General features: G+C 52.7%; 106 protein-coding genes, 2 tRNA genes, 4 other RNA genes and 1 riboswitch (1 of these 113 only partly in view). Of the genes, 80 read left to right on the top strand and 32 right to left on the bottom strand.

What is annotated here, in order from left to right:
- Positions 1–52 precede the first annotated feature (52 nt).
- The 16 genes from ybgC to pnuC all read left to right on the top strand — a co-directional run bounded on the left by ybgC (position 53) and on the right by pnuC (position 9791).
- Positions 53–457, top strand: a complete 405-nt coding sequence (ybgC, locus tag ABRZ28_RS00805; protein WP_319603731.1) for a tol-pal system-associated acyl-CoA thioesterase — start codon at positions 53–55, stop codon at positions 455–457.
- Positions 454–1140 (top strand): Tol-Pal system protein TolQ, encoded by a 687-nt coding sequence (gene tolQ / locus ABRZ28_RS00800; RefSeq protein WP_319603732.1) that lies wholly within the window; start codon positions 454–456, stop codon positions 1138–1140. Before ybgC ends, tolQ begins: the two co-directional genes overlap by 4 nt.
- Positions 1141–1152: 12 nt before the next feature.
- On the top strand, positions 1153–1578 hold the full coding sequence (tolR, locus tag ABRZ28_RS00795; RefSeq protein ID WP_319603733.1) for a colicin uptake protein TolR: 426 nt from the start codon (positions 1153–1155) through the stop codon (positions 1576–1578).
- Positions 1579–1634: 56 nt separating this feature from the next.
- Complete coding sequence (tolA, locus tag ABRZ28_RS00790; RefSeq protein WP_330519274.1) at positions 1635–2831, top strand: cell envelope integrity protein TolA; 1197 nt, start codon at positions 1635–1637, stop codon at positions 2829–2831.
- Positions 2832–2969: 138 nt separating this feature from the next.
- Positions 2970–4265, top strand: coding sequence for a Tol-Pal system beta propeller repeat protein TolB (gene tolB / locus ABRZ28_RS00785; RefSeq protein ID WP_319603735.1), 1296 nt, complete (start codon positions 2970–2972; stop codon positions 4263–4265).
- Between the two features lie 41 nt (positions 4266–4306).
- Positions 4307–4819: a peptidoglycan-associated lipoprotein Pal gene (gene pal / locus ABRZ28_RS00780; protein WP_319603736.1), complete on the top strand. Its 513-nt coding sequence runs from the start codon at positions 4307–4309 to the stop codon at positions 4817–4819.
- Between the two features lie 9 nt (positions 4820–4828).
- Positions 4829–5593, top strand: coding sequence for a cell division protein CpoB (cpoB, locus tag ABRZ28_RS00775; protein WP_319603737.1), 765 nt, complete (start codon positions 4829–4831; stop codon positions 5591–5593).
- Between the two features lie 175 nt (positions 5594–5768).
- A tRNA-Lys gene (locus tag ABRZ28_RS00770) sits at positions 5769–5844 on the top strand.
- A gap of 15 nt (positions 5845–5859) precedes the next feature.
- Positions 5860–5989: non-coding RNA, RtT sRNA (locus ABRZ28_RS00765), on the top strand.
- A gap of 33 nt (positions 5990–6022) precedes the next feature.
- Positions 6023–6098: transfer RNA gene (locus ABRZ28_RS00760), tRNA-Lys, on the top strand.
- Between the two features lie 45 nt (positions 6099–6143).
- Positions 6144–6271: non-coding RNA, RtT sRNA (locus ABRZ28_RS00755), on the top strand.
- Positions 6272–6316: 45 nt separating this feature from the next.
- A non-coding RNA gene (locus tag ABRZ28_RS00750) (RtT sRNA) lies at positions 6317–6444 on the top strand.
- Positions 6445–6489: 45 nt separating this feature from the next.
- Positions 6490–6617, top strand: a non-coding RNA gene (locus ABRZ28_RS00745) — RtT sRNA.
- 254 nt (positions 6618–6871) lie between these two features.
- Positions 6872–7588: a DUF554 domain-containing protein gene (locus ABRZ28_RS00740; RefSeq protein ID WP_319603738.1), complete on the top strand. Its 717-nt coding sequence runs from the start codon at positions 6872–6874 to the stop codon at positions 7586–7588.
- Between the two features lie 289 nt (positions 7589–7877).
- Positions 7878–8939, top strand: coding sequence for a quinolinate synthase NadA (gene nadA, locus ABRZ28_RS00735; protein WP_330519273.1), 1062 nt, complete (start codon positions 7878–7880; stop codon positions 8937–8939).
- Positions 8940–9065: 126 nt separating this feature from the next.
- Entirely contained in the window at positions 9066–9791 is a 726-nt protein-coding gene (gene pnuC / locus ABRZ28_RS00730; protein ID WP_330519272.1) for a nicotinamide riboside transporter PnuC, read from the top strand.
- 54 nt (positions 9792–9845) lie between these two features.
- On the opposite strand, the gene zitB is transcribed toward pnuC, so the two are convergent.
- On the bottom strand, positions 9846–10766 hold the full coding sequence (gene zitB / locus ABRZ28_RS00725) for a CDF family zinc transporter ZitB (protein ID WP_330519271.1): 921 nt from the start codon (positions 10764–10766) through the stop codon (positions 9846–9848).
- Positions 10767–11113: 347 nt separating this feature from the next.
- Here zitB and aroG point away from each other — a divergent pair, with 347 nt between their 5' ends.
- Positions 11114–12169 carry a 3-deoxy-7-phosphoheptulonate synthase AroG gene (gene aroG / locus ABRZ28_RS00720; RefSeq protein ID WP_330519270.1) on the top strand — a complete coding sequence of 352 codons (1056 nt, stop codon included), beginning with the start codon at positions 11114–11116 and terminating at the stop codon, positions 12167–12169.
- 64 nt (positions 12170–12233) lie between these two features.
- On the opposite strand, the gene gpmA is transcribed toward aroG, so the two are convergent.
- From gpmA to modE, 11 genes are all read right to left on the bottom strand, one after another.
- Positions 12234–12986 (bottom strand): 2,3-diphosphoglycerate-dependent phosphoglycerate mutase, encoded by a 753-nt coding sequence (gene gpmA, locus ABRZ28_RS00715; RefSeq protein ID WP_319603743.1) that lies wholly within the window; start codon positions 12984–12986, stop codon positions 12234–12236.
- A gap of 136 nt (positions 12987–13122) precedes the next feature.
- Complete coding sequence (locus ABRZ28_RS00710; RefSeq protein ID WP_330519269.1) at positions 13123–16260, bottom strand: efflux RND transporter permease subunit; 3138 nt, start codon at positions 16258–16260, stop codon at positions 13123–13125.
- Positions 16257–17747 carry an efflux RND transporter periplasmic adaptor subunit gene (locus ABRZ28_RS00705; RefSeq protein WP_319603745.1) on the bottom strand — a complete coding sequence of 497 codons (1491 nt, stop codon included), beginning with the start codon at positions 17745–17747 and terminating at the stop codon, positions 16257–16259. The genes ABRZ28_RS00710 and ABRZ28_RS00705 overlap by 4 nt, the downstream gene beginning before the upstream one ends.
- Positions 17744–19000, bottom strand: a complete 1257-nt coding sequence (locus ABRZ28_RS00700; RefSeq protein ID WP_319603746.1) for a TolC family protein — start codon at positions 18998–19000, stop codon at positions 17744–17746. Before ABRZ28_RS00700 ends, ABRZ28_RS00705 begins: the two co-directional genes overlap by 4 nt.
- A 13-nt stretch (positions 19001–19013) precedes the next feature.
- A complete protein-coding gene (locus tag ABRZ28_RS00695; RefSeq protein ID WP_330519268.1) occupies positions 19014–19358 on the bottom strand; it encodes a copper-binding protein in 345 nt (114 codons plus the stop codon).
- A 74-nt stretch (positions 19359–19432) separates the two neighbouring features.
- Positions 19433–19873, bottom strand: a complete 441-nt coding sequence (locus ABRZ28_RS00690) for a hypothetical protein (RefSeq protein ID WP_330519267.1) — start codon at positions 19871–19873, stop codon at positions 19433–19435.
- A 292-nt stretch (positions 19874–20165) separates the two neighbouring features.
- Entirely contained in the window at positions 20166–20432 is a 267-nt protein-coding gene (locus ABRZ28_RS00685; RefSeq protein ID WP_330519266.1) for a hypothetical protein, read from the bottom strand.
- 241 nt (positions 20433–20673) lie between these two features.
- Positions 20674–21720: a galactose-1-epimerase gene (gene galM, locus ABRZ28_RS00680; protein WP_330519265.1), complete on the bottom strand. Its 1047-nt coding sequence runs from the start codon at positions 21718–21720 to the stop codon at positions 20674–20676.
- 23 nt (positions 21721–21743) lie between these two features.
- Positions 21744–22760: a UDP-glucose 4-epimerase GalE gene (gene galE, locus ABRZ28_RS00675; protein WP_330519264.1), complete on the bottom strand. Its 1017-nt coding sequence runs from the start codon at positions 22758–22760 to the stop codon at positions 21744–21746.
- A gap of 318 nt (positions 22761–23078) precedes the next feature.
- Positions 23079–24563 (bottom strand): molybdate ABC transporter ATP-binding protein ModF, encoded by a 1485-nt coding sequence (gene modF, locus ABRZ28_RS00670; RefSeq protein WP_330519263.1) that lies wholly within the window; start codon positions 24561–24563, stop codon positions 23079–23081.
- A gap of 62 nt (positions 24564–24625) precedes the next feature.
- A complete protein-coding gene (gene modE, locus ABRZ28_RS00665) occupies positions 24626–25411 on the bottom strand; it encodes a molybdenum-dependent transcriptional regulator (protein WP_330519262.1) in 786 nt (261 codons plus the stop codon).
- Positions 25412–25626: 215 nt separating this feature from the next.
- On the opposite strand from modE, the gene ABRZ28_RS00660 reads away from it, so the two are divergent.
- From ABRZ28_RS00660 to modC, 4 genes are all read left to right on the top strand, one after another.
- Complete coding sequence (locus ABRZ28_RS00660; RefSeq protein WP_319603754.1) at positions 25627–25776, top strand: AcrZ family multidrug efflux pump-associated protein; 150 nt, start codon at positions 25627–25629, stop codon at positions 25774–25776.
- A gap of 253 nt (positions 25777–26029) precedes the next feature.
- Positions 26030–26803, top strand: coding sequence for a molybdate ABC transporter substrate-binding protein (modA, locus tag ABRZ28_RS00655; RefSeq protein ID WP_330519261.1), 774 nt, complete (start codon positions 26030–26032; stop codon positions 26801–26803).
- Between the two features lie 52 nt (positions 26804–26855).
- Positions 26856–27542: a molybdate ABC transporter permease subunit gene (modB, locus tag ABRZ28_RS00650; RefSeq protein WP_319603756.1), complete on the top strand. Its 687-nt coding sequence runs from the start codon at positions 26856–26858 to the stop codon at positions 27540–27542.
- Entirely contained in the window at positions 27542–28600 is a 1059-nt protein-coding gene (modC, locus tag ABRZ28_RS00645) for a molybdenum ABC transporter ATP-binding protein ModC (RefSeq protein WP_330519260.1), read from the top strand. Before modB ends, modC begins: the two co-directional genes overlap by 1 nt.
- A 6-nt stretch (positions 28601–28606) precedes the next feature.
- Here the strand turns inward: modC and ABRZ28_RS00640 are convergent, their stop codons facing one another.
- A complete protein-coding gene (locus ABRZ28_RS00640; RefSeq protein WP_330519259.1) occupies positions 28607–29428 on the bottom strand; it encodes a pyridoxal phosphatase in 822 nt (273 codons plus the stop codon).
- Between the two features lie 149 nt (positions 29429–29577).
- Between ABRZ28_RS00640 and pgl the strand changes: the two genes are divergently transcribed.
- On the top strand, positions 29578–30576 hold the full coding sequence (pgl, locus tag ABRZ28_RS00635; RefSeq protein WP_330519258.1) for a 6-phosphogluconolactonase: 999 nt from the start codon (positions 29578–29580) through the stop codon (positions 30574–30576).
- Positions 30577–30850: 274 nt separating this feature from the next.
- Here the strand turns inward: pgl and ABRZ28_RS00630 are convergent, their stop codons facing one another.
- From ABRZ28_RS00630 to metG, 6 genes are all read right to left on the bottom strand, one after another.
- Complete coding sequence (locus ABRZ28_RS00630) at positions 30851–32101, bottom strand: LVIVD repeat-containing protein (RefSeq protein WP_330519257.1); 1251 nt, start codon at positions 32099–32101, stop codon at positions 30851–30853.
- Positions 32102–32113: 12 nt separating this feature from the next.
- Positions 32114–33190: a sugar ABC transporter substrate-binding protein gene (locus tag ABRZ28_RS00625; RefSeq protein WP_319603761.1), complete on the bottom strand. Its 1077-nt coding sequence runs from the start codon at positions 33188–33190 to the stop codon at positions 32114–32116.
- A gap of 340 nt (positions 33191–33530) precedes the next feature.
- A complete protein-coding gene (gene fdnI / locus ABRZ28_RS00620) occupies positions 33531–34166 on the bottom strand; it encodes a formate dehydrogenase-N subunit gamma (protein WP_319603762.1) in 636 nt (211 codons plus the stop codon).
- Complete coding sequence (fdxH, locus tag ABRZ28_RS00615; RefSeq protein WP_319603763.1) at positions 34159–35052, bottom strand: formate dehydrogenase subunit beta; 894 nt, start codon at positions 35050–35052, stop codon at positions 34159–34161. The genes fdnI and fdxH overlap by 8 nt, the downstream gene beginning before the upstream one ends.
- Before the next feature lie 12 nt (positions 35053–35064).
- Positions 35065–38112, bottom strand: a complete 3048-nt coding sequence (gene fdnG / locus ABRZ28_RS00610) for a formate dehydrogenase-N subunit alpha (RefSeq protein ID WP_330519256.1) — start codon at positions 38110–38112, stop codon at positions 35065–35067.
- Between the two features lie 520 nt (positions 38113–38632).
- Positions 38633–40660, bottom strand: a complete 2028-nt coding sequence (metG, locus tag ABRZ28_RS00605) for a methionine--tRNA ligase (RefSeq protein ID WP_330519255.1) — start codon at positions 40658–40660, stop codon at positions 38633–38635.
- A 228-nt stretch (positions 40661–40888) separates the two neighbouring features.
- On the opposite strand from metG, the gene apbC reads away from it, so the two are divergent.
- From apbC to asmA, 4 genes are all read left to right on the top strand, one after another.
- Positions 40889–41998 (top strand): iron-sulfur cluster carrier protein ApbC, encoded by a 1110-nt coding sequence (gene apbC, locus ABRZ28_RS00600; protein ID WP_319603766.1) that lies wholly within the window; start codon positions 40889–40891, stop codon positions 41996–41998.
- A gap of 557 nt (positions 41999–42555) precedes the next feature.
- Positions 42556–43197: a uridine kinase gene (udk, locus tag ABRZ28_RS00595; RefSeq protein WP_319603768.1), complete on the top strand. Its 642-nt coding sequence runs from the start codon at positions 42556–42558 to the stop codon at positions 43195–43197.
- 45 nt (positions 43198–43242) lie between these two features.
- A complete protein-coding gene (gene dcd, locus ABRZ28_RS00590) occupies positions 43243–43824 on the top strand; it encodes a dCTP deaminase (RefSeq protein WP_048635598.1) in 582 nt (193 codons plus the stop codon).
- A gap of 44 nt (positions 43825–43868) precedes the next feature.
- Positions 43869–45695: an outer membrane assembly protein AsmA gene (asmA, locus tag ABRZ28_RS00585; RefSeq protein ID WP_330519254.1), complete on the top strand. Its 1827-nt coding sequence runs from the start codon at positions 43869–43871 to the stop codon at positions 45693–45695.
- 394 nt (positions 45696–46089) lie between these two features.
- On the opposite strand, the gene ABRZ28_RS00580 is transcribed toward asmA, so the two are convergent.
- From ABRZ28_RS00580 to ABRZ28_RS00570, 3 genes are all read right to left on the bottom strand, one after another.
- Complete coding sequence (locus ABRZ28_RS00580) at positions 46090–47676, bottom strand: TerC family protein (protein WP_330519253.1); 1587 nt, start codon at positions 47674–47676, stop codon at positions 46090–46092.
- Positions 47677–48011: 335 nt separating this feature from the next.
- Complete coding sequence (locus ABRZ28_RS00575) at positions 48012–48296, bottom strand: type II toxin-antitoxin system RelE/ParE family toxin (protein WP_330519252.1); 285 nt, start codon at positions 48294–48296, stop codon at positions 48012–48014.
- Entirely contained in the window at positions 48293–48580 is a 288-nt protein-coding gene (locus ABRZ28_RS00570; protein ID WP_319603772.1) for an antitoxin of toxin-antitoxin stability system, read from the bottom strand. Before ABRZ28_RS00570 ends, ABRZ28_RS00575 begins: the two co-directional genes overlap by 4 nt.
- A 710-nt stretch (positions 48581–49290) precedes the next feature.
- Between ABRZ28_RS00570 and wecA the strand changes: the two genes are divergently transcribed.
- The 19 genes from wecA (at position 49291) to ABRZ28_RS00475 (ending at position 70296) form a co-directional block, all read left to right on the top strand.
- Positions 49291–50373 carry a UDP-N-acetylglucosamine--undecaprenyl-phosphate N-acetylglucosaminephosphotransferase gene (gene wecA / locus ABRZ28_RS00565; protein ID WP_319603773.1) on the top strand — a complete coding sequence of 361 codons (1083 nt, stop codon included), beginning with the start codon at positions 49291–49293 and terminating at the stop codon, positions 50371–50373.
- Positions 50374–50497: 124 nt separating this feature from the next.
- A complete protein-coding gene (locus ABRZ28_RS00560; RefSeq protein ID WP_330519251.1) occupies positions 50498–51634 on the top strand; it encodes a polysaccharide export protein in 1137 nt (378 codons plus the stop codon).
- Positions 51635–51642: 8 nt separating this feature from the next.
- Entirely contained in the window at positions 51643–52077 is a 435-nt protein-coding gene (locus ABRZ28_RS00555) for an arsenate reductase/protein-tyrosine-phosphatase family protein (protein WP_330519250.1), read from the top strand.
- A gap of 16 nt (positions 52078–52093) precedes the next feature.
- Positions 52094–54262: a tyrosine-protein kinase Wzc gene (wzc, locus tag ABRZ28_RS00550; RefSeq protein WP_330519249.1), complete on the top strand. Its 2169-nt coding sequence runs from the start codon at positions 52094–52096 to the stop codon at positions 54260–54262.
- A gap of 430 nt (positions 54263–54692) precedes the next feature.
- The gene (locus tag ABRZ28_RS00545; RefSeq protein WP_330519248.1) at positions 54693–55604 is read left to right on the top strand and encodes a glycosyltransferase family 2 protein; all 912 of its coding nucleotides are present in this window, start codon (positions 54693–54695) and stop codon (positions 55602–55604) included.
- A gap of 16 nt (positions 55605–55620) precedes the next feature.
- The gene (wcaJ, locus tag ABRZ28_RS00540) at positions 55621–57030 is read left to right on the top strand and encodes an undecaprenyl-phosphate glucose phosphotransferase (protein ID WP_330519247.1); all 1410 of its coding nucleotides are present in this window, start codon (positions 55621–55623) and stop codon (positions 57028–57030) included.
- Positions 57031–57057: 27 nt separating this feature from the next.
- Positions 57058–58122, top strand: a complete 1065-nt coding sequence (rfbB, locus tag ABRZ28_RS00535) for a dTDP-glucose 4,6-dehydratase (protein ID WP_330519246.1) — start codon at positions 57058–57060, stop codon at positions 58120–58122.
- 19 nt (positions 58123–58141) lie between these two features.
- A complete protein-coding gene (rfbA, locus tag ABRZ28_RS00530; protein ID WP_330519245.1) occupies positions 58142–59011 on the top strand; it encodes a glucose-1-phosphate thymidylyltransferase RfbA in 870 nt (289 codons plus the stop codon).
- Position 59012: 1 nt separating this feature from the next.
- A complete protein-coding gene (gene rfbC, locus ABRZ28_RS00525) occupies positions 59013–59549 on the top strand; it encodes a dTDP-4-dehydrorhamnose 3,5-epimerase (protein ID WP_330519244.1) in 537 nt (178 codons plus the stop codon).
- A complete protein-coding gene (gene rfbD, locus ABRZ28_RS00520; protein ID WP_330519243.1) occupies positions 59546–60394 on the top strand; it encodes a dTDP-4-dehydrorhamnose reductase in 849 nt (282 codons plus the stop codon). The genes rfbC and rfbD overlap by 4 nt, the downstream gene beginning before the upstream one ends.
- A gap of 23 nt (positions 60395–60417) precedes the next feature.
- The gene (locus tag ABRZ28_RS00515) at positions 60418–61380 is read left to right on the top strand and encodes a glycosyltransferase family 2 protein (RefSeq protein WP_330519242.1); all 963 of its coding nucleotides are present in this window, start codon (positions 60418–60420) and stop codon (positions 61378–61380) included.
- Between the two features lie 68 nt (positions 61381–61448).
- Positions 61449–62225 carry a glycosyltransferase family 2 protein gene (locus ABRZ28_RS00510; RefSeq protein ID WP_330519241.1) on the top strand — a complete coding sequence of 259 codons (777 nt, stop codon included), beginning with the start codon at positions 61449–61451 and terminating at the stop codon, positions 62223–62225.
- A gap of 31 nt (positions 62226–62256) precedes the next feature.
- A complete protein-coding gene (locus tag ABRZ28_RS00505) occupies positions 62257–63168 on the top strand; it encodes a glycosyltransferase family 2 protein (RefSeq protein ID WP_330519240.1) in 912 nt (303 codons plus the stop codon).
- A gap of 235 nt (positions 63169–63403) precedes the next feature.
- Positions 63404–64663, top strand: coding sequence for an O-antigen ligase family protein (locus tag ABRZ28_RS00500; RefSeq protein ID WP_330519239.1), 1260 nt, complete (start codon positions 63404–63406; stop codon positions 64661–64663).
- A gap of 169 nt (positions 64664–64832) precedes the next feature.
- Positions 64833–65663, top strand: a complete 831-nt coding sequence (locus ABRZ28_RS00495) for a glycosyltransferase family A protein (protein WP_330519238.1) — start codon at positions 64833–64835, stop codon at positions 65661–65663.
- Between the two features lie 87 nt (positions 65664–65750).
- A complete protein-coding gene (locus ABRZ28_RS00490; protein WP_330519237.1) occupies positions 65751–67175 on the top strand; it encodes an MOP flippase family protein in 1425 nt (474 codons plus the stop codon).
- 145 nt (positions 67176–67320) lie between these two features.
- Complete coding sequence (locus tag ABRZ28_RS00485) at positions 67321–68487, top strand: nucleotide sugar dehydrogenase (RefSeq protein WP_330519236.1); 1167 nt, start codon at positions 67321–67323, stop codon at positions 68485–68487.
- Positions 68488–68655: 168 nt separating this feature from the next.
- Entirely contained in the window at positions 68656–69216 is a 561-nt protein-coding gene (locus tag ABRZ28_RS00480; protein ID WP_330519235.1) for a DedA family protein, read from the top strand.
- 177 nt (positions 69217–69393) lie between these two features.
- The gene (locus ABRZ28_RS00475; protein WP_330519234.1) at positions 69394–70296 is read left to right on the top strand and encodes a sugar phosphate nucleotidyltransferase; all 903 of its coding nucleotides are present in this window, start codon (positions 69394–69396) and stop codon (positions 70294–70296) included.
- A 180-nt stretch (positions 70297–70476) separates the two neighbouring features.
- On the opposite strand, the gene ABRZ28_RS00470 is transcribed toward ABRZ28_RS00475, so the two are convergent.
- Complete coding sequence (locus ABRZ28_RS00470) at positions 70477–71091, bottom strand: plasmid pRiA4b ORF-3 family protein (protein WP_330519233.1); 615 nt, start codon at positions 71089–71091, stop codon at positions 70477–70479.
- A gap of 268 nt (positions 71092–71359) precedes the next feature.
- Between ABRZ28_RS00470 and gnd the strand changes: the two genes are divergently transcribed.
- From gnd to ABRZ28_RS00430, 8 genes are all read left to right on the top strand, one after another.
- Positions 71360–72766, top strand: a complete 1407-nt coding sequence (gnd, locus tag ABRZ28_RS00465) for an NADP-dependent phosphogluconate dehydrogenase (protein ID WP_319603793.1) — start codon at positions 71360–71362, stop codon at positions 72764–72766.
- Positions 72767–73275: 509 nt separating this feature from the next.
- Complete coding sequence (locus ABRZ28_RS00460) at positions 73276–73530, top strand: hypothetical protein (RefSeq protein WP_330519232.1); 255 nt, start codon at positions 73276–73278, stop codon at positions 73528–73530.
- A gap of 113 nt (positions 73531–73643) precedes the next feature.
- Positions 73644–74303, top strand: coding sequence for a YjbF family lipoprotein (locus ABRZ28_RS00455; protein ID WP_330519231.1), 660 nt, complete (start codon positions 73644–73646; stop codon positions 74301–74303).
- Positions 74304–74312: 9 nt separating this feature from the next.
- Positions 74313–75092, top strand: a complete 780-nt coding sequence (locus ABRZ28_RS00450; RefSeq protein ID WP_319603796.1) for a capsule biosynthesis GfcC family protein — start codon at positions 74313–74315, stop codon at positions 75090–75092.
- Positions 75092–77221: a YjbH domain-containing protein gene (locus ABRZ28_RS00445; protein ID WP_330519230.1), complete on the top strand. Its 2130-nt coding sequence runs from the start codon at positions 75092–75094 to the stop codon at positions 77219–77221. The genes ABRZ28_RS00450 and ABRZ28_RS00445 overlap by 1 nt, the downstream gene beginning before the upstream one ends.
- 613 nt (positions 77222–77834) lie before the next feature.
- A complete protein-coding gene (locus tag ABRZ28_RS00440; protein WP_330519229.1) occupies positions 77835–79244 on the top strand; it encodes a glycoside hydrolase family 1 protein in 1410 nt (469 codons plus the stop codon).
- Between the two features lie 235 nt (positions 79245–79479).
- A complete protein-coding gene (locus tag ABRZ28_RS00435) occupies positions 79480–79653 on the top strand; it encodes a hypothetical protein (protein WP_319603799.1) in 174 nt (57 codons plus the stop codon).
- Positions 79654–79859: 206 nt separating this feature from the next.
- Positions 79860–80309: a hypothetical protein gene (locus tag ABRZ28_RS00430; protein WP_330519228.1), complete on the top strand. Its 450-nt coding sequence runs from the start codon at positions 79860–79862 to the stop codon at positions 80307–80309.
- A gap of 157 nt (positions 80310–80466) precedes the next feature.
- Here the strand turns inward: ABRZ28_RS00430 and ABRZ28_RS00425 are convergent, their stop codons facing one another.
- The 3 genes from ABRZ28_RS00425 to ABRZ28_RS00415 form a co-directional block, all read right to left on the bottom strand.
- Positions 80467–81327, bottom strand: a complete 861-nt coding sequence (locus ABRZ28_RS00425) for a GHMP family kinase ATP-binding protein (protein WP_330519227.1) — start codon at positions 81325–81327, stop codon at positions 80467–80469.
- Positions 81320–82393 (bottom strand): threonine-phosphate decarboxylase CobD, encoded by a 1074-nt coding sequence (gene cobD, locus ABRZ28_RS00420; RefSeq protein ID WP_330519226.1) that lies wholly within the window; start codon positions 82391–82393, stop codon positions 81320–81322. The genes ABRZ28_RS00425 and cobD overlap by 8 nt, the downstream gene beginning before the upstream one ends.
- Positions 82394–82489: 96 nt before the next feature.
- Positions 82490–83548 (bottom strand): NAD(P)-dependent alcohol dehydrogenase, encoded by a 1059-nt coding sequence (locus ABRZ28_RS00415; RefSeq protein ID WP_319603803.1) that lies wholly within the window; start codon positions 83546–83548, stop codon positions 82490–82492.
- A gap of 545 nt (positions 83549–84093) precedes the next feature.
- Positions 84094–84282: riboswitch (cobalamin riboswitch) on the top strand.
- A 109-nt stretch (positions 84283–84391) separates the two neighbouring features.
- On the opposite strand from ABRZ28_RS00415, the gene ABRZ28_RS00410 reads away from it, so the two are divergent.
- The 27 genes from ABRZ28_RS00410 to ABRZ28_RS00280 all read left to right on the top strand — a co-directional run bounded on the left by ABRZ28_RS00410 (position 84392) and on the right by ABRZ28_RS00280 (position 108835).
- On the top strand, positions 84392–85804 hold the full coding sequence (locus ABRZ28_RS00410) for a cobyrinic acid a,c-diamide synthase CobB (RefSeq protein ID WP_330519225.1): 1413 nt from the start codon (positions 84392–84394) through the stop codon (positions 85802–85804).
- Positions 85801–86766: an adenosylcobinamide-phosphate synthase CbiB gene (gene cbiB, locus ABRZ28_RS00405; protein WP_330519224.1), complete on the top strand. Its 966-nt coding sequence runs from the start codon at positions 85801–85803 to the stop codon at positions 86764–86766. Before ABRZ28_RS00410 ends, cbiB begins: the two co-directional genes overlap by 4 nt.
- 11 nt (positions 86767–86777) lie before the next feature.
- Complete coding sequence (locus tag ABRZ28_RS00400) at positions 86778–87422, top strand: cobalt-precorrin-8 methylmutase (protein WP_330519223.1); 645 nt, start codon at positions 86778–86780, stop codon at positions 87420–87422.
- A 23-nt stretch (positions 87423–87445) separates the two neighbouring features.
- Positions 87446–88570 (top strand): cobalt-precorrin-5B (C(1))-methyltransferase CbiD, encoded by a 1125-nt coding sequence (gene cbiD / locus ABRZ28_RS00395; protein WP_330519434.1) that lies wholly within the window; start codon positions 87446–87448, stop codon positions 88568–88570.
- Entirely contained in the window at positions 88567–89166 is a 600-nt protein-coding gene (locus ABRZ28_RS00390; protein WP_330519222.1) for a cobalt-precorrin-7 (C(5))-methyltransferase, read from the top strand. The genes cbiD and ABRZ28_RS00390 overlap by 4 nt, the downstream gene beginning before the upstream one ends.
- Positions 89159–89728 (top strand): decarboxylating cobalt-precorrin-6B (C(15))-methyltransferase, encoded by a 570-nt coding sequence (locus ABRZ28_RS00385; protein ID WP_330519220.1) that lies wholly within the window; start codon positions 89159–89161, stop codon positions 89726–89728. Before ABRZ28_RS00390 ends, ABRZ28_RS00385 begins: the two co-directional genes overlap by 8 nt.
- The gene (locus ABRZ28_RS00380) at positions 89721–90530 is read left to right on the top strand and encodes a cobalt-precorrin-4 methyltransferase (protein ID WP_319603809.1); all 810 of its coding nucleotides are present in this window, start codon (positions 89721–89723) and stop codon (positions 90528–90530) included. The genes ABRZ28_RS00385 and ABRZ28_RS00380 overlap by 8 nt, the downstream gene beginning before the upstream one ends.
- Positions 90511–91581 (top strand): cobalt-precorrin 5A hydrolase, encoded by a 1071-nt coding sequence (cbiG, locus tag ABRZ28_RS00375; RefSeq protein ID WP_330519219.1) that lies wholly within the window; start codon positions 90511–90513, stop codon positions 91579–91581. The genes ABRZ28_RS00380 and cbiG overlap by 20 nt, the downstream gene beginning before the upstream one ends.
- Complete coding sequence (locus ABRZ28_RS00370; RefSeq protein ID WP_319603811.1) at positions 91581–92306, top strand: precorrin-3B C(17)-methyltransferase; 726 nt, start codon at positions 91581–91583, stop codon at positions 92304–92306. The genes cbiG and ABRZ28_RS00370 overlap by 1 nt, the downstream gene beginning before the upstream one ends.
- Complete coding sequence (locus ABRZ28_RS00365; RefSeq protein ID WP_330519218.1) at positions 92303–93100, top strand: cobalt-precorrin-6A reductase; 798 nt, start codon at positions 92303–92305, stop codon at positions 93098–93100. The genes ABRZ28_RS00370 and ABRZ28_RS00365 overlap by 4 nt, the downstream gene beginning before the upstream one ends.
- The gene (cbiK, locus tag ABRZ28_RS00360; protein WP_330519217.1) at positions 93101–93895 is read left to right on the top strand and encodes a sirohydrochlorin cobaltochelatase; all 795 of its coding nucleotides are present in this window, start codon (positions 93101–93103) and stop codon (positions 93893–93895) included.
- Positions 93895–94605: a cobalt-factor II C(20)-methyltransferase gene (locus tag ABRZ28_RS00355; RefSeq protein ID WP_330519215.1), complete on the top strand. Its 711-nt coding sequence runs from the start codon at positions 93895–93897 to the stop codon at positions 94603–94605. Before cbiK ends, ABRZ28_RS00355 begins: the two co-directional genes overlap by 1 nt.
- Positions 94606–94989: 384 nt before the next feature.
- Positions 94990–95721 carry a cobalt ECF transporter S component CbiM gene (cbiM, locus tag ABRZ28_RS00350; protein WP_319603815.1) on the top strand — a complete coding sequence of 244 codons (732 nt, stop codon included), beginning with the start codon at positions 94990–94992 and terminating at the stop codon, positions 95719–95721.
- A 1-nt stretch (position 95722) separates the two neighbouring features.
- Positions 95723–96004, top strand: a complete 282-nt coding sequence (locus tag ABRZ28_RS00345; RefSeq protein WP_319603816.1) for an energy-coupling factor ABC transporter substrate-binding protein — start codon at positions 95723–95725, stop codon at positions 96002–96004.
- Positions 95991–96668 (top strand): energy-coupling factor ABC transporter transmembrane protein, encoded by a 678-nt coding sequence (locus tag ABRZ28_RS00340; RefSeq protein ID WP_319603817.1) that lies wholly within the window; start codon positions 95991–95993, stop codon positions 96666–96668. Before ABRZ28_RS00345 ends, ABRZ28_RS00340 begins: the two co-directional genes overlap by 14 nt.
- 13 nt (positions 96669–96681) lie before the next feature.
- Positions 96682–97497, top strand: coding sequence for an ATP-binding cassette domain-containing protein (locus ABRZ28_RS00335; protein ID WP_319603818.1), 816 nt, complete (start codon positions 96682–96684; stop codon positions 97495–97497).
- Positions 97494–99020, top strand: a complete 1527-nt coding sequence (locus tag ABRZ28_RS00330; RefSeq protein ID WP_319603819.1) for a cobyric acid synthase — start codon at positions 97494–97496, stop codon at positions 99018–99020. The genes ABRZ28_RS00335 and ABRZ28_RS00330 overlap by 4 nt, the downstream gene beginning before the upstream one ends.
- A 325-nt stretch (positions 99021–99345) precedes the next feature.
- A complete protein-coding gene (cobU, locus tag ABRZ28_RS00325) occupies positions 99346–99891 on the top strand; it encodes a bifunctional adenosylcobinamide kinase/adenosylcobinamide-phosphate guanylyltransferase (RefSeq protein ID WP_330519214.1) in 546 nt (181 codons plus the stop codon).
- Positions 99888–100634: an adenosylcobinamide-GDP ribazoletransferase gene (gene cobS, locus ABRZ28_RS00320; protein WP_319603821.1), complete on the top strand. Its 747-nt coding sequence runs from the start codon at positions 99888–99890 to the stop codon at positions 100632–100634. The genes cobU and cobS overlap by 4 nt, the downstream gene beginning before the upstream one ends.
- 20 nt (positions 100635–100654) lie before the next feature.
- Positions 100655–101260: an adenosylcobalamin/alpha-ribazole phosphatase gene (locus ABRZ28_RS00315; protein ID WP_319603822.1), complete on the top strand. Its 606-nt coding sequence runs from the start codon at positions 100655–100657 to the stop codon at positions 101258–101260.
- An 18-nt stretch (positions 101261–101278) separates the two neighbouring features.
- The gene (gene cobT, locus ABRZ28_RS00310) at positions 101279–102343 is read left to right on the top strand and encodes a nicotinate-nucleotide--dimethylbenzimidazole phosphoribosyltransferase (RefSeq protein WP_330519213.1); all 1065 of its coding nucleotides are present in this window, start codon (positions 101279–101281) and stop codon (positions 102341–102343) included.
- Between the two features lie 488 nt (positions 102344–102831).
- Positions 102832–103698, top strand: a complete 867-nt coding sequence (locus tag ABRZ28_RS00305; protein ID WP_319603824.1) for a MurR/RpiR family transcriptional regulator — start codon at positions 102832–102834, stop codon at positions 103696–103698.
- Positions 103699–103788: 90 nt separating this feature from the next.
- Positions 103789–104919, top strand: a complete 1131-nt coding sequence (locus tag ABRZ28_RS00300; RefSeq protein ID WP_319603825.1) for an ABC transporter substrate-binding protein — start codon at positions 103789–103791, stop codon at positions 104917–104919.
- Positions 104919–106034: an ABC transporter ATP-binding protein gene (locus tag ABRZ28_RS00295; protein ID WP_330519212.1), complete on the top strand. Its 1116-nt coding sequence runs from the start codon at positions 104919–104921 to the stop codon at positions 106032–106034. Before ABRZ28_RS00300 ends, ABRZ28_RS00295 begins: the two co-directional genes overlap by 1 nt.
- Positions 106031–106882, top strand: a complete 852-nt coding sequence (locus ABRZ28_RS00290) for an ABC transporter permease (protein WP_330519211.1) — start codon at positions 106031–106033, stop codon at positions 106880–106882. The genes ABRZ28_RS00295 and ABRZ28_RS00290 overlap by 4 nt, the downstream gene beginning before the upstream one ends.
- Positions 106879–107658, top strand: a complete 780-nt coding sequence (locus tag ABRZ28_RS00285) for an ABC transporter permease (RefSeq protein ID WP_330519210.1) — start codon at positions 106879–106881, stop codon at positions 107656–107658. Before ABRZ28_RS00290 ends, ABRZ28_RS00285 begins: the two co-directional genes overlap by 4 nt.
- 34 nt (positions 107659–107692) lie before the next feature.
- Complete coding sequence (locus tag ABRZ28_RS00280; protein WP_330519209.1) at positions 107693–108835, top strand: M24 family metallopeptidase; 1143 nt, start codon at positions 107693–107695, stop codon at positions 108833–108835.
- A 92-nt stretch (positions 108836–108927) separates the two neighbouring features.
- On the opposite strand, the gene ABRZ28_RS00275 is transcribed toward ABRZ28_RS00280, so the two are convergent.
- From ABRZ28_RS00275 to ABRZ28_RS00250, 6 genes are all read right to left on the bottom strand, one after another.
- Positions 108928–109443 carry a rhodanese family protein gene (locus ABRZ28_RS00275; protein ID WP_319603830.1) on the bottom strand — a complete coding sequence of 172 codons (516 nt, stop codon included), beginning with the start codon at positions 109441–109443 and terminating at the stop codon, positions 108928–108930.
- A gap of 15 nt (positions 109444–109458) precedes the next feature.
- Positions 109459–109950 carry a FidL-like protein gene (locus ABRZ28_RS00270; protein ID WP_330519208.1) on the bottom strand — a complete coding sequence of 164 codons (492 nt, stop codon included), beginning with the start codon at positions 109948–109950 and terminating at the stop codon, positions 109459–109461.
- Between the two features lie 2 nt (positions 109951–109952).
- Positions 109953–110747, bottom strand: a complete 795-nt coding sequence (locus tag ABRZ28_RS00265; RefSeq protein WP_330519207.1) for a winged helix-turn-helix domain-containing protein — start codon at positions 110745–110747, stop codon at positions 109953–109955.
- Positions 110748–110879: 132 nt separating this feature from the next.
- The gene (locus ABRZ28_RS00260) at positions 110880–111920 is read right to left on the bottom strand and encodes an AI-2E family transporter (RefSeq protein ID WP_330519206.1); all 1041 of its coding nucleotides are present in this window, start codon (positions 111918–111920) and stop codon (positions 110880–110882) included.
- Positions 111907–115044: an efflux RND transporter permease subunit gene (locus ABRZ28_RS00255; RefSeq protein ID WP_330519205.1), complete on the bottom strand. Its 3138-nt coding sequence runs from the start codon at positions 115042–115044 to the stop codon at positions 111907–111909. The genes ABRZ28_RS00260 and ABRZ28_RS00255 overlap by 14 nt, the downstream gene beginning before the upstream one ends.
- A gap of 10 nt (positions 115045–115054) precedes the next feature.
- Positions 115055–115343 carry the 3' end of an efflux RND transporter periplasmic adaptor subunit gene (locus tag ABRZ28_RS00250; RefSeq protein ID WP_330519204.1) on the bottom strand. The gene runs 824 nt beyond the window's last position, so the window shows 289 of its 1113 coding nt (coding positions 825–1113); its start codon lies beyond the right edge, outside the window; its stop codon occupies positions 115055–115057.

The following is a 115343-nucleotide window of genomic DNA, read 5'->3' as shown; positions in this document are numbered from 1 at the left end:
CTCATTTCTCTTGCGTATAGTAGCGATGTTTAGGGCATTGCCGGGATGTAGAGTGAGTAATAAGGTGTTTTGCTGGCCAGTTCGGGTTTACTTTGAAGACACTGATGCGGGTGGTGTCGTCTATCATGCACGCTATGTCGCCTTTTATGAAAGGGCGAGGACGGAGATGTTGCGTGAGCGCGATTTTCATCAGCAAGCCTTAATGAGCGAGCATATCGCATTTGCCGTTCGCCGAATGACGGTGGAGTATTTTGCTCCGGCGCGTCTTGACGATTTGCTGGAGGTGCAAAGCGAAATCGTTTCGATACGTGGCGCTTCCCTTACTTTCTTACAGCGCATTCTTAATTCAGATGGCAAACTACTGAGTCAGGCTGACGTTTTGATCGCATGTATCGATCCACATCAAATGAAGCCCATCGCGCTTCCTAAGTCTATTGTCGCGGAGTTTAAGCAGTGACTGACATGAACATTCTTGATTTGTTCCTGAAGGCAAGTCTTCTGGTCAAACTAATCATGCTGATTTTAATCTGTTTTTCCATCGCCTCCTGGGCGATTATCATCCAGCGAACCCGGATCCTGAATGCCGCGACGCGGGATGCCGATGCCTTTGAAGATAAATTCTGGTCTGGTATCGAACTGTCGCGTTTGTATCAGGAGAGTCAGACCCGTCGCGATACGCTGACGGGTACAGAACAAATCTTCTATTCCGGGTTCAAAGAATTTGCACGTTTGCATCGCGCCAACAGCCATGCGCCTGAAGCAGTGGTGGAAGGCGCGTCGCGGGCGATGCGCATTTCCATGAACCGCGAACTGGAAACGCTGGAAACGCATATCCCGTTTCTGGGTACCGTAGGCTCCATCAGCCCGTACATCGGCCTGTTCGGGACCGTCTGGGGGATTATGCACGCGTTCATCGCCTTGGGCGCGGTGAAACAGGCGACGTTGCAAATGGTTGCGCCCGGTATTGCGGAAGCGTTGATTGCCACGGCTATCGGTCTGTTTGCGGCTATCCCCGCCGTTATGGCGTATAACCGGCTTAATCAGCGGGTGAACAAACTGGAACAGAACTACGACAACTTTATGGAAGAGTTCCTTGCCATTCTGCATCGCCAGGCGTTCGCAAGCGATAGCAGCAAATAATCAGGGGGGATCATGGCTCGACTACGCAGAGGTCGTCGTGAACTGAAATCCGAGATCAACATTGTCCCGCTGCTGGATGTGCTGTTGGTGCTGCTGCTGATCTTCATGGCAACCGCGCCGATTATTACGCAGAGCGTTGAAGTTGATCTGCCGGAGGCGACGGATTCGAAAACGGTTTCCAGTAATGATAATCCGCCGGTGATCGTGGAAGTGTCAGGCGTCGGGCAATACAGCCTGGTGATTGAACAAAAGCGGATGGAGCAACTGCCGGCGGAACAGATTGTTGCTGAAGCTCGGGCGCGATTGACTGAAAATCCTAAGGCGGTATTTTTGATTGGCGGTGCGAAAGATGTTCCTTATGATGAAATTATCAAGGCACTGAACCTGTTGCATCAGGCCGGGGTTAAATCCGTTGGGCTGATGACGCAGCCGATCTGACTCAGCGCGATGATCGTCGGGCATATTTCTGGCAATACTGTTTTTGGGAATCGATTGTGCTAAAGGCAACCGAACAAAACGACAAGCTGAAACGCGCCGTTATTATTTCGGCTGGTCTGCATGTCATACTGATTGCTTTGCTGATCTGGAGTTCGTTGACGCAAACGATGGATGCCAGCGGAGGCGGCGGGGGCGGCTCATCCATTGACGCCGTCATGGTCGACCCGAGCGCCGTTGTCGAGCAATACAACCGTCAGCAACAGCAGCAAAGCGACGCTCAGCGCGCCGAACAGTTGCGCAAGAAACAGGCCGAGCAGCAGGCCGAAGAGCTACAGCAGAAGCAGGCGGCGGAGCAACAGCGGCTGAAAGAGCTGGAAAAAGAGCGTTTGCAGGCACAGGAAGAGGCCAAACAGCAGGCGCTGGCGCAGGAACAGCAGCGCAAGCAGGCTGAAGAGGCGGCGCAACAGGCTAAAGAGCAGCAGAAACAGGCTGAAGAGCAGCAGAAACAGGCTGAAGCGGCGGCGGCTAAGGCGAAGGCCGAGGCGGAACAGCAGGCGAAAGCCGCCGCCGATGCGAAGAAACAGGCTGAAGAAGAAATTCAACGACAAGCGGCTGCGGCTGCGGCGGCGAAGAAAAAGGCGGAAGAAGAGGCCAAAGCCGCCGCAGAAGAAGCCGCAAAGCGGAAAGCGCAAGAGGCGGCTAAAGCGGAAGCGGCAAAAGCCGCAGAGTTAGCGAAACAAAAAGCGGCCGCGGCGGCAGAGGCGGCTAAGCAAAAGGCGGCGGCTGAGGCGGCGAAGAAAGCCGAGGCGGCGGCCGCGGCTAAAAAAGCGGCGGACGATAAAAAACGCGCCGCCGCGGAAGCCGCCAAACAGGAAAGCGCCGTTGATGATTTGCTGGGCGGACTGGCGTCATCGAAGAATGCGCCCAGGTCAGGCGGCGGCGCGCCGGCGGGGACCGGAAATAACAAACGCAGCGGCGCGTCCGGCGCGGCGCTGGACAGTTATGGCAGTCAGGTTAGAACGGCTATCCAAAGCAAGTTTTATGACTGGCAGCTCTACAAAGGGCGAACCTGCACATTGCGCATCAAACTTGCGCCGGATGGTTTGTTGATCGATGTGAATGCCGAAGGCGGCGATCCCGCCCTGTGTCAGGCGGCGATTGCCGCCGCAAAGCAGGCGAGAATTCCTAAACCGCCAAGTGCAGATGTTTATGAGGCTTTCAAGAATGCGCCAATAGACTTTAAACCGCAGTAACCAGGCTGTTTACCGATATGGGTTTAAGATTATTACTATGGTAAACAAACCAGGTTATGGTGTTTTGTTGACATTGGTTTGTTTTTGTTAAAATTCTGCTGTTTATCGTAGACATAGCGTCTGGATAAGGGAGATTAAATGAAGCAGGTATTTAAAGTTGCATTAAGTCTGTTAATGCTGTGGGCCGTGGCGCTGCATGCGGAAGTGCGCATCGAGATCACCCAGGGGGTAGACTCTGCGCGTCCCATCGGCGTCGTTCCTTTTAAATGGGCGGGACCCGGCTCGGCGCCTGAAGATATCGGCGGCATTGTCGGCGCCGACTTACGCAACAGCGGTAAATTCAATCCCATCGATGCCGCCCGTATGCCTCAGCAGCCCGCCACCGCGTCCGAAGTGACGCCGGCCGCCTGGACCGCGCTGGGTATCGATGCGGTTGTTGTCGGTCAGGTGCAGCCCAGCGCCGACGGCAGCTACGTTATCTCTTACCAGTTGGTTGATACTTCCGGCAATCCGGGCAGCGTATTAGCGCAGAACCAGTTCAAAGTCACTAAACAGTGGTTGCGTTATGCGGCGCATACCGCCAGCGATGAAGTTTTTGAAAAACTGAGCGGCATCAAGGGCGCGTTCCGCACGCGTATCGCCTATGTGGTGCAAACCAATGGCGGCCAGTTCCCTTATGAGCTGCGCGTTGCGGATTATGACGGCTACAATCAGTTCGTCGTTCATCGTTCTCCTCAGCCGCTGATGTCGCCGGCCTGGTCGCCGGACGGCAGCAAACTGGCCTATGTGACGTTCGAAAGCGGTCGTTCCGCTCTGGTAGTGCAAACGCTGGCGAACGGCGCTATCCGCCAGATCGCCTCTTTCCCTCGGCATAACGGCGCGCCGGCATTCTCGCCCGACGGCAGCAAGCTGGCCTTCGCCTTGTCCAAGAGCGGCAGTTTGAATCTGTATGTGATGAATCTGGGGTCCGGTCAAATCAGCCAGGTAACGGACGGACGCAGCAACAACACGGAACCCAGCTGGTTCCCGGATAGCCAGACTCTGGCCTATACTTCGGATCAGGCTGGACGTCCTCAGGTTTACAAAACGAATGTGAACGGCGGCGCGCCTCAACGACTGACTTGGGACGGAGCCCAAAATCAGGACTCTGAAGTGAGCGCCGACGGTAAATTTCTGGTAATGGTGACTTCCAATAGCGGAGTTCAGCATATTGCCAAACAGGATCTGGTAACGGGCGCCGTGCAGCAAGTATTAACGGACACGTTCCTGGACGAAACGCCAAGTATCGCACCTAATGGCACCATGGTTATCTATAGCTCTAAGCAAGGGCTGGGTTCCGTGTTACAGATAGTTTCGACTGATGGGCGTTTCAAAGCGCGTCTTCCGGCCACTGATGGACAGGTTAAATTTCCTGCCTGGTCGCCGTATCTATAAGTGCAGATATGTACAATAAACTATTTTAAGGACACAAAGAGATGCAATTCAATAAAGTGCTGAAAGGCCTGATGTTGGCTCTGCCGGTACTGGCAGTTGCCGCATGTAGCTCTAACAAGAATGCGGGCAGCGACCAATCTTCCATCGGCGCCGCCGACGGCAGCGGCAGCGGTTTTGAAAATGGCGGCGCCTCTTCTGAGCAGGCACGTCTGCAAATGCAGGAATTACAGCGTAACAATATCGTTTACTTCGATCTGGATAAGTACGATATTCGCTCTGATTTCGCTCAAATGCTGGACGCGCATGCTGCATTCCTGCGCGGCAACCCGTCTTACAAAGTGACCATCGAAGGTCATGCGGATGAACGCGGTACGCCGGAATACAACATTGCTCTGGGTGAACGTCGTGCTAATGCGGTACAAATGTACTTGCAGGGCAAGGGCGTTTCTTCCGATCAAATCTCTATCGTATCTTACGGTAAAGAAAAACCAGCCGTTCTGGGTCATGACGAAGCGGCATATGCCAAAAACCGTCGTGCCGTTCTGGTCTACTAAGAGAATCGCATGAGCAGTAACTTCAGACATCGTTTATTCGGTCTGTCGTTACTGGTTGGCGTAGCGGCTCCCTGGGCCGCTACTGCCCTGGCAGCGCCAATCAGTAATGTCGGCTCGGGCTCGGTAGAAGATCGAGTCACTCAATTGGAGCGTATTTCTAACGCTCACAGTCAGGTTTTAACCCAACTTCAGCAACAACTCTCCGATACGCAGCGTGATATTGATAATTTGCGCGGGCAGATTCAGGAAAGCCAGTATCAGTTGAATCAGGTTGTTGAACGACAAAAGCAGATCTATCAGCAAATTGACGGATTAAGTTCTTCCTCCGCATCCGCACCCGCCGCGGCCCAAACGCCGGATGCGTCTGGCGCGGATAACAGCGCCGCGCCGGCCGCCTCTGGTGATGCGAATAGCGATTACAATGAAGCTGTTGCCCTGGTACTGGAGAAAAAACAGTACGATCAGGCTATCAACGCATTTCAGGCTTTCGTTAAGAAATACCCGGATTCAACTTATCAACCCAATGCCAATTACTGGCTTGGACAGTTGAATTACAACAAGGGGAAGAAAGACGATGCCGCTTACTACTTTGCCAATGTAGTAAAAAACTACCCTAAATCCCCTAAAAGCGCCGAAGCTTTGCTGAAGGTCGGGGTGATCATGCAGGAAAAAGGTCAGGCGGATAAAGCCAAGGCCGTTTACCAGCAGGTCGTAAAAATGTATCCCAATACGGAAAGCGCCAAGCAGGCGCAAAAACGCCTCTCTGCATCCTGATCCTTTTTCTTCAGGTACAAAAGTTGCTCTTTATGGGCAATTTTTGTGCCTGAACGTCTGAAGAATAAGCAGTTGGACCTTTTTTATGGAAAATAGGTTGCGCTGAAAATTTAAATTAGTAATATATGCCGCCGTTGCCAAGGCAAGAACGAAACGCTAAAGCAGCATGAAATTTGGGTCGTTAGCTCAGTTGGTAGAGCAGTTGACTTTTAATCAATTGGTCGCAGGTTCGAATCCTGCACGACCCACCAATTTCAAATTAAGAGAGTGGTTTAGAATCGTGAAGGATGAGAACCGTAAGGTTCGACAAAATCGATATCGTCGATTTTGAACAACGCATCAAGCGTTGGCCCGAAGGGCGAGGCCATAGGCCGAGTTATCCTGCACGACCTACCAATTTCAAAATCAGTTCTAGTCGTACCGCATTGCGGGTCGTTAGCTCAGTTGGTAGAGCAGTTGACTTTTAATCAATTGGTCGCAGGTTCGAATCCTGCACGACCCACCATTATCCGCATATTCCCTTTTCTGAAGTAACTTCTCTAAAATCATTATGTAGCACGCGTCGTGCGGGTGAGAAGCTGCGTTCAGGTTCGAGCCGAGCGAAGCGAGACAGCAACGCGTTAGCGTTGACCCCGAAGGGGCGAGGCCGCAGGCCGAGTCATCCTGCACGACCCACCATTATCCGCATATTCCCTTTTCTGAAGTAACTTCTCTAAAATCATCATGTAGCACATGTCGTGCGGGTGAGAAGCTGCGTTCAGGTTCGAGCCGAGCGAAGCGAGACAGCAACGCGTCAGCGTTGACCCCGAAGGGGCGAGGCCGCAGGCCGAGTCATCCTGCACGACCCACCATTATCCGTATATTCCCTTTTCTGAAGTAACTTCTCTAAAATCATCATGTAGCACGCGTCGTGCGGGTGAGAAGCTGCGTTCAGGTTCGAGCCGAGCGAAGCGAGACAGCAACGCGTCAGCGTTGACCCCGAAGGGGCGAGGCCGCAGGCCGAGTCATCCTGCACGACCCACCATTATCCGCATATTCCCTTCTCTGAAATACATTCTTCCCAAATCGCCATGTAGCACGCGTCGTGCGAGCGGATCTCAGGATGAGACGAATCGCCAGAGACCCTACACGATCATCGCGCCCATTGATGCTATTTTCCCGTTACCAGATGGTTTGCGGTATATTACTTTTCTTTGGGCGTTCGCGATGGTCTGTCGCGCCTCTGCGTGTTGATGGATTATCTATATCGTGTATGCGTAGCAGAGGTTAGGGAATTTTATGATCGGTCCTTTGATTAATGGCGCCGCCATCGTTATCGGCGGCGGGCTTGGCATTGCGCTTCGGCGCTTTATCCCCCAGCGGTTGCAGGATGGTTTGCCCCCGGCATTCGCGATGGTGTCGATAGCGATGGGGATAACGCTGGTGATTAAAGTTCAGCAACTGCCGGCGGTAGCATTGGCGATCATTATCGGCGTCGCGGTCGGTGAGTTATGTCGTATGGAATCCGGCGTTCAATATGCCGGCATGATGATTCAACGGGCGCTCAGCCGTATCCTGCCGACACCTGAGCATCGCTTGCCGCAGGATGTCTACACGCAGAATTTTACCGCGCTGATTGTGCTGTTTTGCGCCAGCGGAACCGGGGTCGTCGGGTCATTGACCGAAGGGATGAGCGGCGACTACCAATTACTGATCATCAAGTCCGCTCTGGATATTTTTACCGCCTTGATTTTTTCTATCTCGCTTGGCTTTGCGGTGATGTCGATCGCCATTCCCCAGCTTATTATCCAGTCGCTGCTGTTTTATTCCGCCAAGTTGATAATGCCGTTTATGACGGTGGTCACGTCAGGCGACTTCTCTGCCTGCGGTGGTTTGATTATGATTGCCGTCGGATTGCGGATTGCACAAATTAAATTATTCGCGGTGGTGAACTTCCTGCCCGCGCTGTTTTTTATCATTCCTATCTCATTGTATTGGCATCGATTTTTTGGTTGACTCCGCCTCTGCGCCTGAGCCTCCGGATGCGTCGTGGCTCAGGTCTATCTTCGGATGCGCTTACGTTTTTGGCTGCTCAATCCCACCCTGGTTTTCATCGTCGATGAGCAGTGAACGTTTTTTTAATCTTCTTGTTTTAAGTTGATTAAACAAAATACTGAATTTTGCTAAAAATAGCGCGACTTCATGCTTTTTTTTCGCTATTTTGTTTAGGATAAAAAACAATACAACCTGAATCGTGCGGCTTCCGCTGTTTCAGATCTCTGAGTTGTCATCATGGACACCCATAATGAGCATCCTTTTTGATAGCAATGAAACCATTTATCCTTTCCCGGCCAAGCCAAAGCCCTTATCGGCAGAAGCCAGGCAGCACTACCGCAGCAGGATAAAGTCTCTATTACGGCAGAGAAATGCTGTGATGGTCGCGCATTACTACACCGACCCGGAAATTCAATCCCTGGCGGAGGAAACGGGCGGTTGTGTCGCCGATTCTCTGGAAATGGCCCGGTTCGGCAGTACGCACCCAGCCTCAACGCTGTTAGTCGCCGGCGTTCGTTTTATGGGGGAAACGGCAAAGATCCTGAATCCGGAAAAAACCGTGCTGATGCCAACGCTTGAGGCGGAGTGTTCGCTCGACCTTGGTTGCCCGGTCGATGCGTTTAGCCGCTTCTGCGACGCTCATCCCGATCGCGTGGTGGTGGTGTATGCCAATACTTCGGCGGCGGTAAAAGCGCGCGCCGATTGGGTGGTCACGTCCAGTATCGCCGTTGAGTTGATTGAACATCTCGATAGTCTGGGTAAAAAGATTATCTGGGCGCCCGATCGTCATCTGGGTAGCTATGTGCAAAAGCAGACCGGCGCCGACGTGCTGTGTTGGCAGGGGGCTTGCATCGTGCATGATGAGTTTAAAACTCAGGCTTTGAAGCGCATGAAAGCGCTGTATCCTGATGCGGCCGTGCTGGTTCATCCGGAATCTCCGCAGAGCGTGGTTGATATGGCCGACGCCGTGGGTTCCACCAGCCAACTGATTCAGGCTGCCAGCACTTTGCCGCAGCGCGAGATGATTGTGGCGACCGATCGCGGCATTTTCTACAAGATGCAGCAGGCGTGTCCCGGTAAAACCTTGCTGGAAGCGCCGACCGCCGGCGAAGGGGCGACCTGCCGCAGTTGCGCGCACTGCCCGTGGATGGCGATGAATGGCCTGGAAGCCATCGCCAACGGGCTGGAGCGGCATGGCGACGCGCATGAAATTCACGTGGACGCTGCATTGCGCGAGAGCGCATTGATTCCGTTGAACCGCATGCTGGATTTTGCCGCTACACTGAAATTACAGGTGCGCGGCAATGCCTGATAGCTCAATATTCCCATTTGGTGATACCCAACAGGTTTCAGTTAACCGGAAGCCAATACGCCGGTAATCAGAAGATGAAGGGGATGGCCATGGATTTGCGCATAATGATTAAGACAGGATAATGAGATGGATTTTTTCAGTACCGGTAATATTTTAGTTCATATCCCTTTAGGGGCGGGCGGCTACGATCTGTCCTGGATAGAAGCGATTGGCACGCTATTCGGGTTGCTTTGTATTTGGTTGGCGAGTCTGGAAAAAACCATTAACTATTTGTTTGGTTTGATCAATGTCACGCTGTTTGCCGTGATCTTTTTCCAGATTCAACTCTATGCCAGTCTGCTGCTGCAAATTTTCTTTTTTGCCGCCAATATTTACGGTTGGTATGCCTGGACGCGCAAAACAGCGTCGCAGGAGGCGGAACTTAAAATCCGCTGGCTGTCGTTATCCAAATTGATCGCCTGGTCCGTGGTATGCGTCGTCACCATCGGCCTGATGACCCTGTATATCGACGCCGTTTTTGCCGCGCTGACGCGTATTGCGGTGTCGGGCATGCAAAGCCTGGGGCTAGACGTACAAATGCCGGAGCTACAGCCGGACGCATTCCCCTTCTGGGATTCCACCATGATGGTGCTGTCGATTGTCGCTATGATCCTGATGACGCGCAAGTACGTTGAAAACTGGCTGTTGTGGGTGGTCATTGATGTTATCAGCGTGGTGATTTTCGCTTATCAAGGGGTCTACGCGATGGCGGTGGAATACGCGATATTGACGCTTATCGCACTCAACGGTTCCTGGCTATGGATTAAAAGCGCGCAGGAAAACCGCGCCAAACCGCTATCTGCCGAAGCGTAATACGCAGAAAGGTCAGGCTCCCGCTCGGGAGCCTGTTTTCGTTTTGCATTTACATTAGTGGCGATGGTGGTGATGACCATCGATATGATTGAGGTCGCAGTGGTCATCGTCACAGTGCTGGTATTCCATCTGAATCGTAGCGTGATCGATTTGGTAATGTTGCAACAAATAATCCTGAATGCGCTTTAATAACGCATCATGATCATAAGGCGGAATGACCTGAGCATGCAGCGTCATAAACGGTTTTTCGCCGACCTGCCACAAATGGACATGATGGATGTTTCTGACCTCCGGTATATTGAGGGTCAGGTCTTTCTTCAGAACATCAATGCTGATCTGGCCTGGTGTGCCTTCCAGCAGCTCATGAATACTCTCTTTCATCAACGCCCAGGCGCTGCGTAACACCAGACAAGAGACCAGGATGGAGAGGATGGGGTCGATCGGCGTCCAGTTGGTAAACTGGATAATCAAGGCGGCGAAAATCGCGCCTACCGAACCCAGCAAGTCGCCCAGAACGTGCAGCGCCGCCGCCCGGACATTAATATTTTTCTCTTCGCCGCCGTGATGCAGCAGCCAGAACGCCGCAATGTTCGCCGCCAAGCCTGCAATGGCGATAATCAGCATGGGCAGACTTGCCACCGGTTGCGGTTGATAAAAGCGCTGGATGGCTTCCCAGAAGATGAAAGCGGTAATCACGGCCAATGTCAGCGCATTAACGAATGCGGCGAGGGTGGTCAGACGCAGGTAGCCAAAGGTATGACGGGCGTTAGGTTTACGTTGCGCAAACCGGACGGCTAATAAAGCCATCAACAGGGCCGCGGCGTCGGTCAACATGTGGCCGGCATCGGCCAGCAGCGCCAGCGAGCCGGAATACAATCCGCCAATCACCTCGGCCACCATGAAGGTCGCGGTAACGATAAATGCCGCTAAAAGCCGTTTACCGTTACCCGATTCTGAGGGGTGGGAATGAGCCATGATCTATCCTGAGTTGGGTATAAGCCGATTAATTTCTTACTACTGTAGTCGACAGTAAAAAACTTTTCTGCTGATTTTCAATATGGTGCGCACGGAAGGCAGATGTTTGCGGCGCATAACCGATACTGGCCTTTTCCCGCATGGTTAAAACGCGGCTTATTTGCCTCGAAAAGCATTTGATCGGCTAAACGCGGTCAATTTCAGCGCCATTAAGTCGTTTTCTTGGCATATAATAGTCAGCCTGCAACATGAGCAGCTTCATTTCTCAATCTATCAGCTATCTTGCACGTCAGGTGGCGCGCGTTGGATGTGGGTTAAAATACCGTTCTGGAATCGATGGAATTATTATGAATTACCAAAATGATGATTTAAGAATTAAAGACATTAAGGAACTTTTACCGCCTATCGCCCTGTTGGAAAAATTTCCGGCCACTGAGCGCGCCGCGGAAACCGTCTCATTCACGCGTACCGCCATTCATAAGATTCTTAATCATAACGATGACCGTCTGCTGGTGATCATCGGCCCTTGCTCTATTCACGATCCTGAAGCGGCCAGAGAATATGCGGGTCGCCTGCTTAAATTACGTCAGGAACTGAAAGACGATCTGGAAGTGGTGATGCGGGTTTATTTTGAAAAACCGCGCACGACGGTGGGGTGGAAAGGTTTGATTAACGATCCCCATCTGGACCATAGCTATCAGATCAACGACGGACTGCGTATTGCGCGCCGCCTGTTGCTGGATATCAATCATACCGGCTTGCCCACCGCGGGCGAGTTTCTGGATATGATCACGCCGCAGTATCTGGCTGATTTGATGAGCTGGGGGGCGATCGGCGCCCGGACGACGGAGTCTCAGGTACACCGTGAACTGGCTTCCGGTCTGTCTTGTCCGGTTGGCTTTAAGAATGGTACCGACGGCACCATTAAGGTCGCCATCGACGCGATTAATGCCGCCAGCGCGCCGCATTGCTTCCTGTCCGTCACCAAGTGGGGCCACTCCGCTATCGTGAATACCAGCGGCAACAACGACTGCCACATTATTCTGCGCGGCGGCAAGGCGCCGAACTACAGCGCGGAAGATGTTAAAGCGGTCAAGGCGGGTCTGGAGAAAGCCGGACTGTCGCCGCAGGTGATGATTGACTTCAGCCATGCGAACAGCTGCAAACAATTCAAAAAGCAGATGGAAGTGTGTGAAGACGTTAGCCGTCAGATTGCGCAGGGCGAAAAAGCGATTATCGGCGTGATGGTCGAAAGCGCGCTGGTGGAAGGTAACCAGGATCTGGAGAGCGGCGAACCCTTGGTATATGGCAAGAGCGTGACGGATGCCTGCATCGGTTGGGAAGATACGCAAGCGCTGTTGCGTCAGTTGGCGTCGGCGGTACGCGAACGCCGCAGTAAATAACTGCTGAACGGCGCGTAATAAAAAACCCGGCGCGATGGCCGGGTTTTTTGCTGGTTAAGCCTAATTACTTGGCTTTACCCTGATTCGCTACCGCCGCGGCTTTTGCTGCGATTTCATCAGCATTGCCCAGATAGTAGTGTTTGATCGGTTTGAAGTTTTCATCAAACTCATAAACCAACGGCACGCCGGTTGGGATATTCAGTTCAAGAATTTCGTCTTCGCCCATGTTGTCCAGGTATTTGACCAGAGCACGCAGTGAGTTGCCGTGAGCGGCGATAATAACGCGCTCGCCGCTTTTAATGCGCGGCAGAATGGTTTCATTCCAGTAAGGAACCACACGTTCGATGGTCAGAGCCAGGCTTTCAGTCAGCGGAAGTTCTTTGTCGCTCAGAGAAGCGTAGCGCGGATCGTGCCCAGGGAAACGTTCGTCATCGCGGGTCAGTTCCGGCGGGGTAACGGCAAAGCCGCGGCGCCACTGTTTAACTTGCTCGTCGCCGTATTTCTCAGCGGTTTCCGCTTTATTCAAACCTTGCAGCGCGCCGTAATGACGTTCGTTCAGTTTCCAGCATTTTTCTACTGGCAGCCAGGCTTGATCCAGCTCGTCCAGTATATTCCACAGCGTATGAATAGCACGTTTCAGCACGGAAGTGTAAGCGAAGTCAAAGGAAAAACCTTCATCTTTAAGTAACTTACCTGCGGCTTTTGCTTCTGAACGACCTTTGTCGGACAGATCAACATCGTACCAGCCTGTGAAGCGGTTTTCGTTGTTCCACTGGCTTTCACCGTGTCTTACCAGTACCAGCTTAGTTACAGCCATAGCTAAACTCCTTCATATCCTAAGATTTCTGTGATAACTCGCTCCATTATAGGGGCGGAGGGCGGTTATCGGCAATCGATAGTCGACGGTCAACGCCATTTATCAGCGTGATGTTTGTTCAAAATCACGCTCAGCTTTATCGTTTCAGCCGATTCGAATCATTCTTGTGCAATAGCAGATAAACCGCCGGGATCACCAGCATGGAAAGCAGCGGCGCGCTGACCATGCCGCCAATCATCGGCGCGGCGATGCGTTGCATAATCTCAGAACCGCTGCCGCCGCCCCACATGATCGGCAATAAACCGGCCATGATCGTCGCAACGGTCATCATCTTCGGCCGTACGCGCAGTACCGCGCCTTCATGAATGGCGGCCATTAGCTGCTGTCGCGAGAGCGGCTGCCCATCCACGCGGTGTTTTTCCACCGCGTGATTGAGATAGAGCAACATGATGACGCCGAATTCGGCTGAAACGCCGGCCAGTGCGATGAACCCTACCGCGCCGGCGACGGAGAGATTATAGCCCAGAATATAGAGCAACCAGACTCCGCCGATCAACGCAAAGGGCAGGGTCGCCATAATCAGCAACGCGTCTCTGATGCGGTTAAACGTGACATACAGCAGCACGAAAATAATCAGCAGCGTGAAGGGAACGACGATTTTCATTTTCTCCGTCGCCCGCTCCAGGTACTCAAATTGTCCCGACCAACTGAGAGAGATGCCTTCCGGCAGCGTGACCTGACTGGCAACGGCCTGCTGCATGTCCTGCACGGCGGATTTCAAATCCCGTCCGCGCAGATCGACATAAATCCAGTCGGATAAGCGTCCGTTTTCGCTTTTCAGCATCGGCGGGCCTTCGCTGACGCTGATATCGGCTAATTCGGCCAGCGTAACGCGCGCGCCGCTCTCCGTCACCACCGGCAAATCCCGCAGTTTATCCAGCGAATCGCGCAACTCGCGCGGATAACGGATATTGATGGGGTAGCGCTGGCGGCCTTCAATGGTTTCGCCGATATTTTGTCCGCCGATCAACGTCGATACCAGCGACTGTAACTCATCCACCGACACGCCGTAGCGCGCAGCCCGCAGGCGATTGATATCGATATCGATATAGCGGCCGCCGGCCAGACGTTCGGCCAGCGCGGAGGTGACGCCCGGCACGTTCTTCACTACCTGCTCGATTTGCGCGGCAATGCGCTCGATATCCTGCAAATTATTACCGTTCACCTTGATGCCCACCGGGCTTTTGATGCCGGTGGCCAGCATATCCAGACGGTTACGGATCGGCGGCACCCACACGTTGGCGATACCGGGTAAGTTGACGGTGGCGTCCAGTTCGGCAATCAGCTTATCCATGGTCATTCCCGTCCGCCATTGATCGCGCGGTTTTAGTCGGATGGTGCTTTCCAGCATGGTTAACGGCGCGGGATCGGTCGCGGTTTCCGCTCTGCCGGCTTTACCAAAAACCGACTCGACTTCGGGAACGGTTTTGATCAGCCGGTCCGTTTGTTGCAACAGCCGCGCCGCTTCCCGCGCAGAGATGCCGGGCAGCGTCGACGGCATATAGAGCAGATCGCCTTCGTCCAGCGGCGGCATGAATTCACTACCGAGGCGGCTAAGCGGAAACAGCGTGAGCAGCAACAGGCCGCCGGCGACCAGCAGGGTGGTTTTCGGATAGCTCAGCACTTTCTGTAACACCGGATGATATAAGGCGATCAGCCAGCGGTTCAGCGGGTTGGCCTGTTCGTCAGGGATCTTGCCGCGCACGAAATAGCCCATCAGCACCGGAACCAGCGTGATCCCCAATCCGGCGGCGACCGCCATCGCATAGGTTTTGGTGAAGGCCAGCGGCGAGAACATCCGGCCTTCTTGCGCTTCCAACGAGAACACCGGCACAAACGACAGCGTGATGATCAGCAGGCTGCAAAACAACGCCGGGCCGACTTCGGTAGCGGCCCGCTCGGCCAGTTGCCACCACTCTTTATCGTGCGGATTTCTCCCCGGATTTTGATGTCGCCACTGTTCAACCACTTTGTGCATGTTTTCTATCATCACGATAGCCGCATCCACCATGGCGCCGATCGCAATCGCGATGCCGCCCAGCGACATGATGTTGGCGTTTACCCCCTGATAACGCATGATGATAAACGCGCCAAGGATCCCCAGCGGCAGGCTGATGATCGCCACCAGCGCCGAACGGAAATGAAACAGAAACAGCGCGCAGATAACGGTAACCACCGCAAACTCTTCCAGCAGCTTATGACTCAGCGTTTCAATCGCCTGTTCAATCAGTTGGGAACGATCGTAGGTGGGGACGATCTCGACGCCGGCCGGCAGGCTTTTCTGAATTTCCGTCAGCCGCGCCTTGACCGCATGCAGCGTCTCCAGCGCATTTTTGCCGTAGCGCAGGACGATGATGCCGCCGGCCACTTCGCCTTCGCCATTCAGCTCGGCGATGCCCCGGCGCATTTCCGGCCCTTCGCGCAGGGTGGCGACATCCTGCAATAGCACCGGAATGCCGTTGCGCATGGTCACGACGACCTGATTGAAATCCTGCGCATTTTTCAGATAGCCGGCGGTGCGAACCATATATTCCGCTTCACCCAACTCTACGACCGAACCGCCGCTCTCCTGATTCGCCGCCTGAATAGCGCTGATGATTTGCTGATGGGTAATATTCTGCGCCCGCATCCGTTCCGGATCGACCACGATCTGATATTGCTTCACCATGCCGCCGACGCTGGCGATCTCGGCGACGTTAGGGATGGTTTTCAGTTCGAACTTGAGCAACCAGTCCTGTATTCCCCGCAGATCCGCCAGACTATGCCTGCCGCTGCGATCGACAAGGGCATATTCGTAGATCCAGCCGACGCCGGTGGCATCGGGCCCGAGGGAGGTTTTGGCGTCGGCGGGCAGACTTGACTGTACCTGGCTGAGATATTCCAGCACGCGGGAGCGCGCCCAGTAAGGGTCGGTGCCGTCCTCGAACAGAATATAGACGTACGCGTCGCCGAACATGGAAAAGCCGCGCACCGTTTTCGCCCCCGGAACCGACAGCATGGTGGTGGTCAGCGGATAAGTCACCTGATTTTCCACCACCTGCGGGGCTTTGCCGGGATAGCTGACGCGGATAATCACCTGAACGTCTGAAAGGTCGGGCAGGGCATCCAGCGGCGCTTTCTGTAGCGATATAATCCCCCAGGCCGCCATCAGTAACGCGGCCAACAGCACCAACAGCCGGTTTTTCAGCGACCAGCGAATGACGTAAGCAATCATTGATGGCCTCCATGCTCGGCATTAAGCGGCGCGATGCGCTGAATATGAATACCGTTGTCATCCATATTAAAACGGAAGCTGACTTTGCTGCCGATGCCAATTCCCGGCGGCAGTCCGTCTGCCGGCAGCGTGAAGTCCATGGTCATCGGCGACCAGTTAAGCGCCGCAACGGCGTCATGCTCAATGGTAAGCTGGTCGCCGTTGATGGCTTTGATGACCCCCTGCGTCTGATACCCGGCGGGCTGCCCATTCGCTTCCGACGGCGATGTCTGCGGTTTTTCATCGCCAAACTGCGACAGCGAGCTGCGCAGGCTGGCTTCGGAATCGATCAGGAACTGACCCGACGTGACGACGGCGTCGCCTTCGCGCAGGCCGTCGGTGATTTCGGCCCAGTCGTTCTGAGTGATGCCGACGGTGACGTTGCGCGGCACGAAGTGGCCGTCGCCTTCGCTGAGCAATACCCGATTCCGGCTCCCGCTAACCAACAAGGCCTGTTGCGGGATCATCAGGCGCGGCTGTGGCTTCTGACCGGCGATCTGTACCGACAGGTACATGCCGGGTTTGAGCTGGTGCTGAGGATTTTCCAGCACCACGCGCGCTTTCAGCGTCCGGGTGGCGTCATCCAGTACCGGTAATAGTTCGCTGATGGCGCCGCGAAAGGTTTTTCCCGGCCAGGCGTTGCTGCCGGCTATCGCTTCGCTGCCGACGGTCAACTGCGCCGCCTGCGCCTGCGGGTAATCCACCTCGACCCAGACAGGATCTAAACTCGCCAATTCGAATAACGGCTGCGCCGGGGTTAACTGCATGCCTGCGCGCACCTCCAGTTTATTCACGTAACCGCTTGCCGGCGCGACGATCGTCACTCGGGACTGCGGTTTCCCGCTACGCTCCACTTCTCGGATCACCGCTTCCGGCATAAACAACAGAGACAGCTTTTGGCGCGCGGCCTGAGTCAGCGAACGATCGCCCAACTGTCGTACCGCCAGATACTCCTGCTGCGCCGCGCTCCAGGCGGGGTTCCACAGCGTCGCCAATGTTTCCCCCTGTTTCACCTGCTGTTGCAACGCATTGACATTAAGCCGTTCGACAATACCGCCGCTGGGCGCGACGATGGTGCGCAGCCCGCGTTCGTTCAGCGTCACGCTGCCATAGCCGGAAATTTGCGTGTCGAGCGATCGGATTTTCGCCTGCGCGGTGCGAACGCCCAGATTTTGCTGTTGACGAGGGCTGATGGTGACGCCGCCGTCATCCTGCGCTTCATCGGCATAACGGGGGATGAGCTGCATATCCATAAACGGCGATTTACCCGGTTTATCGAAGCGTTTATCCGGCACCATGGGATCGTACCAGTACAGCACCGGACGTTCGCTTTGTGCCGGCGAGGCGACGGCGGTTGTCCGAGGTTGCTGGCCGCCCCAGAAATAACCGACGCCGAGCGCGCCGGCGATCGCCAGCGTCAGCAGGCTGATAGTGAGTGGTTTATTCATTGCAATGGGTTTCCCTGTGGCGTCAGATAACGAATGGCTGCCCAAAACTGAGCCATCTCCCGAGCGGTAGTCTGTGCGTCAATCTGGCTTTCAAGCAGCGAGCGACGGGCTTCGAGCACGGCGGCAAGGTCGCTGACGCCGGACTGATACTGGGTCTGGATCAGCTTGATGCGCTGTCGCTGGAGAGGCAGCACCTCATTTTTCTGCCGCTGCCAGCGCGACTGAGCGGCCTGATACTGCGCGATCAGCGTGGCAAGCTGCGCCTGATGCTCTCTGCCGGTTAACAGTACGTTGTCGCGCGCTTCCTGCGTGCGGGCCACATCGGCGGCGTAGTCTTTATCCTGCCGTTTGGATTTGAACAGCGGCAGATCGACGGTCACCATCACGCCCGCCATGTCGTCGTAGTCGTCGCCACGTTTGGCGTAATAAAGTTCAACGCCCACATCGGGAATGGCCGCCACCGAGGATTGCGCCGAGCGAGCCAGAGCCAGTTCGGATTCGCGTTGCGCCAGCTGCATCTCCGGGTGCAGATGAATCGTTTTGCTCAGCTCGTCGGGCGAGGCGGGTAAACGTTCAAAGCGGGGAAGCGCGCCGCGGATATTGATATCCGGTATGCCGGTCAGTTGCACCATCCTGGCGCGCGCGATTTGCACATCCCGTTCGGCATCGGCCAGTTTATCCTGCATGGCCGCCAGCGTCAGACGGGCGTCCAGTACGTTACTGGCTTCGCCGCCGCTTGCGACGCCGGCCTTTTGCAACGGAATCTGCCGCCGGCTTTCATTGACCAACGATTTGACCTCTTGCAGGGATTGCTGCGATAGCGCCAGCTCCAGCCAGGCCTGAGCGGTTTCCCGTTGCAGACGGGCGCGAATAGCTTCACGGTTGCTGCGCAGGCTATCGGCTTCCACGCGGAACGTTTGCGCCTTGTTTTCGCGTTTGCTGCTGCTGACATAGGTTTGCATGATGCCGATGCGCTGCATCGTCATGCCTTCGCGCGTCAGTCGGCCGCCGTTATTTCCCCCCAACGGCAGGTTTTCGACGCCGAATTTGAGTTGAGGATCCGGGAGTTGCGTGGCGGAATCGGCCATGTTTTGCAGCGAGCGAATCTGATGATTATTGGCCGACAGCTCGGCGGAATAGCGCTCCGCCGCCTGTAAGGCCTGATTCAGATCCAGATCCGCCGCAAACGACACGGCAGGCAGCCACAGCAACATCGCCAGCCACCCCGGAGAAGGGCGTTTGGATAGGCTCATGTTCGATCCTCTTTTATTGTTGCCGCGGCGTAATATTGGTCAAGGTATAGCCGCTGTCGCTTTGGATAAAACTGAAGGCGACGGGCGTGTTAACCGGCAACGGTTTGAGAGGTTCATCGGAGGCGTCAGGCAGCCTGAAGGCCATGGTCATGGCCGGCCACTGCAAGTCGGCAATGGGCGTATGGGAAATGGTGACGCTGCGGGTATCCCATTGTTTAATTATCCCGCTGGCTTGGTAGACCTTTGCTGCGGTTTTGGACGCGTCGGGCGATGTCGGCGCGTAATGCTGATGCTCATTGGCCCATAAAGAGGAAGAAAGAAGCAGGCCGGCGATAAACGCCATATAAGTGGTACGCATAAGAATAGCTCCATAAAAACGATAAATAACATACGATTACGCCAATTGGCGCAGACTGGTTAATCGTTGTTGAGCTATTCGATAAAGCGGCAGAAACGGATTTCGGCCGGGGGGCCGGCAACCGGAGGGGTGAACCATACATGACTGGCGCAATTCGCTTCTCGCGGCGCAGCGGCCAGCGCTAACTCACTGCTGACCGGCAGCGCCAGTAACGCCGGCGATGCGTTGTCCTGTTTGATGGTGTCCGGCACACAGTGTTTTTCGCACAGCGGCGTCTGTTGCCCTGCCGAGTGTTTCGGCATCGCATCATGATGGGATGAATGAGACGTCGTTTGTTGCAGGTGCGCCTGATGCTGCACGGAAGGGGATACATTGTTGATCGTCAGATCGCAATGATGCCCTGCGAGGGCCAGTTGAGCATTCAGAAATAGCCAGCATAAGGCTAACAGCCATCCCCACCGGCCCTTGTGGCGCAGGTGGTGAATAAAGAAAGGCGATAATCCGGATGCTGACATGACATATCCTTACTGAATGCCATGGCAGTGTAATAGTCGGAAACTGACGCGGGCAAGCGGGAAATTGAAGAGATTTGTAAATTGGCGACGCGGGATCTTTTCTGTCACGCAGAACCTCCTGCCGCCGAGGGGGATGGCGGGATACTCTTGTTAGTCGTTCCCACGCAGGCGGGGATCAGGTAATGGCTGTCTACGGTTTCAGCGGGCGATCCCCGCCTACTGCCGCGGGGATGACGGGGAGATATTTGGGAATGACTTTCCCCTCAGTCATTCCCGCGCAGGCGGGAATCAGTCAATGACTATTCACGGTTTCAGCAGGAGATCCCCGCCAACTGCCGCGGGGATGACGGGTACTTTTTTGCGTCATCCCCGCGCAGGCGGGGATCAGGTAATGGCTATCTACGGTTTCAGCGGGCGATCCCCGCCTACTGCCGCGGGGATGACGGGTACTCTTTTGCGTCATTCCCACGCAGGCGGGGATCAGATAATGGCTGTCTACGGTTTCAGCGGGCGATCCCTGCCTGTTGCCGCGGGGATGACGGGTACTATTTTGCGTCATTCCCGCGCAGGCGGGGATCAGGCAATGGCTGTCTACGGTTTCAGCAGGAGATCCCCGCCAACTGCCGCGGGGATGACGGGGAGATATTTGGGAATGACTTTCCCCTCAGTCATTCCCGCGCAGGCGGGAATCAGTCAATGACTATTCACGGTTTCAGCAGGAGATCTCCGCCAACTGCCGCGGGGATGACGGGTACTCTTTTGCGTCATTTCCGCGCAGGCGGGGACGATGAGGTTGCCGGTTATTGGGAAAAAAACTGGTACGTCGTCTCAGAACGATAAACCTTTCCCGGTTTTAACCAGCAATCCGGCTGCGGCCACTCCGGGTGATTGGGGCTGTCCGGCAGGAATTCGCTTTCCAGCGCGACGCCGGCATAATTTTCATAAGCCCGATCTCCACGCGAAGGCGTTCCGGCGAGGAAATTGCCGCTGTAGAGTTGCAGGGCCGGCGCGCTGGTAAACACGCTCATCAATACGCGTCCGTCGGATGACCATAGATTGGCCGCCGGACTTGCGCCGGAACCGCAGGTTCGGTGCAACAGATAAGCATGATCGTAACCGCCGACGGCAATCTGATCCTGGTCGCGCAGAAAGTCTTTCCCCAGCGTTTTAGGCTGGCGGAAATCCATTCCGGTGCCGTTTACTTCGGCGAGGCCGGCGATGGGAATACCGTCGCTGTTTACCGGCAGATAATCGTCCGCAAACAGTTGCAACCGATGTTGACGCACGTCTGCCGGGCTGCCGTCAAGGTTAAAGTAGGCATGATTGGTCAGGCACACCGGGCAATGTTTCTCCGCGACGGCCTGGTATTCGATTTCCAGCGCGTTCTGTTCGGTCAGGCGATAGCATGCCTGCACGCTAAGCTGGCCGGGAAATCCCTGATCGCCGTCCGCAGAGTGCAGTTGATAGGTGACCTGCGACGCATCCTGACTGAGGATCCGCCAGCGTCGGGCGTGGAAACCTTCCAGCCCGCCATGCAACTGGTGTTCTCCCTGATTGGCCGTCAGATGAAAAACTTCATCTCCGCGTCGGATCGTGGCATTGGCGATGCGATTGGCATAACGGCCGATCGACGCGCCGAGATAGGCCTGCTGCTGCGGATATTGTTCAGGCGAGGCGCACCCCAGCAACACTTCGCGAACCTCGCCATCCGCCAGGGGAAGTTCACAGGACAGCCAGGTTGCGCCCCAATCCATTAAACGCACGCGCATGCCGGCCTGGTTTTGCAACGTGGTTAGCTGAAATGGCTGACCATCCGGCGCCGGCGCGGCGGTTTTTTCATTCAACATGGCCTGCTCCTGTACGTATTTAGTTAGTCCGGGTAGCCGTTAGGATGGGAGGACTGCCAGCGCCAGGTATCCTGCGCCATTTCTTGCAGCGAACGTTTTACCCGCCAGTTCAGGTCCCTGGCGGCTTTTTCCGCATCGGCCCAATAGGCGGCCAGATCGCCCTGACGGCGTGGCGCGAAATGATAAGCGACGGGTTTGCCGCATGCCTGACTGAAGGCGTCGATCACCTGCAAGACGCTATAGCCGACGCCGGCGCCCAGATTATAAATATGCACGCCGGCGCGATTTTGCAGAGTATTCATCGCGGCGACGTGGCCGTCGGCCAGATCGACGACATGGATGTAATCACGCACGCCGGTGCCGTCTTCCGTCGGGTAGTCATTGCCGAAAACGGCCAGTGATTCACGGCGGCCAACGGCGACCTGAGCAATATAAGGCATCAGGTTGTTGGGAATGCCCTGCGGATCTTCGCCCATTTCGCCTGACGGGTGCGCGCCGACCGGGTTGAAATAACGCAGCAGCGTGATGCTCCAGTCCGGTTCGGCATGTTGCAGATCCTGCAAAATTTGTTCAACCATCAGCTTGCTGCGGCCATAAGGGCTGGCGGGATGACCGGTCGGGAAACTTTCCTGATAGGGGATTTGCGGCTGATCGCCGTAAACGGTGGCGGATGAACTGAAAATCAGGTTTTTCACGCCGGCTTTTTTCATCGCTTCAACCAACACCAGCGTGCCGTAGACGTTGTTGTCATAGTATGCGATCGGTTTCTGGACGGATTCACCCACCGCTTTTAAGCCGGCGAAATGGATCACTGAATCGATAGCATGCCGGGCGAAAATGTCATCAAGCAACGCGCCGTCGCGTATATCGCCCTGATAAAAATCGGGCGTTTTTCCTGTCAGCTGCGTGATGGTTTTAACGACGCTGGCTTTACTGTTGCATAAATTATCAAGAATGATGGGCTGATGCCCGACGGCCAGGAGTTGCACACAGGTATGGCTTCCTATGTAACCGCTTCCACCAGTAACAAGAACGTTCATAATGACCTCTGCTTGAAGATTGATAAAAAAATAACATGGCCTGAGGCTGAAAAAGGTGATCCATAGCCGAAAATAGCGCCTGTTATGAATAACTTTTTAACGGGCAAGCCCGTATTCAAATGCTGCTTTCATGCAAGTAAAACGCGATTTTCTACTTTATGATGTTAAAAGTGGTAGCGTTATCACTAATGTGCCGATCCTCGAACGGGTAGGGCTTATAGGATTCTGGTTTACAGTGAGAAGATCAATCAGAATCCTGATGAATCACGCCCGGCGATCGCTTATGACGCGTCTCCCTCCGGGCCGTCGCAAGCGGCGTTAAACATCGCTCCCGGCGATTTTTTCAATTTGATAGTCATATACATCGTCTCTGGCGACAAACGTCAGACGGTGCGTAATACACTGCGGGGCGTCTTCCGCATGATGGGAAACGAATAGCAACTGCGTGTCGCCTTCTCCGATCAGAATATCCAGCCAGCGGCGCACCAACTGTCGATTCAGCGGGTCCAGCCCTTGCAACGGTTCATCAAGGATCAGCAACGCGGGATGTTTAACCAATGCTCTGGCGATCAACGTCAGGCGCTGCTGGCCCCAGGACAATGATTGAAAAGGGGCGTCCGCGATCGCGCCGTCAAGGCCCAGCAGGGTCAGCCACTGATTGGTCAGCTGACGCTGGCGGTCGGAAACCGCCTGATAGATGCCGATGGAATCGAAAAAACCGGAAAGAATCACGTTGCGCACGCTGACGCTGACGCGATAGTCAAGATGAAGGCTGCTGCTGACGTAACCGATATGCCGTTTGATATCCCAGATGGTTTCGCCGCTGCCGCGCCGACGGCCAAACAGAGTCAGATCGTTACTGTAACCTTGCGGATGATCGCCGGTAATCAGGCTCAGCAGCGTGGATTTTCCCGCACCGTTCGGGCCGACAATCTGCCAGTGCTGGCGCGGCAGCACCTGCCAGCTTAAGCCATGCAGTATCGGACGATCGTTATATTGTACGACGCCGTTACGCAACGTTATACGCGGTTCATTCTCGGGAAGCATCGCCTGCTGACGTGGATCTTCTGGTTCGGGCAGGGCGCTGCCGGCCAGTTTTTCGCTGTAGGCCAGTTGGGCGACCAGCGCCTCTGACAGCAGCGCTTCGCGTTCCCCGAGGCGGGTCAGGGTACAGTCGGCAAGGATACCGACGTGCTGGATAAAGTCAGGAATATCGTCAAAGCGATTCAAAATCAGCACCAGCGTATACCCCTGGTCGGCCAGCTCAGGCAGATGTTCGGCAAGCTGTCGGCGCGAGGCGACATCCAGCCCATCGAAGGGTTCGTCCAGAATGAGCAGGTCCGGGCGAGGCATCAAAGCCTGACACAGCATGGTCTTACGCGTTTCGCCAGTGGAAAGGTATTTGAAGCGACGCGCCAGCAGATGATCGATGCCAAACTGCTGCGCCAGTTGCCGGCAACGTGCGGGGTCGTTTACCGCATCCTGAATGACCTCTGCGGTGGTACGACCCGTGTCGTCTTCACCGCTGCTCAGCATGTCGGTGTTATTGCGTTGCCATTCAGCGGAAACCAGCTGTTGCAACTGTTCAAACGATAATCGGGTAATACGCTGAAAGTCGCATTGGCGTTCGCCGCTCAACAGCGGTAACTCACCGGACAGGGCGCGCGCCAGCGCCGACTTTCCGCTGCCGTTCGCGCCGACGAAAGCCCAGCATTGATGTTTTTCGATCGTCAGTTCATCCAGATGCAGCACGCGGGTATCGCTTAAGCGGAATAACCCTTGCGATATTTTCAACAACGACATTTTTGACCTTCCTAAGACGGGTGTTAAATTCGAACCAATGGTGTATCAGACTGCGGGCAGGGTTAGCAGAGCGTTGCAATAATCACCTTGTCGGCATCAAAATAAGCGTAGACCGGCTGCTCCGGCTGGAAACGTTGTTGTGAGACCACGGAATTCGGCACCGTCGCGCAAAGCGTTTCCCCACCGGCCAGCGCGACCAGCACTTCGCTGTTGTCGGCGCCGGGCTGAATTTGCGCGATCCGCCCGTTAAGGACGTTATCCGCATGCGGCGGCGTTTCCACGCACAAATTCACCCAGGGCGCTTTAACCAGCGCCAAGACTTCTTTACCGGACTGAAGTTGTAAACGCTCGGCGCTTTGTTGGGTAATCAACGCGTTGATCGACGTTTTGCCGTCAGCGAGTAAAATTTCCAGATGTTGCTGCACCTGTTGATGACTGCGTGCGATCACCGTGCCGAAAAACTGATTCCTGGCGCTGGTTTGCAGTGAAAAACGCGCAATGGCCGCCAGCAGGCTGTCCAGCGGCAGATGATCTTCGTGCAGTACGTCAAAGGCTTTCTGCTGAATTTGGCCAAGCAGGTCGTAAAGCTGAATCAGTCGTTCGCCATAGCGGGTCACCCGGGTGCCGCCGCCGCCTTTGCCGCCGGTCATGCGTTCAACGAGTGTTTGCTCCGCCAATTGATTCATTTCGTTAATGGCGTCCCATGCGCTTTTATAACTGATGCCCGCCAGTTTGGCGCCCTGGCTGATTGAACCGGTATGGCGGATTTGTTTCAGTAATTCGATGCGCCGCGGGTCGGCGAATAGACGTTGTTGCAGCTTGAGGGTCAGCAGAATTTCAGCTTGCATGGCACGGGTCCACCAAAGGTGAGTGAAATTTGGTTTTAATAATTTGTATTGTCGCCATTTTTTTCATCAGGGGCAAATCGCACGAATGGCAGCGCTATTTCCTATTATTAAGATACAATGCCGATTCATTATGATGATTATGATAGCTTACGATGACGCGATTCAACGGGTAAGCGACTCGCGTAGCGGTAAGCGTTGCGATAAGTGAGGTAAGCATGTTGGAGTTATTAACAAGCCTGCTATTTGCCATAGCGATGGTGCCGGTAATGATGGCGATTATTTTGGGCGCCATCTATGGTTTGGGCGAAGTATTTAACGTTCTTTCCAATATCGGTCATACCGAAGAAGTTAAAAAGCAGCATTGATTTCAGGTTGTTTTGGAAATTCAGCGCATTGCGATTACGACCCCCTCCCGGCCTCCCCCTTGTCAGGGGAGGCTCGCCCTGACAAGGCGAGGAACTGATTGACCTCCTCCCCGTCTTCCCCTTGGCGCCGTCTCCCGATTCCAACGTCCGCACGCCGCGGATCTTTTGCGCCTAACAGCCGTTAAACCACATAGACACTGATGGAATTATCGTTATATTATCGGCTACACAACGGTGTCATCGGGAGACGGAAATGAAGAAGCATTGGATAAAATGGTTTACCGCGCTGGCGCTTTGCGCCGGCGTTGCGCTGCCGGCAATGGCGGCGGAAGAAAAAGTGACCGTGTTTGCAGCCGCATCGCTGACGAACGCATTACAGGAAATCGCTACGCAATATCAGCAAGAGAAAAATGTCACGATCGTCGCCTCTTATGCTTCATCGTCGACGCTGGCGCGTCAGATCGAGCAGGGCGCGCCTGCCGATATGTTCATTTCCGCCGATCAGCAGTGGATGGATTACGTCCAGGATAAAAATCTGATGGATAGCGCGACCCGCCATACGCTATTGGGTAATGAGCTGGTGGTGATCGCGCCGAAAACCAGCGCCGTTAAAGACGTGGTCCTGAATGATAAAACCGATTGGAAAAGCCTGTTGAGCGGAGGTCGTCTGGCCGTTGGCGATCCGGATCATGTTCCCGCCGGTATTTACGCTAAAGAAGCCTTACAAAATCTGAAAGCCTGGGATACGCTTTCGCCTCTGATGGCGCGGGCGAACAACGTGCGCGCCGCCATGGCGCTGGTTGAACGCGAAGAAGCGCCGTTAGGTATCGTGTATGGTTCCGATGCCGTCGCCAGCGACAAAGTCAAAGTGGTCGGCATTTTCCCAACCAGCAGCCACAAGCCGGTGGAATACCCGATGGCGATTGTGAAAGATCACAACAGTGCGGCGGCGACGGGTTTCTATGACTACCTGAAAACGCCGGCGGCGGCGGAAGTCTTTAAACGTTTCGGCTTTACTCCGCGTTAGGATGTTAAGCGGCTAACGACGTTAAGTGATTATCCATGTTAAGTGACTATCCATGTTAAGTGACTATGAATGGCAGGCCGTTGAACTCAGCCTCAAGGTTTCTCTTGCGGCGGTGGTATGCAGCCTGCCGTTGGGGATCCTGATGGCGTGGATTCTGGTGCGTTTCCGCTTCCCCGGTAAATCGCTGCTTGATAGCATTATCCATTTGCCGCTGGTGTTGCCGCCGGTGGTCATCGGTTATCTGTTATTGATCGCCATGGGCCGGCGGGGAGTGATAGGCGCCTGGCTGTACGACTGGTTTGGTTTCAGCTTTAGTTTCAGTTGGCGCGGCGCGGCCCTGGCGTCGGCGATCGTCGCTTTTCCTCTGATGGTCAGGGCGATTCGCTTGTCTCTGGAAGCCGTGGATACGCGTCTTGAGCAGGCGGCGCGCACGTTGGGCGCATCGCCCTGGCGCGTGTTTTTTACCATTACCTTGCCGCTTTCCTTTCCTGGTATCGTGGTGGGTACGGTATTGGCTTTTGCCCGTTCTTTGGGCGAATTCGGCGCGACCATCACGTTCGTTTCCAATATTCCTGGCGAAACCCGAACCATCCCTCTGGCGATGTATACGCTGATCGAAACGCCCGGCGCGGAAACCGACGCCGCAAGGCTGTGCGTCATTGCCATCGCGCTTTCTCTGGTTTCGCTGCTGCTGTCCGAGTGGCTGACGAACTGGAGCCGTAAACGGTTGGGGGGCTAATGCTACAGCTCGATTTTGAACAACAGCTGGGCGATCTGCATCTCAGCGTCAAAGAGGATTTACCCGCCAGCGGCATTACTGCCGTTTTCGGCGTTTCCGGGGCAGGGAAAACTTCATTAATCAATGCCATTGTCGGATTAACCCGCCCTGATTCCGGGCGCATCATGCTGAACGAGCGCGTATTGGTCGATACCCGGAAGTCTATTTTTCTGCCGCCGGAAAAGCGCCGAATCGGCTATGTCTTCCAGGACGCGCGCTTATTTCCCCATTATCGTGTCCGCGGTAATTTGTGTTATGGCATGGCCGCCGGCATGGACGAACAGTTCGCCGACATCGTCCGGCTGCTGGGCATTGAACACTTGCTGAGGCGCTATCCGCTGACGTTATCGGGGGGAGAAAAGCAGCGAGTGGCGATTGGCCGCGCGTTGCTAACCGCACCCGATCTGCTGCTGATGGACGAACCGTTAGCTTCGCTCGATTTGCCGAGAAAAAGGGAGCTGTTGCCTTACCTCGAGCGTCTGGCGAAAGAAGTGAATATTCCCATTCTGTATGTCAGCCATAGTATGGAAGAGATCCTGCGGCTGGCGGATCGCGTCCTGGTGTTGGATCAGGGCAAAGTCAAGGCGCAGGGTATGCTGGAAGCGGTCTGGGCCAGCAGCGCGTTGCGTCCCTGGCTGCCGAGGGAAGAGCAAAGCAGCATATTGAAGGTGCGCGTGCTTGAACAGCATGACCGCTATGCGATGACGGCGCTGTCGCTGGGCGATCGTCACCTGTGGGTGGGGAAAGTGGATGCGCCGATTGATACGCCGTTGCGTATCCGTATTAATGCCGCCGATGTATCGCTGGTATTACAGCCGTCAACGGCGAGCAGCATCCGCAATGTTCTCCCGGCCAGAGTGGTCGAGTGCATTGATGTTGAGGATCAAATCGAAGTTAAGCTGGTCGTCGGCGATCAAACCCTATGGGCGAGAATTACGCCGTGGGCGCGCGATGAATTGGCGCTGCGCCCGAATATGCAGCTTTATGCCCAGATAAAAAGCGTATCGATTACCGCCTGAGGGGCGTTACCCCAGCACTCGGGTGCGGATTACTTCCGCTATTCCCGGTTCCTCATTATGGCCGATAACCAGATCGGCATGCGCTTTGACTTTATCGGCGCTATTGCCCATCGCCACGCCGAGTCCGGCGTTTTCCAGCATGCTGAGATCGTTGAAGTTGTCCCCGAAGGCAATAACTTCGCTCATGCTGAGTCCTTGTTCTTCAACCCATTTCCGCAGCAGCTTGCCTTTACTGTTTCCGGTTTGCGCAATATCGACCTGATCCTGCCACGACCATTCGCAGGCCAGGCCGAGCTCTTGCGCGACGATATCGGCGAAATCATTCAAGGTGGGAATATTTTCGTGATGCGTGGCGAATTTCCAGATAGCCAGAGAGGAATCGGCCTGCCGGGATAAATCGTCGACCTGTTTTAACGACGGGCGTTGCCGTTCCGGCAGCGAGGCAGCCCAGGCTTGAGATCTGGCGACATGTCCGGTGGAATCCTGGTAATACATGGCGTCATCCGCATACATCAAGCCATGGATATCAAATCGTTGCAGCAGCTTCAGCACGCTTTTCGCTTGTTCGGCCGACATGGGATTGGCATGAGACGCCTGAGCTGCCAGATAATCATAGATATAGGTTCCGTTACAGCAGATGGCCGGGGTATCCAGTTGCAGCGCCTGATAGAAAGGATGAATGGCGGAGTGGTGACGGCCGGTCACGATGATCACTTTTACGCCTTGCCGACGAGCCTGTGCTAATGCGGCAAGTGATTCCGGCAAAATTTTTTTCTGTTGATTCAGGAGTGTTCCGTCGAGATCGAGCGCAATTACACGATAGGCCATAGTAGTCTCGTAAAGTGGCTGTAGAATAGAATGATTAATGATGATGTTACACTGTATTTCAGGCGGCGCAAAATACGGGTAAGTTAATGCCTCGCTGCTTTTGGTGAACCGCCTGAGAAGTAAAATTCGCATGAGTTAAGGAGAGTACGATGCAGCAAGTGGTTTATGTCGCCAGTCCGGAAAGTCAGCAAATTCATGTATGGCAACTTGGCGAGCGGGGCGACCTGACGCTATTGCAGGTTGTCGATATGCCCGGGCAGGTGCAACCCATGGTGATTGCGCCTGATAAACGCCATTTGTTTGCCGGTGTTCGTCCCGATTTTCGCGTTATCAGCTATCGTATTGATGATAAAGGGTTATTAACGGAAACGGGTTCGGCTTCTTTACCCGGCAGCCCAACGCATCTGTCCACCGATCGTCAGGGGCGTTTCCTGTTTAGCGCTTCCTACAGCGGCGCCACTGTTAACGTTATTCCGATTGGTGAAAACGGCATTGCCGGTGAGTCAATCCAGCAGTTGGATGGGTTAGAGGGATGCCACTCCACCAATATCGATCCTACCAATACCGTGGTCTGGGCGCCTTGCCTGAAAGAAGATCGTATCCGTTTGTACGATCTGAGCTCCGCGGGAGAGCTGAGCGTGCATTCTCAGTCGGCATTGGCAACCGCTGCCGGCGCGGGGCCGCGCCATATGGCTTTCCATCCCAACCAGAATTTTGCCTATTGCGTCAATGAACTGAACAGCTCCGTGGATGTTTATCAGCTCAATACGCCGGACGGCGAATATCAAAGAGTTCAGACGCTGGATGCGATGCCTGCCGGATTTACCGATACGCGCTGGGCGGCGGATATTCACATTACGCCGGATGGGCGTTTCCTTTATATCAGCGATCGCACCGCCAGCCTGTTGAGTATTTTCCAGGTGTCCGAAGACGGCGGCACGCTGTCGTTGACCGCGCACCAGCCGACGGAAACGCAGCCGCGTGGTTTCAATATTGACGATAGCGGCAAGTATCTGATTTCCACAGGACAGAAATCGCAACATATCGAGGTGTATCGTATTAACGATACCGACGGCGCATTACAGCCGCTGGCGCGTTATCCGGTGGGTAAAGGCGCGATGTGGGTGAGCGTTCTGGCGCTGGATTGAGTTCGAATGCGGGCAGTCATCCCCGCTCTCTGCCCCGTCATCTCCGAGACTCAAACCATGTCATCCCCGCGGTAGTAGGCGGGGATCATCCGCTGAAACCGTACACAGTCATCGGCTGATTCCCGCCTTCGCGGGAATGACGGCGGGGGAGTGACACCTGTCATCTCCGAGACTCAACCCATGTCATCCCCGATACCCCAACCCTCCGTCATCCCCGCGGCAGTAGGCGGGGATCACCTGCTGAAACCGTAGACAGTCATTGGCTGATTCCCGCCTAGCCGCGGTACTCGATAATCGATAAACCGGCGTTGTAATCGGTGCTGTAGATAATGCCTTCGGCATCGACAAACACATCGCAGGATTGAATCACTTTGGGTCGGCCGGGACGTTTATCCACCATGCTTTGCGGCGCAGCCGGCACCAGCGCGCCGGTTTCCTTCGGCCGATAAGGATTGCTGATATCGTAAGCCCTGACGCCGGCGTTCTGGTAGGTCGCGAAAATCAACGTTGAACTGATAAAACTGCCCGGCCGGTTTTCGTGCAGGTTATGCGGGCCAAAGTGCGCGCCTTTTTTCACATAATCCGTTTCGGCCGGCTGCGGGAAGGTCGCAATACTGACCGGGTTGCTCGGTTCCCGAATATCAAATACCCAGATAAGTTTCTCGCCATCTTCCTGATTATCCAGCACGGCTTCATCCAGTACGATAAGCAGATCGCGATCGGGCAGCGGCAGCGCGGTATGCGTACCGCCGCCGAAAGGCGGGCTCCAGTTGCGATGGCTGATAAGCTTTGGCGCGCTGCGATCGCTCACATCCAGCAGCGTTAATCCGCCATCGCGCCAACTGCCGTATGCGGTATCGCCGCTGACGATGGCATGATGCAGCGCGTAGCGTTTTCCCTCCGGCCAGTCGGGCTTCTCGCCGCCGGCGGTATGCATGCCGGGCAGCCAGTAACGGCCGGCGACTTCCGGGCGTTTGGGGTCGGCCAGGTCGATGGTCAGGAAAATATAGTCGCTGTAGCCGTCAAGCAGTGCCGAAACGTAGGCCCAGCGGCCGCCGATATACCAGATACGGTGAATACCGATGCCGTCCAGCGCCAGAAAGCTGATTTCGCGCGGTTTATCCGGCGTCGAAATATCAAAGATCCGTAATCCGGCGCTCCAGCTTTTACCCTGCTGTTTGGTGCTGACCGTCTCGGCGACCGAGCGGGTATAGTAAACTTTTTCCTCGGCAAAACTGGCATCGGCGAACAGATCGCGGGCATTGACCACCAGCAGCAGATCGTCGTGCGCCTGTAGGTGGATATTCCAGGTTCCGGGCGGGGCGGCGATGAATCCGGCGGGTTTGGGATGCCTGGCATCGCGCACATCCACAATGGATACGCCTTGCGAAACCATATGGCCGATATAGGCGTAACCCCGATGAACCATAACCTGTACGCCATCGGGTCGGCCACCCTGATCGCTGTGGCCGATCAGCCGCATATTGCGGCTGTATTCCGGGGTGGGCAGAGGATGAGATGCCATCTTTTATCCCCCTTATTTAGCCTGTTTGGCTTCCAGCGTAGCGAACCATGGCGGAGTAAAATCATCGGTATGGCCCCAGCCGGGGATGATTTTAGCCAGTCCGGCAACGTTGACCGGACCAGGCTGGCTGGCTAACAATGCCTGAGGGATGGCCGCCGCTTTGAATTCATAGGTGGCGGGAGTCGGTTCGCCGGCGATTTTATTGGCGACCAGGCGCAGGTTTACCTTGCCAATCAGTTTAGGGTCGACCGCCACGCTGACTTTCCAGGGGCTGTTGGCTTCGCGCATCAGTTGCAGATCCTGGTTGGAGATATCAATGCTGTAGATTTTGATTTCGGTACGGCCGTTTTCTTTCAGCGCTTTATACGCACCCTGGGTAAATGCATCCCATGAGCCCCAAATCGCATCAATCTTGCCCTTCGGATATTTCGCCAGCACCGCGCCGACTTTGTTGGCCGTATCGCCCTGCACGTCAGAGGAAACGGCGCCGATGGACTCCAGTTCCTTGATGCCGGGATTGGCCTTCAGAATTTGCTGATAGGCCAGTTGGCGGCGCTCCATGGGCGGGAAGCCGGCCACCCACAGTTTGATGATATTCGCCTGACCGTTGAAATCCTTAACCAACTGGCCGAATGACTCATGGGTCAGGGAGGCGTCGTCCTGTTGCGTGACGGTGACGCCGGGGATCTCGCCATTGACGGCGGTATCAAACACTGAAACCGCAATGCCGCTGTCGACAATACGTTTGACCAGGTCGGTAGAGTAGGGGTCGCGTCCCTGAGACAGAATGATGCCGTCGTATTTTTGGCTGATGGCCTGATTGACGAAATCCTGGAAGCGCGCGTCATCGCCATTGCTCAGGAATGTGCTGACTTTAAAGCCCAGCTTTTTGCCTTCTTCGAGCACGCCGGAGATAAATTGCGTGGTGTTGTCGTCGGAGCCCAGATTGCGAATAACGGCGATACGTACCGGGCCGTTATGCTGAGCCAGAGCTGCGGGAATTGGCGCAATGGCAGCGGGTTGGGCGGCAAATACCGGTAAAGCGGTCGCCAGGCTTAACGCTATCAGTGCGGGGGTAAATTTCTTCATTATCAGCTCCATGGTATGTCAGCAATGTGTTGTGTTAAGTCTATATCGCGGTTTTATGGTTTTCGTTTGAAAATTCATCGAGTTGATAGCTGTCTGGATGGCTATTTGCAAGCGATAGCGCATCATAACCGCTAAGCGATGGCTGAGGAATGGGGTGCATTATGCCTTTTAGGCGCAAGTTATAACCGTTGGTTTGTTTGGTTGAACCGGGGGAGCGGCAGGCAGGTTGCGCGCCATAAAAAAATGCCCGCTGACGGGGCATTTGATGATCTTTATTTCGCGTTCAGCCGACCCCCGCTCCCTCTGGCAAGGGAAGGGGGGCGGCAGGAAAAAGTCGAAATTACTTTTTCGCTTCTTTCTCTTTCAGGCTGCGCGCCCAGCGGGGATGGTGTTTCTTCGCCCATTGCTCGGAAACTTTCCCCTCAATCATGCCCTTAATCGACCCTTTGACCCAAAATGCCATATACATATGAATCAGAATCGCATGGATCAGCACGATAGCCGCCGCCGCATGAATCAGAATGGCGTAACGCACCACATCGATCGGAAACCAATGGGCGAAATACGGGCGCCACATAATGACGCCGGTAATCAGCAGAACCAGCGTTAACCCCATAATGCTCCAGAACATCATTTTCTGGCCGGGGTTATATTTACCCACGTCCGCCACTTCGTGTTCATTGCCCTTCAACACCTCAATGATATTGAGGAACCAGGGAATATCACGCAGTTTGGGGATGTTGTGGCCGACAAAACGGATGAACATCGGAATCAGGCAGATAACGATCAGTATGCCGAAAAAGGGATGCATAATGCGCCCCATTTGCGGCGTGCCGAAGGTTTGCGTCAGCCACTGCAAGGTCGGAAAGAACAACGCTATCCCGGATAAGGCGACCAGGAAAAAGCTGATCACCACTATCCAGTGACAGATTCGGTCAATGAATTTGGTACGCAAAATCATTTTCTGTTTACTCATGTTTGTCCTCTCCCTCATTCTCGTGCTCAATTTCTTCCGTGTTCGGGCCGATGCCGACGTAGTGGAAGATTAATCCGGCAAACGTCATGACAAATCCGAGCGCCGATAAGGGCTTCAGAATGCCTTTCCACAGATTGACCGGCGTGGAGATTTGCGGGTTATCGGGAAGATTGTGGTACAGCGACGGCCTGTCGGCGTGGTGCAGGACATACATGACATGCGTACCGCCAACCCCTTGCGGGTCGTAAAGACCGGCGTGCTCGTAACCGCGTTTTTTCAGATCGACGAGCCGCTGCTCGGCGACGATTTTCATTTCTTCTTTGGTGCCGAAATGGATCGCCCCGGTCGGACAGGTTTTCACGCAGGCCGGCTCTTGACCGACGCTGACGCGATCGACGCACAGCGTGCATTTATAAACGCGGTTATCCTCTTTATTCAGGCGCGGAATATTAAACGGGCAGCCGGCGATACAGTAACCGCAACCGATGCACTGTTCGGATTGAAAATCGACGATGCCGTTGGCGTACTGAATGATGGCGCCTGCCGACGGACAGGCTTTCAGGCAGCCCGGTTCGCTACAGTGCATGCAGCCGTCTTTGCGGATCAGCCACTCCAGCCGGTCGTTTTCTTCCACTTCCGAGAAACGCATCAGCGTCCAGGATTTTGCGCTCAGATCGGCCGGGTTATCGTAAACCCCGACGTTATGGCCGACTTCGTCACGCAGATCGTTCCACTCTGAGCAGGCTACCTGACAGGCTTTACAGCCGATGCAGGTGGTGACGTCGATCAGTTTCGCCACTTCGCTTTTATCGTCACGCGCATGCGGCGGCGGTGTGAAAGCGTTGGTGGCCGAACGTTTAATAATATCTTGAGATTGCATTGACATAGTTGGCTACCCTTACACCTTCTCTATATTTACCAGAAACGCTTTATATTCAGGCGTTTGTGAATTAGCGTCGCCGACGCTGGGGGTGAGTGTGTTAGCCAGGAAGCCTTTACGGGTCGCGCCTTCAAAACCCCAGTGGCAAGGAATACCAACGGTTTCAACGGATTGACCGGCAATGTTCAGCGTTTTGATGCGCTTGGTGACCACCGCTTTGGCTTTGATATAGCCGCGCTGGCAGGAAATCCTCACTTCATCGCCCGCTTTAATGCCTTTGCTTTGCGCCAGATTTTCGCCAATTTCAATGAACTGCTCTGGTTGTACTATCGCATTCAGCCGCGCGTGTTTCGTCCAGTGACGGAACAACTCGGTAATGGAATAGGTCGTTGCGACGTAAGGGAAATCTTTCGCCGACCCCATGGTTTTCGCATCGCTGGCGAACAAACGCGCCGCCGGGTTAGAAACCACGTCGGGATGCAGCGGATTGGTGCCTAGCGGTGTTTCAATCGGCTCGTAGTGTTCCGGGAACGGGCCGTCCACCAGTTTGTCCATGGAGAACAATCTGGCGAGACCTTCCGGTTGCATGATAAACGGCCCGGTATCTTTACCTGGCGGAACGGTGCTGGCGAAGTCGGGAATATCAATCCCGCTCCATTTCTGGCCGTTCCATTCCATCAGCTTGCGTTTCTTATCCCACGGCTTGCCTTGCAGATCGGCGGAGGCGCGGTTGTAAAGAATGCGGCGGTTTTGCGGCCATGCCCACGACCAGTTCGGCGTACAGCCCAGACCGGCGTCGGCGTTATCGCGTTTGTCCATCTGGTTGCCGGCTTCCGTCCAGCAACCGGCGTAAATCCAGCAGAAACTGGCGGTGGTGCCGTCATCGCGCAACTGGGAAAAGTCGGCGATTTGCTGACCTTTCTTCAGGATAAGTTTGCCGCTGTCGTCATACAGATCGGCCAGCGCGATACCGTTGGCTTCACGGGCAATCTCTTCCGGCGTCGGGTCTTCCGGATCCTGATAGTTCCAGTTAATGTTCATTAACGGATCGGGATAGGCGCCGCCTTCTTCCTGGTAAAGTTCACGCAGGCGCATCAGCAGCTTGCCGAGAATTTTGCCGTCGTGCAGCGCTTCTCCCGGCGGCTCTGCCGCGGCCCAGTGCCATTGCAGCCAGCGGCCGGAGTTGGCGATCGAACCGTCCTCTTCGGCAAAGCAGGAGGAGGGCAGACGGAACACTTCGGTTTGAATCGATTGGGTATCGACGTCGTTGAATTCGCCATGGTTCTGCCAGAAGGTAGAGGTTTCCGTGGCTAACGGATCGATAGTCACCAAAAATTTCAGTTTGGACAGCGCTTCGGCGGCTTTATTTTTATTGGCGAACGCGGCGATGGGGTTAAAACCCTGAACGATATAGCCGTTGATTTTGTCTTCCATCATCAGCTCGGTCTGCGCCATGATGTCGTAACTGCGATCCCATTTGGGCAGCCAGTCATAGCCCCAGTTGTTGGCCGCTTGCGCGTTTTCGCCAAAGAAGCTCTTCATCATGCTGATAAAGAATTTCGGGGTGTTTTTCCAGTAGTTAACCTGTTCGGGCAACAACGCCGCCGGCGTGATTTGTCCCAGATAGGTTTTCAGGTCGGTTTGTTTTTCCGACGGCAGCGGCATGTAGCCCGGCAGGTTGGTGGTCAACAGGCCAAGGTCGGTATAGCCCTGAATATTGGAGTGACCGCGCAGGGCGTTGATGCCGCCGCCGACCATGCCGATATTCCCCAGCAATAGCTGGATGATGGCGGCGGCGCGGATGATCTGGGCGCCGTTGGTGTGGTGAGTCCAGCCCAGCGCATACATAAAGGTGGCGGTTTTATCCGGCACGCTGGTTTCCGCCAGCGAACGGCAGATCTCTTCATAGGCTTTGGCGGGCGTGCCGCACAATGAGGTCACCATTTCCGGCGTATAGCGCGCAACGTGCTTTTTCAGCAGGTTCCACACGCAGCGAGGGTGGGAGAGCGTCTTGTCGCGTTTGGCGAAGCCGGCGGCATCCAGTTCGTATTGCCAGCTGGATTTGTCGTATTGACGGGTTTCCTGGTTATACCCGCTGAACAGGCCTTCATCAAAACTGAAATCATCGCGCACAATCAGGCTGGCGTTGGTGTAAGACACCACATAGTCATGATGGACTTTGTCCTGCGTGATCAGATAGTTAACGATACCAAGCAGAAAGGCCGCATCCGATCCCGCACGAATAGGCGCGTAGAGATCGGCAACCGAGGCGGAACGGTTGAAACGCGGATCGACGACGATCAGTTTCGCGTCATTATGCGTTTTGGCTTCGACCGCCCATTTAAAGCCGACGGGATGCGCTTCCGCCGGGTTACCGCCCATGACGATAATCACGTTGGCGTTTTTGATATCGACCCAGTTGTTGGTCATGGCGCCGCGCCCGAAGGTCGGGGCCAGTGCGGCGACGGTCGGGCCATGGCACAGGCGGGCCTGACAATCGATGGCGACCATACCCAGCGAACGGGTGAATTTCTGATCGAGCAGCCCGGTTTCGTTGCTGGCGGCGGAGGAGCACAGCATGCCGGTGGTCGTCCAGCGGTTGACGATGTCGCCTTTGGCGTTCGTACGCTGAAAATTGGCGTCGCGGTCCGCTTTCATCAGGCGTGCGATACGGTCGATAGCCTCATTCCAGCTGATGCGTTGCCATTTATCCGAACCCGGCGCGCGATATTCAGGATAAAGCAGACGATTCTTGCTGTGAATATAGTCCACCAGGCCGGCGCCTTTCGGACATAAAGAGCCGCGGCTTACCGGATGATCGGCGTCGCCTTCGATATGAAAAATGGAGGGTTTGGCATTTTTTGCGCCATCGCCGAGGCTGTACATCAGTACGCCGCAGCCGACGGAACAGTATGTGCAGTTATTGCGTGTCTCTTTTGCTCGCAGCAGTTTGTATTGACGTACCGATGCCATTGCTTCCGTTGGGGTAAAACCCAACATCGCGAGGGTGGTTCCAGCCATTCCTCCCGCGCAAACTTTAAAGAAACTTCTTCGATTCAGTTGCATTAGTTTCCCTGTTTATTATGTATCATTTTTGTTGCAGGCAATCTAACAACACACAAATTGTGGGTTTTGCGCCAAATCAAAAATTAAGTATTTAAGGTCTTTTCTTGTTGCTCAGGGAACGGGATTTTTGTGCGCTGTATCACTTTTTATATAGCGTATGGTTAAGTTTGTGTTGTTTTGTGGTTTCTTTCGGCAACATGGAGGGGCAGATGACGTGAGATGTGAAAACAGGAATGTTAAAAAAGGATGTTAAAAAGGCGGAACAATTGTTCCGCCTGAGTTTGAGGTAAGGCTTTACCCTGTGAATTCGTCATCCCCACGTCCGACCCTCGTCATTCCCGCGGCTCCTAATCCTCGTCATCCCTGCGGCTCCTAATCCTCGTCATCCCCGCGGCAGTAGGCGGGGATCACTTGCTGAAACCGCAAACAGTCATTGACTGATCCCCGCCTGCGCGGGGATGACGGGTTGTTTGTGCGTGTTCTCCAATTCCCTGATTGCCGCACCGGCGGGCGCGTAATGTTATTTCACCTGCATACCGGGTTGCGCGCCGCTATCCGGGCTGAGCAGGAAAATGTCTTTCCCGCCGGGGCCGGCGGCCATAACCATGCCTTCTGATACGCCGAAACGCATTTTGCGCGGCGCCAGATTGGCGACCATCACCGTCAGGCGGCCTTCCAGCTTGGCCGGATCGGGATAAGCCGAGCGGATACCGGAGAACACCTGCCGGGTTTCGCCGCCCAGATCCAGCGTCAGACGGAGGAGCTTATCGGAACCGTCAACCAATTCAGCCTGTTTGATCAGGGCGATACGCATATCCACCTTATCAAAATCGTCAAACTTGATGGTTTCTTGTATCGGGTCGTCCGCCAGCGGACCGCTCGCGACTTTCGCCGCCGCCATATCCTCTTTGGATGCATCCACCATGGCATTAACCTTATCCAGATCGATACGACTGAAAAGCGCTTTAAAGGCGTTCACCTGATGATTAAGCAACGGCGTGGTGATTTCATCCCACTTCAGTTCCTGATTCAGGAACGCTTCGGCACGTTGCGCCAGCGCGGGCAGTACCGGTTTCAGGTAGGTCATCAGTACCCGGAACAGATTGATGCCCATAGAGCAGATGGCTTGCAGATCGGCGTCGCGGCCTTCCTGTTTCGCCACCACCCACGGCGCCTGTTCATCCACGTAGCGGTTGGCCAAATCGGCCAGCGCCATGATTTCACGGATTGCTTTGCCCGACTCACGGCTGTTGTAGGCGTCAGCGATGCTTTGCGCCGCATTGGTGAAGGTTTTATATAACGCTTCATCAGCCAGCTTATCGGCCAGTTTGCCGTCGAAACGTTTGCTGATAAAACCGGCGTTGCGCGAGGCCAGATTGACCAGCTTGTTGACGATGTCGGTATTCACGCGCTGAACGAAATCTTCCAGATTGAGATCGATGTCATCAATACGGGAAGAGAGTTTAGCCCCGTAGTAGTAGCGCAGGCAGTCGGCATCCAGATGCTTGAGATAGGTATCGGCCTTGATGAAGGTGCCGCGTGATTTAGACATCTTGGCGCCGTTGACCGTGACATAACCGTGAACAAACAGGTTGGTCGGTTTACGGAAGTGACTGCCTTCCAGCATGGCCGGCCAGAACAGGCTGTGGAAATACACGATGTCTTTGCCGATGAAATGGTACAGTTCGGCGGTGGAATCTTTGCGCCAGAACTCATCGAAACTGAGATCGCCGCGTTTGTCGCACAGATTTTTGAATGAGCCCATGTAGCCGATCGGCGCATCCAGCCAGACATAAAAATATTTGCCCGGCGCATCCGGCACTTCGAAACCGAAGTAAGGCGCGTCGCGAGAGATATCCCACTGTTGCAGACCGGCATCGAACCATTCCTGCATCTTGTTGGCGACCTGCTCTTGCAGCGCGCCGGAGCGCGTCCAGGCTTGCAGCATGTCGCTGAAAGCCGGCAAATCGAAGAAGAAGTGCTCTGATTCGCGCATTACCGGCGTGGCGCCCGACACCGCGGACTTCGGATCGATCAGATCGGTCGGGCTGTATGTCGCGCCGCAGACTTCGCAGTTATCGCCGTACTGATCGGGCGCCTTACATTTCGGGCAGGTGCCTTTCACGAAGCGGTCCGGCAGGAACATGCCTTTTTCCGGATCGTAAAGCTGAGAGATAGTGCGGTTTTTAATAAAACCGTTCTCTTTAAGCCGGGTGTAAATCAGGGCGGACAGTTCCCGGTTTTCTTCACTGTGCGTGGAGTGATAATTGTCGTAGCTGATGTTGAAGCCAGCGAAATCCTGTTGATGTTCCTGACTCATCGCCGCAATCATTTGCTCCGGCGCAATGCCCATCTGCTGCGCTTTCAGCATGATTGGCGTGCCGTGGGCATCGTCCGCACAGATAAAGTAAACCTGGTTGCCGCGCATTCGCTGGTAACGAACCCAGATATCCGCCTGAATGTGTTCAAGCATATGACCGAGGTGGATCGAACCGTTAGCGTAAGGCAACGCGCACGTTACCAATATTTTCTTTGCGACTTGAGTCATGAGGAACTTGCTTTCTTTTGGTGATTGAGGGTCATTGATGTTAACCGATAGCGCCTTACTGCGTAAACCGCTGCCTTGCCTAAACCTGTCTGCCGGGCATGAAACCGGCGCGAATAATTCAGGATGATCAGCCGGGGGTTTTTACGCCGGGTGCGCAAGTCGCGGTATTCTTCTGATATGCTATAGCGGTCTTTATCGGTTAAATAATGAGAATTTTAAGGAGCCGGAATGAACTCTACCCTCCCCGAACAGCGCCCAGAGGCCCTGCATGCCATGGTGACCGGGGTACTCTCGACTTTTCAGCACCCGACACTGAAAAATAACCTGACGACCTTGAACGCGCTGCATCACTGCGCGTTGCTGGATGATGTGCTGCATATTGAATTAATTATGCCGTTCGCCTGGCTGAGCGGTCTGGAAGCATTAAAAGAGACGGTGAGTGATGAACTGCTGCGCCTGTCCGGCGCGAAAGCGGTGGAGTGGCGCATGACGCAGAACATCGCCACATTACGTCGGGTGAACGATCAGGCCGGCATCAAAGGGGTCAAGAATATTATTGCGGTCAGCTCCGGCAAGGGCGGCGTCGGCAAATCCAGCACCGCGGTGAATATGGCGCTGGCGCTGGCGGCGGAAGGCGGCAATGTCGGTATTCTGGATGCCGATATTTACGGCCCGTCGATCCCGACGATGCTGGGGGCCGCGAGCGAGCGCCCGACTTCGCCGGACGGCCAGCACATGTCGCCGATTATGGCGCACGGTCTGGCGACCAATTCGATTGGTTATCTGGTCACCGATGACAACGCCATGGTGTGGCGGGGTCCGATGGCGAGCAAAGCGTTGTTGCAACTGTTGCAGGATACCCTCTGGCCGGATCTGGATTATCTGGTGCTGGATATGCCGCCGGGTACCGGGGATATCCAGTTGACGCTGGCGCAGAATATTCCCGTCACCGGCGCGGTGGTGGTGACGACGCCGCAGGATATCGCGCTGATGGATGCGATGAAAGGGATCGCCATGTTCGAGAAAGTCAGCGTGCCGGTATTGGGTATCGTGGAGAACATGAGCGTGCATATTTGCAGCAACTGCGGTCATCTGGAGCCGATTTTCGGCACCGGCGGGGCGCAAAAGCTGGCGGAAAAATACCATTGCGCGCTGCTGGGGCAATTGCCGCTGCATATTTCGCTGCGTGAAGATCTGGATCGCGGCGAACCGACGGTGGTAAGCCATCCGGAAAGCGAGTTCACGTCTCTCTATCGCGAACTGGCCGGTCAGGTCGCCGCGCAACTCTACTGGCAGGGCGAAGTCATTCCGACGGAAATCTCCTTCCGGTCGCTGTAAGCGGTGGATGGCGGGGCTGGGTGACAAAACCGCCACGCCGTCTCTTTCCACCGTTCCTGACTCTGGTCGTCCTCAATACGGCCATTGTCACTCCGCCAACCGCCGCCGTCTTCAGCGCGTTATCCGCGACAACCATACGTCCATATGTCATCTCCGTCTTCGACCCGGCAATTATTGTCATCCCTGCCGCCAACTCGTCATCCCCGCGGCAGTAGGCGGGGATCGCTTACTGAAACCGTAGACAGCTATTGGCTGATTCCCGGTTACTCGCTCCATTCCGGGGTTCGCTCTTCGGCCGCCGCCAGCGGCGTTCAAAAACATTCCCGATGCTTTTGTGCGCAGGCAATGACTAAGGAAGGAGTACCGTGTTCCGTGGCGGTTTTTCTATATAGCGGGTTAACCACCTGAGAGTTAAATAAGTTATTCAGATCCTGCGCGCTCTACCCCGGTAATAGTGGAAACGCTGGCGTGAACAGCGCTAACTCCCTATAATTGCCGCGTCGTCGCACCAGTTGGTGCATCCCTCTCTTTTTTATGTTAATCAGGTCTTTAATACCATGACTGATAAGTCTCACCAGTGTGTCATCATCGGGATAGCGGGCGCATCTGCTTCCGGTAAAAGTCTTATTTCCAGCACGTTATACCGTGAATTGCGCGACCAGGTTGGTGACCAGCATATTGGTGTGATACCTGAAGATAGCTACTACAAAGATCAAAGTCACCTGACGATGGAAGAGCGGGTCAAGACCAACTACGATCATCCCAGCGCCATGGACCACAGCCTGCTGCTGACGCATTTGAAAATGCTGAAAGCGGGTCAGGCGGTAGAACTTCCCTTATACAGCTATGTTGAACATACTCGTAAACAGGAAACGGTGCATCTTGAGCCGAAGAAGGTCATTATTCTGGAAGGCATTCTGCTGCTGACGGAAGCCCGCCTGCGTGATGAAATGAACTTTTCCATTTTTGTCGATACGCCGCTGGATATTTGCCTGTTGCGTCGTATGCGCCGTGATGTCAACGAACGCGGTCGTTCAATGGATTCAGTGATGGAACAGTATCAGAAAACGGTACGTCCAATGTTTATGCAATTTATCGAACCCTCAAAACAATACGCCGACATTATCGTGCCGCGTGGTGGGAAAAACCGTATTGCGATTGATATTCTGAAAGCCAAGATAAGCCAGTTTTTCGAATAATCTTTTTGGGGGTTTTAGCCAGTATTGATGCGAGTGGAGAAAAAAATGAGACTGTGTGACCGTGATATTGAAGCCTGGCTGGACGATGGCAGATTGCTGATTACGCCGCGACCGCCGACAGAAAGAATCAATGGCGCTACCGTTGATGTCCGCTTAGGGAATCAATTTCGGGTATTCAGAGGACACACGGCGGCTTTTATTGATTTAAGCGGCCCGAAAGATGAAGTCAGCGCGGCGTTGGATCGCGTGATGAGCGATGAAATTAACCTGCCGGAAGGCGAAGCCTTCTTCCTGCACCCGGGCGAACTGGCGTTGGCGGTCACGCTGGAGTCGGTAACATTGCCGGATAATCTGGTTGGTTGGCTCGACGGACGTTCTTCTCTGGCGCGCCTGGGCTTGATGGTTCACGTTACCGCGCACCGAATTGATCCGGGTTGGCAGGGAAGAATCGTGCTGGAGTTCTATAATTCAGGTAAATTGCCGTTGGCATTGCGTCCCGGCATGATGATCGGCGCGCTGAGTTTTGAACCGCTTTCCGGCCCGGCGGCTCGGCCTTATAACCGTCGTCAGGATGCAAAATATAAAGATCAGCAGGGGGCTGTGGCGAGTCGTATCGACAAAGACTAATTGCCAATACTGTCTGTGATGAAGCGTACGACGATGAGGATGGCATGAGAAGATTTCTGACAACGCTGGCGATTCTGCTTGTTGTGCTGGTGGCAGGAATGACGGCGCTGGTAGTGCTGGTTAATCCCAATGATTTTCGCGCTTACATGGTAAGGCAAGTCGAAGAGCGTAGCGGTTATCAGCTACGATTGGATGGCGATTTGCGCTGGCACGTCTGGCCGCAGCTCAGCATTTTATCCGGCGGAATGGCGCTGAGCGCGCCGGGGTCGACCGCGCCGATTGTCAGCGCGGAAAACATGCGCCTGGACGTTAAGCTCTGGCCGCTTCTCTCCCATAAACTCGTCGTCAAACAGGTCTTGCTGAAAGGCGCGGTCATTCGACTGACGCCGGACAGCGAGATTAAACCGGCAAGTAATGCGCCCATCGCTCCCTCAGGATCGCCTTCTCCGGAAAGGCAGGGCTGGCAACTGGATATTGATAAATTAAGGATCGTGGACAGTCTGCTGGTTCTGCAACGCAACGATAACGAACAGATAAACGTCCGCGATATTAATTTATTGATGGAGCAGGACGGCGACCGACAGGTGCATATCGAGCTGTCCAGCCGCATTAATCGCGATCAGCGGGATATCGCTTTTTCTCTGCTTGCCGACATGGATATGTCGCACTTCCCGCAGCAGGTCAATGCGAATATTGAGAAGCTGGAATACCAAATTCAGGGGGCGGGCGTTCCCGGCGGCGGAATTTCAGGGCAGGGTAGTTTGCAGGCCAGCTATCAGCGTCAACCTGAAAAAATCACATTAAGCCAATTGGCTCTGAGCGCCAATGAAAGCCGGCTAACGGGCAGCGGCAGCGCGACGCTCGGCGATATTCCCGACTATGTGCTGGATTTGAAGTCTGACAAAATCGATCTGGATGCGCTGCTTGGCGCCAGGATTAGTACGGAGCAAGGTTCCTCCGTCGGTCAGAATAAAGCCGGAAAACCAGTTATCTCCTCGGAAGAGGAGAAAGCGCGCGATGACGTCCTACAGGGCTTTATCGCCCGTCTGTCCTTGCAGGCTGAAACGTTGATCTATCGCGGGCTTACCATCAGCCGGTTTAATCTTCAGGCGACCAATCAACAGGGGCTGCTGAATATCGCCACGCTGAGCGGCAAGCTTGGCGAGGGGAGTTTTTCCCTGCCTGGTAAAATCGATGTTCATGCTTCACCCGCTATCACGTTTCAACCTGAAATTCATAATATCGATATTGCACCGCTGACGGCGGCATTTGCATTGCCCGGCACGCTGAGCGGCAAGTTTTCCATGAACGGTCAGTTGGGCGGTAATTCGTTGACGCTGCCGGCGATTACCCGGCAGTGGCAGGGCAAGGCGGCATTGAAGGTCACCGAACTGCGTTTGCAGGGGCTGAACATTCATCAGATGGTGCAGATGGCGGTGGCGCGCGGCAACAGCAGCGTTCAGGGAATGGATCGCTATGAACGTTACACGGAAATTCGGCAGTTGACCGGAAATGCGCAACTGAACGCGGGAAAACTGCGGATAAGCGACCTTAACGGCAGCTCTGAATTTTTGTCGGTCACCGGGAACGGGCAGCTCGATCTATTAGCCCGAACCTGTGACAGCCACCTGGGCGTGAAAGTGCTCCTGGGTTGGCATGGCGATGAACAGCTAATCAAGATACTGCAAAATACCGCCATCCCATTACGGATATACGGCCCGTGGGATAAGCTGAGTTATCAGCTACAGGTCGAGCAACTGTTGCGTAAGCGCTTACAGGACGAAATGAAAAAACGGTTGAATGAGTGGGCCGATAAGAATAGTCAGAGCCAGAAAGGCAAGGATCTAAAGCAACTGCTTGACCGGCTGTAAGGCAGCGTATTCCAGCATTCTGGCGTTAGCTCCTCCCCCTGGGAAGGAGGAGGCGGGGAGGGGCATAAACAGCAAAGCGTCGAACATCCCCGCGGCAGTAGGCGGGATCGCTTACAGAAACCGTAGACAGCCATTGGCTGATTCCCGCCTGCGCGGGAATGACTCGCGGGCGAGGTGTGAATGTAGCTAATCAACATGGTATCCGCTACGACCCTGTTATCTTCCGACATGACCCCACCATTCCCGCCAGCAACCCGCCACCTCCGGCACTAACCCGTCATCCCCGCGGCAGTAGGCGGGGATCGCCTGCTGAAACCTCAGACAGCCATTGATTGATTCCCGCCTGCGTGGGAATGACGTTTAGAGTGGGAACCCAGGTGGCGTGCAGTCGCCTTCACACTTCGAAATCGGCTTGCGGATCGGCATCTTTGGTGATCCGTACCTTCACGATACGGTGGCTTTCCACCGTTAAAATGGTGAAGGTGTAACCATCGATAGATAAGGTATCGCCAGCCTGCGGGATCCGTTGCGAGTGCTCCATCAGCAGCCCTGCCAGCGTATAGTATTCCCGTTTTTCATCCAGTTTGATGGGAACGTACATGGTCAGATCTTCCAGAGGAAGATAGCCGTTAGCCGTCCAACTGCCGTCGGTATTCTGCTGAATATCATGACGGGCATCCACGTCTTCGCCCGCCAATGGCAGATTACCGGCAATGGTTTCCATCACGTCGCTTAATGTGACGACGCCTTCCACCGAACCAAACTCATCAACCACGAACGCGAAGTGAGTACGTGCTTCCCTGAATTGCTCAAGCGCCAGCAACAGAGAAAGTTGTTCGGGGAATATCAACGGCTGGCGAACCAGCGTTCGCAGGTCGAAGGGGACATGGTCCAACTGCTGCTGCAATAGCTCCGTGACATTGACGACGCCCAGTATCTCATCTGATTTTTCGCTGTCGACGATCACCAAACGAGAATGCTGGTTGTTTTTCAATATCTGCGCCAATGCTTCCTGTGAGGTATTGAGCTCGATAGGGTCGACATCATGACGAGAGGTCATAATACTGCTGATGGTACGCTGCGACATGCCCAGGACCCGTTCTATCATTCGGCGTTCCTGTACATTGAAAACGGCCTGTCCGGTTTGGGCGTTGTCCGCAATCATAGAGGATGTCTGGTTATCCAGTTCCGCTTCTTCATGCTCTCCCTTCAGGATTCGCAGCACCACCTCGGCGGTGCGCTGGCGCAGGGGTACGGACGAAGACAGAAAGCGTCGGCGGTTAAACATCGATACCTGATTGAACATCTCGATCAGAACCGAGAAACCAATCGCGGCATAGAGATAACCTTTGGGAATATGATAGCCAAACGCATCCGCCACCAGGCTGAAACCAATCATCAGCAAAAAGCTCAGGCACAAAATAACAATGGTTGGATGCGCGCTGACAAAACGGGTCAAGGGTTTGCTGGCTAACAGCATCAGGAAGATGGCGATCGTTACCGCGGACATCATCACTAAGAGATGTTCCGTCATGCCGACGGCGGTGATAACGGAATCCAGTGAGAAAATGGCGTCCAGAACGACAATCTGCGCCACCACCGGCCAGAAACGAGCGCCTTTGCGCTGCGCATGTTGTTCCTGATCCTTGCCTTCCAGCCGTTCGTTGAGCTCCATTGTTGCTTTAAATAGCAGGAACACGCCGCCAATCAACATAATCACATCGCGTGCGCTGAACGAATGCCCAAGCAGCGTGAAAAGGGGGGTTGTCAGGGAGACGAGCCAGGAAATCGACGACAATAAAATCAGACGCATCACCAGTGCGAGCAATAGACCCACCACTCGCGCTTTATCTCTTTGTTCTTTAGGTAGTTTTTCAGCCAGAATGGCGATGAAAACGAGATTGTCTATGCCCAGCACCAGTTCCAGCACGACCAGCGTTGCCAGACCGGCCCATATTGTTGGATCAACGATCCACTCCATACTTATTATTTCACCTTTATTGAATACCACGCTTGATAGCGTATCAGGGCAAACGCGGATGAACCAGAACTTGTAGGGGTATTTTATGGTGATGAATCAAAGCAATGGTATATACCCGTCATCTTTCAAGTTGCTGGTGCGTTGGCTGCCTTCACTCACCCCAGTCACTTACTTGAGTAAGCTCCTGGGGATTCGTTCAGTTGCCGCCTTCCTGCAACTCGAAATCTATTGGGTATAGAGACTGAGGATTTGACGACGTAAAATTTACTGTTCCAGATTGTTGTTGTTTAGTTGACTCAGTCGACTGTACCTATGCAAGCAATGTAAAAGGCGTGTTAAACAGGCGGCCATTCACGAAATGTACTAACCAGGGACAATATCCATACAGTATTTTCATCCTCGCTGATTTCATACACCATACGATAATGATGATGAGGGAATAGCTCACGAGTACCGGGGATCTTGCCGGGAACGCCCATTGCTGGCTGCTCTTCAAGTCTGATGGCACTTTCACTAAAGTGATTATCCATCTTAACCGCAGCAACCGGATTATCAGCTGTAATATAGTCCCATATATCAGCACGATCTTGCTCGGCCTCAGGAGTCCAGATCACTATCACGATTTGTTATTGCCTGCCGTCACTTCGTTGCGGCGTGCAGCAAACGCTGCTTCGACCTCGGCGTTTGTGCGGCCACGGCCAGCCGTCATTGACTTACGGGCAATGTCAACTTTGCGGCGGAGGTAGGCATCATAGTCACGACTCTGCCTGCGCTGCTCAATATAGCCCCGCATTAATTCTCGAATAACCTGAGCAGCAGGCCGATCGTCGGCTGCCGCTTCCGCCATGAACGCATCGCGCAGCTCAGGCTCCAACTTCATGGTGAAAACTGCTTTTGTCGTCATAACACCCCCCTATAAAGATATACCGAGTATATACCAAAGCATTATCTTGTGACGTATTATTTAGGGGGAGGACAACATCATAGGCCAATTCAATGTTCGGCTTTTGTTGCTGCCCTGGTAAGTGGAACGGCGTTATTCCGGCGAAAATATGTCACCGTTGCCTAAAAAAAAGGCAAGTAATCCCTTTTTGGTGGGTTAACGCCATGTTATGGCGCATTGCGTTTGAAGTGCCGCCTGCCGGTGCATAGAATATGCCACCATTATTATGGTGGTTTTTCGGCGTGGAGAACGCTATCAATGATGAAGGTTCATAAAAACATGCCGGTTTTATCTCTGAAGTCGGTTTTTTATGCTAACAGAGGTGAAATTGTTATGGGTGCATGTAGTCTTTTTCTGAAAAGAACCGCTTAGAACATCTTCTCCTTGTACTCTGCAATTAGTAGTCAATACTATTAGGACGCAAAATTTAGTTTTGCAACAGGGATCGTCTTTTTCAACAAAAGGGCGGCTGACTAAACAACGTTTTTGTTACGCGAGCGTTGCTCCCTGCATAAAAATAATATCTCGCACATAAAGTGCGTGTTTCACGATTCCAAAATCTGAATCCGTAGAATGGTTTCCGTTTTTTTACAGTGCATTGGTAGCTACAAGCCAAGGGCGGTAGCGTGTCTGATGCGACATAATTTATAACGGTTGATGATGATGCAAATATGCAAGAATTTACCATAGTGTTCATTAGTGCATTCATTGCCCTTTTTTTCGCAAGGAAGGCGGCGATGGCTATTGGGTTAGTGGATAAACCCAATATCAGGAAACAACATCACGGCGATATCCCTTTAGTTGGTGGGGTTTCTATCTATCTGGCGTTATGGATTTTGTATGCGCTCCATCCTGAATGGCTCCCTTATTTCCCTCTCTATATGCTTTGCGCCAGTGCGTTGCTGGTAGTCGGCGTATTAGACGACCGCTTTGACCTTCCCGTATTACCTCGTATCGCTTTGCAGGCGCTGGTCGCCGCGTTAATGATGTATGCCGGTCTGTATTTGACCACGCTGGGCAATGTGCTGTTTGGCTATGAAGTCTTGTTAGGCGCCTGGGGCTACATCATTACGCTGTTCGCCGTATGGGGCGCCATCAACGCGTTCAATATGGTTGATGGCCTTGACGGCTTACTGGGCGCGCTTTCCTGTGTTACCTTCGGCGCGCTTGCCGTCTTGTTCTATCTTGACGAACAGCGCGAGTTGGCCCAGTGGAGCCTATGTCTGCTGGCCGCAACCCTACCTTATATTTTATTGAACCTCGGCATCCCCTGGGGTAATAAATTGAAGGTATTTATGGGGGATGCCGGCAGTACGTTGATTGGTTTTACGGTAATCTGGCTGCTGATATTGGCGACGCAAGGGGAATCGGCCGTGATGCATCCGGTAACCGCATTATGGTTGATCGCCATCCCGCTGATGGATATGGCGACCGTGATGATTTGCCGCATTCGCAAAGGCCATAGTCCTTTTAAATCTGACCGCGAGCACATTCATCACATATTGGTGCGCTCGGGGCTAACGCCGCGCCTGGCATTGACTATGATTGTCGGTGTGGCGATTTTATTTGCGGCGATCGGCATCATTAGCGAGCGCAATGGCGTATCTGAGTCTATTATGTTGAGCGTATTTCTGGCGACCTTTGCCGGTTACTTCTGGTCAACCCCCCGGATATGGCGGGTATTGGCATGGAGTCGACGTATCCGACATAGCCGGCAGACTGCATTGATGAACCGTATGGCGCAGCGGCGTTAACAAGTAAATTACCTGCTTTTTATACGTTAGACCCCAGGTTCGTTCGAATAAATCTTCTCTATAATTATTGATGGTTTTGTAGGGATTTGCGCAAATTTCAATCAAGAGCGATGGCATACACAGGATGATAAAGCACAAATTAAAATTGTTACCATTGGTGGTTTCAACCGTTCTGCTTAGTGGTTGCACCATCGTTCCCGGCAGTCATCTTTCCAGCAGCGGCAAAGAAGTTATCGAACAGCAAGATGCTGATTTTGATATTAATAAGCTGGTTAACATTTACCCGATGACGCCTTATCTGGTGGAAAAAATGCGTTCCAGGCCGTTGGTGGCGCAGAATAATCCGGCGCTGGAGAGCGAGCTGCAAGGCTACGAATATCGCATCGGTGTTGGCGATGTCATCATGGTTACCGTTTGGGATCATCCGGAACTCACCACGCCGGCAGGGACGTATCGTACCGCAGCGGATACCGGCAACTGGGTACATTCCGACGGCACCATTTTCTACCCCTATATCGGCAAGGTTAAAGTGGCCGGTAAAACGGTAACCGAGGTGCGCGACCAGATTATGAGCCGCCTGGCGACCTATATTGAATCGCCGCAGGTTGACGTCAGTATCGCCGCCTTCCGTTCGCAGAAAGCCTATGTGACGGGCGAAGTCGCGACCTCCGGGCAGCAGGAGATAACCAACGTGCCGTTGACCATTTTGGATGCGATCAATAAAGCGGGTGGTCTGACCGAAAATGCCGACTGGCGCAACGTGGTGTTAACCCATAATGGTAAAGAACAGCGTATTTCCCTACAGGCGCTAATGCAAAACGGCGACCTGTCGCAGAACCGCCTGCTCTACCCTGGCGATATCCTTTATATTCCCCGCAACGATGACCTGAAAGTATTCGTGATGGGCGAGGTGAAGAAACAAAGTACCCTGAAGATGGACCGCAGTGGCATGACGCTGACCGAGGCGCTGGGTAATGCCGAAGGTATCGACCAGGAGTTTTCTGATGCCAGCGGTATTTTTGTTATTCGGTCATTAAGAGGAACGCAAGGGCCGAAACTGGCCAATATCTACCAGCTTAATGCCCAGGATGCGACAGCAATGGTGATGGGCACCGAGTTCCAGCTTCAGCCTTACGATATCGTCTATGTGACTACCGCGCCGATTACTCGCTGGAACCGGGTTATCAGCCAACTGGTGCCGACCATTTCCGGCTTTAATGATTTGACCGAAGGCTCATTGCGTATCCGCAACTGGCCGTAGAGATAACGATGTTTGATTCTATTTTAGTGGTTTGCGTAGGCAATATTTGCCGTTCCCCAACCGGGGAACGGCTGCTGAAACAAGCGCTGCCGGGGAAAAAAATCGCCTCGGCGGGGTTGGCCGCGCTGGTGGGTAAACCTGCTGATGTGACCGCTGCCGAAGTGGCCGCGGCTCACGGGCTTTCACTGGAAGGCCACAGTGCGCAGCAGCTCAGCTCATCGCTCTGTCGCCAGTACGATTTGATTCTGGTGATGGAGAAAGGCCATATCGATGCGGTGGCGCGTAAGGTGCCGGAGGTACGCGGTAAAACCATGCTGTTCGGTCACTGGTTCGACCAGCAGGAAATTGCCGACCCCTACCGTAAAAGCCGCGAAGCGTTTGAATTCGTTTATTCGCAACTTGAGCAGTCTGCCCAGAAATGGGTGCAAGCATTAAGCCGTTAATAAGTCAGGGAAACCCATGGCAGAAAAAATTTCAGTAAAAGCATCTGAAACCGCGTCAGATGAAATTGACTTAGGGCGTTTGTTAGGAACGCTGCTGGATAATAGATGGTTGATAATTGGTGTAACCGCCGTATTTGCCATTATTGGTATTCTCTATGCGACATTGGCTACTCCCGTTTACCGAGCCGATGCGCTGATTCAGGTAGAACAAAGTCAGGGCAATTCTCTGCTGAATGATATTTCCAGTATGCTGCCGGATGCTAAGCCAGAATCGTCAGCGGAAATTGAATTGATAAGGTCGCGGATGGTAATCGGTAAAACCATTCGCGATCTCTCACTGGACACGGTGGTTGAGCAAAAATATTTTCCGGTGTTTGGCAAAGGACTAGCTAGAATTCTGAATAAAGAACCGGGAGAAATCGCCGTTTCTCGCCTGGAGGTGCCGGATTCCTGGCAGGATGAAAAAATTGAGCTAACGGTATTGAGCCCAACCAGCTATCAGATTGAAGCGGGTGATATTGTCAATTTTACAGGTACCGTGGGTCAGTTGGAGAGTAACAATGGCCTAACGCTATTGGTAAGTGATATTGGTGCGTTGGAAGGAACTGTTTTTCGCTTAAAAAAGCTTAATGAGTTAACCGCAATCAATAGCCTGCTGGATAATTTCTCTGTGGCCGATACCGGTAAAGATACTGGCGTATTACAGTTAGGTCTGGAAGGTGAAGAGCCATCTAAGATTAGCAAGATTTTAAACAGTATTAGCCAAAACTATTTACAGCAGAACGTTGAGCGGAAATCGGAAGAGGCCGGTAAGAGCCTGGAGTTTCTCAAAGAGCAACTGCCGATCGTTCGGAGTTCGTTGAATGAGGCGGAAAACAAACTCAATCAATACCGTCAGCAGAATGAGTCGGTCGATCTTTCGTTGGAAGCGAAATCTGTGCTGGATACCATGGTTTCGGTCGAAACGCAGTTAAACGAATCAACCTTTAAAGAAGCTGAGATTTCCAAGCTGTATACCAAAGAGCACCCGGCCTACCGCGCCTTGCTGGAAAAACGAAAAACGTTGGAGCAGGAGCGGGACAAGCTAAATAAACGTGTGGGTGCGATGCCGGCAACCCAGCAGGAAATTCTGCGCTTAACGCGCGATGTGCAGGCTGGGCAGGAAGTCTATATGCAACTGCTGAACAAACAGCAGGAACTTAGCATCAATAAAGCTAGCACTGTCGGTAATGTACGTATTATTGACTCTGCTGTTACTCAGTTGAAACCAGTGAAACCTAAAAAAACATTTATAGTATTATTAAGTCTAATTCTGGGGGGGATGGGGTCTACAGTATTTGTTGTTCTCAGAACAATGCTTCACAAAGGTATTGAAAGTCCAGAACAGTTAGAGGAACTGGGTATTAATGTGTATGCCAGCGTGCCGCTTTCTGAATGGCAGCAGAAAAAAGATCGGGAACTGTTTACTCGTAATAAGGGTAAAAAAGCCAATGCGCGTGCGAATGAACTATTGGCGACCGGCAACCCAACCGATTTGGCTATTGAAGCTATCAGAAGCCTGCGCACCAGCCTGCATTTCGCCATGATGGAGGCGAAAAATAATGTGCTGATGATCTCCGGCGCCAGCCCGGCAATTGGTAAAACTTTTGTCAGCGCCAACCTGGGAGCAGTGATTGCCCAATCGGGAAAGAAAGTGCTGATAGTCGACTGTGATATGCGTAAAGGCTATGCCCATGAACTGATGGGGACAGAGAGTACCAACGGGTTGTCCGATGTTTTGTCAGGACAAACGGTAGCGGAAAAAGCGATAAGAAAAACTGCGGTGGAGAATATGGACTTTATTCCCAGAGGGCAGATTCCCCCCAATCCTTCAGAACTGCTAATGCATAGCCATTTTTCTGACTTTATCAATTGGGCCTCTCAGCATTATGACATCGTATTGCTAGATACACCGCCGATTCTGGCGGTAACTGATGCGGCGATTATCAGTCGCCATGCCGGAACGTCTCTGTTGGTTGCTCGTTTTGAGATGAATACCTTAAAAGAGATTGAAGTGAGTATTCGACGCTTTGAGCAAAATGGTGCGGAGATCAAGGGGGTTATTCTTAATGCGATTGTCAAAAGAGCAGCCAGTTATTATGGCTATGGCAATTATGATTATTATACCTATGAGTATAAAAAATAGCTTATCTGACGTTTAGCCTTTTCCCTTTTAACGTAAAGCTCGCCTTTATAAAAAGCGAGCTTTACGTTTGGTAATAAATCAAAACATATCATCACCGTGATTATATATTGCTATCCCGTATTCTCAGTCACTCTGTGGTCAGAAATCTTATGTAACATTGAGTTAATATATATCATGGTTTAAAATTATCACTGGTCCCTTATTCTTGGAATTATATTTTTTCTATCATATTTCGTTATCTCCAAGGTTATATTTCGTCATCCCCGCGAAGGCGGGGATCTCAAGCAGCAAACTGTGGACTAAAAACGTATTTAACCTTCACGAAAAATTAAATATGCCTTTCAGGTAATGATTATTCAATGATATAAAATCTATTTGAATGAATTTAATATGATTTCCTATTTATTGTTGCTTTCAACGGTGAAATATAATGAAAGTTCGAATTATTATTCCCACTTATAATGGCGGAGAATTATGGCGGAAGATTTGTGCTGCGATAAAAAAACAATCTGAAGATTTCGACTCTGTGCTTGTGATTGATTCATCCAGCAGTGATAATACATGTCAAATAGCAGAAGACGCTGGTTTTCAGATTATTAAAATAAATAAAGAAGAATTCAATCATGGAGGAACCAGAAATCTGGGCGTTGCAAGCTCTATTGATGCGGATATAGTCATATTCCTTACTCAGGATGCCATACCTGAGCCGGGTTGCATCAAGTCTATCTTATCGGTGTTTAACGATCCTAAAGTAGCAGTCGCCTACGGCCGTCAGCTACCTCATGATGATGCTAATCCTATTGCGACACATGCACGTAATTTTAATTATGGTGTAGAAAGTCATGTACTAGGTTTGGATGATAAGAAAACATATGGTATCAAAACGGTTTTTGCCTCTAACTCTTTTTCTGCATATCGTATCAGTGTGTTTAAAGATGTAGGGGGATTTCCAATAAATACAATCTTAAGCGAAGATATGTATTTATCGGCAAAAGCAGTATTGGCTGGTTATAAAATAGCTTATGTGGCAGAGGCAATGGTAAAACATTCTCATAATTATACACCGATAGAGGAGTTTAAACGCTATTTTGATATTGGTGTTTTTCATCACGATGAAAGCTGGATACGTAATGAATTCGGTGGAGCTAGTGGAGAAGGTAAACGTTTTTTAATTTCTGAGTTTTTATTCTTAATGGAAAAAAGATCTATGTGGATATTTCGTGCCTGCATACATAATATGATGAAGATTGTAGGTTATAAATTGGGGAAAAATCACACTAAATTACCCATGCCTATTCTGAAAAAACTAAGTATGCATAAAGGTTTTTGGAATAAAAGTTAATTTTAAGAGAAATAAAATGAAATCATACCAAGGGGTTGCTGTTTATACCAATGCGTCAATTATTTCTATGTTGCAGCGATTTTCAGATATATCCATTATATTGATGAGCACTTTTTTTGTATCAACTTTGGTTAATGATAAAATATCTCTTCAGCATTGGCTATTTGCATTTATTAGTCTTTCGATCTTTCAGATGATTGGAGGCATTACAGATTTTTATCGTTCCTGGCGTGGAGTCAGTTTCCGGATAGAAATGCAGTATTTAATTAGAAACTGGTTTCTAAGTGTGATATTCAGCGCTGGCATACTATCTATTTTTCCTTCCTTGTTTATCGGGGTAAGGTACCATACTATATGGTTAGGTGTTACACTTTTTGGTTTTTTATTCGCCAGAATGACCATCAGGATCATTATCCGTTATTTAAGAAAACTCGGTTATAATAGCCGCCGGGTTGTTGTTGTTGGTGATTCATCTGCGGGCTTTCATTTAATCGATAGCATTATGAAGGCTCCGTGGTTAGGTCTAAATGTGGTTGGGTATTATACGCAGTATGGGAGTTCTATTTCAGATGAATATAATAAGTTAAATATTGACGCACTAGGTGATATAAATAAACTTATTGAGAGTGCTCGTAATGGCGATATTGATAAAGTATATATAGCATTGCCTATGCAACAGTCAGAACTTATTAATCAGATTCTCTCGGATTTAGCTGATACTACTTGCACCGTTTTATTGGTTCCGGATATTTTTACTTTTAATTTACTTCAATCTAGAAGTGAAATGGTTAATGGTATACCTGTTATATCTCTATATGATACGCCAATGAGTGGTGTCAATATGGTGATAAAAAGAGTGGAAGATATTCTTTTTTCTCTTCTGATTGTTTTGTTGATATCTCCCGTCCTTTTTTTAATTTCCGCAGCTGTGAAAATAACATCTTCTGGACCTATTATTTTTAAACAGAAACGTTATGGGATAGACGGTAAAGCAATTGATGTATGGAAATTCCGCAGTATGTCGGTAATGGAAAATGGAGATAAAGTAATACAGGCGAAAAAAGGTGATTCTCGGATAACTCCTTTAGGCGCTTTTTTACGTAAAACATCGCTAGATGAATTACCTCAGTTTTTCAATGTGATTAAAGGTGATATGTCTATAGTTGGCCCCCGTCCGCATGCAGTAGCTCATAATGAACAATATAGGAAATTAATTAAAGGCTATATGCTCAGGCATAAAATGAAGCCAGGAATTACAGGTTGGGCTCAAATAAATGGTTGGCGTGGAGAAACTGAAACATTAGAAAAAATGGAAAAGCGAATTGAATTCGATCTTTTTTATATTCAAAATTGGAGTGTGTGGTTGGATTGTAAGATTATACTTTTGACAATATTTAAGGGCTTTATTAATAAATCAGCATATTGATTAATTTACTCGGTAAAGGTAGCAGTTATGAACATCATTGTAACAGGTGGTGCCGGCTTTATTGGTTCTGCGATAGTTCGTCATATTATTAAAAATACAGAGTGCAATTTATTAATTATTGACAGCTTAACCTATGCAGGCAATCTAGAATCCTTACAAGAAGTATCTTCAAATTCCCGTTATTCATTTGAATACATTGATATTTGTAGTAAAGATACTTTAACCGATGCTTTTACATCATTTAAGCCTGATGCAGTGATGCATTTGGCGGCGGAAAGCCACGTTGACCGTTCCATCGATGGCCCGGCAGCGTTTATTGAAACCAATATCGTTGGTACCTATGCGCTATTGGAGGCTACACGTCAGTATTGGAATACGCTGGATGATGATGCTAAAAAAGCATTTCGTTTCCATCATATTTCAACCGATGAAGTGTATGGCGATCTTCATGGTACGGATGACCTATTTACAGAAACTACGCCTTATTCCCCCAGCAGCCCTTATTCTGCGTCTAAGGCTTCCAGCGATCATCTGGTTCGCGCCTGGCTACGTACTTATGGTCTGCCAACGATTGTGACCAATTGCTCCAACAACTACGGCCCTTATCACTTCCCGGAAAAGTTGATCCCGCTGATTATCCTTAATGCGCTGGAAGGCAAAGCTCTGCCGGTATATGGCGATGGCGCTCAGATCCGTGACTGGCTGTATGTGGAAGATCACGCCCGTGCCTTATATAAAGTGGTAACCGAGGGAGAAGTCGGGGAAACCTACAATATTGGCGGACACAATGAACGCAAAAATATTGAAGTGGTGCAAACCATCTGTCGCCTGTTGGATGAATTGGTGCCAGATAAGCCTGCTGGCATTAATAAGTATGAAGACCTGATTACGTATGTTACCGATCGTCCTGGTCACGATATGCGCTATGCCATAGATGCATCCAAAATACATCGAGAATTAGGCTGGAAACCCCAGGAAACGTTTGAAAGCGGTATTCGCAAAACGGTGGAGTGGTATTTGGCTAACGAGCAATGGTGGCGTCGTGTCAAAGATGGTTCGTATGCTGGTGAGCGTTTGGGTCTAACGGGTTAATTTAGGAGATAAAAAGAATATGAAAGGTATTGTACTGGCTGGCGGCTCCGGAACGCGTTTACATCCGATTACCCGCGGTGTATCTAAACAGTTGTTGCCTATTTACGACAAACCGATGGTCTATTACCCGATATCTGTATTGATGTTGGCTGGCATTAAAGAGATCCTGATTATCTCGACGCCAGAGGATATGCCTTCGTTTAAACGTCTTTTGGGTGATGGCAGCCGTTTCGGCGTCAACTTCAGTTACGCTATTCAACCTAGTCCAGATGGCCTGGCTCAGGCGTTTCTTATTGGCGAAGAGTTCATTAATGGCGATCGTTGTGCTCTGGTGCTGGGTGATAATATTTATTTTGGTCAGAGCTTTGGTCAAAAGCTGGAAGCGGTATCGGCACGAACTGAAGGAGCCACGGTATTTGGCTATCAGGTGGTTGATGCTGAGCGTTTTGGGGTGGTTGAATTTGATGAAAATAACCGAGCAATCTCTCTGGAAGAAAAACCGCTGAAGCCCAAATCCAACTGGGCGGTAACCGGCCTCTATTTTTACGATGATCAGATTGTCGATATGGCCAAACAAGTAAAACCTTCTGCACGTGGTGAGCTTGAGATCACAACGCTAAATGAGATGTATCTGGAAAAAGGCTTGCTCAATGTTGAACAATTAGGGCGTGGTTTTGCCTGGCTGGATACCGGCACGCATGACAGCCTGATGGAAGCATCGCAGTTTGTTCATACCATTGAAAAACGTCAGGGATTTAAGGTTGCCTGCCTGGAAGAAATCGCTTTTCGTAAAGGATGGTTGAGTAAAGAGCAGGTTGCTGTAGAGGCGAAAGCCTTGAGTAAAACGAATTATGGGCAGTATTTAGCCCGCTTGATTGGGGAGAAATAAGATGCAGGTTAAGGATACCCGTATTGAGGGTGTAAAGATCATTCAGCCAAAAGTATTTGGTGATGCGAGAGGTTTTTTCCTGGAAACGTTTGAAAAACGACGTTATCAGGAAATGTTGAATATTGATCTGGATTTTGTACAAGACAATCACTCCCGTTCCTCAAAAGGAGTACTGCGTGGGCTGCATTTTCAGAGATCGAATCCGCAAGGAAAATTGGTGCGAGTCGTCAGAGGAGAAGTGTTTGATGTGGCTGTCGACATCCGCCCTGACTCCCCAACTTATGGTGCCTGGGAAGGCGTGATCCTTTCAGAAGAAAATAAAACTCAATTCTGGATCCCGCCCGGCTTGGCGCATGGTTTTGTCGTGTTGTCTGATGTAGCTGATTTTGAATATAAATGCACCGATTATTACAATCCAGCAAATGAAGGCTGCCTGCTGTGGAACGATCCTGATGTCAGTATTGAGTGGCCTGTCATCGATCCTCTGCTTTCTGAAAAAGATAAGTTAGGCAAACGGTTTAAGGAACTGGCGGTATGAAAATTTTATTGACGGGTGCAAACGGCCAGCTTGGCCGTTGTTTTCAGGATCGATTTCCAGCGGGGTGGCAGATTTGGGCGACGGACAGCGCAGATCTGGATATTACCGATTATGAGAAAGTATTGTCCGCGGTAAAAGAATTCCAACCTGACGCCATCGTCAATGCAGCAGCTTACACTGCGGTGGATAAAGCGGAAAGTGAGCCGGAACTGGCAGCGTTGATCAATGAAACCGGTCCAAAAAATCTGGCGCTGGCGGCTAAAGAGATTGGAGCACGTCTGGTCCATGTATCGACAGATTATGTTTTTGATGGTAACGCAACGGTTCCTTATGTTGAGACAGATAAAACTAATCCGTTGGGCGTGTACGGTAAAACCAAACTGGATGGCGAGATAGCTGTTTCTCATGTTCTTCCTGATGCTATTATTATCCGTACTGCTTGGGTCTTCAGCGAATATGGCAATAACTTTGTAAAAACTATGTTGCGTTTGGCTAGTTCACGTGATGAAATCAATGTTGTGTCCGACCAGCGTGGGTGTCCGACTTATGCTGGAGACATTGCTTCTGTGATTATTAAACTATTACAGAAAAAAACTGATGGAGGAATATATAACTATTGTGGAGATACTGATGTTTCTTGGGCTGAGTTTGCAGAAGAAATATTTTATTATGCATTCAATAAAAATGTAATCAGCAATAAAGTTGTTGTGAATCATATAAAAACATCAGAATATCCAACATTAGCTAAAAGACCTAAATACTCTGTTTTATGCTTAAATAAAATTAAAGAAAAAGGTTCTAATTGGAAAGAAAAAATATCCACAATAGACAAAATTCACAAATAAATATTATTTTATAAGGCGGTAGTGTGGAAAAAATAAAAAGGATAGATGTGTTACTTGCATCATATAATGGGAGTAAATTTATTGAGGAACAAATAGAATCGTTAATAATTAATTTTAAAAAAATCACTGAGTATAACTGTAGAATATTGTTATCTGATGATGGTTCAACGGATAGAACTTTAGAACTCATTAAAGAAATGGAGTGTCGATATCCAGAGTTTGTTTGTTTCCTTGATGGAAAGAAAAAAGGAGGTGTAAGAGAAAATTTTAATTTTTTAATTAATTCAACCGATGCTGATTATGTTTTTTTTTGTGATCAAGATGATTTTTGGTTACCAAATAAAATGAAACTTTTCATGGAAGAATTTCAGAAATTAGATACTGATAATGAACCGACGTTGATTCATTCTGATTTATGTGTTGTTGATGATAAGTTGTGTCCCATAAATATTTCAATGTTCGATTATCAGAAGATTAATAAAAACCCAACATTGAAAGAGATTATAGTTAGCAATTCAGTTACTGGTTGTGTCATGGCATGTAATAAAAAACTTATCGATTTAGCAAAGAAAAGTGATTTATCAAAATCAATAATGCATGATTGGTACATTGCGATATTAGCGTTTGCATTTGGGAATGTTAGATTTATTAATAGTCCATTAATTCTGTATCGTCAGCATGGTGAAAATGGTGTTGGTGCTAAAAAAATGACTTTATCTAGTGTATTAGAGAAAAATAGTTTATCAGAAATTATAGAGAAATCGATTAAATCATTAACTGATACGAAAAAACAGGCAGAACTTATTATTATAAACTATGGTGACATGTTGGGTAATAAGGAACTATCGGTTTTAAATGAGTATGTTAATTCTTTTTCATATTCTTTTCCTCATAGATTTTGGTTCTATTTGTGTGGTGGTGTCAGAAAGTTTGGTATGCTTAGAAAAGCAGGAATTTTTCTTGTTTATATATTACGTGTAAAATGACTACATTTAGGAAGAAATAATATTGAGAGTTAAGAAAGCTAATCATATAAAGTATAGTAGGGCATGCAATGGATTATAACGTTAGTGTGGTGATTCCAACATATAATAGACAAAATGTATTGAGGGAGTCAGTAAATAGTGTATTGAACCAAACTTATCCTCCTTTTGAAATTATCATTGTTGATGATAACTCTACTGATAATACTGAAGGTTTTGTTAAAGAGTATTATGGTGATAGAGTTGTTTTTATTAAAAATAAATTTAGTAAAGGAGCCAACGGTGCAAGAAATACTGGTATTGTTCATGCTAAGGGTGACTTGATATCATTCCATGATAGTGATGATATATGGTTTGAGAATAAGTTAGAAAAGCAAATAGATACTTTTTCTAAAAATGATTTAGACCTCGTTTTTTGTTCTATGAAAAAAGGTGATGAATTAGTCCCTAACATAAAAGTTGATACTGATAAAATATCTCTTCAAATACAGAAAGGTAATCTTGTAAGTACCCAAACAATTTTACTTAAAGCAAATCTAGCTAAAGAAAATCTATTTGATGAAAGAGTGAAAAGATTACAAGACTGGGATTTTGTATTAACATTAATTGAGAAAAACATAAAAATAGGCTACTGCCGTGATGTTTTAGTTGAACAAATGTTAAGTCCAGATAGTATATCGAATAGCCAATCTTTCTATGATTCATATAAATATATTTTAGATAAACATTATTATCTTAGAAAAATAGGTTTTAATAATAAAATTGTTTTTTTAAAATGCAAAGAAAAGAAGAATATAGTAGACTTATTTTTTCTTTTTTTATATAGATGTATTAGATATTTTAAGTAGGGTTTATTTTTATAGATGAAAGGTTACCTTTATGAAGGTTGATGTTGCTGTTTGCTCTTATAAAAAACCAGAGTTACTTTTTAAAACTTTATTATCATTAAAAAAAGTAAGCGAAAAGTTCATTGATACCATTTGGATTTGTGATGATGGGGGTAACGATGATTCAGCTATCGATTTTTATAATTCAGATTTGTTTAAAAACTCTTTGAAACCGTGGAAGGTTAATGTTAGAGAAAATACTCAGCGGGGAGGGTGGTGGTTTACACCAGTAAAAGGACTAAAACCAACTTATCTAAGTTTTTCTAAAAGAATTGCATATAGTATAAGAGGGAAAATAAAAGGAACGGGATTTAGTATCCTTCGAGAAAATGTTCGATATCAATGGGCTATTGATTCTACAGATAAAGAGTATCTTTTTGTAATTCATGATGACGTTGACTTTTATGCTGATGTTATCGATTTGATGCTTCGTAGTCTATTAACTATGGAGAAACCTGGTATTGCTGGTGATTTAGGACAATGCTGGCGATGTGAGTATTCCGCTAGAGGTTGTACACCATTAAAGGTTTCTCATGGAGATTACCCTTCTCGTTATTGGCCCAATAAGGAACCAGAAAGCTCGGGAACTAATTGGCCTTGTAGAATGAACGAATGGTGTTGTATTTTAAATGTACAGACTGCTAGGTATATAGAAAAAAAATATGATGTATTATATGGATGGTTTGATAATTCAGGTGATACTTCAGCATATTGGTTTTATTTATTAATAAAGGAAGGGTATCAGTTCTCTTCTATAGCTGAATACGGTAGTAATACTTATTACCTGCATGCTGATGGTGGATCTGGTCACTCTTATTGGGTGGATCAAGGCGAGGGGAAAAAAATTTATAAAAAGGAAATTGTAATAAAAGAAATTCAGGAAAAATTCAATATAAAATTTTAAATCTCATTTCAAATAAATTGTTAAAATAATATATAAACTGACAATATATCACATGTGGCTTATGGAGCTGAAATTAAACTAGTTATTTAATAAGGTTGAAAATAAATTCTTATAGTTATGGGTTGATTACAAACAGCACTAATATTTTAGGATGACTATTCTCCTATTATATATCTCTCATGATAATAGCATACATTGATTATTAGCTATAATAACTCAGAGAAAGAGAATATTAATGGAACTATTTACAAGTAAATTAACATCTAGATTTTTTGCAAACAAATTTTCCATTCTATTAATATTTAGTATGGTTTTTTTGCCATCAGGTAGTATAGGCTCTTTAAATGTAAAGATCATTTTAATGATGGGGTTGTTTTTTTTTGTTTTATTAACAGTTTTTAATACAAAAAAAATAAATAAAGATATTCTGAAAATATTTATCTTATTGATTCTAAGCATTATTTTTGTATTGATTAATTACTATACGGCCTCGCACGAGTCTATTACTTCAGGTTATGCAGGTGTAGAAATAAGATCGTTTGTTACATACTTTATTTCAACATCCATTATACTTGTTGCGATATATGAAAATTTCCTATCGAGAGAAAAAACAGTAAAGGTTATAATATATTCATCATTTTTCTATTCACTGATAAAGATATTTTTGATATTTTTGTCTGTAATCGGTATTGTGTCGATAAATGCAATTGCAGAAATGATATATAATGTTTATGGTATTAAACCTATGTTGTTGCCTATTACTGATAAAATAAGTCGATTTCAACTTGCCAATGACTATATAGTTTGTTTCGTACTGTTTTTTATGATTTGTGATGATAAATTGGAAAAGGTCTTTCCCTCGTCAAAAGTGAGAAAAACAATTACGGTTGCACTTGTCCTGAGCATGTTAATATCTTTCTCTCGATATATGGTTATATTATTTATTATTGCATATGCAATTAAAGTATTACGCGTTCGAGTTTTTACTTTAAAGAGATTGATTGTTGTTATCGTTTTATTATGTATTGGCACTGGGATTATTATAAACTATCAAGTTGAAATATCAGATACCATCTCAAAACGATTCTCATCAGATGCAAATGAATCTTCTGATGGAACGCGTGTTCTTCAAATTAATTGTTTAACAAAAGACTATGAAGAACGCCTATTCTATGGCAAAGGTGGATTTGGGGATTATTCGATACAGTGTCCAGGTCCTACTGAAGCCCCATTTTCCTATGAAGTAATGTATGCTGGGTATTTATATAAGTTTGGGCTAATACAGACAATATTATTTTCATTCCTTTATTTTTCTCAGTACTCTCTTTTGGTTAAGGGATCGATTTTATCCAAGGTTAATCGAATATCTACAGTTGCAGCTATTTGGTGGATGCTTGTTGGTTTCTTTAACCCGTATTTAGTTAGTGGTTATGGATCTATAATTATGGTTCTTTGCTTGTGTATGGCAGAATATAATAAAAACCGTGGGAAATAAAAATTCATCTCTATCTTGCATAGAATATTAATAATACATAATATTTTATGTAATAAGTGTATTAACCTAATGGTTTTTAATGAACAGATATTTAGTAATGGATTTTTCATTTGTTATTTTTATTTTAGATAAGAAATCTTATGATTCATTTTTTTATAAAAGGAAAAATATGTTAGTTGTCAATTTAACAACAACTTCAACAAGATTAGAGTTATGCGGAGCTACTTTATGGTCTCTTATTCATCAAAGTTTTTTACCTGATCGTATTGATCTATGGGTTTCTAAAGATGCATATATGGCCGATCAAGGTATTTCTTATTTTCCTGATTTTTTTGATGAATTGAATAAAATAAAAAAAATTATAAATATAAGATTTGTTGAAAATACGGGACCTTACAGAAAAATTTTTCCCGCTTTGCGCCATTCTAATGGAGATGAACTTCTGGTTTATGCTGATGATGATGTCATTTATGGGCATAATTGGCTTAAGAGCCTAGTCGATCATTTTTTATTACATGAAGGTAAGTATGCGGTTGCTTCCAGAGTTCGGTTAATGAAAAAAAATATATTTGGTAAATACCAAAGTTATAATAATTTTGATGTATGCCTTGAACCAAAAGTTGTGGATAAAGATTTTATTATAACTGGGGTAGGCGGTTGTATCTTACAAAAGAAACATATTAAAACTGCATTTATTCTTGATGAGAATTACTTAACAGTAGCACCACGAACTGATGACTTGTGGATAAGCAAGATTTTAGAAATTTCAAATACATCCGTAGCTATTTGTCCTGATGCATTTTGTTATGTTCAAGAAATAAATCATTCAAATTATTCTCTGAACAAAATAAATACATTACAAGCTAAAAAAACTAATTTATATAACATATTTTTAAAGGTAAAGATTAAAGTCTTCGGGTATTTAGGTCGCCCATTATCCAATAATGATACCGCTTTAATTAAAGTGAATAATTATTTTAATAGTTGCAAGGTGAAATAAAATATCATCGCTCTTGTTTTATATCCATGAATAGTATTTGGTGAATTAAAAATTAGATTTTAAATCTAAAAAATATAAGGAAGTCTGATGGGGCTAATCAATAATGTAAAATGGGTTTCATTTTCTCAGACTATAAAAATAGCTTCACAGTTAATGGGGATGGTTATCTTTTCTAGGTATTTAACTCCCCATGAAATTGGATTAATGTCAATGACTTTTATTATTGTTAATTTGGTTAATATAATAAGAGATATGGGGTCTTCCGCTGCGATTATTCAAAAAAATAATCTAACAGAAAGCTTAAAATGTAGTGTTTTTTATTTAAATGTAGTAATTGGGATAAGCATTTTTGTTTTGGTTTTTTTTTGTTCTGGTATTATCTCTGATTTTTTTAATGAACCAGATATTTCGGGAACAATAAAATTAATATCTTTTGCTTTCCCGATTAATAGCGTGACAGCAATACATTTGGCTTTATTAGAAAGAGAGTCGAAATTTAACAAAGTAGCTGTAGTAGAGATGCTTTCTTCTATTACATCCTTAACAATAGCTATTGTTTGTGCAGTTTCTGGAGCTGGTGTTTATAGTCTTGTTATTCAAGTTCTCGTATATTCATTAATTAGTTCTTGTGGTTTTATTTTTTATTCAAATTGGATGCCAAAGTATGGTGTGAATTTTAATGACTTAAAGTCAATTTTTTCATTTAGTTCAAATCTTGTAGCGTTTAATTTTATTAATTTCTTTTCTAGGAATTCAGATCAAATAATAATCGGTAAGAATTTTGATGCTTCAATACTAGGTCAGTATTCACTTGCATATAAGATCATGTTATTCCCTATACAGAATATAACTGTGGTATTAACAAGATCTCTTTACCCGATTCTAAGTCGGATGCAAGATAATTATACAGACTCAATTAATATATATATCAATTCATTAAAGACTATTGCCATCATTATTACACCATTAATGTTTGGTATTTCCGTTGTCAGTAATGATTTTGTTATTGTTGTATTTGGTCCTCAATGGGAGTATGTATCTAGCTTTATTATTTGGCTAGCACCTATTGCCATTATGCAATCGATGGTAAGTACTACAGGCTCTGTGTTCATGTCTCATGGGAAAACAAATATTTTATTTAATATTTCCATTTATAATGCCTTATTACAGATTGGTGCGTTTATAATTGGTGGTTTTTATAGTATAGATACACTGATTAAGTTATACCTTCTGGCTAATGTTCTGATGTTTATACCTAATATGATGCTTTCTTTAAGGGTATTGAAGGGAAGTTTTAGTCGTTTTATTCTAGCAATAATGAAACCTGTGATAGCCTCACTAATAATGGTTTTTATTATCATTTCCTTTAAACGTAGTACAGTTTTATTGGAGTTTAGTCACGTTGTTTCGTTAGGCTATTGTGTTGCTCTAGGAGTAGTTTCCTATGCGATACTTATTGTTTTAATGGAATGGAATCTTATTAAAGAGAAAGTTAGAGCATTTAAAAAATAATAAATATCATGATGTTATTGATATGGTATTAATCAACGAAATTTTAAATATTATATGTAGATATATACGCATGGCTCGTTATATTGATAGTGTATACTTGGGTGTTTTTCATTAATGGTTTTTAATCAACGATAATTGGTTTAATATGAAAATAGCAATCGCAGGTACAGGTTATGTTGGCCTGTCTAATGCCATGTTATTGGCGCAACATAATGAAGTTATTGCAGTTGATATTGTTCCTAAAAAGGTCGAGCTGCTTAATAATAAAAAATCCCCAATTGCCGATAAGGAAATTGAAGATTTTTTAGTGAATAAATCACTTCGTTTTCAGGCAACATTGGATAAAAATCTTGCTTATGAAAATGCAGATTTCGTTATTATCTCAACGCCAACGGATTATGATCCTAAAACCAATTATTTTAATACGAAATCTGTCGAGGCAGTAATTGAGGACGTATTAGAGATTAATCCTGATGCGGTGATGATTATTAAGTCTACCGTTCCCGTTGGTTATACGAAACAGACTCGTGAAAGATATAGTACGAACAATATTATTTTTTCACCAGAGTTTTTACGTGAGGGGCGTGCGCTTTACGACAATCTTTATCCATCCCGTATTGTTGTCGGTGAACGTTCGGATCGAGCCGAGAAATTTTCTCAATTACTGTTGCAAGGTGCGATAAAAAGAGACGTTCCTGTGCTTCTTACCGACTCTACGGAAGCAGAGGCTATTAAATTGTTTGCCAATACTTATCTGGCTATGCGGGTTGCCTATTTCAATGAATTAGATACCTATGCGCAAACGAATGGCCTGGACAGCAAGCAGATTATTGAAGGAGTTGGCTTAGATCCTCGAATTGGTAATCATTATAATAACCCGTCTTTTGGTTATGGCGGCTACTGTTTGCCAAAAGATACAAAACAGTTGTTAGCTAATTACGAAAGCGTACCTAATAATATTATTAATGCAATTGTTGAGGCGAATAGAACTCGTAAAGACTTTATTGCTGATTCTATTATTAATCAGAATCCCAAGGTTGTCGGCGTATACCGATTAGTTATGAAGAGTGGGTCTGATAATTTCCGCGCGTCGGCAATTCAGGGCGTGATGAAAAGAATCAAAGCTAAAGGGATTGAAGTCGTGGTCTATGAGCCTGAACTAAAAGATGCTTCTTTCTTCCGCTCCCGAGTGGTTCGTGATCTGTCTGAATTTAAACAGATCTCGGATGTGATTCTTTCCAACCGTATGGCATCTGAATTATCTGACGTTGCGGAAAAAATCTATACTCGTGATCTCTTTGGTTCGGATTGATTATATAGCCTGCTTTATTTTATCTGGGATAAAGCAGGTTTTAGTTTCATTCGCGTTTATGTGACTAAGCGTTTTTAATATTAATGTCTATCCGCGAATGACAGATCTCGATCTAATCCTCATCAACAAGCCTATACTCACCTTATTTAATAGAAATAAGGCATAACCATGGCAGATCTGTCCCACTACATCACGCAATACGGTTACTGGGCGCTGTTTGTCGGTTGCCTGCTGGAAGGGGAAACCATCACCTTGCTGGGAGGGATTGCGGCGCATAACGGGTTGCTGCATTGGCCGTGGGTGATTGCCGTGGTTGCGGTTGGCGGTTCATTGGGCGATCAGGTGCTGTATTTCGCCGGGCGTCGCTATGGCGAACGGGTAATCTCTCGTTTGAAAGGCCAGCAAAAACGCATCGCCTATGCCCAGCGCTTGATTGCCCGTCATCCGATGTTGTTTGTTATCGGCGTGCGCTTTATGTATGGTTTTCGCCTCATCGGTCCGGCGCTGATCGGCGCAGCTCGATTGCCCCCCACACGTTTTGTCCCGCTTAATATTCTTGGCGCCGTTCTTTGGGCTTCGATATTTGTGATGCTCGGCTATTTCGGCGGCCAGGTGATTGAAAATATCATTGGCGATGTTGATAACCAGCTCGCCAGCTTATTGTTGGTGGTACTGGTTATTCTCGTCATTCTATTGTTGCGCCGTTGGTGGCGTCATCGTTCTGCTTAATGGAATACCGGCGATTGATTTTACTGGGAATTTTATTGCCGCACCCATGCAGGAATAACATTGATATTTCAGAAAAAGGCGATCCCTTTGGTTCGGATTAGGTGTAATCTTAAGGGCATACGTGGCTCTGGGGTGTATGGTGCCTCAGAGAGAGTTATCCAATAAGAGAGTCGACTTATGACATCATTGAAAGCTGTTATCCCTGTAGCGGGTTTAGGGATGAATTTGTTACCGGTGACCAAGGCTATTCCTAAAGAGATGCTGCCGTTGGTTGACCGTCCGGTGATTGAAAAGATCGTTAACGAGTGCGCCAATGCCGGCATCAAAGATATTATTCTGGTCACGCACGCGTCTAAAAATGCGATTGAAAACCACTTTGATACCTCTTTTGAGCTTGAATCCCTGCTGGAAGAGCGCGCCAAACGGCAGTTGCTGGCTGAAGTGCAGGCCATTTGTCCGAAGGGCGTCACCATTATGAACGTGCGTCAGGGTGAACCGCGGGGGTTAGGGCATGCGGTGACCTGTGCCAAACCTATCATTGGCGATGCGCCTTTTGTCGTGGTGCTGCCGGATGTGGTGCTGGATGAAGATACCGCCGATCAAAGCAAAGATAATCTGGCGCTGCTGATCTCTCGTTTTGAAAAGAGCGGCAGCAGTCAGGTGCTGGTGAAACATCGTCCTTACGAGGTTCTGCCGGAGTATTCCGTGGTTGAATGTGCAACACCGCTCGCCAAGGCGGGGGATGCCGCAGCCATTACCTCAATGATTGAAAAACCGCAACTGGCGCCGTCTGAAGGTTCCGATCTTTCCGCGGTCGGCCGTTATGTGCTGACGGCGGATGCCTGGCCGATTCTGGATAAGATCCTGCCGGGAGCCTGGGGCCGTATCCAGTTAACGGATGCGATTGCCGCCCTGATTAAAACCCAACAGGTGGACGCCGTGCAAATGGCCGGACGCAGCTTTAACTGCGGTCGTAAGCTGGGTTATGCGCAGGCTTTCATTTCGTATGGGTTGCGCAATCCAGAGTTCGGCAAGGCGTTTAAAGAAAGCATCAAGACGTTGCTGAAAGAACAGGCCTGACGCCCCTATTGCCTTAGGGATGGGGCGAGTAACCGGAAATCAGTTAATGGTTGTTTACGGTTTCAGGCGGTGATCCCCGCCGACTACCGCGGGGATGACAGGGGCGTTGGCGGGGATGACGGAGATTGTCGGGGATAACGACAGGTGGTGGAAATGACGGAAGCGGGTATTTCCAGCCGGTTATTCCTCGTCAAGCCACGGTTGATAGCGATCGCGCGTCCAACGGGCGTAGAGCGCCAGATTGCCATTGACTTCCTCGGCATCAAATTCCTCAAAGATATCCGGCGCGATTTCCAGTAATTCAGCGGGAATGCCAAGCCATTCCAACGTTTCTTCATAATCTTCATGCGTCGGATCCTGAAGAATGCCGAGCAGATTTTCATAACCCGGCACGCCGCCGCAATCTTCCGGCGGGCAAACGCGCTCACCTCCCAGACAAAACAGGAAACCATCAAACTCATCGGGTATGTAGTTATTGTTTTCTAAAATGATTTCATGTTCCCAACCGTCGCCAAAATCATAGGTATAAAGCAGCTTGTTGCTTTTGCGTTTCAGCAGTTCGTTAAGGCGATAGAAACCCTCGTCTTCACCCTGTGACGCATCCTCCGGGTGTTCGGTAAAGCGTTTTTTGCTGAAAATAAACTCATGAAAGTGACTGTCTTCCCAACCCATCACGATTTGCAGAACATCGTGCAGGCGGTCGAGGGTGATGGCGGCCGGAACCACAAACCGTCGCCAGATGGCGGGCGTTGTGCCGATAAGGCTGACTTTTAGCTGATAAAATTTTGTACTCATACCTGATCTCCTTCTTTGTATTGCAGGGGGATTGGTTTAAGCGGGGATAAGCCCTTCACCGTTAACAGCGTATTATGACAGCGCATAGCATATCGACAAACCACGAAATAAAAAACGTAGCTCTTTGTTGCCGATTAACTAAGCCTGCTATCAAACCAATTACTATTCACCTGCCGTAAGCTGAGTTACCATGTGGCCCTGCTTTTGATTGCCGGCGGGGAATGATGAGCATCGCTGGCAGGTTATCCTTCAGACAGGAGTTGCTTTAATGTCCAAACAGCAAATTGGCGTTGTCGGTATGGCGGTGATGGGGCGCAATCTGGCGCTCAATATTGAAAGCCGTGGCTATACCGTTTCCATTTTTAACCGCTCTTCAGATAAAACTGACGAAGTGATTGCAGAAAATCCGGGTAAAAAACTGGCGCCTTACTATACCGTTGAAGAGTTTGTCGCATCCCTGGAAAAGCCGCGTCGTATTCTGCTGATGGTTAAAGCTGGAGAAGCGACCGATAAAACCATTGCCTCGCTGAAGCCCTATCTGGAGAAAGGCGATATCCTGATCGACGGTGGCAACACCTTCTATAAAGATACCATTCGCCGTAATCGGGAACTGTCCGCTGAAGGATTCAATTTCATCGGCACCGGCGTTTCCGGTGGTGAAGAGGGCGCGCTGAAAGGCCCTTCTATTATGCCTGGCGGTCAGAAAGAAGCCTATGAGCTGGTGGCGCCGATTCTGGAGAAAATCGCCGCTCGCGCCGATGGCGAAGCTTGCGTCGCTTATATTGGCGCCGATGGCGCGGGCCACTACGTCAAAATGGTGCATAACGGCATTGAATACGGCGATATGCAGTTGATTGCCGAAGCCTATGCGCTGCTGAAACATGGCCTGAATCTTTCCAACGACGAATTGGCCAAGACTTTCGCCGAATGGAATAAAGGTGAACTCAGCAGTTACCTGATTGATATCACAAAAGATATTTTCACCAAGAAGGACGATGAAGGCCACTATCTGGTCGATGTGATTCTGGATGAAGCGGCGAATAAGGGCACGGGAAAATGGACCAGCCAGAGCTCGCTGGATCTGGGCGAACCCTTGTCCCTGATTACGGAATCCGTTTTCGCGCGTTATATTTCTTCTCTGAAAGATCAACGCGTCGCCGCATCAAAAGTGCTGAGCGGGCCGCAGGCCGAACCCTTTGCCGGCGATAAGTCCGAATTCATTGAAAAAGTGCGCCGTGCACTGTATTTGGGGAAAATCGTCTCTTATGCGCAGGGTTTCTCCCAGTTGCGGGCCGCATCTGAAGAAAATGATTGGCATCTTAACTACGGCGAGATCGCGAAGATTTTCCGCGCGGGCTGCATTATTCGAGCGCAATTCCTGCAAACCATCACCGATGCCTATCAGCAGGATGCCGATATCGCCAACCTGCTGCTGGCGCCGTATTTCAAGCAAGTGGCGGATGAATACCAGCAGGCACTGCGCGATGTGGTGGCCTACGCTGTGCAACATGGGATCCCGGTTCCGACGTTCTCTGCCGCTATTGCTTATTACGATAGCTATCGTTCCGCGGTATTGCCTGCTAACCTGATTCAGGCGCAGCGCGATTACTTTGGCGCGCATACCTATAAGCGCATTGATAAAGAAGGCGTATTCCATACCGAGTGGTTAGAATAATCGCGCTGAAGCGTTCAGCCCGCCGTCCCCCGCACGCTATCGCGGCGCGGCGGCATGTAAGCCGTCTGCGTGGACACGGCGGGGATAGCGCAACAACGATGTACCTGCCGGGCTGTGTCATCAATTAGCGCCAGATTAGGAAATATCTGGCGTTTTTGTTTTAAAGAAAAATTTGCACGCATTATTATGATCAATATGGCATTTTTTCTTTTTATCTTGTCAATTTAGTTAAAGATATCTATTTTTTTACTGGGATCTCCGTTGTCTGGTGTGTATGGATCTTGCTATTTTTTATAATGTTGCAAGAATTAGGCTTGGGGATGATGGTGTTTGGAATAGTTGTTAGCGCCATATACCTGTAACTCATGGCTGGGAGGATCCCAGTATCGGCAGGTCAATGGTAGAACAGGATGTTTTTACTATCGCTCCTGCCGGAATGAAGGACGGGGTATGGTCGTACTGACGATGCCTCACCCTGAAGTACTTCATGTTCAAAAAAGGAAATTGTAATGAAAAAAGCATTAATCACACTGGCTGCCGTGTTGGCCCTGTCGTCAAATGCGTTTGCAGTTGATGGTGTTTCTAGCGGTACTGCCGCGGGTTCCGCGGGAGCCGCTGGCGGCGCAGCAGCAGGCACTACTGCTATCGTTGCCGTTAGTGTTGCCGCGGCAGTTGCGGCCGGCATTGCCGTTGCCGTTGCTAATGACGATGATAATGGTGGTGCAGGTACTGCTACCTCTACCACTAATAGCACTACAAAGTAATATTGTGTTGACCACAAGGCCACTTCGGTGGCCTTTCTTTTACCTGATTATTACGCTGTTCAGCGAGAATTCATTCAGTGATAAAAATAAAACGAATGACGGCAGTAAAACGAATGGCAAAAATGAAGATGCTGATTGCCATGCCTATTTTATCCATTCTTCTGACCGGTTGTTCTCAGAAGATGGAGTCGTTGGGAAAAACGGCAAAGCTGGCCTTTCTGGGTCAGGACGATACGCAGGTTAGCGCGCAGCAGGTCGCTAATGTCCCTTATGCTTCCGCTTATCTCAAAGTCGGTAAGGCGCCTCAGGCTTTTGTCGTGCTGGCATTTGCTGAACAACAGCAGTTGAAATGGATTGCCGCAGACAAAAATATGGTGGTGACCCGCCACGGTCGGTTAGTCAAAACGCAAGGGTTTGGCGAGGATATTACCTATGTCGATAATCTCGCTCAGGATCCGCTGGCGCTGGGGCTGCTGAAGTCCGCGACGCCGATGAAATGGCAAACGCGTGTCGAGTGGTCGCAGGTTTTCCGCGGTGGTTATGATTTAACCTCTGTGTTCCAGCCGCGAGGCAAGGAAAGGGTACAGATTTTGAATCAATCGCGTGAATTGATTCGCTTCGATGAGCTGGTTACCGTCCCTGCATTGAATGAGACTTACACCAATAGCTTTTGGCTTGATCCGGCGAATGGCCAGGTTGTACAGAGTCACCAATATATGGGACCTGCTATGGCGCTGGTGAAATTTACCGTTTTAAAACCATACGTACAATAAGGGGCTTGAATGTTGTCACTCACTCGTATGGCGACGTTATTGCTGTTGGTTTGTGGTTCGGCGACCGCCGCCCAGCTAACCGTGAAAGATCCGCAGCAAACTATTGCGGTAGTCAAACTCGACGATGGCGCGCGTCTTGAAAAATTCTATGAACAGGCCGTATTCCCGGAAAATATCAACTGGCAAACGGCCTTGATTTCCGATTTCGCCACCACGCAGAAAGCCTATGCGCAGGGCGATGCGCTAAGGGAAAAGCTGGCGGCGCTGGAAACGCGCTGGCGTAATTCCGGTGATGGCGATCTGGCTATTTCCGCCTGGCTGCTGCGCAAAACGCTGGAGCCGATTAACGTAGCCGGCCGCATTCACACCGAACTCGATCCCGATCGCGTGCGTGTTCATATCCAGAATAACCGGCCGCTGGTCGGTGAATATGCGCTTTATATCGCGCCGTATGCCAATCACTTTTCGCTTATTGGTCTGGTAAATACCTCTGCCGACGTGGGAGAGCTGGAAACCTCGGGCAACGTCGCCCTGCGCTCCGGCTGGTCGGTTGAGCGTTACGTCTCCAGTCGGCGTCTTCTGGCGGGAGCGGATAAAAGCGAGGGATATCTGATCGGCGGTAATGGGGTATGGCGTAAGGTGCCTCTGGCGCTGTGGAATCGGCAACATATTGAGCCAGCGGCGGGGGAAACGCTGTTTATTGGTTTTGATCCTTCGGTATTGCCCGGTGACATGGCATCGCTAAACGATCAACTTGCTGACTATCTTGCAAACCGGATCCCACATTAATGATAAAGAACAGAAAGTTTAAACTGGGCTGTCTGTCGCTGGCGATCGGCGGCATCTTAAACGCCCAGGCGATGGCGGCGGATGCGACGAAAGAAAATGAAGCGACCAACGCCAATACGCGCTATCAACCGGCTGGCGTATCGCAGTCTGATTTCGGCGGCACCGGGTTGCTGCAAATGCCGACGGCCCGGATGGCCGAGACGGGAGAATTCAGCTTCAACTACCGCGATAACGAGGAGTATCGTCGCTATTCGGTGTCGTTGCAGTTATTTGACTGGCTGGAAACCACGGTGCGTTATACCGATATCCGAACGCGTCTTTATAGCGGCGATCCGGGCTTCAGCGGCGATCAGACCTATAAAGATAAGGCGTTCGACCTGAAAGCCCGTCTGTGGCAGGAAAGCTACTGGATGCCGGATGTGTCGCTGGGGTTGCGTGATATCGCCGGTACCGGATTATTCGACAGCGAATACCTGGCGGCCAGCAAGCGTATCGGGCCTTTTGACTTCACGCTGGGCGTGGGTTGGGGGAATATGGCGGAAAGCGGCAATATCAAAAACCCCGCCTGTTCTTTAAAAGAGAGCTTCTGTACCCGCACGGCGAGTACAGAGACGGGGCAATTTGAGGTTAAGAACTTTTTCCACGGTCCGGCGGCGATTTTTGGCGGCGTCGAATATCAAACGCCGTGGGATCCGCTGCGCCTGAAGCTGGAATATGATGGGAATGATTACAGCAACGAGGCTGCCGATCGCGGAAGACGGGAAAAGATAAAACAGGACTCTCCGTTTAACGTCGGCATGGTGTATCGCGTCGGCAATATCCTGGATACCACCTTGTCCTGGCAGCGCGGCAATACGCTGATGTGGGGCTTTACCCTGCGCACCAACTTTGACAGCCTGAAACCGAATCGTATTGATGACGCGCCGCCGGTTTATGCGCCGGTGAACAATGGCAAGAACACGGATTGGCAACTGGTGGCGAAAGAGTTGGATGATAAAGCCGGCTATCGCGGGGCGGATATTTATGCCGATCGCCATCAGGTTACGGTTGTCGCCGATCAGAATAAATACCGGGATAACGATGAGGCCAACCAGCGGGCGGCCACCATATTGGCGAACCATGTGCCGGAGGATGTAGCCGAGTATCACATCGTCAAACGCAATCAACGCATGCCTATCGCCAGTACCGCGGTCGACGCCAAAGCATTCCATCAGATACAGCAGGCGACCACGCCGCTGGGCCAGCCGGAGCCGGAAACGCATCGGGCGGAACCCGTCGCGGATGTTCGCGGGCAGCAGGTGTTGCGTACCGAACCGGATCGTTTCTCTTACTCGCTGGAGCCCGCTCTGACGCAATCCATCGGCGGTCCTGAGTCCTTCTATATGTATCAGGTGGCGCTGAAAGGCAATGTGGACTACCGCCTGAGCGATCACTGGACCATCGGCGGAACCGCGTCGCTGAATCTGTTGGATAACTACGACAGGTTCAACTATACAACGCCTGCTGATAGAACGACGTTGCCGCGGGTCAGAACCCGGATTCGGGAATATGTCACTTCCTCCGACGTGCTGCTCACCAACTTACAGTTGACGCGCATGGATAACCCGGCGCCGGACTGGTACAGCCAGGTGTACGGCGGCTATCTGGAGATGATGTACGCCGGCGTCGGTTCCGAAGTGTTGTACCGGCCATACGGACAAAGCTGGGCGCTGGGCCTGGATGTTAACTACGTCAAGCAGCGCGACTGGGATAACATCATGAAGACGGCGGATTACGACGTAGTGACCGGCCACTTGACCGCGTACTGGGAACTGCCGTTCGTCGAAAATGCAGTGGCCAAGGTCAGCGTCGGACGTTATCTGGCGGGCGACAAAGGGGTCACGCTCGACCTGTCCCGTCGCTTTGACAGCGGCATCGTCGCCGGCGCATTCGCCACTAAAACGGACGTCAGCTCAAGCGAGTACGGGGAAGGCAGCTTTACCAAAGGCTTCTATATCTCCATACCGTTTGATTTGCTGCTCTCCGAGCCAACCGTGAAACGGGGCTCAGTCGGTTGGGTGCCGTTAACGCGAGACGGCGGACAAATGTTGCAGCGTCGCACGTCCTTGTACGGCGTGACTTACAACTGATTAAAACCCATCATCCCCGCCAGCGTGGGAATGACTCAAAAGGATCTCCCGTCATCCCCGCCAACTACCCCGTCATCCCCGCGGTAGTAGGCGGGGATCTTCCGCTGAAACCGTATACTGTCACTGGTTGATTCCGGAATGACTCAAAAGGATCTCCCATCATCTCCGCTTACTACCCCCATCATCCCGTCAACTACCTCGTCATCCCCGCCAACTACCCCGTCATCCCCGCGGTAGTAGGCGGGGATCTTCCACTGAAACCGTATACTGTCACTGGCTGATTCCGGAATCACTCAAAAAGGTATCCAGTCATCCTCTGTCTTCGCTCCCATCCCCGCACACGGATTAACGGTGATGCTCATCACATATTATTCCGTCTGCATTTGAGTTAGCCTTAATTAGCGGATATAACTTCGCACTGAGGTCGTTATTGGGGCGTACCTGAGCGAAACCTGAGAGGGATCATGTTGTTATCGACATGATCCCTCTCAGGTTTTTTTTTACCTGTTTTCGGCCCGTCGACGATCACTCGTCATTGAATCCGACAGACAAACGAACATCAGCAGTGGGTGATGTCGTGATGACATTATCCTGATGACAAAAGGAGAGGAATATGAAGTATCAAACGCTTAAAAGTTTCCCTCAGGGGTTTTTATGGGGCGCCTCGACGTCGGCTTACCAGGTTGAGGGGGCGTGGAATGAAGACGGCAAGGGGCCGTCGGTTATTGATGCGAGAACGTCTTATCCGGAAGGCACTTCAGATTACAAAGTGGCCAGCGATCACTACCATCGCTACCAGGAGGATGTTGCGCTATTTGCGGAGATTGGCTTCAAAACCTACCGTTTTTCCATCGCCTGGAGTCGCATCATTCCCGACGGCAGCGGTGACGTTAACCCGGCTGGCATTGCGTTTTACCATAATCTGCTCGACGAACTGCTGCATTACGGCATCGTGCCGATTGTCACGATGTATCATTTCGATCTGCCGCAGACCTTGCAGGAAAAAGGCGGCTGGTATAACCGCGAGACGGTGGATGCGTTTGAACGCTTCGCCAACGTGCTGTTTGATGAATATGGCGACAAAGTGAAGTACTGGCTGACCATCAACGAACAGAACATGATGATTCTGCATGGTTCCGCATTGGGAACGTTGGATCCCAATCTGGAAAATCCGCAGAAAAATCTGTATCAGCAGAATCACAATATGCTGGTCGCACAGGCGAAGGCGATGAATGCGCTGCATAACAAAGTGCCTGATGCGAAAATCGGTCCGGCGCCGAATATCGCCCTGATCTACCCGGCGACTTCAAAACCGGAAGATGTCATGGCGGCTTTCAACTACAACGCGATCCGCAACTGGCTGTATCTGGATATGGCGGTCTATGGGCGATACAACACTACCGCCTGGCGTTACATGGAGGAAAAAGGCTGCGCGCCGGAGATTCAACCGGGAGATATGGCGATATTGGCCGCGGCGAAGCCGGACTTCATCGCATTCAACTATTACACCTCGCAAACGGTCGAGGCCAGTAAAGACGACGGCTCCGATGAAGTTGCCCGCGATGGCGACCAGCATCTTACATCGGGCGAAGAGGGCGTTTGCCGGGGTACGAACAATCCGTGGCTGCAAAAGAATGCCTTTGGTTGGGAGATCGATCCCATCGGTTTTCGCAATACGCTGCGAGAGTTGCACGATCGCTACCATTTACCGCTGATCGTAACGGAAAACGGCTTGGGGGCGTTCGACAAGCTGGAAGAAAACGACCAGATTAATGATGATTACCGTATCGATTACCTGCGACGGCATATTGAGCAAATTCAACTGGCGATTACCGATGGAGTAGATGTCTTCGGCTATACGCCGTGGTCGGCGCTGGATTTGATTTCAACGCATCAGGGCTGCTCCAAACGTTACGGCTTTATTTATGTCAACCGTGATGAGTTCGATCTGAAAGATTTGCGGCGCATCCGTAAACAAAGTTCGTACTGGTATGCGCAGGTCATTAAAAATAACGGCTTGTAGCCGTTATGGCAGAAGAGCGAGGGCGGCGCCACGCTGCCTCGCCTTGTGCGACGGCGATGTTCGGTATGTTGAAATTGACCTGGAAGCGTCAAAAATGTGTCTTGGTTGTTACATAAAATCGTAGGTGAATGTAACTAAGTATTTATTCGCCTTCTTTCAGGATGATTCTGCATTGTCTGCCGATTTTGGCCCCTCTATGATTCGCTCGTGATATCCCATCAACACTGAGGTAAACATGAGTCGTATTTTTAAAATCATTGGGGTGATTACTTTGATCACGGCGCTAAGTGGTTGTCTGTTCCCGCCTCCCGGTGGTGGTGGTGGTCACGGTGGCGGCCATGGCGGTGGTCATGGCGGCGGCGGGCCTGGTTTCCAGGACATGCGCGGCAGTCAAATGGGACCACGTTAAGTTTTTGTTCACCACACCAGGCATGAATACCATCCACAGGCAGGTTTCCCCTGCCTGTTTTTGTTATCCCTTCAGCTTACCGCGTTTTGCCTTTATTACTCCGCGCCGTTATCAATAACGCTGCTAACGCAATGATAACGATGTTATTATTCGTTTCGCTATCATTACCTTCAAAATAACGATTGTCTGAATACAGGAACAGAATCATGCAAAAATTACGTTATATACTCGGCCTGATCGTGATGCTTTCACTGTCGCAGATTGCAGGAATCGGCGGCGCTTATGCCGAAACGCCGCGACCGCCGATAGCGAATATCGTGAAAGCATACCAGGGAACGGAAGGCGCGCAGGTCTGGACATTGCGTATTGGCGAAGCAGACGAATCACAGGCGCTGGTGCAGATTACCGGAATTGATCATGACTGGAACAGCAAAATCCAGAAAATGAATGTTGAAAAACTGTCCGGCAGTACTCGCTACTGGCTGAACGTAAACGATAAGAAGTTTGTCGCGCTGATATTGAACCAGGGTTACGGCGAACTTTATCTGCCTGGCGAAGCGCAACCGGTGCAAATCGGCTACAGCAAAGACCTGTCTGATCAGGGTAATGCGGAAGCATTTCTGACCGATTATTTGCAGCAGGCGGGAAATAACTAACCCCCCGGTCGCCGGTCGACAACAATGTGCGATCCCGGCCTACTACCCGGTTAACAACGCCGTCATCCCCGCCTACTAACCCCGTCATCCCCGCGGTTAGTAGGCGGGGATCTGGTAAATAACGTATTGAGGGCCGCGTTATAAAAGGTCCGCTTCATCACCGTACGCCGCCGGCGATCATCGGCAACAAATAGTGAGTAGGATAATGCCGGGTAACGCCGCGCTGATGCAGCTGGCGGCTGACTTTCTCCACATCGTGACTGCGGCGGTCGAGCAGCAGGCCGACCACACTGCCGCTGTGCGCCACATTCAAACCATACAGTCCGTTGCTTTCCACCACATCCAGCAAATCGTTAAAAGCCGGCTTGCGCAGCGTTTGCTGACTGGCGATGGCGCTGAGGAGACAGGCTTCCCCCAACCGATAGCGGTCTTTCGCCGCCGCAGCAGCGCAGAACAGTCGCCAGGCGCGATCCAACCGGTCGGCGTGAAGCCATAACGCCCGCCGGCGATCGCGACGGTGGTAGGCTGCTGTATCCAGCGTTTGCGGGCTTTCCAGCAGCAAAATATCGATATCCGGCCGCCAGTCGCAGGCGATGGCGGTTTCGGCCGTCTGATGATCAAACAGCGTGAGTTGGCGAAAGAGCGTGCTGTCGGTGGGCTCCAACCGCACGCACAGCGCGGCAAGCGCCGCTTCATCCAGCGTTTCGCCAAGATGGCGGGCGGCGGCCAGCGCGGTCGCGGCGATATCGGCGGTGCTGCTGGCCATGCCTTTGGCGACGGGAATGGTGGAGGTGAACTCAATGCGCAAGCCGCGGGCCGTTTCCGCCGGATAGCCGAAGCGGGCGAGTATGGCTGCCAGCATGTGTCGCATGCGCGGGCGTTCATTCAGCCCCGGTTTGCCATCCGTGACCGACACGGTGCAAAACCAGTCCACCGGACAGGAGATCAGCTTTTCCCCGCCGAGGATCCAGCCCTGAATCAGTTCGCCGCAGGAAGCGGGGCAGCGCGCTTCAGCCATGGCCGAAAACCTGATGCAGGGCGGCGACGAGTCGCCTGTTATCGTCGGCGCTTTTAATGGCGACCCGATAGTCGCTGGCGCTTAGACCGGGGTAGTTGGCGCAGGAGCGAATCAGAATCTGCTGTTGCAGCAATGCCTGCTGAAGGTCGATTTCCGCTCGACGGCAGTGCAGAAAAATATAGTTGGCCGCCGGTTGCCAGACCCGAAGCTCGGGCATGGCGGTCAGTTCCCGGTAAAGCCAGCGCTGCGCGTCGGTCAGCCAGCGGCGGGTGGCGTCGATATAGGCCTGGTCTTGCAGAATAATTTCGCCGGCCAGCGCGGCGAACGCATTAATGGTCCAGGGTTCGCGCGCGCGTTTCATCGCGCTGACGGCCTGCCGGTCGCCGCTGACCAGATAGCCGAGGCGCAGACCGGGAATGGCGAAAAACTTGGTCAGCGAGCGCAGAACATACAGAGGGGAGAACGTTGATAAGTGTGGAATCAGCCCCGGCGCATCGGGGATAAAATCGATAAAGGCTTCATCAACGATCAGCGCGGTATTGCGCTTGCGGCAACGCTCGGCGATAGCCAGCACCAGGCGGGCATCGGGCATCAAACCGGTTGGGTTATTGGGCGTGGCGATAAACAGGCAATCGTACTGGGTGTTGTCGAGCGCCGCCAGCAGGCGCTCGTCGGGTTGAAAACCGTCCGCTTCCGTCATGACATAATCGTCAATCACGCAGCCGACCCGTTGCAACGCGCGGCGGTATTCGGCAAATCCCGGCGTCAGCAGCAGCGCCCGGCGCGGCTGAAGATATTGCGCCACCGCGTAAATCAACTCGGTGGCGCCGTTGCCCGCGATAATATTGCTCGCGTCACAACCGTGAACGCGGGCGAGCGCGGCGTGCAGCTCGCGGTATTCCACATCGGGATAGCGCTCCGCGCGCTCAAGCTGGCTGACTATCGCCGCTTTCAGCGACGTCGGCATACCCAGCGGATTGATATTGGCGCTGAAGTCGATAATGTCGCCGGCATCCATGCCGATCTTCAATGCCATTTCCAGTATGTTGCCGCCGTGTTCGCTCATTACGCTCTGATATCCCTGCAATAACTATGGATGTCAGCGTACCATAAGCGACGGAATGGCGGCTACGTTGCCTGTGACGCCGGGACGGGGCGAATGTTAAAAGCTCGCTTTCAACGACGCGATATCAATCACAAAGCGATAGTGTACGTCGCTTTTCAGCATACGGTCATAGGCGGTGTTGATGGACTGGATATCGATCATTTCAACGTCGCAGGTAATGCCGTTCTCGGCGCAAAAATCCAGCATTTCCTGCGTTTCCGCAATGCCGCCGATCAGCGAGCCGGCAATCGTTTTACGTCCCATCACCAGCGCGCCGCTGTGTACCGTCGGCTCAATAGGTTCAATCAGACCGACCAGGATCAGCGTCCCGTCGCGTTTCAGCGTGCTCAGGTAGGGGTTAAGATCGTGCTGCATCGGCACCGTATCGAGAATGATATCGAAGCGGTTGGCGACCGCCTTCAACTGCTCGTCATCGGTGGAGATCACCACGTGATCGGCACCCAGGCGACGCGCTTCCTGCTCTTTGCCCGGCGAGCGGGTGAACAGCGTGACGTCCGCGCCCAGCGCTTTGGCGAACTTCAGTCCCATATGACCCAGACCGCCCAATCCAACCACCGCCACCTTATCGCCCGGCCCGACGTTCCAGTGCTTCAGCGGCGAGTAGGTGGTAATGCCGGCGCACAGCAGCGGCGCGGCGGATTTCATATCCAGCTTGTCGGACAGGCGAAGCACGAATTTATCGGCAACGATAATCCGTTCGGAGTAACCGCCGAAAGTGGGCAGACCGTCGTGACGGTCAACGCCGCCGTAGGTGCCGGTCGGCCCTTCGACGCAGTATTGCTCCAGTCCGTCGTCACAGGCGTCGCAATGTTGACAGGAATCGACCATACAGCCGACGCCGACCCAGTCGCCTTCTTTAAATTGCGTGACGGATTTACCCACGCCAACCACCTTGCCGATGATTTCATGGCCGGGAACAACCGGGTAAAGGCTATTTTTCCACTCGTTGCGCGCCATATGAATATCGGAATGGCACACGCCGCAATAAACAATATCGATGACGACATCGTCTTCGCGCGGATCTCGGCGAACAAACTGATGTGGAACCAACGGGCTGGTAGCATCAAGTGCGGCAAAACCACGTATATTCTGCATAGCATTTTCCTCTTCATTTATTGCACGATATCAAGGGATGGAATTTTGGATTCAGTATGATGCATATCTCAGTTAATAGATTATGAATTTGTGATGTGCTTCGTGGTCATGGTTTTAAGCGGCGGGGGATGACAAAACTTGGCTCTTTGGCCCGGTCATAGCGGCTCGAATAGCGCGGATGTTCGCGATGATGAGAACAATAATTTGTTATTCCGGCGCGAAAATAGGCGTTGCTGAAAATAAATGTTTACCATTTTGTTGCTATGAAGGCCTGTATTGAGTTGGACGATAACCTGGTCTTACGGTTTTCATTCTCGTGAACGCCACCATCGTCGTTCGTCCGCCACTGTCGTTCCGCCAACTACCACTACGTCATCCCCGCGTCAGTAGGCGGGGAACGCCTGCTGAAACCGTGGACAGTCGTTGACTGATTCCCGCCTGCGCGGAATGACGGGTTCGAGGGGAATGAGGATCAATGTATTCAAAGCACTATAACAGATAAACAAACGTTAATGCGGTGTAAATGAAAAGATAGAAGAAAACTAAAGATTGTATCGCTGTCAGGTAAGAATCTTTCATCGGAAATGATTCTGCCGGGAAGGGGGTGAAATTCCCCCGCAGCCCCCGCTGCTGTGATGCCGACAAACCCGTTAAAGCCACTGATTCGCAGGATTGGGAAGGCGCGGGGGAGGATGACGCTAAGCCAGAAGACCGACCTGACAGCCTGTCTATATTCAACTCCTTCGGTGGGAAGCGGGTTGTCATCCGATATGCGCACCGGTAATGCCGGCTGCGCGTACGCTGTTGACGCCGCCTTTCCCGACCGAAACGTCGGGATTTTTTATGTCGAGTTTCAGTGAAAAAAAACCGGATAAGCTCGGGGCGAGTAAAAAGGCGTTTGTTATCGCCGGCACCGGGAGCGGTTGCGGTAAAACCACTGTAACGCTGGGGATCCTGCGGGCGCTGATGCGACGCGGGCTCGCCGTTCAGCCTTTCAAGGTCGGCCCGGATTATCTGGATAGCGGCTGGCACAGCGCGGTCTGCGGCGTGGCGTCACGCAATCTGGACGCCTTTATGCTGCCGACGGCGACGCTTAACGGCCTGTATAACCAGCACATGCGCCACGCCGATGTGGCGGTGATCGAAGGGGTGATGGGGCTGTACGACGGCTATGGCACCGATCCGGATTATTGCAGCACGGCGGCGATGGCCAAGCAGTTGGGCTGCCCGGTGATTTTGCTGGTGGACGGCAAAGCGGTATCCACGTCGGTGGCGGCCACCGTAATGGGCTTTTGCCGTTTCGACCCCGCGCTGACCATCGCCGGCGTGATTGTCAATCGCGTCAACTCGGCGCAACACTACGCGTTGATCCGTCATGCTATCGAACACTATTGCGGCGTGCCGGTATTGGGGCGATTGCCGGTTATGGAGGATGTGGCGTTGCCGTCGCGGCACCTCGGTCTGATCCCGGCGCAGGAGCAGGCGAACGACGATCGCCGCTGGCAGCGGCTGGCGCGGCAGGTGGAAGAAACCATTGAGCTGGATCGACTGCTGGCCTTGTGCGGCAATACGGCATCACCCGCTGGCGTTGCGCCTGTTTTACCCGATGCCGCTCTGGCCGAGGGGTTGACGCTGGCGCTGGCCGATGATGAAGCCTTCAATTTCTACTATCCGGACAACCTGGATTTGCTGGAGCAGGCCGGGGTACGGATCCAACGTTTCAGCCCGCTTTACGACTGCCGGCTGCCGGATTGCCAAATGATCTACATCGGCGGCGGCTATCCGGAAATACACGCGGCGCAGCTGGCGCGCAACACCGCGATGCATCGCGCCTTGCATGACGCGCATCAGCGGCGCATCCCGCTGTATGCCGAGTGCGGCGGCCTGATGTATCTGGGCGCCGGGCTGACCACGCCGGACGGCCAGCGCCATGCGATGAGCGGCATCCTGCCCGGCGAAAGCGCGATGGGCAAACGGCTGACCCGCTTTGGCTATTGCCAGGCGCAGGCGAAGCAAGACACGCTGCTGGCGGCGGCGGGTGAAATCCTGCGCGGTCATGAATTCCATTACTCCGATTTTTCCACTTCGCTGTCTCCCGTCTTTGATTGCGCCAAATTGCGCGACGGCGCCGTTATGCGGCAGTGGCAGGGCGGTTATCAGCTTGAACAGACCTGCGCCGGTTATCTGCATATCCACTTCGCTCAACGTCCCGGCGTACTTGACCGCTGGTTGAGCGCCGCCCGGAGGCGGTTATGACGCTAGCGGCCTGGTTCGTCGCTTTTTTACTCGACCACTGGCTGGGCGATCCGCCGCATTGGCCGCATCCGGTGCGCTGGATCGGTAATTTTATCACCTGGCTGCAAGACGGCATTCGCGCTCGTTGTCGCAGCGAACGGGCGCTTAAGCTCGGCGGCGGATTGCTGTGGCTGGCGGTGGTGGGCGTCACCTGGGCGGTAAGCTGGGGCGTGCTGGCGCTGCTGACGTCGATTCATCCGTGGCTCGGCTGGCTGGCGCAAGTATGGATGATTTATACCTGTCTGGCGGGGCGTTGTCTGAGCGATGCGGCGCTGACGGTTCACCGCGCATTGCGACAGGGTACGCTGGCGGAGAGTCGTCGCCAGCTTTCATGGATCGTCGGGCGCGATACCTCGCAGCTTGAGAAACCGCAAATCACCCGCGCGGTGGTGGAAACCGTTGCCGAGAACAGCATTGACGGCGTGATCGCGCCGCTGTTTTTCCTGCTGATCGGCGGCGCGCCGCTGGCGATGGCCTACAAAGCGGTGAATACCCTGGATTCGATGGTCGGCTATAAGAACCAAAAATATCGGGCGATTGGCTATGTTTCCGCCCGCATGGACGATCTGGCCAATTATCTGCCCGCGCGGCTTGGCTGGCTGCTGCTGAGCGCCGCCGCCTGGCTGCTGAGAGAAGACTATCGCCAGGCGTGGCGCATCGGCTGGCGCGATCGCCGCCGTCATGCCAGTCCCAACTGCGCCTGGTCGGAAGCGACGGTAGCCGGCGCATTGGGCGTACGGCTCGGCGGCCCCAATAATTATTTCGGCGAGCGGGTGGAGAAGCCCTGGATCGGCGATGAACGACGAGAGATCGCGTTGAGCGATATCCCGCGCAGCATCAGTCTGATGAAGGTGGCTTCTTTGCTGGCTTTACTGTTGTTTAGCGCCGCGTATTTTCTGCTGTCGGTCACACTGACGGGATAAGGAACAGAGAGATGAACTATCTTCAGCAACCGCAGGATATCGAGCGGCAAAGTTTTGTCATTATCGGCGACATCATCGCCAGCGAACATCCGGACTACCGTTTCGCCGATGCGGAGCAGGAAGCGGTGATTAAGCGCGTGATCCACACCACGGCGGATTTCGACTGGCTGGATACCTTGCATTTCTCGCCGGATGCGGTGGCGCGGATCGCCGACGGCCTGCGCGCCGGCTGTACGCTGTACACCGATACCACCATGGCGCTGTCGGGCATCAACAAAACCCGGCTGGCGAAACTGGGCTGCGAGTGCCGCTGCTTTATCAGCGATGCGCGCGTGGTCGCGCGGGCGCAGGCCGAAAACATGACGCGCTCGATGGCGGCGGTGGATGTGGCGCTGGAAGAGCCGGGCCGCAAGCTGTTCGTGTTCGGCAATGCGCCCACCGCGCTGTTTCGGCTGTTGGAGCATACGGCGGAAAAACCGGACTCGGCGCTGGCGGTTATCGGCGTGCCGGTCGGCTTTGTCGGGGCGGCGGAATCGAAAGCGGCGCTGATCGACAGTCCGCTTGCCCACATCGCCGCGCGCGGGCGCAAAGGCGGCAGCAATGTGGCGGCCGCCATCGTCAACGCCATTCTATATCGTCTGCGGGAGAGCCAGTGAACGCCGATTCGCAAAAGCCGGAGATGAAGCTGGACAGCGTCTGGCACAACGGCAAGCAATACCGCAAAGGCTATACCACCGGCTCCTGCGCCACGGCGGCGGCCAAGGTGGCGGCGCTGATGGTCTTGCGCCAGCAGGTGATCGATCAGGTTTCCATCGTCACGCCATCGGGCGTCACGCTATATCTCAACGTCGAACAGCCGTTGATTGAGGGGCGGCAGGCGACGGCGGCGATCCGTAAAGACGGCGGCGATGACGTGGACGCCACGCACGGCATGCTGATTTTCGCCCGCGTCGCCCTGTGCGAACACGGCGATATTCATATCCGCGGCGGCGAAGGCGTGGGTACCGTGACGCGCAAAGGCATCGGCCTGCCGGTAGGCAGCGCGGCGATCAATCGCACGCCGCTGCAAACCATTGAAGCGGTGGTGCGCGAGGCGATCGGCCCGACGCGCGGCGCGGAAGTGGAAATTTTCGCGCCCGAGGGCGAGGAGCGGGCGAAAAAAACCTACAACGGACGTCTGGGGATCCTCGGCGGCATCTCCATCATCGGCACCACCGGCATCGTGACGCCGATGTCGGAAGAGAGCTGGAAACGCTCGCTGGCGCTGGAGCTGGAAATGAAGCGCGCCGCCGGGGAGGACCGCGTCATTCTGGTACCCGGCAATCACGGCGAACGCTTCGTGCGCGAGCAACTGGGGCTGGACGGACAACGCGTGGTGACCATGAGTAATTTCGTCGGTTATATGTTGCAGGAAACCGTCAGGCTTAAATTCCGCCGCGTGGCGCTGGTCGGCCATCTCGGCAAGCTGGTGAAAGTGGCGGCGGGGATCTTCCATACCCACAGCCATATCGCCGACGGGCGCATGGAAACCCTGATCGCCAATCTGGCGCTGATGGGCGCTTCTCATGACGTCTTGCTGGCGGTGAATCAGTGCGACACCACCGAGGCGGCGATGGAGGTGATTGCGCAGCACGGCTTGCAAGCGGTGTACGCGCGAATCGCGCAGCGCATTTGTCAGCGGGTCAACGAGATGATGCGGTTTTCCAGTGAGCCGCCGCGCATCGACGTCATCCTGTTCTCTTTCGATAACCAGGTGCTGGGCGCCAACCGACCGCTGGCCGACATCGTGGAGGCGCTGCGATGATCGTGGTCGTGGGCATTGGCCCCGGTTCGCTGGCGCATCTGACGCCGCAGGCGCGCCAGGCGATCGCCGCCGCCGAAATTCTGGTCGGCGGCGCCCGTCATCTGGCGATGTTTCCTGACTTTCACGGCCAGACCCGCCGGCTGGATGCCGATATCGACGGGCTGATGACGTGGCTCAAAGCGCACATATCCCGTCAGGTGGTGGTGCTGGCCTCCGGCGACCCTTTGCTGTACGGCATCGGGAAGCGGCTGTCCGTCCATTTCCCGGCGGATCAACTGCTGATCGTACCCGGCATCAGCGCGGTGCAGTACCTTTGCGCCCGTATCGCGCTGGATATGAATGATCTTTATCTCACCAGCAGCCACGGCCGCAAACCGGACTTTGACTGGCTGCTGCAACACGACAAAGTGGCGATGGTGACCGATCGACATATCGGCCCGCGCGCCATTGCCGACGCCATCCTGCAACGGCAACTGAGGCGAACGATGATTATCGGCGAAAATCTGTCGCTGCCGGATGAACGTATTCATCGCCTGTCGCCGGAACAGGTGGCGCGGCACTATGACATGAACGTGGTGGTGATCCTCAATGAATGATGATGAATTTTTACGCGGCCAACGGGTGCCGATGACCAAAGAGCCGGTACGCCTGCTGGCGCTGGAGCGGCTGGCGCTGAGCGACGCGCGCCATCTGATTGATGTCGGCGCCGGCACCGGCAGCGTATCGCTGGAGGCGGCGCTGCGTTTTCCCCGATTGGCGGTGACCGCCATCGAGCGCAATCCGACGGCGCTGGCGCTGATTGAAGAAAACCGCCGTCGGTTCGGCTGCAATAATGTGGAGATTATCGCCGGCGCGGCGCCGCTGCCGCTGGAGCCTATGGCGGACGCGGTGTTTATCGGCGGCAGCGGCGGACAGCTGACCGAGCTTATCGACTGGTCTTTGGCGCATTTGCATCCCGGCGGTCGTTTGGCGCTGACGTTCATTCTGCTGGATAACCTGAATACGGCGCTGGCGCATTTGCAGTCGCTGAACGTGGCGTCGCTGGCCTGCACGCAGCTTCAGGTTTCGTCCCTGACGCCGCTTGGCAACGGCCATTATTTTAAACCGAACAACCCCACCTATCTTATTTCCTGCTGCAAGGAGGGAACGCATGTCTGAGCATGCCGCAACACCGCAAACAGCGAACGCGCAACCGGCGTTCGATCCCCATAAAATCTGGTTTGTCGGGGCGGGGCCGGGCGATCGCGAGTTGATTACGCTCAAAGGCTACCGCTTGCTGCAACAGGCCGATGTGGTGATCTACGCCGGTTCGCTGATTAATACCGAATTGCTGGAATATTGCCGGCCGCAGGCGGCGTGTTACGACAGCGCCGGAATGACCCTTGAGCAGATCGTGACTCTGATGGTCACCAGCGCGCGCGCCGGCAAACTGGTGGTGAGGCTGCAAACCGGCGATCTGTCGCTGTATGGCTCGATTCGCGAACAAAGCGAGGCGCTGGCGCAACAGGACATCGGATTCGTTTCCGTTCCCGGCGTGAGCGCGTTTCTCGGGGCGGCGGCGCAGCTTGGCGTGGAATACACCGTCCCGGAAGTGGCGCAGAGTCTGGTGATTACCCGCATAGAAGGGCGCACGCCGATGCCGCCGCTGGAGCAGTTGGAGGCGTTTGCCGCCCATCAGACATCCATGGCGATTTTCCTGTCGGTACAGGATATCGATGGGGTGGTGGCGCGGCTGACCGCCGGCGGCTATCCGGCGTCCACGCCGGTGGCGGTGGTCTACAAGGCCACCTGGCCGGAAAGCCGCACGGTGCGCGGTACGCTGGCGGATATCGCCGGGCAGGTGCGGGCGGCGGCCATTCGCAAAACCGCGCTGATTCTGGTCGGCGCTTTTCTGGGCGATGAATACCACTATTCCAGACTGTATGACGCAGGATTCAGTCATGAATATCGCCAGGCCTGAATCCATCGCCGTGTTCTGCCTGACGCCGGGCGGCGTACGTCTGGCCCGGCGTTTGCAGGCGCATTTGCCGCTGACCTGTTTTACCAGTGAAAAATTGTTGGCGCCGGGCTTTACCGCCTTTAGCGGCGGTTTCGGCGATACGCTGCGCGCGGCGTTCAGCCGCTATTCCGCGCTGGTGGTGGTGGGCGCGACCGGCATTGCGGTGCGGGCGATTGCGCCGCTGTTAAACGACAAGCTGACCGATCCGGCGGTGGTGGTGATCGACGAGCAGGGACGGCATGTCATCAGCCTGCTTTCCGGCCATGTCGGCGGCGCGAACGCGCTGACCCGCCGGCTGGCGGAGATGCTGGGCGCCGAACCGGTGATAACCACCGCCACGGACGTCAATCAGCTGGCGGCGCTGGATATGCTGGCGATGCAGCTGGACGCGCAAATGGAGGATTTCCGCCAGGCGGTGAAAGCGGTGAATCAGCTGCTGGTCAGCGGTGGCAAGGTCGGCCTGTGGTGGGACGATGCCATGCGGCCCGCGCGTTCCCGTTGCGACGTGCGCGGCTTTATCGCGATAGACAGTCTGACGGCGCTGCCGACGCTGGATGCGCTGGTGTGCGTGACGCTGCGCGATACCCTGCCCGACGCCTTATCGGCGGGATCGCCGGCACCGATCTTCAAGCTGGTGCCGAAGCGCGTGGTGGCGGGGATCGGCTGCCGGCGGTCGACCGAGCTGCCCACGCTGGCCGATCTGCTGTCGCGGCAGCTGGCGGAAAACCATTTCGATCCGCTGGCGCTGCGGGCTATCGGCAGCGTCGATATCAAGCGGGACGAGCCGGCGTTGATCGAACTGGCGCAGCGCCGGCGCGTGCCGTTCGAACTGTTCGGCGTCGACGAACTCGCCCCGCACGAACACCGTTTTCCCGCTTCCGAATTTGTGCGCCGCACGGTCGGCGTCGGCAGCGTTTCACAACCGGTTGCCTGGCTGATGAGCGGCGGCAAGCTGGTTGGCAATACCCTGCGTCAGCAGGGGGTGACTATTACCCTGGGAGTAAAGCATTAATGTTAACCGTAATCGGCATTGGGCCGGGCAGTGAAGCCATGATGACGCAAGAGGCCGTCGCCGCTATCCGCGAGGCGGACATCGTGGTGGGCTACAAAACCTACACGCATCTGGTAAAGCCGCTCACCGGCGATAAGCAAGTGATCAAAACCGGCATGTGTAAAGAAATCGAGCGTTGCCAGACGGCGATCGATCTGGCGCTGGCCGGCCACAACGTGGCGCTGATCAGCAGCGGCGACGCGGGTATTTACGGCATGGCCGGACTGGTGCTGGAGCTGGTCGCTCAGCAGCAGTCGGATCTGGACGTCCGGCTGGTGGCTGGGATGACCGCCAGTATCGCGGCGGCGTCATTGTTAGGCGCTCCCCTGATGCACGATTTTTGTCATATCAGCCTCAGCGATCTGCTGACGCCGTGGCCGGTCATCGAAAAACGCATCGTCGCGGCGGCGCAGGCCGACTTTGTTATCTGCTTCTATAACCCGCGCAGCCGCGGCCGTGAAGGGCATCTGGCGCGCGCGTTCGAGCTGATGAAGCCCTTCACGTCAGCGCAAACCCCGGTCGGCGTCGTCAAAGCCGCCGGGCGTAAGAAAGAGCAAAAATGGATCACCACCTTCGGCGATATGGACTTCTCGCCGGTGGATATGACCAGCCTGGTGATTGTCGGCAACAAAACCACCTACTGCCGCGACGGGCTGATGATTACGCCGCGAGGCTATACGCTGTGAGCGAGCCGGTTATCCATGTCTTCGGCGGCACCAGCGACGCCCGGCTGATTTGTCAGGCGCTGGATGCGGCGGGCGAAGCCTATCGCCTGTCCGTCGCCACCGACACGGGAAAACAGCTGGCCGGCGATATCGCCGGCGAGGTGGTGGTCGGACGTATGGATGCGGATGAAATGGCGGCCTATCTCGCCGCCCGGCGTATTCGCTGGGTGATCGACGCTTCCCATCCTTATGCCGAGGCGCTGCACGACAATGTGGCGGCGGCCTGTCGCCGGCTGCAATTGCCGCTGACGCGCTATCAGCGGCCCAGCGATATCGACGCCATCGACCATCCGCTGCTGCATAAAGCGGCGAGCCTTGACGCGGCGTGCGCGATCGCCCGCACGCTGGGACCGCGGGTGCTGCTGACCACCGGCAGCAAGGATCTGGCCCGCTATCGGCAACGCTTGCCGGAAAAACAACTGTTTGTTCGGGTATTGCCGACCGCTGCGGTGCTGGCGCAGTGCGAAGCGCTGGGCTTCGGCGTGGAGCAGATAATCGCCCAATGCGGGCCGTTCAGCGCGGCGTTCAATCAGGCGCTGTATCAGCACTGTCGGCCCGATGTGGTGGTAACCAAAGAGTCCGGCGCGCCGGGCGGCTATCAGCAAAAGGTCGCGCCCTGCCTGGCGTTGGGCATCCCCTGTATCGTGATCTGTCGCCCGGTTGCGGCAGACGACGCTACGTCGGCGGAACGGATCGCATCGCTGGATGCGTTCGTCGCGCGTTTATCCCGCTGGCGGGCACAACGAGGATCGTAAATGAAAAAAGCACTGTTGATTATCAGTTTCGGCACCAGTTACCCGCAAACGCGGGAAAAGAACATCGATGCCTGCGAACAATTTCTGGCGGCGTCTCACGGCGATCGCGATCTGTTTCGGGCGTTTACGTCGGAAATGATTATTCGCAAGCTGCGCGAGCGCGACGGCCTGCGGATTGATAACCCCGCGCAGGCCTTGCAGCGGCTGGCGGACGAAGGCTATCAGGATGTGGCGATCCAGTCGCTGCATGTGATAAACGGCGATGAATACGACAAGGTGGCGGCGGAGGTTCGCGTCTGGCGCCCGCGTTTTCAACGGCTGGCGCTCGGCACGCCGCTGCTCAGCAGTTTTGATGACTATCAACAATTGATGAGCGCGCTTCAGACGCAGATGCCGCCGCTGGCCGCCGATGAACGGGTGGTGTTTATGGGACACGGCGCCAGCCACCATGCGTTTTCCGCCTATGCCTGTCTCGACCACCTGATGGCGTCGCGCGGTTTCCCGGCGCTGGTGGGGGCGGTGGAAAGCTACCCGGAAATCGACCATATCATCCAGCGTCTGCAACAGCAGGGGGTGCGCAAAGTGCATCTGATGCCGCTGATGCTGGTAGCGGGCGATCACGCCACCAACGATATGGCTTCGGATGAAGAGGACTCGTGGAAATCGCAGCTTGAAGCGGCGGGCATCGCCACCTGTTGCTGGCTGCAAGGGCTGGGCGAAAATGCGCAGATCCGCCGGATGTTCGCCCGTCACCTCGACGCCGCGCTGAACCCGAAGCAGCGGGAGGCGGCTTAATGAGCGGCAGACTGTATGCATTAGGCGTCGGGCCGGGCGGCAGCGATTTGATCACCGTGCGCGCCGCGCGTCTGATCGGCCGGCTCGACATTCTGTATGCGCCGGCCGGGCGTAAGGGCGGCGATAGTTTGGCGTTATCCATCGTACGCGAGTATTTGTCGCCGGCGACGGAAATTCGCACCACGCATTTTCCCATGAAGGCCGACGAGGCAGAGAAAGAAGCCGTCTGGGACGAGATAGCCCAACAGCTGACGAATGAAGTGGCCGACGGCAGGCAGGTCGGCTTTATCACGCTGGGCGATGCGATGCTATTCAGCACCTGGGTCTTTCTGCTGGCGCGTATCGGCCGTCAGCCCTGGCTGGAAATCGTGCCGGGCGTCACCTCGTTTGCGGCGATAGCCGCGCGGTCGGCGCTGCCGCTGGCGATGGAGCAGCAGTCGATGGCGGTGATGCCCTGCACCGCTCCGGAAGCCGAACTGGAGCAAGCGCTGCTGACTCACGACAGCGTGGTGCTGATGAAAGTGTATGGCCGTTTCGCCGCCGTGCGCGCGCTGCTGGCGCGTCTTGATCTGTTCGATCACGCGCTGTTGATGGCCGATGCCTCGCTGCCGGGCGAACAGTGCTGGCGACGTCTGGATCGGGTGACGGATGACCAGCCGTTGCCCTATTTCTCCACGATTGTGGTGAATAAACAGTGGCGCAGCGAATGACGGTCGCAACTCATTTGCCGGGGGATGACGGATTTTGCGGTTACCCGGCGTAAGAAATTACGCTGAGGTGGACGACCCCGCGAATGAGCAGCATGGATGCTGCTCAAGCCAGTGGCGCGTCGGGAACGCGTCACTGGCGGTTCGAAAAAGGGGACGGCCGCCGAAGGTACCGCGTCAGCGGCGTGATTTCAGCCACAAGCCCGGGTTCGTAGGGGGGTGGCGTTTGAACCACCCTGCGTCGGGCGCGTGCTACGACGTAGCAGGGAACTGACGGCTTTATCGCGCACGAAATATTCTCCGATATGACATATCCCATTGATGGGGAGAGCAGAAACAAAAAATGGGTATTTATGTAATAAACGATAACCTGTTAAGGGGTAATCAATGGAACAACAATTAAAGAAACTTTCGCTATCCGGTCTGGCGATAGCGCTGCTACTGATGCTGGCGCCGCAGGAAGCGTTCGCCATGCATATTATGGAGGGATTTTTGCCGCCGATGTGGGCGCTGGCCTGGTGGGTGCTGTTTCTGCCCTGTCTGTTTGCCGGGCTGGTGCGTTTGCGCAAAATCGTCAGTGAGGACAGCAACCAGAAAGTCCTGCTGGCGCTATGCGGCGCGTTTATTTTCGTGCTTTCCGCGCTGAAGATCCCGTCCGTCACCGGCAGTTGCTCGCATCCGACCGGCGTCGGTCTGGCGGTGATTCTGTTCGGCCCGGTGGTCGTGGCGGTGCTGGGGGCGATTGTCCTGCTGTTTCAGGCGCTCTTGCTGGCGCACGGCGGTCTGACGACGCTCGGCGCCAACGGGATGTCGATGGCGGTTATCGGGCCGGTTATCGGTTATCTGGTGTGGAAATTGGCGTGCAAAGCCGGGATCCGCCGCGACGTCGGGGTATTCCTGTGCGCCATGCTGGCCGATTTGGCGACCTATCTGGTGACGTCGATTCAACTGGGCGTGGCGTTCCCCGATCCGCAATTGGGCGTTACCGCATCGATGGTTAAATTCATGGGCATTTTCTGTCTGACGCAGGTGCCGATCGCCATCGCCGAAGGGTTGCTTACCGTGATGATTTACGACCAGTTAACCAAGCGTCAGCTTATTCATGCCGGGAGTCGTTAACATGAAAAAGAACTTAATCCTGTTATCACTGGTGATTGCGCTGGTGATTCTGCCCTTTTTTATCAATCACGGCGGCGAGTACGGCGGGTCGGATGGCGAAGCGGAAACGTTGATCACCCAGACCGCGCCGGATTATCAGCCCTGGTTCCAACCGCTGTATGAGCCCGCCAGCGGCGAGATTGAAAGCCTGCTGTTTACCTTGCAGGGATCGCTGGGCGCGGCGGTAATTTTCTATATTCTCGGCTATTACCGCGGCAAGCGCAGCGATCATGCTGGGAATTGACAAACTCAGCTATCAGGGGCGCTGGCGGCAGGTGGATCCGATGCGCAAGCTGGCGCTGTATGGGCTGTTTCTGCTGCTGGCGATGACCTGCCCGCCGCTGTATCAGGCGCTGCTGCTGGGATTTATCGCCGCGCTGACCTGCTGGCTGCTGCGGATCGGCCCGTTGCGCTATCTGAAATGGCTGTCGGTGCCGTTGGGGTTCCTGTCGGTGGGCGTGGCGACGATTGTGCTGTCGGTTTCGCGCCAGCCGGAAACGCTGTGGTGGGGGATCCCGCTGGGGACGTTCTGGGTCGGCATCGATCCCATCGGTCTGCATACGGCGAATCATACCCTCTGGCGCAGCCTGGCGGCGCTATCGGCGACCTTCTGGTTTGTGCTGAACACGCCGTTTCCGCAGTTGATTCAGATCCTGCAACGTTGCCGGGTGCCGACGCTGCTGACGGAACAAATTCTGCTGACCTGGCGGTTTATCTTCATTTTTCTGGATGAAGCGCTGGCGATCCGTCGCGCGCAGTCGCTGCGCTTTGGTTATTCATCGCTGGGCAGCAGCTATCGTTCGCTCTCCATGCTGGTCGGCATGCTGTTTATGCGGGTCATGATGCGCTACCAACAGATGGTGATTGCGCTGGAAATCAAACTGTATCAGGGAGAATTCCATCTGTGAGAAGAGAACCGTTATGCTGACGACCCGACAATTGAATTTTCGCTATCAGGATGAACCGATACTGCGCGATCTGTCGCTGGATTTCAGTCGCCATGCCGTCACCGGGGTGATAGGGGCGAACGGTTGCGGCAAGTCGACGCTGTTTATGAACCTGACCGGTATTCTGCGCCCGCAGAGCGGGGCGGTGCTGTGGGACAACCAGCCGATCGATTACAGCAAAGCGGGGTTGCGCGCCTTGCGTCAACGGATCGCCACGGTATTTCAGGATCCGGAACAACAGATCTTTTATACCGATATCGACAGTGATATCGCTTTCAGCCTGCGCAATCTCGGTATGGATGAAACCCTCATCGCCCAACGGGTGGAGCAGGCGTTAACGCTGGTGGATGCGCAGGCATTTCGCCATAAGCCGATTCAGTATCTGAGTCACGGTCAGAAAAAACGCGTCGCCGTCGCCGGGGCGCTGGTGATGGAAGCGCCTTATCTGCTGCTGGATGAACCGACTTCCGGCCTCGATCCCGCCGGACGCGAGCAGATGATCGCGATTATTGAACGGATTGTGGCGCAGGGGAAACGGGTTATCATCTCCAGCCACGATATCGACCTGATCTATGCGGTGTGCGGCTACGTGTACGTGCTGGCGCACGGCGAGCTGGTCAGCGAGGGAGTCAGCGCCGACGTTTTCCTGCAACGCGAAAAGCTGCGGGCGGCCGCGCTGGTTCAGCCCTGGCTGGTCAAGCTGCACAGCGAATTGGGGCTGCCGCTGTGTAAAACCGAACAACAGCTATTTGCGCTGCTGCGCGAGCGCGGCGCGGGAGGAAACGCATGAGCCTGTCCATCATGTTGCAGGGAACGGCGTCCGACGTGGGCAAAAGCGTTCTCGTGGCCGGCCTGTGCCGGATTTTCGCTCAGGACGGCTACCGCTGCGCGCCGTTTAAATCGCAAAATATGGCGCTCAATTCGGGGATTACGCCGCAGGGCGAAGAGATGGGGCGGGCGCAGATATTTCAGGCCGAAGCGGCGGGCATCGAGCCCGATGTGCGGATGAATCCGGTGCTGCTTAAGCCGACCAGCGATCGCAAGTCGCAGGTGGTCTTGATGGGGAAAGCGCTCTGCAATATGGATGCGATGACCTACCACCAGTACAAACCGCAGTTACAGCAGCAGATCGGCGATGTCTACCAGAGCCTGGCCGCCGAATATGACGTGATAGTGCTGGAAGGAGCGGGCAGCCCGGCGGAAATCAATCTACGCGATCGGGATATCGTTAATATGGGTATGGCGGCGCAGGCCGACTGTCCGGTATTGCTGGTGGCCGATATCGACCGCGGCGGGGTGTTCGCCGCCATCTACGGAACGCTGGCGCTGTTGGCGCCGGAGGAAAAAGCGCGGGTAAAAGGGGTGATCATCAATAAATTCCGCGGCGACGTGGCGTTGCTGAAACCCGGGCTGACGCAGATCGAAGCGCTGACCGGCGTGCCGGTGATCGGCGTGATGCCCTGGCTGAATGTGGAGTTAGAGGACGAAGACGGCGTCGCGCTGCAAAGCGGCAAATATGCCGGAAACGCGCAGCAGGCGCTGGATATCGCGGTGGTGCGCCTGCCGCATATCGCCAACTTCACCGATTTCAACGCGCTGGCGGCGCAACCGGATGTCCGTTTGCGTTATGTCGCCGATCCGGCTGGGCTGACGGACGCCGATTTGATTATTCTGCCAGGCAGTAAAAATACGCTGGGCGATTTGCAATGGCTGCGGCAAAGCGGGCTGGCCGGGGCGCTGCGGGCGCGGCATCAGGCCGGTACGCCGCTGATTGGCATCTGCGGCGGCTATCAGATGCTGGGACGCAGCATTATCGACGGCGTGGAGTCGGACGTTGCGCGGATGGACGGTCTGGGGCTGCTGGATATCGAAACCGAGTTCGCATCGGAAAAAGTCACTACCCGCGTCAGCGGAAGCTGTCGGCCGATGCTGCCGGGCATGGCGAACGCCGGGTCGGATAAGCCCGTCAGCGGGTATGAAATCCATATGGGTACATCGCGCCTTGGCAGTCAGGCCGCGCCATTTATCACGTTGACGCAGAGTAACGGCCAGCCGGTAACCCAATACGATGGGGCGATTAACGCGGACGGCAGCGTCATCGGCAGCTATCTTCACGGTCTGTTTGATAACGATTGCTTTACCCGCGCGTTGCTGAATACGTTGCGCCAACGCAAAGGGCTGACCGCGTTTGACGGCGAGGTGTTTGACTATGCCCGTCACAAGCAGCGGCAGTTCGATATTCTGGCCGCGGCGATGCGCGAACATATTGATATCGCCGCGATATATGGCTTTATGTCGACGGCGCGCAGCTAGTTTGCACGGGGGCTCCTCCCCCTGACAAGGGGGAGGCCGGGTGGGGGTAGCGGCAGGCATCACCTGCGCTGCGATTGACCCCACCCCAACCCTCCCCTTTGCAGGGGAGGGAGTTGGCTATTCCCCTGCGTCGGGCGCGTGCTACGACGTGGCATGGAAATGGCGGCATTGTGGCGCACAAAACTGCCTCTGAGTCCGCATAAAATGTGACTAAGAGACAACTGACAAGGGGTAGCGGCAGGCATCACCTGTGCTGCGATTGACCCCACCCCAACCCTCCCCTGCGCAAGCGGGGAGAAAAAAAGATTAAACAGGAGCTTATCGGGTGATATTGATTACGGGCGGAGCCAGAAGCGGCAAAAGCGCATTGGCGGAGAGGCTGGCGGCGCGGCACAGCGAGAAGGTGCTGTATATCGCCACATCGGTGGTGACCGATGACGAAATGGCTTCGCGCGTGCGGCGGCACCAGGAAAGCCGCCCGGCGCATTGGCGTACCTGGGAAGGCTATCGAGATCTGGGGACAGTGATCGCGGAAAAAACAGCCGCCGACGAGGCGGTTATTCTGGAATGCGTCACGACCCTGATCGCCAACCTGTTGTTTGAGCAGGCCGGCGATACGCCGCCGGAGCAGATGGACTTTTCGGCCATTGAAGATGCGATCCAACCGCAGATTGATGCGTTGATCGACGCCTGCTCCCATAGCGCGGCGCCGATCTATCTGGTGACCAATGAGCTTGGCATGGGCATCGTGCCGGAAAACCGGCTGGCGCGGCATTTTCGTGATATCGCCGGACGCGTGAATCAGCGTCTGGCCGCCGCCGCCGAGTCGGTCTATCTGGTGGTGTCGGGTATTGAGGTTAAAATTAAATGAATCTGCGTTTATTTTTCGCCACGTTGCAATTTATGACTCGAATTCCGCTGCCGGCGCGCTGGACGCAGGGGCTGGAGATGGAGCAATACGTGCGCGGGATTGTCGGTTTCCCCTTTATCGGCTTCATCGTGGGCGGGATCGCCGGGCTGGCGTTCGTTGCGCTCTCTCCCTGGTGCGGCGTGCCGCTGGCGGCGCTGGCCTATGTGCTGGCGCTGGCGCTGATTACCGGCGCGTTTCATCTGGACGGACTGGCGGATACCTGCGACGGCGTGTTTTCCGCCCGTAAACGGGAAAGAATGCTGGAGATCATGCGCGACAGCCGCCTCGGCACCAATGGCGGGCTGGCGCTGATTTTTATCGTGGTGGCGAAAGTGCTGGTAGTGAGCGAGCTGGCGCTACGCGGAACATCGATGCTGGCCGTACTGACGGCGGCGTCGGTGGTGAGCCGCAGCGCCATTGTGTTGCTGATGTATCGCCAGCGTTACGCTCGCGAAGGACAAGGGCTGGGAAATCTGTATATCGGCCAGGTTCGCGGCGTTGAGATGCTGATTACGCTGGCGGGCGGGGCGCTGCTGGCCGGGTTGCTGGGACAGGGGGCCGCGCTGCGGGCATGGGCCATTACCCTGGTTATAATCTGGCTGATGGGGCTGTATCTGCGCCGTCGGTTGGGCGGTCAAACCGGCGATACGCTGGGCGCTGCGGAAGAGGTCGGCGAACTGGTCTTCCTGCTGGCGATGTTGTGACGGAAAGAGAAGGATAAACCATGCGGTTATTTCTGGTCAGGCACGGTCAGACCGAGGCCAATCTTAGCGGCGTTTTTTGCGGTATGACGGACGTCGGCCTGACGGCGACTGGCGTTGCTCAGGCCCGGTCGGTTGCCGGCTGGCTGGCGGACGTGAACTTTGGTTCGGCCGTCAGCAGTACGCTGTTGCGGGCGCGGCATACGGCGGAAATCGTGTTGGAAAAGCATCCTATCGCCGCCGCCGCGGATCGGGCATTCAACGAGATGGCTTTCGGCGATTGGGAAATGCGCCATCGCCACGATTTACAGCATGAGGATGCCGAAGCCTGGGCCGCCTGGATTGCGGACTGGCAAACGGCGCGTCCGACCGGCGGAGAGTCGTTCCCTGAGTTTTCTCGCCGCGTGGAACAGATCACGCAGGCCTTGCGGAAACAGCATGGCGCGGATAATCAGCTGATCGTGGCGCATCAGGGCGTATTAAGCCTGCTGTTGGCCACGCTGCTGACGATGCCGGCGAGCGAGATGTGGCACTTTCATTTTGCGCAAGGCGCATACAGCGTGTTGGACGTACAGGACGGCTTCGCCACGCTGCGGGCATTGAATAATCGGGCGCCCTGGCAGCCCTGATATAACGAGAATAATATTATGCAAACAGAACCATCATCCACGCTTTCATCGCTGGTCGACGCCATCGTGCCGCTGGACAAAGACGCTATGCGGCGCGCCGCCGCCCGGCTGGACGGCCTGCTGAAACCGCTGGGCAGTCTGGGACGGCTGGAGCAGTTGGCCATCCAGCTTGCGGGAATGCGCGGGCTTTCCGGACTTCAGGCGGCGCGCAAACAGATCATCGTGATGGCCGCCGATCATGGCGTCTATGAGGAAGGAGTGGCGATTTCCCCGCGCGCGGTAACGGCCATTCAGACCGCGAATATGGTCAGGGGCATTACCGGCGTCTGTGTACTGGCGGCCAACGCGGGCGCAGAGGTGAACGTAGTGGATGTCGGCATCGACAGCGAGCCGCTGCCCGGCGTGCTGAATATGAAAGTGCGGCGCGGCAGCGGCAATATCGCTCGTGAAGCGGCGATGACCTACCGGCAGGCGGAGGATTTGCTGCTTGCCTGCGCGCGCTTGACCAGACAGCAGGCCGCAGGGGGCGTTCGCGTCTTTGGCGTCGGCGAGCTGGGTATGGCGAATACCACGCCCGCGGCGGCGATGATCAGCGTGCTGACCGATCATGATCCCAATCAGGTGGTCGGCATCGGCGCTAATTTCCCCAGCGAGCGACTGCATCATAAAGTGGCGGTGGTGCGTCAGGCGATTACCGTGAACCAACCTAATGCGCATGACGGCATTGATGTGTTGGCTAAGGTCGGCGGTTTTGATCTGGTCGGGATGGCGGGCGTGATGCTGGGGGCCGCGGCCGCCGGATTGCCCGTGGTGCTGGACGGTTTTCTTTCCTATGCGTCTGCGCTGGCGGCTTGCCGTATTGCGCCGCAGGTGCGGGATTACCTGATTCCCTCCCATTTTTCGGCGGAAAAGGGCGCGCTGATTGCGTTGCAGCATCTACAAATGGAGCCTTATTTGCAATTAGGCATGCGGCTTGGCGAAGGCAGCGGGGCGGCGATGGCCATGCCTTTGATCGACGCGGCCTGCGCGATGCATAACAATATGGGGCTATTGTCCGATAGCAATATCATGCTGCCCTCATAATTTTCCGTAATTTTTTTGCCGCGAGGCTCAGGAATGGAATGAATATTCCGTTGCCGGCGGTGCGCATCGCGCTCATATGTAGTCAGCGACATGATCCCGGTCCGGGGCCAACCTAAGCCCCGGCGGGCATTCTGATCGATAACGCGTTTATTTCTCCGGTTTTTTTCACAAAATTATGGAAAACTTCATATCTGTTCTATCCTGTTAAATACGTTATTGTATAAATGAGTCAGTAGGTAATAATTAAATATATTATCTATTTCACATGTCAATGAATTAACTACTATCATTCAAATGAAATTATTAACGTGCTATTTATATATTCAAGCCGATGAATTATTATCTTTTATGGTAATGCGTATTTAATTAAAATGTATCCTTATGATTTATTTGTGTTTTGTGGATTTTTCCCAAAAAAATTAATTTTATTGTTGCAAACACAACATGTTTGCACTTTACTGTAGTGACTGAGTCATTCGGGATGTTATATGAATTTTTCAGCATTGGTTGATGAACGCTTTTCTAAACTTACTCCTGCACAGCAGCTTATTGCACGTTATATCGAAAGGAATAAGGAGCGAGTGGCGTTTATGACGGCCAAGCAGTTAGCCGATGCAATAAATGTGAGCGATGCCGCGATTGTCCGCTTTGCCCGCGCATTAGGCTTCCGGGGTTATACCCATCTGCGAGAGGATTTGGGCGAAGCGCTGATTGAGCGAACGGGAGCCGGCGGCGTATTACATCGGGCGCAGTTGCCAACGGACGATGAAGAATTACAAAAACAGGTTTTTGATAATGCGCATACGCTGATAAACCAGACGCTCGAGTTAAATACCGATGGCGTCATCTTACGTGTTGCCGAGCGTATTGTCGCTGCTCGAAAAGTTTGGGTTACCGCGCATGGCAATACCTACCCGATGGCGGCGTATTTGGCGATGCACCTTAACCATATTTTGGGTAAGTCGGACGTTTTTAATATCGGTTGCGGCGACGTGGCCGATCGTATTCAGCAAGTGAATGAACATGATGTGTTTATCGGCATTGGGTATGAACGCTATATTCCATATACCATCGATATGATGCATCTGGCGCGTGAGCGTGGGGCGCATGTCGTGGCGGTGACCGATCGAATCACATCACCGTTAGCCCGTGAATCAAATGAAGTCATTTATATTCTTCGCAGCAGTTCGCCACTGGTTTGGTGGTCGAAAATGAGCACGATGACCGTTGTCGATTGGCTTATTTCGCAAGTGGTGATGTGTGATGAAGATGCAGTAAAGAAAAGATTGGAACAATCTGATGACGCCTGGAAACTGCTGGGTCATTGGAAAAAGCCAACACCAGGGAAATATTAATATAAATCTAAAAAATAATTAATTTATCGTTTATAACAAACACCAGAGAAGGAGATTTCTTTCCGTAACTTACATCAAAGGAAAATGAGTATGAGTGATAAAAAAGGAGATATCGACTCCCCTGTTATTTCAACAGGGGAAGCGATAGATACCTCTCGCCGTCGTTTAATCAAACAAACGTCCATCATCGGTGCCGGCATGGCATTCGGTGCTTTTTCCGCCCCTTCAGTCTTTGCTAAAGGCAGTCCGGAAGTGATTGTCAGAGGATTGGGCGGCGCTTATCAGGACGCCATGGATATCGCCGTCTATAAACCTTTTACCGCGGCAACGGGGATTAGCGTCAAGGTAAAACCTTCCACCTCCGCACAAATTCAGGCCATGATAAAGGCCGGTCAGGTAAGTCTGGACGTTGTGGATATCGGCACGCTTGCTCAGCTCAACCTTGAGAAAGCGGGAGCGTTGGCGCCGATTAATTACGCCGCGATGAAATATTGCAATCCTGACGATATCGCCGCTGAATTCCGTCATCCTAATATGGTCGGCAACCTCCTGTTTGCAACCGTGCTGGTTTACAATACGGATGTTTTTAGCGCTGAATCACACCCTAAAAACTGGGCGGAATTTTGGGACGTGAAGCGTTTTCCCGGCCCGCGCACGCTGGCGGATTTGCGTTCAGGCGCGGCAGATCTGGAATTCGCCGTGCTGGCTGACGGCGTGGCGATGTCGGATATTTACCCTGTTGATATCGACCGGGCTTTTTCCTCGCTAAATAAAATCAAACCGCATGTTACAAAATGGTGGGATACCGGCGCGGTTTCCGCGCAGTTGCTGGAGCGTAAAGATGCGGTGCTTGGCGCGCTGTGGAATGGTCGTGCTCAGGTGCTGATCGATCAGGGCGCGCCGCTGGCGATAGAGTGGAATCAGGCAAGACAGCAGGTGCAATACTGGAGCGTGTTGAAAAGCGCGCCGAACCCTGAAAATGCCCAGTTGCTTATCGACTTCGCCTTGCAGCCGGAAGTGCAGGCCAAGCTGACTCAGTATATCGCCTATGGCCCGACCAATAAAAAAGCCTTTGATTTCGTGCGTCCGGAAGATCTGGCAAAACTGCCTTCCAACCCGGCGTACTTTCCAAACACCTTTATACAGGATGCGCAGTGGTGGTCGGATCATCTGGAAGAGATCGGTAAAATCTGGCAGCCGTGGATCTTAGGTCAGGCTTAATGGGGATTGCTAACCAGCCGTTCCGTTCCCGTCCAACCGCGGGAACGGAACTTCGTCTGCAAGGGTTAACCCGACGCTTTGGTCAGACCGCCGCGGTGGATAATCTGCATCTGGTCGTCGAGCCGGGCGAATTCGTTACTTTACTGGGGGCCAGCGGGTCGGGAAAAACCACCACGCTGATGATGGTCGGCGGTTTTACTACGCCAACCACGGGGCGGATCCTGCTCGGCGGCCAGGACGTGACGGATTTTCCGCCGGCTAAACGTAATCTGGGCGTGGTATTTCAGAATTACTCTCTCTTTCCCCATCTTTCCGTTTTCCGCAATCTGGCGTTTCCGCTGGAAATGCGCGGCGCGTCGCAGAGCCTTATCAGGCAAAAGGTGGCGGATGCGCTGGATATGGTGCAGTTGGCCGACAAGGGCCATCGGCTGCCGCGTGAATTATCCGGCGGTCAGCAACAGCGAATTGCCCTGGCGCGGGCGTTGATATTCGAACCTCAGGCGCTGTTGATGGATGAGCCGCTGGGGGCGTTGGATAAAAAACTGCGCGAACATATGCAGTTGGAACTCAAACGCCTGCATCAGTCGAGCGGTTCGACCGTGCTGTTTGTCACCCACGATCAGGAGGAGGCGCTGACGCTTTCCGATCGTATCGCGGTGATGCAGGATGGCCGTATTGCGCAAATCGACTCGCCGCAATCCTTATACGAAAAACCCGCCAATCGCTGGGTTGCCGAATTTATCGGACAATCCAATTTTATCGGCGGGCATATTGAGGCGGTTCATTCGACGGGCTATGACGTCAGGCTGGATAGCGGCGAGCGGGTAAGCGGGCCGGGCATCGGACAGTTGGCTAACGGGCAACGGGTTTTCGCGGTATTGCGGCCGGAGAAAATTCGCCTGGCGAGCGCCGGTCAACTGGCGGTAAACGCGATTATCAGCGAGGTGTTGTATCTGGGCCATACGGTAAAGGTGAGCGTGCGGCTTGGCGACGGCACGGAATTACTGGTTCAGGCGCAGAACATCGATCTGCAAAAGGCCATCGCCCCTGGCATCGCCGTTTCTCTCGGCTGGCAGCCGGAAAGCCTGTGGTTTATTGCCGGGGAGGCGCAATGAGCCCGACGTCGCCGGCCCGGCGTAACTGGAAACCCTGGCTGTTATTAGCCCCGTCGTTGCTGGCGCTGCTGATATTTTTTATCTATCCGTTGATAAAAATGCTGGGGTTCAGCCTCTATAGCCCGGATTTTACCTGGCGGCACTATCTGCGCATCGTACAGGAGCCGGTGTGGATTAACGTGTTGTGGATCACCCTGCGAATCTCCTTTTGGGTGACCTTAAGCACCCTGCTGCTGGGCTATCCGTTGGCCTGGGTGCTGGCGCGCTTGCAACCTCGTACGGCGAATATTTTGCTGATTCTGGTGGTTATCCCCTATTTTACCAGCGTACTGGTGCGTACCTACGCCTGGATGGTGCTGCTGGGGGCGCAAGGCGTAGTCAACCAGTTGTTGCTTGCCGTCGGTTTAATCACCGAACCGCTAAAACTGATGTACACCTTTACGGGCGTGCTGATCGGTATGACCTATATCCTGTTGCCTTATATGATCCTGGCGCTCTATAGCGTGATGCGCGGGATCGACCTCGGTTTGCTGAATGCGGCGCAAAGCCTGGGCGCCTCGCGCACCCGCGCTTTCTGGCGCATCATTGTGCCGCTGTCGTTGCCGGGCATCGCGGCGGGCGGATTGCTGGTGTTCATTCTTTCGCTGGGCTTTTTCATTACGCCCGCGCTGATGGGCGGCCCGCAGCAGACCATGATTTCGATGGTGATTGAAAGCCAGATAGAAACCTATTTCGACTGGGGCTTCGGTTCCGCGCTATCCACGGTATTGCTGGTCTGTACGCTGGTGCTGTTCTGGTTCTATCAGCGGCTGGTTGGATTGGAACAGCTGTTTGAGGCCAAACGATGAATACCATCAAACCGGGGCTATTTTCGCTGACTATGGCGATACTGGTGCTGTTATTTCTGGCATTGCCGATCCTTATTATTTTTCCGCTGGCATTTAGTCAGTCAGCTTATTTAACCTTCCCCCCGCCCGGATTTTCTCTGCGCTGGATGGAAAAAGTGCTGACCAGCGCGGAATGGCTGAGCTCGCTGTGGTTGAGTTTTCGCATTTCCGTTATATCAACGCTGTTGGCGATGATCTTCAGCCTGTTTTTGGCCATCGCATTGGTTCGCTACCGGTTTGCCGGGAAGAAAATTATTTATGTGCTGGTCTTACTGCCATTGATTGTGCCGAATATTATATCGGCGCTCGCCTTGTTCTTTTTCTTTTCCGCCGCCGATATTTTCAACAGCGCCAGCGCGATTATTATCGGTCATGCGGTGATTGCCTTGCCGGTGGCGACGATCATTATTTCATCGACCTTGCAGGGTATCGACAGCCAACTGGAATATTCGGCGATGAGCCTGGGCGCCGGCAATTTCACCGTGTTTCGGCGGATTACGTTTCCGCTGGCGGCGCCAGGGATGGTTTCCGCCGCGCTCTTCGCGTTTCTCAGTTCTTTTGATGAGTTGCTGATTGCGATGTTTATGGCGGACAATGAAACACAAATGCTCTCGGTACAAATATGGAATAACGTGCAGTTTCAACTCGATCCGACTATTGCGGCGGTGAGCGCATTATTGATTTTGATCACCATTGTAACGTTACTAACAGCTAATTTAATAACAAAACAACGATAGCGATATTGTAAATTTTATTACAGGGATAAATAACATGAATAATCAGCAAGAACTCGGCTTTACGCCAGAGGAATATCACCAGCGAGCGGAAAATATCCGCGCTTACATGCGAGAGAAAGATATCGGCCTGCTGGTGATCGATCAGACCGAGTTTCTGTATTATCTGACCGGATTCGGCATTTCCGAAAATATGTATCGGGCTTGTTTATTGCCGTTGGACGGCGATCCGGTGATGGTCTTTCGCGCGATGGATGCGCATACCTTTCACGAGAATAGCTGGGTAACGGACACCGTCACTTTTGCTGACTGGCAAGACCCCCTCGAAGTGCTTATCGACACCATCGTCGAGCGCGGCTGGGATAAGCGCAAGATAGGCGTGGATTTCGATTCGTACTGTATGACGTTAAGCCGCTTTAATCGTCTGCAAGCCCGTTTCCCCGCACATCCTTTGCGCGATTTTTCCGGGGTGCTGATCAAGTTGCGGGATTGCAAAACGCCGCGGGAAATTGACTATATCGCCGAGGCGGCGAGGGTGAATGATTTGGCGTTTTCTGCGGTTTTAGCCGATACCGGCGTAGGAAAAACCGAGCGTGAAGCGGCGACCGTCGTTCATCAGGTATTGATGAGCAACGGACTGGATTCAAACCGCTGCGGCATTATTACGCTTGGCGTCGGCAACAGTTTTCTTCATGGGAATTTGCACGATCGTCCGTTGGCGTCCGGGGATATCCTGCACACGGAGATCGTCTCTTTCAAACGAGGCTACAGCGCGCGGATTATGCGCCCTATTGTGATTGGGCAAGCCAACGCTCGGCAGCAAGATACGGCCGATCAACTGATTGCCATTCAGGACGCCCAGTTTGCCGCGATGCGGCCCGGCGCCGTCGCCAGGGATGTCGATGCCGTGGCGCGTAATGCAGTGCTGGCTGCCGGACTGCGGGAGGATTATGTCAGCATCACCGGCTATACCCTGGGTTATTACCCGCGCATTTCGCCGAATACCAGCGACTTCAGCCGGGTGTTTTTACCGAATTCGGAGTGGCGTTTAAAACCCGGCATGGTCTTTCATATGTACATTTATGCAAACGGCATCGCCTTCAGCGAAACCATTGCCATTACTGAGCAGGGGCATGCCCGCCTGAGTCAGACGCCGCGTCGGCTGTTTATCGCCGACTAAGCCGGTTTTTCCCATCGCCCGGAGCGGCATTCGCCTCGTTTGTTCGCCTCCGGGAATATATACGGCTCCGTCCGGCGGTATTGCCGCTGGTTTCATCTCCTGTTCCAGGGCATTTTCATCAGCAGGTGGGCCATACCGCAGAAGCCCGATATGCCGGCGAAGATCAGTCCCGCGCCGACGAACCCTGACAGAATGTGGAACCACGGCGATACCGTGGCGCCGAGGATGGCGCCCAGCAGCGCGATGGACCCGACCGCAATCTGTACCTGACGGTTAAGTTCGAGGGGCTGCGAGGCATCCACGATGGTAGAGAATCCCGCCTGTTTCCAGCCGGATAATCCGCGCTCCAGAATGTACGCCTCGCCCTGCACGCTGGCGGCGAGCTTATCGATATTCAGTTCCGTGCGGCGACCGGACTGGCAGTGGAAGATCACGCCCTTGCCGGCGTCGGCGAGCGGCGGCGCTGATGAAAGCGCGGTCAGGGGAATATTTTGCGCCTGGGCGATATGTTCGCGCGCATATTCGTCAGCGGCGCGAATGTCGATCAATTGCGCGCCGTTTTCGAGCAATTGCTGTGCGTGCTGCGGCTGGATAATCTTGATAGACATGTTGATTCCCTCGATTCAGTAGGCCGTGCAGGTGAAAAGGTAGGAAATGGGGCCGCCTATCAGGTAAGCCTTGTCCTGAATGTGAATGGTGTCCAGCTGTAGCCGCGTACTGTCGGAGGTAAACTCCGCAAGTAACTGATTGAACACCGCGTCCGGGGTATTATCCGTAGGCGAGGGGACGATCCGGCTAATAGCATAACGGAAGGTATCGCTATCTATTCTTCCGCCCTGCTTTAGATAGATAGTGCGGTTGAGAACCGTGGTTTTCCCCCGATCGACCGCGCGGCCGTTCAGTAACAGATAGCCTGAGTCATTGTTCTGAAAACGCAGGTCTTGCGCCAGAAAGAACTCCAGATTCTGCCCGTCCTGGTTCAAATTATAGCGGGTAAACGCCGAACATTTAAACGGCCAGGCGATTTGCTGGTGGGAAGAAATCACGATAAACAGCGGAACCAGCAGCAACAGCAGCCCCACGGCGACGGCGATATGGACTCTGAATCTTTTCAACGTTATTTCCAGTCGTAATAGTAAAAATTATCGCAGGAGATAATTTCTTGTTTTATCCCCAGTTGGCAAAACGACAACAGGGTGCGTCCATAACTTTGCGTGGAGTAAGACGTATAATTATCGAAAATAATTCTGCGGTTTTTATCGCACTGTAATTGGTTGTCATGCAGAATTTTTACGATCTGCCGGTTAATGGCTTCCCGATCTTTGCTGTCCGTATTTTTGAGATAGGTGACATGACAGTTCTCCTGAAACGTCGCGTTAACCGGTTCGATCTCACGCCCTTGCAGGGTATTGCTGAACTGAAGCAGCAATAATCCCAGTATCAGTATGCTGAAACCAATAAGCAAAATCAGAAACCAGGTTTTTTTTTGCTGATTACCGGCTTTCTGCGGCGGCGGCGCTTTCTCTGCGGCCGGCGATGGTCCGGCGGGCAATGATTGCTCTGCGGGCCGGGGGAGCGGGGAATCAACGCGCTGTAGCGGTATATCGGTATTGAGACGAAAGCCGATTTTCGGCATGGTAATAATCAGGTTGTCGCAGCCATAGCCGGCCAGGGCGCGACGCAATATGCTGATATATTGGTTAAGATTGCTGTTGGTGCCGCGCAGGCCGTATTTATCCCATACCTCGGTCAGCAAATATTCGCGGCCCAGCGTTTCCCCGCCGGAGACCAGCAGTTGTTCCAGCAAACGACAGGCGGGGATGCTGAGTTTAATGAAATCATCATGTTGATGGTTGCCCAGCGTACCATCATCAGGGTTGAATCTGATCTCCTCCGCTATGATATAAATCATCAAGTTACCTGTTAAAAGAGACGATTCGCCACGTAACGATGATTATATAGAGAGATTGATTTAGTGCCTAGTTTATCCCTGTACGGCGGCTGGATTGCCCGATCCCGTCCCGTCGAGGCCGCCGCAAGGATCTTATCGCCGCGCCCCCTCCGATATCGGGGCCGCGTTCCGCTGGCCGCCGCCGTTTATCTGCGCCAGCGCCAGTTTGACGGACAGGGTTAGCGGCACCGCCAGCAAAACGCCCGTCATTCCCAGCATCCCTTCCCATACCAGCAAGGATACGATCACCGCGCTGGTGGGCAAATTGAGTTTGCGCCCGATTAGATAGGGATCCAGCAGGCATCCCACGATCAGATTGATGAGCAGATACGCCAGCAACGCCAGCGAACCGGCGCCGATGCCGTTAAACAGAAACGCCTGAATCACGGGCGGGATAGCGGCAAGCACCGAACCAATAATCGGAATAAAATTCAGCAGAAACGCCAGTACGCCCCAAATGAAGGCAAATTTGACCTTCAGCAGCAGCAGGGCGGCCCACACCGCCAGACCGCACAGCAGGCTAATCAGCGTCTTCAGCGCCAGATACTGGGTGACGCAGGCGATGCCCTGACGAATAGCCTCAATGGCGGTTGGCGAATCCCGCAGCCGGCGCCGGCTTGCGGCGACCAGCGCAGGCATTTCGCACAGCAGAAATATCACCAGCAGGAATACCACCAGTATGGCCGACAGGATCTCTGATATCCGACCGACGGCGCGGGTCACGATGCCCAGAATTTTGCCGGGATTGAGTACCGTCATGATTTGATCGGGGCTGAGCGTCAGTCCCGCCCGCGTCAGCGGCGCCAGTCCGGCGATGAGATGGTTCGCCAGCAATCCCCGCATCTGGGTAATCATCAGTTGAAGCTCCGGCAGCGTATTGATGATTTTCGTCAGCGTGAGCAGCAGGGTCAGCAACAGACCGCCGCTCAGCAGCGCAACGGCCGCCAGGCGCGGCACGCCCAGCCGCGACATCATCGCGATCGGCGGTTCAAGGACGATGACCAGAAATAGCGCCAATAACAGCAGCACGATAATCGGCGCAGCCAGACGAATACCGATTACCACAATCACCAGACAAGTCAGCAGCAGCAGACCTTTCAATACCACATCGCCAGGTTGTTTAGTGATGTTCATGCCGGCCTCCATTTACCGGCGGGCAAGCCGGTCGTTGCCGGCAACGCTCCCGCAGACGTTGAATGTGCAGGTATAAGGCCGGGATAAACAGTATGCCGACGCTGGCGGCGGCCAGCATGCCGGCGAAGAGCGTGACGCCGATGACCTGGCGGCTCAACGCGCTGGCGCCGCTTGCCAGCATGAGCGGCACAACGCCGATGATGAATGAGACGGCGGTCATGATAACCGCGCGAAACCGCTGCCGGGCGCCCTGAAGCGCGGCCTGCCGCAGACTGTATCCCTGAGCGCGCAGGTTGAGCGACAACTCCACCATCAGAATGGCGTTCTTGGCGGCCAGGCCGATCAGCAGCATCAGGCCGATTTGCGCATAGATATCGTTGGACAAACCAGCCAGCCGAAGCCCCGTCATGGCGCCGGCCAGCGCAAAAACGACGGAGAGCAGCACCGCTGCCGGTATACTCCAGCTTTCATATTGCGCGACCAGAAACAGATAGGCGAATACCAGCGCCGCCAGAACGAGATAGACGATTTGGCCGCCGGTCTGTTGTTCCTGTAGCGATAATCCGCTCCAGCTGTAGCCATAACCGGACGGCAAATGTTGCGACAGAACGTGTTCCATTGCCTGCATCGCCTGTCCCGAGCGAACGCCTTCCGCGCCCGAACCGGCGATCGCCACCGACGGGAAGAGATTGTACCGGGTCAGAAAGGGGGCGCCGAGCGACGGTTGCAGCGAGACCAACTGGCTGAGATTCACCAGCGCGCCGCTGTCGCTGCGCACCGATAGCCGATGGATTTGTTCGCTGCGCTGCCGGTAGTTCATCTCATTTTGTACTTGTACCCGGAATAAACGGCCGCCGTGGGTAAAATCCCCGGCCAGAGAACCGCCGAATGCCGTCTGAAGCGTGGCGAACAGGCGGTCGACCGGCACCTGCAACAACGCGGCGCGCTCACGATCGATGGTCAGGGTATATTCCGGCGCGGCGGCGCTGAAGGTGGTAAACACGCGTTGTAGTTCGGGCCGTTGATTGGCGGCCATAATCACGGCGTGACTGATGCGGGCCAGTTCCTGCGGCGACTGTCCCGCAAAGGCCTGAAGTTGCAGATCGAAGCCGGCGGCATTCCCCAGACCGTTGATGGGCGGCGGGGCGACAGCCATCAACATCGCCGAGGGGATCGTCGTCAGCTGCTGCTGGATCGCCGGCAACAGCCGATCGACGGCGGGGCGCGTTTCCCAGGGGGTCAGCATGATGATGGCGAATCCGGTGTTGGCGGAATTGCCGCCGCTCATCAGGCTGAAACCGGCGATCTTGATGATATCCTCAATGGCCGGGTTGTCGGACAGCCGCTGATACATCTGCTCCAGCACATCCTGGGTGCGCGCCAGCGAGGCGCCATCCGGCAGCTGCACGTTGACGAACAGGTAACTCTGATCTTCCTGCGGCAGAAAGGTGGTGGGAAGCTGACGGTAACTCAGCCAGATGAGGGCAACGGCGCCGACGATAACCAGCAGGGTCGTCGCGCCATAGCGATTGATGGCGCCGCTCGTTTTCACGTAGCCTTCCCGGGTCGCGTCGAGCAGGCGATTGAATCCGGCCAGCATCCCCGACGATGTCGCCGGACGGGCGCGCAGCAGCATCGCCGATAGCGCGGGCGTCAAGGTCAGGGCGTTGATGCTGGAGAGCACCATGGCGGTGGACAGCGTGACGGCGAACTGGCGGTACAGCTCGCCGGTAATGCCGGGCAACATGGCGACCGGGACGAATACCGCCAGCAGCACCAGCGTGGTGGTAATAACCGGCCCGGCGATTTGGCCGACCGCTTCGCGCGTGGCCTGAAGCGCGCTTTTCCCCTCGGTTTCGCTCATCAGCCGTTCGACGTTTTCCACCACCACGATGGCATCGTCGACCACAATATTCAGCGCCAGAATCATCGCGAACAGGCTGAGCATGTTCAGGGTATAGCCGGTCAGATAAAGCACGGCGACCGTCCCCAGCAACGACACCGGAATGGTCAGCGCCACAATCAGGGTGGCGCGCAGGCTTTGCATAAACAGATAGACCACGGCCAGCACGATCAGCAGCGTCAGCGCCAGTGAAAACAAAATCTCCTGCAACGAGGTACGCACCGACTCGCTGGCGTCGAATTTCACCTGATAGCGGATATCGTCAGGGAAATCGACGGCCAAACGCGCCATCTCCTGATTAATGGCCTGTACCAGATTCAGCGCATTGGCCCCCGGCGCCGGATAAACCATCAGCAGCACGCCGGGGGTGTTGTTGACGGTCGCATTAATTTGATAGTTTTCCGCGCCAAGCTCAATAGCGGCGACGTCCCCCAGCCGTACCATGCCGCCCTGAGCATTACTGCGCAGAATGATCCGCGAGAACGCTTCCGGCGTGGCCAGCCGGCCTTGTCCGCTCAGCGTCAGCGTCTGCCGCTGGGTCGCGGGCGCCGGGGACGAGCCTATCTGGCCCGCCGCCGCCTGCACATTCTGCTGTTTCAGCGCGGCGATCAATTCGTCGCTGCTGATGTGCAGCGCTTCCATTCGCTGAGGATCCAACCAGATGCGCATGCTGTAATCGCGCGCGCCCAACATCTCCACGTCACCCACGCCGTCAATGCGGGCCAACACGTCGATCAGGCGCTGACGGGCAAAATTGCTCAGGTAGAGGTTATCAAAGGTATTCGCGGGCGAGACGATGCTGATCCCCATAAGGATGTTGGTGGCGCGTTTATGCACGGTCACCCCCTGACTGTTCACCTCCGGCGGTAGCTGCGCGCCGACCTGAGAGAGCTGGTTCTGCACGTCCACCATCGCCATATCCGGGTCGGTACCGCTGGCGAAGGTAATGTTCAACTGATAGCGGCCATTGTTGCTGCTGTTCGACTCCATATACAGCATATGGCTGACGCCATTGAGCTGCCGCTCAATCGGGCCGGCGACCGCCTGCGTGACGTCATTGGCGCTGGCGCCCGGATAAAAGGCGCTGACGCCGATCACCGGCGGCGTGATGTCAGGGAACTGTTCCATCGCAATCAGCCGTAGCGCCAGCAATCCGCATAGCGCCGTGATCAGCGCGATAACCATCGCGAACTTGGGTCTTCTGATGAAAAAATGTAACACGGTGCTTTCCTTATCGGCTGGCTGCCGTCGCCATCACCGGCCCGCCCGGGCGGATGTGCTGAACATCGGAAATGATGACCCGCTGGCCGTCTTCCAGACCGGAGGTCACCGGGTAATATCCTCCGGACAGGGCGCCGATCGTGATGCGCCGCGCGACGGCCCGCTCCTGCTCGTCCACCGCCAGTACAAAGTAACCCTGATTGTCCTGCCGTAGCGCGGCGGCCGGTATCATCGGCGCCTGCGACGCCGCGGTATGCAGGACGACATTGACCACGCCGCCCGGCAGCAATTTTTCCTGC

Origin of the sequence: Brenneria sp. g21c3 (assembly GCF_040240345.1) — a bacterium.
Classification (GTDB): Bacteria; Pseudomonadota; Gammaproteobacteria; order Enterobacterales; family Enterobacteriaceae; genus Brenneria.
The sequence above is the reverse complement of the archived record's forward strand: the minus strand, read 5'-3'. Positions and strand labels throughout refer to the sequence as shown.

Coding starts and splice junctions, on each gene's coding strand:
- ABRZ28_RS00640 (WP_330519259.1), bottom strand. CDS start 29,428: ATGGCCTATCGTGTAATTGCGCTCGATCTCGACGGAACACTCCTGAAT.
- cbiK (WP_330519217.1), top strand. CDS start 93,101: ATGAAAAAAGCACTGTTGATTATCAGTTTCGGCACCAGTTACCCGCAA.
- ABRZ28_RS00335 (WP_319603818.1), top strand. CDS start 96,682: ATGCTGACGACCCGACAATTGAATTTTCGCTATCAGGATGAACCGATA.
- ABRZ28_RS00555 (WP_330519250.1), top strand. CDS start 51,643: ATGTTTGATTCTATTTTAGTGGTTTGCGTAGGCAATATTTGCCGTTCC.
- apbC (WP_319603766.1), top strand. CDS start 40,889: ATGAACTCTACCCTCCCCGAACAGCGCCCAGAGGCCCTGCATGCCATG.
- fdxH (WP_319603763.1), bottom strand. CDS start 35,052: ATGTCAATGCAATCTCAAGATATTATTAAACGTTCGGCCACCAACGCT.
- aroG (WP_330519270.1), top strand. CDS start 11,114: ATGAATTACCAAAATGATGATTTAAGAATTAAAGACATTAAGGAACTT.
- fdnI (WP_319603762.1), bottom strand. CDS start 34,166: ATGAGTAAACAGAAAATGATTTTGCGTACCAAATTCATTGACCGAATC.
- udk (WP_319603768.1), top strand. CDS start 42,556: ATGACTGATAAGTCTCACCAGTGTGTCATCATCGGGATAGCGGGCGCA.
- rfbB (WP_330519246.1), top strand. CDS start 57,058: ATGAACATCATTGTAACAGGTGGTGCCGGCTTTATTGGTTCTGCGATA.
- ABRZ28_RS00300 (WP_319603825.1), top strand. CDS start 103,789: ATGAGTGATAAAAAAGGAGATATCGACTCCCCTGTTATTTCAACAGGG.
- ABRZ28_RS00500 (WP_330519239.1), top strand. CDS start 63,404: ATGGAACTATTTACAAGTAAATTAACATCTAGATTTTTTGCAAACAAA.
- metG (WP_330519255.1), bottom strand. CDS start 40,660: ATGACTCAAGTCGCAAAGAAAATATTGGTAACGTGCGCGTTGCCTTAC.
- ABRZ28_RS00580 (WP_330519253.1), bottom strand. CDS start 47,676: ATGGAGTGGATCGTTGATCCAACAATATGGGCCGGTCTGGCAACGCTG.
- ABRZ28_RS00370 (WP_319603811.1), top strand. CDS start 91,581: ATGTTAACCGTAATCGGCATTGGGCCGGGCAGTGAAGCCATGATGACG.
- ABRZ28_RS00475 (WP_330519234.1), top strand. CDS start 69,394: ATGACATCATTGAAAGCTGTTATCCCTGTAGCGGGTTTAGGGATGAAT.
- gpmA (WP_319603743.1), bottom strand. CDS start 12,986: ATGGCTGTAACTAAGCTGGTACTGGTAAGACACGGTGAAAGCCAGTGG.
- ABRZ28_RS00485 (WP_330519236.1), top strand. CDS start 67,321: ATGAAAATAGCAATCGCAGGTACAGGTTATGTTGGCCTGTCTAATGCC.
- ABRZ28_RS00315 (WP_319603822.1), top strand. CDS start 100,655: ATGCGGTTATTTCTGGTCAGGCACGGTCAGACCGAGGCCAATCTTAGC.
- pgl (WP_330519258.1), top strand. CDS start 29,578: ATGCAGCAAGTGGTTTATGTCGCCAGTCCGGAAAGTCAGCAAATTCAT.
- ABRZ28_RS00705 (WP_319603745.1), bottom strand. CDS start 17,747: ATGAATAAACCACTCACTATCAGCCTGCTGACGCTGGCGATCGCCGGC.
- ABRZ28_RS00700 (WP_319603746.1), bottom strand. CDS start 19,000: ATGAGCCTATCCAAACGCCCTTCTCCGGGGTGGCTGGCGATGTTGCTG.
- galE (WP_330519264.1), bottom strand. CDS start 22,760: ATGAACGTTCTTGTTACTGGTGGAAGCGGTTACATAGGAAGCCATACC.
- wecA (WP_319603773.1), top strand. CDS start 49,291: ATGCAAGAATTTACCATAGTGTTCATTAGTGCATTCATTGCCCTTTTT.
- ABRZ28_RS00390 (WP_330519222.1), top strand. CDS start 88,567: ATGATCGTGGTCGTGGGCATTGGCCCCGGTTCGCTGGCGCATCTGACG.
- ABRZ28_RS00545 (WP_330519248.1), top strand. CDS start 54,693: ATGAAAGTTCGAATTATTATTCCCACTTATAATGGCGGAGAATTATGG.
- tolB (WP_319603735.1), top strand. CDS start 2,970: ATGAAGCAGGTATTTAAAGTTGCATTAAGTCTGTTAATGCTGTGGGCC.
- ABRZ28_RS00630 (WP_330519257.1), bottom strand. CDS start 32,101: ATGGCATCTCATCCTCTGCCCACCCCGGAATACAGCCGCAATATGCGG.
- ABRZ28_RS00295 (WP_330519212.1), top strand. CDS start 104,919: ATGGGGATTGCTAACCAGCCGTTCCGTTCCCGTCCAACCGCGGGAACG.
- tolR (WP_319603733.1), top strand. CDS start 1,153: ATGGCTCGACTACGCAGAGGTCGTCGTGAACTGAAATCCGAGATCAAC.
- ABRZ28_RS00445 (WP_330519230.1), top strand. CDS start 75,092: ATGATAAAGAACAGAAAGTTTAAACTGGGCTGTCTGTCGCTGGCGATC.
- cobS (WP_319603821.1), top strand. CDS start 99,888: ATGAATCTGCGTTTATTTTTCGCCACGTTGCAATTTATGACTCGAATT.
- ABRZ28_RS00415 (WP_319603803.1), bottom strand. CDS start 83,548: ATGCAGAATATACGTGGTTTTGCCGCACTTGATGCTACCAGCCCGTTG.
- dcd (WP_048635598.1), top strand. CDS start 43,243: ATGAGACTGTGTGACCGTGATATTGAAGCCTGGCTGGACGATGGCAGA.
- ABRZ28_RS00275 (WP_319603830.1), bottom strand. CDS start 109,443: ATGTCTATCAAGATTATCCAGCCGCAGCACGCACAGCAATTGCTCGAA.
- ABRZ28_RS00460 (WP_330519232.1), top strand. CDS start 73,276: ATGAAAAAAGCATTAATCACACTGGCTGCCGTGTTGGCCCTGTCGTCA.
- ABRZ28_RS00425 (WP_330519227.1), bottom strand. CDS start 81,327: ATGGCTGAAGCGCGCTGCCCCGCTTCCTGCGGCGAACTGATTCAGGGC.
- ABRZ28_RS00355 (WP_330519215.1), top strand. CDS start 93,895: ATGAGCGGCAGACTGTATGCATTAGGCGTCGGGCCGGGCGGCAGCGAT.
- pnuC (WP_330519272.1), top strand. CDS start 9,066: ATGGATTTTTTCAGTACCGGTAATATTTTAGTTCATATCCCTTTAGGG.
- ABRZ28_RS00385 (WP_330519220.1), top strand. CDS start 89,159: ATGAATGATGATGAATTTTTACGCGGCCAACGGGTGCCGATGACCAAA.
- ABRZ28_RS00340 (WP_319603817.1), top strand. CDS start 95,991: ATGCTGGGAATTGACAAACTCAGCTATCAGGGGCGCTGGCGGCAGGTG.
- ABRZ28_RS00685 (WP_330519266.1), bottom strand. CDS start 20,432: ATGACGCAAAATAGTACCCGTCATCCCCGCGGCAACAGGCAGGGATCG.
- wcaJ (WP_330519247.1), top strand. CDS start 55,621: ATGAAATCATACCAAGGGGTTGCTGTTTATACCAATGCGTCAATTATT.
- wzc (WP_330519249.1), top strand. CDS start 52,094: ATGGCAGAAAAAATTTCAGTAAAAGCATCTGAAACCGCGTCAGATGAA.
- ABRZ28_RS00570 (WP_319603772.1), bottom strand. CDS start 48,580: ATGACGACAAAAGCAGTTTTCACCATGAAGTTGGAGCCTGAGCTGCGC.
- ABRZ28_RS00260 (WP_330519206.1), bottom strand. CDS start 111,920: ATGAACATCACTAAACAACCTGGCGATGTGGTATTGAAAGGTCTGCTG.
- ABRZ28_RS00690 (WP_330519267.1), bottom strand. CDS start 19,873: ATGTCAGCATCCGGATTATCGCCTTTCTTTATTCACCACCTGCGCCAC.
- ABRZ28_RS00490 (WP_330519237.1), top strand. CDS start 65,751: ATGGGGCTAATCAATAATGTAAAATGGGTTTCATTTTCTCAGACTATA.
- ABRZ28_RS00505 (WP_330519240.1), top strand. CDS start 62,257: ATGAAGGTTGATGTTGCTGTTTGCTCTTATAAAAAACCAGAGTTACTT.
- ABRZ28_RS00330 (WP_319603819.1), top strand. CDS start 97,494: ATGAGCCTGTCCATCATGTTGCAGGGAACGGCGTCCGACGTGGGCAAA.
- ABRZ28_RS00430 (WP_330519228.1), top strand. CDS start 79,860: ATGCAAAAATTACGTTATATACTCGGCCTGATCGTGATGCTTTCACTG.
- ABRZ28_RS00495 (WP_330519238.1), top strand. CDS start 64,833: ATGTTAGTTGTCAATTTAACAACAACTTCAACAAGATTAGAGTTATGC.
- nadA (WP_330519273.1), top strand. CDS start 7,878: ATGAGCATCCTTTTTGATAGCAATGAAACCATTTATCCTTTCCCGGCC.
- ABRZ28_RS00480 (WP_330519235.1), top strand. CDS start 68,656: ATGGCAGATCTGTCCCACTACATCACGCAATACGGTTACTGGGCGCTG.
- modF (WP_330519263.1), bottom strand. CDS start 24,563: ATGTCGTTGTTGAAAATATCGCAAGGGTTATTCCGCTTAAGCGATACC.
- ABRZ28_RS00285 (WP_330519210.1), top strand. CDS start 106,879: ATGAATACCATCAAACCGGGGCTATTTTCGCTGACTATGGCGATACTG.
- cbiM (WP_319603815.1), top strand. CDS start 94,990: ATGGAACAACAATTAAAGAAACTTTCGCTATCCGGTCTGGCGATAGCG.
- ABRZ28_RS00400 (WP_330519223.1), top strand. CDS start 86,778: ATGAACTATCTTCAGCAACCGCAGGATATCGAGCGGCAAAGTTTTGTC.
- cpoB (WP_319603737.1), top strand. CDS start 4,829: ATGAGCAGTAACTTCAGACATCGTTTATTCGGTCTGTCGTTACTGGTT.
- fdnG (WP_330519256.1), bottom strand. CDS start 38,112: ATGCAACTGAATCGAAGAAGTTTCTTTAAAGTTTGCGCGGGAGGAATG.
- cbiD (WP_330519434.1), top strand. CDS start 87,446: ATGAAGCTGGACAGCGTCTGGCACAACGGCAAGCAATACCGCAAAGGC.
- ABRZ28_RS00380 (WP_319603809.1), top strand. CDS start 89,721: ATGTCTGAGCATGCCGCAACACCGCAAACAGCGAACGCGCAACCGGCG.
- pal (WP_319603736.1), top strand. CDS start 4,307: ATGCAATTCAATAAAGTGCTGAAAGGCCTGATGTTGGCTCTGCCGGTA.
- ABRZ28_RS00280 (WP_330519209.1), top strand. CDS start 107,693: ATGAATAATCAGCAAGAACTCGGCTTTACGCCAGAGGAATATCACCAG.
- gnd (WP_319603793.1), top strand. CDS start 71,360: ATGTCCAAACAGCAAATTGGCGTTGTCGGTATGGCGGTGATGGGGCGC.
- ABRZ28_RS00740 (WP_319603738.1), top strand. CDS start 6,872: ATGATCGGTCCTTTGATTAATGGCGCCGCCATCGTTATCGGCGGCGGG.
- cobD (WP_330519226.1), bottom strand. CDS start 82,393: ATGAGCGAACACGGCGGCAACATACTGGAAATGGCATTGAAGATCGGC.
- rfbD (WP_330519243.1), top strand. CDS start 59,546: ATGAAAATTTTATTGACGGGTGCAAACGGCCAGCTTGGCCGTTGTTTT.
- ABRZ28_RS00265 (WP_330519207.1), bottom strand. CDS start 110,747: ATGATTTATATCATAGCGGAGGAGATCAGATTCAACCCTGATGATGGT.
- rfbC (WP_330519244.1), top strand. CDS start 59,013: ATGCAGGTTAAGGATACCCGTATTGAGGGTGTAAAGATCATTCAGCCA.
- ABRZ28_RS00510 (WP_330519241.1), top strand. CDS start 61,449: ATGGATTATAACGTTAGTGTGGTGATTCCAACATATAATAGACAAAAT.
- ABRZ28_RS00560 (WP_330519251.1), top strand. CDS start 50,498: ATGATAAAGCACAAATTAAAATTGTTACCATTGGTGGTTTCAACCGTT.
- cbiG (WP_330519219.1), top strand. CDS start 90,511: ATGAATATCGCCAGGCCTGAATCCATCGCCGTGTTCTGCCTGACGCCG.
- zitB (WP_330519271.1), bottom strand. CDS start 10,766: ATGGCTCATTCCCACCCCTCAGAATCGGGTAACGGTAAACGGCTTTTA.
- ABRZ28_RS00345 (WP_319603816.1), top strand. CDS start 95,723: ATGAAAAAGAACTTAATCCTGTTATCACTGGTGATTGCGCTGGTGATT.
- ABRZ28_RS00440 (WP_330519229.1), top strand. CDS start 77,835: ATGAAGTATCAAACGCTTAAAAGTTTCCCTCAGGGGTTTTTATGGGGC.
- ABRZ28_RS00435 (WP_319603799.1), top strand. CDS start 79,480: ATGAGTCGTATTTTTAAAATCATTGGGGTGATTACTTTGATCACGGCG.
- rfbA (WP_330519245.1), top strand. CDS start 58,142: ATGAAAGGTATTGTACTGGCTGGCGGCTCCGGAACGCGTTTACATCCG.
- ABRZ28_RS00660 (WP_319603754.1), top strand. CDS start 25,627: ATGTTGGAGTTATTAACAAGCCTGCTATTTGCCATAGCGATGGTGCCG.
- asmA (WP_330519254.1), top strand. CDS start 43,869: ATGAGAAGATTTCTGACAACGCTGGCGATTCTGCTTGTTGTGCTGGTG.
- cbiB (WP_330519224.1), top strand. CDS start 85,801: ATGACGCTAGCGGCCTGGTTCGTCGCTTTTTTACTCGACCACTGGCTG.
- modE (WP_330519262.1), bottom strand. CDS start 25,411: ATGCAAGCTGAAATTCTGCTGACCCTCAAGCTGCAACAACGTCTATTC.
- modA (WP_330519261.1), top strand. CDS start 26,030: ATGAAGAAGCATTGGATAAAATGGTTTACCGCGCTGGCGCTTTGCGCC.
- ABRZ28_RS00625 (WP_319603761.1), bottom strand. CDS start 33,190: ATGAAGAAATTTACCCCCGCACTGATAGCGTTAAGCCTGGCGACCGCT.
- modB (WP_319603756.1), top strand. CDS start 26,856: ATGTTAAGTGACTATGAATGGCAGGCCGTTGAACTCAGCCTCAAGGTT.
- galM (WP_330519265.1), bottom strand. CDS start 21,720: ATGTTGAATGAAAAAACCGCCGCGCCGGCGCCGGATGGTCAGCCATTT.
- ABRZ28_RS00410 (WP_330519225.1), top strand. CDS start 84,392: ATGTCGAGTTTCAGTGAAAAAAAACCGGATAAGCTCGGGGCGAGTAAA.
- ABRZ28_RS00470 (WP_330519233.1), bottom strand. CDS start 71,091: ATGAGTACAAAATTTTATCAGCTAAAAGTCAGCCTTATCGGCACAACG.
- ABRZ28_RS00710 (WP_330519269.1), bottom strand. CDS start 16,260: ATGATTGCTTACGTCATTCGCTGGTCGCTGAAAAACCGGCTGTTGGTG.
- ABRZ28_RS00290 (WP_330519211.1), top strand. CDS start 106,031: ATGAGCCCGACGTCGCCGGCCCGGCGTAACTGGAAACCCTGGCTGTTA.
- ABRZ28_RS00305 (WP_319603824.1), top strand. CDS start 102,832: ATGAATTTTTCAGCATTGGTTGATGAACGCTTTTCTAAACTTACTCCT.
- ABRZ28_RS00455 (WP_330519231.1), top strand. CDS start 73,644: ATGGCAAAAATGAAGATGCTGATTGCCATGCCTATTTTATCCATTCTT.
- ABRZ28_RS00695 (WP_330519268.1), bottom strand. CDS start 19,358: ATGCGTACCACTTATATGGCGTTTATCGCCGGCCTGCTTCTTTCTTCC.
- cobT (WP_330519213.1), top strand. CDS start 101,279: ATGCAAACAGAACCATCATCCACGCTTTCATCGCTGGTCGACGCCATC.
- modC (WP_330519260.1), top strand. CDS start 27,542: ATGCTACAGCTCGATTTTGAACAACAGCTGGGCGATCTGCATCTCAGC.
- ABRZ28_RS00450 (WP_319603796.1), top strand. CDS start 74,313: ATGTTGTCACTCACTCGTATGGCGACGTTATTGCTGTTGGTTTGTGGT.